Source organism: Methyloversatilis thermotolerans, assembly GCF_000372885.1.
Taxonomy (GTDB): Bacteria; Pseudomonadota; Gammaproteobacteria; order Burkholderiales; family Rhodocyclaceae; genus Methyloversatilis; species Methyloversatilis thermotolerans.
In genome coordinates this window covers 2555430-2666378 of sequence record NZ_KB889967.1, presented here as the reverse complement: position 1 = coordinate 2666378, position 110949 = coordinate 2555430, and the positions used below count along the sequence as shown (strand labels likewise).

Genomic DNA, 110949 nt, shown 5'->3' with positions numbered 1-110949 from the left:
GCGGCTTCATTTCGACCGGCAAGGTGATCTGCGCGGTCGCCGGCTCGACGCCGCGCATCACCGACATGGTGGGCGTGCGCACGCCGATCTACATCCATCCGCTGCAGGCCATGGTGAGCGAGCCGATGAAGCCCTGGCTCGATTCCATCCTGGTGTCCGGCAGCCTGCACATCTATGTGAGCCAGAGTGCGCGCGGCGAGCTGGTGATGGGTGCCTCGCTCGACCCGTACGAAGTGCATTCGACGCGCTCCACGCTGGATTTCCCGGAAGGGCTGGCGGCGCATCTGCTCGACATGTTCCCCTTCCTGTCGCACACCAAGGTGGTGCGGCAATGGGCCGGCATGGCCGACATGACGCCCGACTTCGCGCCCATCATGGGGCTGACCCCGGTCGAGGGCTTCTATCTCGACTCCGGCTGGGGCACCTGGGGCTTCAAGGCGACGCCGGTGTGCGGCAAGACCATGGCCTGGACCGCGGTGAACGACAAGCCGCACGAACTGATCACCGGCTTCTCCCTCGACCGCTTCCGCAACTACTCGCTGACCGGCGAGAAGGGCGCGGCCAGCGTCGGGCACTGAGCGGACCTACCGAGCAAAGAGGACATCGACGAATGAAACTGATGACCTGCCCGATCAACGGCACGCGCCCGATATCCGAGTTCGTGTACTGGGGCGAAATCCGTCCCGCGCCGGATGCGAACACCTGCACCGACGACCGCTGGGCCGACTACGTGTTCAACCGCAATGGCGCGCCGGGCGTGAAGAAGGAGTGGTGGTGCCATACGCCCTCCAACACCTGGTTCATCGCCGAACGCGACACCGAGAAGGACAAGGTTCTGCGCACCTATCTGCATGGAGACGACAAGTGAAGCGCCTGTCTGTGATGCCCGATGAATGGCTGGATCGCAGCCGTGTCGTCCGCTTCCGTTTCGAAGGGCGCTCTTTCGAAGGCTTTGCCGGCGACAGCATTTCGAGCGCGCTGTGGGCGGCCGGCCAGCGCACGCTGGGGCGCAGCTTCAAGTACCACCGTCCGCGCGGCATCCTGAGCGCCGCCAATCACGACGTGAATGTGATGGTGCAGGACGGCCAGAGGCTCAATACCCGCGGCGACGTGGTCGAGGTGCGCGAGGGGATGGACCTGAGCGCGGTCAATACCTTCGGCGGACTGGCCAATGACCGTGCGCGGCACCTGAACAGGCTGTCGCGCTTCCTGCCGGTGGGCTTCTACTACAAGGCCTTCCACAACAAGCGCCTGTTCCCGCTGTGGGAAAGGATGTTCCGCCGTGTCACCGGCCTGGGTGTGCTCGATTTCTCGACGCCGCACATCCGTACTCCCAAGCGCTATGACTTCTGCGATGTGCTGGTGATCGGCGCCGGACCGTCGGGTCTGTCGGCCGCGCTGGCGGCCGCCGACGCCGGTGCCCGTGTGGCGATCTGCGACGAGAACGCGCGCGCTGGCGGCAGTGGCCTGTACCAGCTCGGCGGCGACACCGCGCGCGCCGATGCGACGCGCTCGCTGTTGGCCCGCGTGCGCGCACACGACAACATCCGTCTGCTCGAGGGCACGTACGCCGCGGGCTACTATGCCGACCAGTGGGTGCCGCTGATCGACCGCGAGCGCATGACCAAGATGCGCGCGAAGTCGGTCATCGTCGCCAGCGGTGCGTTCGAACAGCCTTCGGTGTTCCGCAACAACGATCTGCCGGGCGTGATGAATGGCTCGGCCATGCAGCGCCTGATCTATCGCTACGCCCTGCGGCCATGCGACAGCGCTGTCGTGCTGGCCGGCAATGCCGATGGCTACCGCGTCGCGCTCGACCTGATGGCGGCCGGTGCCCGCGTCGAGGCGGTGGTCGACATGCGTGCCAGCGTGCCCGCTTCGCCGCTGGTCGATGCCCTGAAGGCGCGCGGCATCGAGCCGCTGGCAGGCCATGCCATCCAGGAAGCGCACCCCGATGGTCGCGGCGAACTGGCCGGCGTCACGCTGGTGAAGCTGGATGGCAGCGGTCGCCCGGTCGCCGGCAGCGAGCGCCGCATCGCCTGCGACGGCGTGGCGATGAGCACCGGTTGGTCGCCGACCATGAACCTGCTGTACCAGGCCGGCACCCGCATGCGCTTCGACGATCTGCTGCAGCAGTTCGTACCGGATCAGTTGCCGGAAGGCGTGTTCGCCTGCGGCCGCAGCAACGGCGTCTACACCTTCGAGTCGCGCATGGCCGACGGCGTGCGCGCCGGTCTGGCCGCTGCGGCCCATGCCGGTCTCGGCGAGGCCGCGCCGGTGGGCGTACCGCCGGAAGCCGAAGCACCTTCGCTGGCCTGGCCCATCGTGCCGCATCCGGATGGCAAGAACTTCGTCGATTTCGACGAGGACCTGCAGGTGAAGGACTTCGAGAACGCGGTGCAGGAGGGCTACGACAACATCGAACTGCTCAAGCGCTTCTCCACCGTGGGCATGGGGCCGAGCCAGGGCAAGCATTCCAACATGACGGCGCTGCGCATCCTGGCGCGGCTGACCGGCAAGTCGCCGCAGCAGGTGGGTACCACCACCGCGCGACCCTTCTTCCACCCGGTGCCGCTGTCCCATCTGGCCGGACGCGGCTTCAGCCCGCAGCGGCTGTCGCCGCTGCACGGCCGGCACGCGGCGCACGGCGCCGTGTTCATGCAGGCCGGCGCATGGCTGCGGCCTGAGTACTACGCGGTCGGCGGCAAGTCGCGCATCGACTGCATCCGCGAGGAGGCGCGCCGCGTGCGCACCGCGGTCGGCCTGATCGACGTCGGTACGCTGGGCAAGCTCGAGGTGCGCGGCCCGCAGGCGGCCGAGTTCCTGAACCGTTGCTACACCGGTCGTTACGACAACATGAAGGTGGGCGCCACGCGCTACGCCGTCATGTGCGACGAATCCGGCGTGCTGAGCGACGAAGGCGTGGTGGCGCGCATCGCGGACGACGTCTTCTACTTCACCACCACCAGTTCCGGCGCGGCGACGGTGTATCGCGAACTGTCGCGGCTGAACACCGAATGGAAGCTGGACTGCGGCCTGGTGAACCTGACCGGCGCCTATTCGGCGATGAACCTCGCCGGTCCGGCCTCGCGCAAGGTGCTGTCGCAGCTCACCGACATGGATCTGTCGTCCGCCGCCTTCCCCTACCTGGCGATACGCTGCGGCACGGTGGCCGGCATTCCGGTGCGCATGATGCGTGTCGGCTTCGTTGGCGAGTGGGGTTACGAAATCCATGTGCCCGCCGAGTACGGGCCCACGCTGTGGGATGCGCTGATGAAGGCCGGCGAGGCGTCCGGCATCGGCCCCTTCGGCGTGGAGGCGCAGCGCCTGCTGCGTCTGGAGAAGGGCCACCTCATCGTCAGCCAGGATACCGACGGCCTGACCCATCCGTTCGAGGTGGGCATGGACTGGGCGGTGAAGTTCGACAAGCTGTTCTTCACCGGCAAGCGCTCGTTGCAGATCCTGCGCACCATGCCGCTCAAGCGCAAGCTGGTCGGCTTCCGCCTGGCCGAGAACCACAGTGGCGAGGCGCCGAAGGAATGCCATCTGGTGATACGCGATGGCGACATCGCCGGACGCGTCACCAGCATTTCCTGGAGCCCGCATGTCGGGCGCTACATCGGCCTGGCCTTCCTGCCGCCCGACATGGCGGCCGTCGGCACCCCCTTCACGATACGGCTGAGCGACGGTGGCACGGTCAATGCCGAGGTCTGCGACACGCCTTTCTTCGACCCGAAAGACGAACGCCAGAAGGAGATCGCATGAGCGCCCCCGTCCGTGTGAGCCCGCTGCTCGACGCGCAGCGGAGCCAGGCGAGCAAATGGACCCAGCCGGAGGGCATGCAGAGCGTGGCGGCCTTCGGTCCGGGCGACGCCGCCCACCTGCATCAGGTGGGCATCGGCGACCTCAGCTTCCGGCGCCGCGCAGGTGTGAAGGGAACGGGGGCGGCGGCCTGGCTGAAGTCGCTCGGCATTGAAACGCCCGAGCGGCCGAACAGCTGGCTGCGCATGCCGGACGGCACGCTGGTGCTGCGGCTGGGCATGACCGAATTCCTGGTCGAGGACGTGCCGGGCGGCGGTCACGCCGCGCGCATGCAGGCGACCGCACCCTCGCACGGCGTGTACCCGGTGCCGCGCTTCGACGCGTCGCTGGTGATCGCCGGGCGTGAGGCGCTGGAACTGACCCGTCAGACCTGCGCCTTCGATTTCGCGACCTTGTCGCCGCAGGCGCAGACAGTGGCCATGACATCCATGGTCGGTGTCGGCATCACCGCGATCGCGCTCAATGGCAGCGACGGACTGCGCTACCGCCTGTGGTGCGACGGCACCTACGGCAGCTATCTGTGGAGCACGCTGGTCGAGGTGGCACGCGATCTGGGTGGCGGGGAAGTGGGGCTGGACGCGCTGGGCCGCATCGCGCAGGTTTGAGGAACGGGGCCGTCCCGGCGGCACAAGAAAAGGGGATGCCGCGGCAGCGGCTTGGGTCAGACGAAACGTAGCGGACGTACAGGGAGAAGCAAGATGTCACCCAGCGAAGCACAGAAGTTCCTGCAGGACAAAGAGGTCAAATACATCCTTGCCCAGTTCGTGGACATCCACGGCTCGGCCAAGACCAAGTCGGTACCGGTCGAGCACTACAACACGGTCATCACCGATGGCGCCGGCTTTGCCGGGTTCGCGATCTGGGGCATGGGCATGCAGCCCAATGTCGACGCCGACTACATGGCGGTGGGTGATGCGTCCACGCTGAGTCTGGTGCCCTGGCAGCCCGGTTATGCCCGCATGGCCTGCGACGGCCATGTACATGGCAAGCCGCATGAATACGATTCGCGCGTGGTGCTGAAGAAGCAGCTTGAACAGATCAGCGCGCGCGGATGGACCCTCTACACCGGTCTCGAACCCGAGTTCTCCCTGCTGCGCAAGATCGAAGGCAAGATCGTTCCGGCCGATTCCGGCGACACGCTGGCCAAGCCCTGCTATGACTACAAGGGGCTGTCGCGGGCGCGTGTCTTCCTCGAGCGCCTCGCCGAATCGCTGCGTTCGGTCGGCATCGACGTCTATCAGATCGACCATGAGGACGCGAACGGCCAGTTCGAGATCAACTACACCTATACCGATGCGCTGACCAGTTGCGACCACTACGTCTTTTTCAAGATGGGTGCCGCGGAGATCGCCGCCGACCTCGGGCTGATCTGCTCCTTCATGCCCAAGCCCTTCTCCAATCGTCCGGGCAACGGCCTGCACATGCACATGAGCATCGGCGACGGCAAGAGCAATCTGTTCGAGGACACGTCGGACAAGAACGGCCTGGCCCTGTCACGGCTGGCCTATCACTGGGCGGCCGGCCTGCTCAAGCATGCCGGCGCGCTGGCCGCGATCTGCTGCCCGACCGTCAATTCGTACAAGCGCCTGGTGGTCGGTCGTTCGCTGACCGGCGCGACCTGGGCACCGGCCTACATCTGCTACGGCGGCAACAACCGCAGCGGCATGATCCGCAGCCCGGGCGGCCGTCTGGAACTTCGTCTGCCCGATGCGTCGTGCAACCCCTATCTGGCCACCGCGGCGGTGATCGCCGCCGGCATGGATGGCGTGCTCAACGAACTGGATCCGGGCAAGCCCAACAACGACAACCTGTACGACTACAGCCAGGCCCAGCTCGATGCGGCCGGCATCCGCGTGCTGCCGCAGAACCTGCACGAAGCGCTGGTCGCTCTGGAAAAGGATGAGGTGATACGCGCCGCGCTCGGCCCGGTGGCCGACGAGTTCCTGCGCCTCAAGCATATGGAATGGGTCGAGTACATGCGTCACGTTTCCGACTGGGAAGTGAGCAGCTACCTCGAATTCTTCTGAAGACGAACACACGTACGGAGAACTGAATCATGTGTGGAATTGTGGGTTTGCTGGTCAAGAAGCCGGCGCTGCGCGAGCAGCTCGGCGAACTGATGATGCCCATGCTGATCGGCATGACCGAACGCGGTCCCGATTCGGCGGGTCTGGCGGTGTTCAACGACACCGTGGATGTCGATCACCGCAAGATCAGCATCTATTCCGGCTTCACCGAGGCCGGTGAGGATTTCGACTGGAACGGGCTGGTGCATGGCCTGCGCGAGCATCTGGTGATCGACGCCCGGGTGCAGGCGCGCGGCAATCACGCCGTGCTCACGGTCAGTGGCGAGCCGGAAGCGGCGCGCCACTGGATCAAGGAACATCACCCCAGGCTGCACCTGTTGTCCACCGGCCGCTCGATCAGCGTGTTCAAGGATGTGGGCACGCCGGCCGAAGTCGCCGACCGCTATGACTTCAAGTCGCTGAAGGGCACCCACGTGGTGGCGCACACCCGCATGGCGACCGAGTCGGCCATCACCGCCGACCGCGCTCACCCCTTCACCGCCGGCGAGGACTTCTGCCTGATCCACAACGGTTCGCTGTCCAATGCCGCCGGTCTGCGCCGCAAGCTGGAGCCGCTCGGCATCCACTTCGAAACCGACAACGACACCGAGGCCGCCTGCCGCTACATCGAGTGGCGCCTCGGCGAAGGCGACACGCTGCACCAGGCGCTGGACCACGCGTTCAAGGAGCTGGACGGCTTCTATACGCTGCTGATGGCCACGTCCGACCAGCTCGCGCTGGTGCGCGATCCGTTCGCCTGCAAGCCTGCCGTGGTGGCCGAGCACGACGACTACGTCGCGATCGCGTCCGAATTCCGTTCCCTGGCGCACCTGCCCGGCATCCGCGATGCCAAGGTGTTCGAGCCCGGTCCCGAGGAGATGTACGTATGGAAAGCCTGAGTTTCGATCTGTCCCAGACCGCGCTGCGCGAGGTCAACCAGTTCCTGCACGGCGCGGACCTCGCGAGCAAGGTGAGCAAGGTGAGCATCACCCAGCCGGATGGCAAGCACGCGATCGCCGCCGGTCTGAACGCCGATGTCGAGGTCGAGATCGACGGCCATGCCGGCTACTACGCGGCCGGCATGAACCAGCTTGCGCGCGTCACCATCACCGGCAGCGCCGGCACCGGTGTGGCCGAGAACATGATGAGCGGCTCGGTGCATGTGAAGGGCTTCGCCTCCAACGCCGCCGGCGCGACCGCCCAGGGCGGCCTGCTGGTGATCGACGGCGACGCCGGCCTGCGCTGCGGCATTTCGCTGAAGGGCGCGGACATCGTGGTCGGCGGCTCGGTGGGCAGCTTCTCGGCCTTCATGGCGCAGGCGGGCAATCTGGTCATTCTCGGCGATGCCGGCGAGGCGCTGGGCGACTCGATCTACGAAGCGCGCATCTTCGTGCGTGGCAAGGTGAAGAGCCTGGGCGCCGACTGCGAGGAAAAGACCATGGGCGACGCCGAGAAGAAGATACTCGCCGACCTGCTGGCGCGTGCCGGTCACAAGGATGTGAGCGTCGACAGCTTCAAGCTGTACGGTTCGGCGCGCACGCTCTACAACTTCCATGTCGATAACGCGGGAGCATACTGATCATGAGCGACAACAAGAGCATTCCGCAGACGCAGCCGCGTTTCTCGGCCACATTCGATCCTTACACCATGTCGGAAATCCGCCGCGCGGCGGCGACCGGCATCTATGACATCCGCGGTGGCGGTGCCAAGCGCAAGCTGCCGCACTTCGACGACCTGCTGTTCCTCGGCGCGTCGGTCAGCCGCTACCCGCTGGAAGGCTATCGCGAGAAGTGCGGTACCGATGTCGTGCTCGGCACCCGCTTCGCCAAGAAGCCCATCCATCTGAAGACGCCGGTCACCATCGCCGGCATGAGCTTCGGCGCGCTGTCGGCGCAGGCCAAGGAAGCGCTCGGCCGCGGCGCCAGCCAGGTCGGCACCAGCACCACCACCGGCGACGGCGGCATGACGCCGGAAGAGCGCGGCCAGTCCAAGATTCTGGTGTATCAGTACCTGCCGTCGCGCTATGGCATGAATCCGAACGACCTGCGCCGCGCCGACGCCATCGAGGTGGTGGTCGGGCAGGGCGCCAAGCCGGGCGGCGGCGGCATGCTGCTGGGCCAGAAGATCAGCCCGCGCGTGGCCAAGATGCGCTGCCTGCCGGAAGGCATCGACCAGCGCTCGGCCTGCCGCCACCCGGACTGGACCGGACCGGACGATCTGGAGATCAAGATCCAGGAACTGCGTGAAATCACCGACTGGGAAAAGCCCATCTACGTGAAGGTCGGCGCCACGCGTCCCTATTTCGACGTGGCGCTGGCGGTCAAGGCGGGTGCCGACGTGGTGGTGCTGGACGGGATGCAGGGCGGTACCGCCGCGACGCAGGAAGTGTTCATCGAACATGTGGGCATTCCCATCCTGGCGGCCATCCGTCCGGCGGTGCAGGCGCTGCAGGACCTCGGTCTGCATCGCAAGGTGCAGCTCATCGTGTCCGGCGGCATCCGCAATGGCGCCGACGTGGCCAAGGCGCTCGCGCTGGGTGCCGATGCGGTGGCCATCGGCACTGCCGCGCTGATCGCGCTGGGCGACAACGATCCGCACCTGGAAGAGGAGTACCGCAAGCTGGGCACCACGGCGGGCGCCTACGACGACTGGCACGAAGGTCGTGATCCGGCGGGCATCACCACCCAGGATCCCGAACTGTCCAAGCGTCTCGACCCGGTCAAGGCGGGCCGCCGTCTGGCCAACTACCTGTCGGTCATGACCATGGAAGCGCAGGTGATCGCCCGCGCCTGCGGCAAGTCCCACCTGCTCAACCTGGAGCCGGAAGACCTGGTCGCGCTGACGGTGGAAGCGGCCGCGATGGCGCGCGTGCCGCTGGCCGGCACGAGCTGGGTGCCCGGTCAGCAGGGCTACTGAGCCACACCATGACCTGGGTGCGGCAGGCATGACAGGCTGGCTCTACCTGCTGGGCGCCATCGTTGCGGAAGTCATCGCAACGAGCGCCCTCAAGCAGGTCGAGGGCCTGTCACGCCCGCTGCCGCTGGTCGCGACCGTGATCGGCTATGTGATCGCGTTTTCGCTCATGTCGATGTCCTTGCGCACCATCCCGATCGGCGTGGCCTACGCGGTGTGGTCCGGCGTGGGCATCGTCGCCATTTCCATCATCGGCCTGTTCGCCTTCGGCCAGAAGCTCGACCTGCCGGCGCTTCTGGGCATCGCGCTCATCGTGGCCGGTGTCGGCGTGATCCAGTTGTTCTCGAAATCGAACGCCTGACCCTTCCCCATCCATTCACCGACAGGAGAACGACCGACGACCTGAATCCCGTACAACACCACTGCTGCTGAACTGCATCCATTCATAAATGACCGATAACGGAGGAGATTCCGATGGATCACGGCAAAAGCACCCACACCCCCCAGGACCCGCAGCTTGAACGGCGCATGCGCCGCATGTTCGGCCGCGACCGGGCCATGGCACTCGGCATGCTCGCCGGGCTCTGGCTGTCGCTCGTCTATATCTACTTCGCCGTGCCACACGGCTTCCTCTCTTCGTCCGTCGGCCTCGTGCTGACCGTGTCCGGCGTCCTCGTACTCGCCTTCAACAGCGCTTCGGTGTTCGCCATGCTGCGTCACTACGACGAGGACCGCGACCACATCTACGGACTGGACATCCATCACCTGGATCTGCACCGCGCACGCGCGCGCCGGGCGGCATTGCGTCCGGCCCACGTCGACGTCGCCTGAGGAGACCGGCATGGATGACAAGGCATATCGGCCCCCGGTACAGAAGGGGCTGGGACAGTTCGTGGACGCGCTGGTCGTGCTGGCGCTGGTGTACCTGAGCCTGCTCGCGCCACTGCTGCTGGGCGGTACGGCCGCCGAATCGGCCGAGCCGGAGCAGAAGCCGGCCGCGACCTGGCAGGCGCTGCAGCAGAACCCGACCATGCAGGCGCAGTGGGAGAAGCTGGGACACACGCCGGAAACCGCGGAGCCCATCGTGACGCGCAAGTTCAGCTATGACATCGAGCCGTGGTCGCTCGGGCTGACCGTCGCGGTCATCGTCGCCTATTTCTTCTTCGTGCTGCGCGTGTCCGATCGCGAATACCGCGAGGTGATCAACGAACGATTCGGCCGGCGTACCGGCAGGGAGGAGTGACATGGATATCTGGACCGCACTGGAATACGCCGCGTGGGCGCTGTCTTTCGTGCTGATCGGCTGGATGCTGGTGGACGCGCGCTTCGTCAGCACCACCTATGGCGAGGACTTCCTGCTCAGTTCGCGCGAAGGCGAGGAATGAAACCCTGATCGCCGGCGCGCATGCGCGCCGGAGTTCGCGCACAAGGGCGTGCGCGTGACATGGAGAACAAGATGGGAACAACAACTGCGGCAACTGCAGCAAGCGGCAAGCGGGAGAAGATCGCCTTGCTCAAGGTGCTCGGCCCGGTGCATGTGTGGGCGCTGGGCGTGGGCATCGTGCTGGTCGGCGAGTACATGGGCTGGAATTTCTCGGTGGCCAAGGGCGGCGCCTACGGCGCGCTGATCGCCTGCTGGGTGATCGGCCTGCTCTATACCTGCGTGGCCATGATCGATTCCGAGGTGACCTCCACGGTCGCGGCGGCGGGCGGCCAGTACACCCAGGCCAAGCACATCATCGGCCCGCTGATGGCCTTCAATGTCGGGCTCTACCTGGTGATGGCCTACACCATGCTCGAAGCGGCCGACGCCCTGGTGGTGGGCGACCTGCTGAAGGCGGTGGCCGCGCAGTATGGTGCCGAGCTTGACCCCAGACCTTTCGTGGTGCTCACCATCGCGTTGCTCGCCTGGCTCAACTACCGCGGCGTGTTCATGACGCTGACCGTGAACTTCGTCATCACCGCCTTCGCCTTCGTCGCCATCGTCGTGCTCTTTCTTGGCGCCACCGGCATCGGTGGCGGCGGCAGCGTGCTGCTGCATCGCGAACTGCTGGTCGACCTGCCCTACGGCTGGATAGGCGTGCTCGCCGCACTGCAGTTCGGCATGTGGTACTACCTCGGCATCGAAGGCACCTGCCAGGCGGCGGAAGAAGTGAGGTCGGCGGGGCGTTCGATCCCGCTCGGCACCATGGGCGGCATGATGACGCTGCTGATCGCCGCCTCGCTCACCTGGTATGTGTGCTCCGGCCTCATCCCGTGGGAATACCTCGGCCAGGCCACCACACCGCTGTACGACGCGGCGCGCCTGATGGGCAGTACCGAACTCGAGGTGCTGCTGTTCATCGGCACGCTGTTCGCCGCGGTCGCGTCGGCCAATGGCTGCATCAACGACGCCTCGCGCGCCTGGTTCTCGATGGCGCGCGACCGCTACATGCCGCACTGGTTCGGCGCCGTGCATCCGCGCTATCGCACGCCGTACCGAGCCATCCTGTTCCTGATCCCGATTGCGGTGTCCTTCGCGTTCACCGGCCTGCTCGACCAGGTGATCACCTTCTCCATCCTGTCGGGGCTGCTGGGCTACACCTTCATGTCCTTCAACATCGTGCGCTTCAGGCGGCTGTGGCCGCTCGGATCGATAGAGCGCGGCTATGTGCACCCCTATCACCCGCTGCCCTGCATCGTGCTCGGCCTGCTGTGCGCTGCCACCTACTTCGCCACCTATCTGGGCTATGGCACCTCGCTGCTGTCCATCATGGCCTTCTACATCCTGGTGTCGATCTGGTTCGTGCTGAGGCGTTACCGCTACGTGAAGCGCGGCGAACAATTCACGATGCCGTGGCCGCGGCCGAAGGGCTACTGATGACGGTCGCGACAATCGCGGCGCTGCTGTTCGGCAGCGGACTGTTCGCATGGTGGCACCGGCGCACGCAGAGGCGCTTCCGCGACGAACGAGCGGCGCTGTTCGATCACTGTGCCGGCATGTTCGACGCCGTCGCGGTGGCCGATTCGGGCGCCGAGTACCCGCGCCTGAGCGGTCGCTACCGCGGTGCACAGTTCGAGCTGCAGGCCCTGCTCGACCACGTCGGCTACCGCAAGTTGCCGTCGCTGTGGCTGTCGGTGACGCTGCGCACGCCGCTGCCCGTCCAAGGCAGCTTCGACCTGCTGATGCGGCCACAGAACATCGAATTCTGGTCGGCCTCGGACAGCATGGACGAGCGCATCGATCTGCCCGCCGACTGGCCGGTTCACCAGATCGCCAAGGTGAGCCCGGCCGGCTGGCGGCCGCCGCTGAATGCATTGCACGAAGCGGCCGGCAGCCTGATCGACCAGCCCTCGTTCAAGGAGCTGCTGGTGAGCCCGCGCGGCGTGCGCATCGTGTTCCGCGTCGGTGGTGTGCAGCGCGCGCACTACCTGGTGCTGCGCTCGCTGCTGCCGGACGAAACACGGATAGAGCCGGCGCTGCTGCAAGCACTGCTCGATGCCGCACTGTGCATCGTCTCGTCGCTGAAGGTCACGAAACTGGAGAAGGCCGCATGACATCCGCTACCGCACCGACCCTGTCGCGCCCACCGCACCCGTTCTTCGTGCTCGCTGCCGCGCTGCTGCTGCCCGGCATGGGCCAGGTGCTCAACGGCATGCAGGTGCGCGCCTGGGTCATGCTGTTCTTCGCGCTGAGCCTGGGCGTCGTGAGCTGGCATCTCACCACGCCCGAGCATTCCTTCATCGGCCGCCATGCCGGCGGCTTTTTCGTGTACGCGGTCATGGTGATGGATGCCTACGTCTGGGCACGCTATCGCTACGCGCTGGCGCGCGCGCGACAGGCGAGCGGAGCTGGCATGGCCTGAGTCCGACTGTCTTGGAGAAGGTCGCCCCCGCGGCCTTCATTTCGCCCGGGTCTGCACTCCTCGCTCGCCCGGGCTTCTTTTTTTATGCCGGCGAGCGCGTCCCATGTCTTGTTCCGAGCAATGCACCTCGGTGCGTGCGATGGATCGGTCAGGTCGGCGTCGTACATGTACCGGTGCCGGCGTTCGAGTCGGATCCCCGCAGGAAGGACCGCCCGGGACGCCGCTGCTACCAGACTTCCGGTGCCGGGCTTCCGGGTATCTCGGGAAGGAATCCCAGAACGCGACAATCATGACATGTCGTGAGCGCAATCGAGGGGTAGGAGGCCTGTGCGACAATCGTTCGGACTATGCGATAACCATTAAAACGGAATCCGGAATCATGTTCCAGCCATACAGGCTGCACCGGCGTGCAATTCGGCGACTTCCCGGTCTGCTTCTGTTGCATGTTCTGCTGTCGTGGATACTGTTTCACCCGGTCATGGCCGTGGATTACGTCAGGACGGCGCCGCCTTCGTGGGTGCTGCCGGTTGCTGTGCCGCAGGATGTGCAGACCCCAGCCGACCAGATCGTGAGCGGCAGCCATGTGCTTCTGCATGACCGGCAGATCCGTATGGACGGGACGTCTACATCCACCTATGTCCATATTGCGACGCTGGCCCTGAATGAGCAGGGTGTCGCCTCGATCGCCAATATCGAGATCGGTTTTGATCCGGTCTATCAGTCCCTCCGGCTGCACGACGTCAGAGTTCATCGCAAGGGTCAGACACAGAACCGGAGCGCATCGTTACGGGTGGAGATACTGAGGCGCGAGAAAGACCTGGACCTTGCCACCCTCGACGGGCGCGTCAGCGCGCACATTGTGCTGAACGATGTGCGGACCGGGGACGTCGTCGAGTACGCCTACACCCTGTCCGGGCGACATCCCGCGCTGGGACGTCATGATGCGGGGATGCAGCAGCTTGCCTTCGGTATTCCGGTCGAACATCAGCATCTGCGCCTGCTTTTGCCGTCCGATCGCAGTTTCCGCTGGACGGTCAGCAACGGTGGCCCGGCGCCGGTGGAATCCATGCACGACGGTCAGGCCGAATATGTATGGTCCTTGCGCAAGGTTGCCGCGATGCCGGTAGAGAGCGATGCGCCCGGGTGGTTCGTTCCGTATCCTCTGGTCCAGTGGACCAGCTTCTCCAACTGGAACGATGTCGCCCGATGGGGGGAGACTCTATACCGTTCCCCGCCACAACCGGGCGCTGCGGTGGAACAGCGGGCGGCGAGGATAGCTCGCGAGTACACCGGAGCGGCCGACCGGCTCGCCGAGTCGCTCCGACTGGCGCAGCGCGACGTCCGCTACTTCGGCGTGCAGGTCGGCGTGTCGTCGCTGAAGCCGGCTTCGCCGGATGAGGTGCTCCTGCGCGGATTCGGCGACTGCAAGGGCAAGACCCTGCTGTTGCTCACGTTGTTGCGCCGACTGGGCATTCAGGCTGACGCCGCATTGGTCAGTACCCAGCTTTCACGCGGTATCGAGGGCTTCCTTCCGTCTCACCTGATGTTTGACCACGTACTGGTCCGTGCCACGATCGACGGGAAGACCTACTGGGTCGATCCGACGCGGGCAACCCAGTTGGCGTCGCTGGATCGGCTGTATCAGCCGGACTTCGGCCGCGCACTTGTGCTGCGGGCGGATACCGCCGGCTTGACCGCGATGGCGGGGACACGCATGCACTCGCGGCGGGTGGTGACCGCCATCGATGCGCGCGAGGGGCTGGAGGCGCCCGTGCGCTATACGGTATCGACCAGCGTGAGTGGTGCTCTGGCAGAGGATCTGAGACTTCAGTTGGCCCGTGACAGCGCGGACAACGTGCAGAAGAACTATCTAAATTACTACGCGCGCTACTACCCCGGCATCCGTGTCGTACGCGCGATGGAAGTCAGTGACGATATTGCCGGGAACCGGATCACGACCACCGAACACTACGAGATTGCCGATTTCTGGGCGCAGAGCGCTCACGGCGCCCGCCGCGAAGTGGATGTCATCGTTCCGGAGCTGATCGATTTTCTGCGAAGGCCCGCGACGCAGACGCGCCATTCGCCCTTGCCGCTTGCGCCCAATTTCGAGCTTGATGCGACGACCGACATCGCCCTGCCGGGCGACTGGTCCATCGCGCCCGAGCAGCATGAAGTCAAGGATGCCCATTTCACCTATCGGAGGGATATCCGGTACGGCGAGCGCAGACTGACCTTGCATGACCGCCTCTGGACGCATGGCGACCATGTCCCGCCCGAGCAACTTGTCACGTATGTGGCCAGCCTCGATCGTGCGCGGAGCGCCACCGCTTACAGCCTCCTGCACACGAACGTCAGCAAGCTGAGCCTGGGTGACCGGATGAACTGGCCGATTGCGATGATCGCTCTTCTTTCGGCGCTTGCACTGATCTTCCTCGCGCGCAGGCTTTATCGCTACGATCCGCCTGCGCCCGACTTCACTCCCGTTCCCGGGCTGCAGGGGCTGCGCGGCTGGCTCATCCTTCCCGCCATCCACATGCTGTTCCAGCCGCTCAAGCTGGGCATCCAGATCGCATCCATCGTCGACAGCTACTCCATCCAGAACTGGAACGCGCTCACGCAGCCGGGAAGTCCGACTTACCATGCGCTGTGGGCGCCCCTCCTGCTGTACGAAATCCTGGCAAACCTCTCTCTGGTCACCGCATGGGTGCTGGCTGCCGTGCTGTTCTTCAAGCGGCGCAGCAGCGCGCCGAGGGTCATTATCGTGACCGTATGGCTCAGTCCCGTGCTGATGACTCTCGATGACATGATGGTGGGCATCATCCTGCCGGACAAGGGGCAGGCCGTACCGCCTGCCACGATTGCAGGCATGTTCGTCGGAGCCGCGGTCTGGACCGCCTACCTGCTGATGTCCGATCGCGTGAAGTCGACGTTCCGCACACGGTTGCGGGCTGATGCCGTCACGCCGGTCATCGTCGCCGACACGCCTGCGGTGCCGGATCAGCCGATAGCGGGTGCTCCGCTTGTATCGGGAGGCTGATTTCCGGACGCGGCAATGAGCGCGGCCGGCGATGACGCGCGCAGCGGTCTCCTGTCCGTGCGCCGGCGCACATGCGGGTACCGGCATCAGATGTAGTTCGACACCTCGATTAGATTGAGGTCGGGATCCCGGAAGTACGCGGACACGATGACGGGAGCGCGACGGATCGCCGTGCAGGCGATGCAGCGACGGGATGCAGCCACCTTCGGCGCGGCGGCCATCATCCGGTGGTCGCCTGTCTGAACTGCGGGTTCTGCAGCGCCCACACCGCGGCTTCGAGCCGGCTTTTCATGTTGAGCTTGCGCAGCAGGTGCTTGATGTGCACCTTCACCGTGGCGTCTGAAATGCCCAGTTCGCGTGCGATTTCCTTGTTGCTGCGGCCGTCGGCGAGCAGGCCGAGGATTTCGCGCTCGCGTTCGGTGAGGTCGCTGTGCGAGGCCGCGGGCGGGGCATTCAGGGCGTTGGCGAGCAGGCCGGCCACACTGGCGTCGAGCACCACGTTGCCGCGCACCGACTGCTTGATGCGCGCGCACAGTTCCTCCGGCTCCATGTCCTTCAGCAGATAGCCGTCGGCACCGGCTTTCATCGCGTCGAGCACGTCGCGCTCGTCGTCCGACACGGTGAGCATGACGCAGCGCGCCGCGACCCCCGCGGCCTTGATGCGGCGCAGGGTTTCGATGCCATTCATGGTTTTCATGTTGAGGTCTATCAGCACCAGATCGGGCGACAGTTCCGTCGCCAGCGCCAGGCCGCTTTCGCCGTCGCCGGTTTCGCCGGCCAGCTCCAGTTCGTCGTCGGCGCGCACCAGTTGCGCCACGCCCTTGCGGAACAGCGGGTGATCGTCGATCAGCAGTATGCGTATGCTCATGTCGGGCTTTCGCTCATCAGTTCGGATGGCAGCTTCTGTGGCGCGAATTCGAGCTGCACGCGGGTGCCGCCGCCGGGGCGGTGTACGACCGACACCTGGCCGCCCAGCGAACGCGCGCGTTCGCGCATGATGCTCAGACCGTAATGATTGCTTTCGGCATAGGGGCTGGTGAGACCGCGACCGTCGTCGTCGATCACCACGGTCAGCCGGTGTTCCGGTCCGTATTTCATGCTCACCCACACATGATAGGCGCGCGCATGCCGCACGGTGTTGGACAGTGCTTCACGGATGACCTGCATCACGTGGAATTCCTCGTTCACCTCCAGGTGGCAGCGACCGAGGTCGTGCACGAAACTCATGTCCAGTCCGCTGCGTTGCGCGAATTCGTCTATCGTGTCCTGCACCGTGGACAGCAATCCACCGGCGCCCATGCGCACGCGGAAAGCGGCGATCAGTTCGCGCACCTCGCGGTAGGCGGCATTCAGGCCTTCGCGCAATTCGCGTGCGGCCTGCGCGACGTCGGTCGGATGCTTTTCACGGTCCAGCCCGCGCTGCAGTTGCGCCACCTGTATCTTCATGTAGGCCAGCGACTGAGCGAGCGAGTCGTGCAGTTCGCCCGCGATGGCGGTGCGCTCCTCGATCAGCGCCACCCGTCTTTCCTCCTGGCTGCGGCTCACGCTGGAAATGGCCAGTGCGGCGAGATGGGCGAAGCTTTCGGCGAGATGCGCCTGCAGATCGTCCACGCGCGCGCTGTCGGGAAACTGCAGCAGCAGCGCGCCGACCGATACGTTGCCGCGGCACACCGGCACCAGCAAGGTGTGATGAGGGCATTCGGGTGACGCCGGTACGACGCGGGCGGTGGCGTCGCGTACCGGTCCATCGGGGTTGATCTGCGCCAGCAGGGCCGGTTCGCCATGCGTGCACAGTGCGCTGTCCGTGCCCAGGGCCTGGCGCGCCGGCGCATTCAGGCACAGCGCGGCGGTCTGTGCGCCGAGCGCGCCTTCCAGCATGGACAGCGCGCCGCGCAGGCCGAATTCGGATACATCGCCATCGGTGAACATGCGCGCGACGCGGTGCAGGGTCTGCAGCGACTGCCCGGTCCGGCGCAACTGCTCGCCGCTCACCTGTTGTCGCCAGCGTCCTTCCGCCTCGAAACCGGCCTGGCGCGCGGTCATTTCGGCCAGGGTGTCGACCAGGCGCTCGATTTCGTCGCGACCGCGCGTGCGAACATCGTCCGGCATCAGCGCCATCGCGGCTTCGGTACGCCGCACCAGCACGCGGAAGGCGCGTTGTGCGATGAGTACCGCGCCGGCAACGATGAGGGCGCAGCACAGGCCCTGCAGCAAGAGCATGACGGCGACGCGTTCAAGAAGGGTGCGCTCGACTCGGGCGAAGGCCTCGCAGGCGTGATCGGCATTTGCGGGGGACTGGGTACAGGAGTCGACCAGTGCGCCGAACACCTGCTCGAACTGGCGCTCGATCTCTATGCTGCCCCACAGGCTGAGCAGCGCGGCGAGCGCGCAGCCGGCGAGGGTGGCCACCAATCCGGTGTATAAGGGAAAGCGCCCACCGGGGCCGAAGAAGGAACGGATCAGCATGACTCTGTATGTGTTTTCAGCCTGGATGCTTGCGCTGTTGTTCGCTGCCGTCGTCGGATCGTGGCATGGCGCCGATACTGTTGTCGCCCTGCCCGCCTTTGTGGCGGCGACCGGCCTGCTGGTGCTGGTGCTGGCACGCCGGCTGCCCTGGTATGTCGGCGCTCCGCACCGCCCGGAAGCGAATGCGCAGCAGGTGCAGTGGGCCGGTCAACTGTGCCACAACATTTCCTCGCCTTCGGTCACCATACAGGGTCAGCAGATCACTTTCGCCAACCAGGCCTTTCTCGCGCTGCTCAATTACCGCGGCCAGGCCGATCAGGTGGTGGGCCTGCCTTTCACCAATCTGCTGCATCCGGTGGATCACGGCCGCTTCGCGGCGCTGCTGGCGCGCGCCGGGAACGCCGATGCCGCGGACGCCGACGACGTGCTGCGCCTGGTGCGATCGGACGGCAGCGCGCTGAAGATGCGGGCCAGTCTTTCGCCGCTGTCCTCGGTGCCGGGCAGCCTGCTCATCCAGTTCAGTCCGGACGCCACGATGACGCCGGCGCGCGACGCGCCGGAGGGTGCGATGACCTCGCTGCTGGACCAGCTCGACCTCGTGCTGTTCCATGCCGATGCCGAAGGTCGCATCGTCTACGTCAATCGCGCCTGGGAGAGGCTGACCGGCCGTTCGCTCGCCGACAGCCGCGGCCGGCCGCTGTCGGTGGCCCTGCATCCGGAGGACCGCGACGCGGTCGACAAGTCGCTGGCCGCGCTGGCGGGTGGGCAGAGCGATCATCTGGGTACCGAGGTGCGCATGGTCAATGGTGGCGGTACGGTGTTCTGGGTGCTGCTGCGGGCACAGGGCTGCATCGAACCGGGCGGCGATCTGGTGGGCGTGCTCGGCACGCTCACCGAAGTGACGCGGCGACGGCGCGGCGAGGACATGGGTTCGTCGCGCCGCTACCTGAACACGCTGCTCGCCAATGTGCCGGGCATGGTGTACCGCGGCCGCAACGATCCGGACTGGACCATGGAATTCGTCAGCGACGGCAGCATGGACCTGATCGGCTACGAACCCTGGGAGCTGGTGGACAATCACCGCATCGCCTTCGGCAGTCTCATCCATCCCGATGATCGCGAGTTCGTGTGGGCGCAGGTGCAGGCCAATCTTGCGCAGCACAAGCCCTACCAGATTTCCTATCGCATCGCCGATGTGAGCGGCAACTACCTGTGGGTGTGGGAACAGGGCCGCGGCGTGTTCTCGTCACAGGACGAGTTGCTGGCCATCGAAGGCTTCATCACCAATGTGAGCGAACGGCGCGGTGCCGAGGAAAAGGCGCGCCGCCGCATGTGGTTCGAGGCGCGTACCGGCATGACCAGCCGTGCCATATTCGATGCGCTGCTGGCGTGGACGCTGCATCAGTCGCAGATCGGCGGTCCTCCTTTCGCATTGCTGTGGGTGGATGTGAGCGGCCTGTCCAGCGCTGTGTCCGTGCGTGGCAGCGAAGTGGCCGAACAGGTGCTGGCCAGCGGCGTGGCCGGGCCCGGTTCCCTGGCTGGAGAGGCGGCGGCGGAACAGGTGCTCGCCACGGTGGCGCGCCGCTTCCGGCCGGTCAATTACCCGGGCGCGGCCGTGTCCTATCTGGACAACTACCAGTTCGTCGTGCTGCTGACCGATTTCCGCGCCGGTGAAACCGCACGTGCGCTCGCGGGCTCGAACGAGCTCATCCCGGCGGTATCCCAGCTCGCCGGGCGGCTGGTACAGGAACTGTCCGCGCCGTTGTCCATCGGCGGGCGCGAGGTGTCCGTGCCGGTCGCGGTCGGCATCGCGCTCAGCGATCAGCGCTACATCGGCGCCGAAGCCATGCTCGGTGCTGCTCGCCGCGCCGCCACCCAGGCAGCCGAACTGGGGCCTGGCCACTGCGAGTTCGCCGACGAGTAGCCGCGATACGCCAACGGCCGGTACCCGCCGACGCCCATGCTTCAGGGTTCGATGGCCATTCCGCGTATGCCTTCGCCCTTGCCGATGTGGCCGATGCGGCTCGCCTTGCCGGTGGTGAGATCGATGTCGTAGAGCTGCGGGCGGCGGTCCGTGTTGCTGACAAATGTCGCCAGCGCAGCGTTGTCGAGATCTGCAATGTCGAAGTGTGCGTCGAGCAGATCGGACAGGCCCAGGGGCCCCACCGTGTACAGCTTGCCCAGGTTGGGCGATACCACCGGCGTTTCGCCTTCGACCGAGCCCTGGCGCACCAGCGCGCCTGTCCCCAGATCGATCGCGAAATTGGTGGTGATCTTTTCATTTTCCTTGTTATAGGTGTAGGCGGCGGCGATCACCTGCGATGCACGGCCGGCGTTCGGGTCTCCGTCGGCATAATGCAGTGAGCCATCCACCTGCAGTCCATCTATCCTGGGGTCGTAATCCACCAGTGCTCCGCTATCCGGATGCGCGCGCAGGTTCTGCGCACTGTCGGACACGATGCGGATGCGGTCGGCGGACGGATTGAAATCGAAACCGAAACGGCGGCCGCGCAGCGGCATGGCGAAGCGGTCCTGCCCGACCGGCTGGAGCTGGCCGGTCTGCACGTCCACCAGGTAGATGCGGCCGCTGCTGCCCAGCGCATAAAGGTCGCCCTTGAACACCCGGTAGTCGATGCCCAGTATGACCTCGCCATCGGCCAGACCGCGCAGCGGCACCTCGGACAGTATGTTGCCGGGCTGGCCGGCGTTGAAGGTGAGCAGATGATGGCTGTCGGTCACCACGCGAACGGTGTGTTTGCGCAGGGGGCCTTGCGCTTCCGGCAGCACACCGCAGCCCGACAGGGCGAGCAGCGCGGTCGCTGCAACACAGGGCAGGGCGCGGGTGCGGACAGTCCGGTCGGTCGGCAGGCTCATCGCAGGGGTCTCCATATCGTTGTCCGGATCGGCTACGGCCGGCCGCACGCGGACTTGAGCATTCGGGCGCGGCCATTCAAGCTTGATGCGGTCATTGCCGTAAAAAAAGAACCTTCAACTTCAGTCCGGAGTGCCGCGTGTTGCGCAAAGTCGTCACGGCCCGGCGCCGAGCGCTGCCGGGTTTCGTCCTGTGCGCGCTATGCGGGCTCGCGGAAGCGGCGGTCATCACCCTCAGAGTGTCCGATTCCGCGTCCGGACGAGCGCTCGACAGTGTCGTGGCGTCGCTGGTTCCGCTTGATCGCGGCGAACTGCCGCAGCCGCGGAGCGCATCCATCGCACAGGCGAACAAGACTTTCCTGCCGCATGTGTCGGTCGTGCAGACCGGAACCGCGGTCGAGTTTCCCAATAACGACACGGTACGCCATCACGTCTACTCTTTTTCGCCCGCCAAGGTGTTCGAGCTCAAGCTGTACAGCGGAAAACCGGCAAAGCCGGTGATATTCGACAAGCCGGGCGTGGTTGTGCTGGGGTGCAATATCCATGACCGGATGTCGGCCTATGTGGTGGTGGTCGATACGCCCTGGTTCGGCATATCGGACGGTGAGGGCACGGTGCGCGTCAGCGGTGTGCCGCCCGGAGACTATCTGCTTCAGCTCTGGCATCCGCGCAGGTTGGGGCTGCCTGAGCTGCCGCCACGACCGTTGCGCGTGATGGGCGATCTGGCGGAGAGCGTGAGCGTGGACCTGAAGAACTGATGCCATGATCAGACTGCGTCTGCGCTGGAAGATCGCCGCCTGGTGCTCGCTGCTTGTCGTGGCGTTGCAAGGGATAGGGCTGATCCTGTTCGCCCAGATCGGCCGCAGCAGCGCGATCGCCGACGCGCGCATGGAGGTGGCGACCGCGCAACGCGTGTTCGACCGGCAGATCGCCCACCGCGCCGCGCAGCTCAGTCAGGCGGCGAGGGTGCTTGCCGCCGACTACGGCTTTCGCGAGGCGTTGCTGAGTCAGGATCGCGACACCATCGTGTCCGCGCTGGACAACCACGGTGGGCGCATAGGTGCTGATCTGGCCTTGCTGCTGGCACTGGACGAATCCGTGGTCGCGGGCAGCATCGGCCTGCCGCAAGGGCTGCCGGCGCGTGTGCACCAGTTGATCGAGGCGGTCCGCAACCGGCAGGAGGGCTCGGGTTTCGCGGTGATCGCGGATCGCCTGCACCAGATCGTCGTGGTTCCTGTTCTCGCCCCGGTACCGACGGCATGGGTGGTGCTGGGTTTCCAGGTCGAGCAGGGACTGGTCGATGACCTGCGAGGGCTGACCGGGCTGCAGTTGAGTTTCGTGCGGCGCGGCGCCCGCGACGACTGGTTCCTCGATGCGAGCAGTCTGCCGCCGGATGTCGGGCAGGCCTTGCTGGCACGGTTCCGCAACGCCAGCCTGGGCGGCGAGGATACCGTCGCCGTCGCCGTCGCCGACGACGACTATGTGACGCATGTCCATGCACTCGATATCGGCGAGCCGGGCGAGGCGGCTGTCGTGCTCATGCTGTCGCTGGACCGGGCGCTGGCGCCGTGGGAGCGCCTGTTCCGCGAATCGGCGGCGCTGTCGGCCGCGGGCATCGTCATCGCGCTGCTGGCCAGTGCCGTGCTGGGTGGCACCATCGCCGCTCCGGTGATGCGCCTCGCGGGCTTCGCGCAGCGGGTGCAGCGCGGCGAATACGGCGGACCGCCGGAGCTGTCGCGCGGTGACGAGATCGGTGAGCTGGCGGACGCGTTCTCCGCAATGACCGGCGAGATTGCGAACCGTGAGGCGCGGATCAGTGAGCTGGCGTACTACGACGGCCTGACCGGGCTGCCCAATCGCGCCTGGTTCGGCGAACGCCTTGCGGATGCGGTCGGGGATGCGCTCAGGTCGGAGGGTACGGTCGCTGTCATCACGCTGGATCTGGACCGCTTCCGCATGGTGAATGACGCGCTCGGCCACGGCGTGGGCGATCTGCTGCTGCAGAAGGTGGGGCGGCGGCTGCGCGAAACGATGCGCGATGCACGCGATCAGGTGGCGCGCCTGGGCGGCGACGAGTTTGCGGTCATGCTGCCGGGGGCCGATCTGCACCGGGCGCAGGCGGTGGCGCAGCGTGTCGCCGAGGTGCTGCAGGCACCGATGAACCTGTCCGGACAGGTGGTGGATATCGACGCCAGCATGGGCATATCGGCCTGCCCCGAGCACGGTGAGGAGGCGGCGCAACTGATGCGTCACGCGGAAATCGCGATGTACCAGGCCAAGCGGGGCAACGCCCGTTTCAAGATATATGACCCGGCCGACCATGACCGCAACGTGCAGCGTCTGTCTCTGCTGACCGAGCTGCGGCATGCGGTCGAGAACGACGAGCTGGTGCTGTACTACCAGCCCAAGGTGGCGACCCGGCCCGATCCGGCGCACCACGTCGAGGCGCTGGTGCGCTGGATACATCCTTCACGTGGCTTCATACCGCCATTCGATTTCATCCCGTTCGCGGAACAGACCGGCTACATCAAGTACATCACGCTGTGGGTCATGAACGCGGCGGTGCGCCAGTGCGGCCAGTGGTTGCAGCAGGGGCTGGAGGTGAACGTATCGCTGAACATTTCCGCGCGCGATCTGCTGAATCCGGAGCTGCCAGTGCTGTTTGACGGCATGCTGCAGCGGCATGACTGCCCGGCCCGGCTCATCACGCTGGAAATCACGGAGAGCGCGGTGCTGGACGATCCGGATCACGCCCTGGCCAATCTGCAGGCGCTGCGCGCCACCGGCTGCGCGCTGTCCATCGACGACTATGGAACCGGCTATTCGTCGCTGTCCTACCTGCGCCGGATGCCGGTGAGCGAAATGAAGATAGACCGCAGCTTCGTCATGCATCTGCTCGACAATCCGAACGACGAGATCATCGTGCGCTCGACCATAGAACTGGCGCACAACATGGGGCTCAAGGTGACGGCCGAGGGGGTGGAATCGGAAGACGTGCTGAACCGGCTGCGCGAGCTCGGCTGCGACCTCGTCCAGGGCTATCTGATCAGCAAGCCCATCCCGCGCGAACAGCTCGAACGCTGGTTCGCCGAATCGCACTGGGCTGCGGCGTGGCCCGATGCGGGACGGAGAACGGGCATGGCCGGAGGTTGAACACTGTGTCGGGCAGAGGTCAGGCGGCCGCCGGTCGGGCCACTCGCGTTAAAGTCGCGGCTGTGTCCCTTTCTGGATTGCGCAGCGGTCCCCAGGCATGAACATGAAGCGCAACGGACCTCTCGAGGTCATCACGCGCCGCCCCGCTGGCGCGGCTCACCCGCAACCCCTGCTGTTCGTTCATGGCGCGTATACCGGCGCCTGGTGCTGGGACGAGTACTTTCTTCCCTGGTTCGCCGAGGCCGGATTCGAGGCGGTCGCGCTTTCTCTGTCCGGCCACGGTGAGAGCCCCGGGCGCAATTGTCTCGACCTGTTCAGCCTGGACGACTACGTGGCGGACGTGTGCGAGGTCATGGACAGGTTTGCGGTGCCGCCGGTGCTCATCGGCCATTCGATGGGCGGCATGGTGGTGCTCAAATGCCTCGAATTGCGGCAGCCGCCGGCGGCAGTGCTGATGGCCTCGGTGCCGCCGCAGGGCCTGTGGGCGTCTGCCGTTGGCCTGGCCATGCGCCGACCCGATCTCATGAACGAACTGAATGCGCTGTTGGCCGGCGGGGCAAAATCGCTCGACGCGCTGGCTGACGCCCTGTTCGCCCAGCCGGTGCCGCTGGACCGGCTCCAGCGCTACGCCCTGCGTGTGCAGCCGGAATCGGCCCGGGTGATCTGGGACATGACCTTGTTCAACCTGCCGCAGATCGCACGCATGCACCGGCCGCCGATGCGCGTGCTGGGAGCGGCGTGCGATCCCATCATTCCGCCGCCTCTGGTCGACATGACCGCTGCCGCGCTCGGCGTACCGGCGCAGATCTTTCCCGGCATGGGGCACGGCATGATGCTTGAGGCGGACTGGCAGGCGGTTGCCCGCAGCCTGCTCGACTGGGTGGTCGAGCTCTTTCCGGCGAACTGCGAAATCCGCTGAACCCGTCATCGCCGCGTCTCATGATCGATGGCGCGATGTGCAATACGTCGCACCTGTGACGTCCGCATGTGGACTTCTTCCTCGTCCTGAAATGCGGTGCCGCACATCATGGAACCCGTGATGTTGACGCGTGCGGTCCGCACCGGCTGTAGCGAGCCGGCGAACGGAACAGAGCGCGACCGGATGTGCGGGGCAAGGAAACACCCGGGCAGGGAGGAGGTCAGACCTTCCGGATGCCGTGACCGGGTGCTGCGCAGAGCGGGTTCGGAACGTCATACATGGTCCACCAGGGCCCGGATTGTAAAGAGTTGATGCACCGTGTGCCTCGGAACGTCCACCCGCTCAAGCTCGAAGGCGGGGCGCCGATAGCGCATTATGGGTGGGCAAGGGGGGGGGAAGACGAGAATGGACCTGTTCGATTTCATGACCGGCAAGACACTGGGGCGTGCGCAGGATTACGGCGACGAGGTGCTCAATGCGAGCTGGCTGCCCTTGCCTGAAGCCGGGCCGGCAGTGCGGCGAACCCATGTGGCGCGACAGCGCAGCGCGGTGTCCGACCCGGATGCCTTCCTGCGCGATATCTACCGCGCGCAGGAATAAGCGCCGCAGCAAGGCCTGTCACCGGCGGCACGCGGGCGAAGTGCGCGGCCTGGCGAATGCGCCACCGCGATGAAGCTCGGGGCGCGGCATGCCTGCCTGTCCCCCGTCCGCCCGAGCGTGATCGTCACGCGGACACCCGATCGGGCGCGCACGATTTCCGCAACTCGTGTCGCACAAGCTCATCGTTCGTGCTTTTCCGCATGCGGCTGTACAGTCGTACTTTTGCCGGATTGACGCGGTTTGTTTTCGTGGGATGTAATCCGGACGAGTGACCGCTGCCTGCATCCATGACCTTCCCTTTTCTCGTTCCCGGCTGTTCACACGCCTTGCCGCTCTGTCGCGGGTGCCTGCAATGAACGGTGCTGCGCGCCTTGTCGGCCGTTATCGTCTTGGCCGGGAGATCGGCCGGGGCGAACGGGGCATCGTGTACGAGGCGACAGAACCCGCGTCGGGCAGGCTGCTCGCGCTCAAGATTTTCCGCACCGATCTGGCCGACGAGCCGGCGCGTTACGCGGCCCAGCTGGGCGAACGGTTGTCGGCGGTGTCCCGCCTGGACCATCCCGGCGTGGTACGCGTCGTCGAACTCGGCCTGTCGGTGGAGGACGGGCAGCCCTGGGTGGCGATGGAACGGGTGGAGGGGCGCTCGCTGCGCCAGCTCCTGGACGCGCTTCCGCGCATGTCCTTCGAATGGGTTCGCAGCATCGGCGCCCAGGCCGCAGAGGCGCTTGCTTACGCGCAGAAGGCGGGCATCGTGCACGGTGGCCTGAAGGCCGGCAATCTGCTGATCGACGGCGATGGCCGTGTCGTGGTGACCGATTTCGCCTTGCCTGCTGCATCGCCTGGCGCCCTGCCTGCGGTACCGCAATACCTGTCGCCGGAGCAGGTTCAGGGTCTGCCTGCCGATGCGCGTTCCGACGTGTTTTCGCTGGGCGCCCTGCTGTTCGAAATGCTGGTCGGACGTCCACCTTTCGGTTCGCCGCTGACCGGATCACTGTCCGGCGTGCTGGAAGGCATTGCCCATGCGCCGACGCCGTCGCCCAGTGCGCTTGACCCCGAGGTGCCGCCTGATCTGGATTTCATCGTGATGAAGGCGCTCGCCAAGTCGCCGGTCGATCGCCACGCCGATGCCGGCGCACTGGCGCGCGCGCTGCGTGCGGCGAACGTCGATATGCCGCGTCCGCCGACCCCGCTCGCCGAGCCGCCTCCGGTCACCGTGGTGGCCGTCGAGGATCTGCCGGCGCCGCCTTTCAAGCGCGGACAGCCGGGGCGCCCGGGGGCGCCTGTCGACGACGTCCTGGCTGAGCTGGAAGCGGACCTGGAAGCCTTTTCGGCACGCTCGCTCGCCGACCTTGAACCGAAGACGCTGCCGCTGCCGCGCGCACCGAAGTCCCCCCCCGATTCCCCGCTGGACGTCGCGTTTCCGCGCCTGCTCGATGCGCCGGTGTCGGGAGCGGCCGAGCATCCGGGCCGAAGCGGGCCGGCGTCCGCGACGGTGCGCACCGGTGCCGGTTCCTCGTTGCTCGCTGATCTTGCTGGTGAAGCCCAGCGCATCCGCGCCCATGCTGCACAGATGCAGCGCGGCGAACGCGCCGCGCGCACCGAAGCGGAGCAGGCGCTGGCTGACCGGCTGCTCGGTGTGCGCGACTATTTCAGTCAGCTGGTGGCCCAGCTCAACGTGATCAGGCCGCAGGTGTCGCGCGACTACCCGCTGCTCGGGTTGGGCGTGCTGCGCGGCCTGGCCTGGCATTCGTCGGACGTGCATACGCGCAACCGGGGCGTCGAGATGCCGGACCAGATTGCCCGCGTTTCGTTGAGCTGGTTGCTGCAAGGGCAGGCGGTACTGCACTGCGAACGTGACCCGCTTTCCGCAGATGCGCTGCGTGGCGCGCTGCGCGAGCACGGCGTGAGGTTCGAGGAGCAGCCGCAGCGCGACGAACACGGGCGTCTGCGCAGCCTTGTGTTCGATGTCGCACCCGAGGTTCGCGCGCGCGTGGAGCTGGCCGCCGATTACGAGTGGCTGTCGCTCAAGCTCACCTTGCAGAATGTCGAGCGTTTCGGCCTGGTTGATTACCTGCCGCCGCGCATCGGCGATGACGTGGAATGGCTGGATGAACTGGTGCGTCTCATGCTCGGTCAGCCCAGCCGTTTTGCATCGCTGGTCCGCCTGGTCGTGCCGACGCCGCCCTGACGACGCCACCATTCCGGCGCGCGCCTCTTTCGCAGGCCGGCGCAGAAAATGCTTGCCTCCAGTCCGGAAAGTCTCAACTTCTTCGCAAGCGCGACGAAAGAACACACATCGGGTACTTTCCGGATTGCGGATGTGGCGTACCGCCAGCCGCGCTCCAGGTTCCATTTGCAGCAAGGAGATCAGCCATGCAACAGGCGGATATTCGGATTCCTCTGGCGGAATGCCGCGAGATCTATGATGTCGGTGATGTCGATCGCGCGATGGAGGCGGGCAACCATTCCCGCAGCGAGGCGCTGTCGGCTTTCTACGAGAAGATGCGCTCGCTGGGCGGGGTGCGCTATGTCGTGAAGCCTTCGTCATTCGACGGACTGGATCCACTGTATGCGCGCTGCCCCAACTTTGCGCCGGTGCTCGATGATCTGAAGCGTTATCTCGCGCTGGCGGTGGCCGGCAACGAGCCGATGAACTTCACCCCCATGCTGCTGCTCGGCGAGCCCGGCATAGGCAAGACGCACTTCGCGCGGCAACTCGCGCAGTTGCTGGGCACCGGATTCGAATTCTTGTCCATGTCTTCGCTCACCGCCGGCTGGATACTGTCCGGCGCCTCTTCCCAGTGGTCGCATGCCAAGCCGGGCAAGGTGGCCCAGGCGCTGGTATGCGGCGACTACGCCAATCCTCTGGTGGTGCTGGACGAGGTGGACAAGGCGGGTGGCGACGCCCGCTATGACCCCATGGGGGCGCTGTACGGCCTGCTGGAACAGGACACCGCGCGCCGCTTCAAGGATGAATTCGTCGAGGTCGACATCGACGCCAGCCACATCATGTGGGTGTCCACGGCCAACGACGAGCGCTCCATTCCCGAGCCGATACTGAGCCGGATGAACGTCTATACCGTGCCGCGGCCGGATCACGACCAGGCCTGCGTCATCGCCCGCACCTTGTACGAGGAACTGGTGGCCGCGCACGACTGGGGCTTCGAACCGGATGCGCCGGACGATGTGATCGACCGGCTGGCGGCGGTACCGCCGCGTGACATGCGAAAGGTGCTGCTGGCGGCCTTCGGCAACGCAAAGCTGGCGCGTCGGGATCACCTCGAAGTGGTGGATCTGGACGCGGGGCGCGCCACGCGACAGAAAAAGATCGGCTTCTGAGTGCGGCGCGGGCGGCATGGGCCGCCGTGGCCATCGGCCGGCTACAGCGTATGACTGCGGTCGCCGCGCAGGAAACCGCGCAGCGGCGTGTCCGGCAGGCCGCGCGTCAGGCAGATCACCTTGAACAGTTCGCCCATTTCGGCGGGCGAGGTGAGGCGGTTCACCGCGGCGTTGTGACGGGCGCGCGTCATTGCGTCCGCGCCGCTGCTTTCGCCCAGCAGTTCCAGCAGGCCGCAGTTCAGCAGGAAGCGGGCTTGCGAGGTGTAGCCCGCCAGTGACATGCCGGCATCGAATGCCGCCTGCGCGATTGCGGTGAAATCGACATGGGCCGTGATGTCGTTCAGTCCGGGCATCCACAATGGATCGCCGTGCGCGTGATGGCGGTAATGGCACATGAGCGTGCCCTGGTAACGGTCGGCGTGGTAGTACTCGGCCTGCGGAAAGCCATAGTCGATCAACAGCAGCGCGCCGCGGCCGATGCGCCGCGCCCATTCGGCTACCCAGGCGCGGGCCACGAGATTGATTTCGCTGTCGTAGCCATCGCTGAAGCCCAGGCGCCTTGCCTCGGCGGTGAGCGCCGGCGGCGCGGGTCGCCAGTCCAGCACCAGATCATCCTCCACCGTGTCCACCACTGCCTGGTCGATGCCGCCGGCGTTGCCGCGTACCCGTTCGACGGGCATCGCGTCGAGCACCTCATTGCCGATCACGACGCCGTCAAATTGTGGCGGCAGACTGTCCAGCCAGCTCACACGCGATGCCAGAGCGGGCTGGCCGGCTGCCAGTGTCTCGCGTTGACGCTCGCGCAGGTCGGCCGAAAGTTCGAGGATGAAATAGTGCGTCGGCGCGGCGCCGAGGCGGTCGAGCGCACCCAGCAGGTCGACCGCCAGCCTTCCGCTGCCGGCGCCGGTCTCCACGATGCAGGGCGCGCACAGCGCCATCAGATCGGCAAGCTGGCGGGCCAGACTGTGCCCGAACAGCGGTGTCATTTCCGGGGCGGTGATGAAATCGCCGCCGGCGCCGAACTTTTGCAGGGCGCCACTGTAATAGCCCAGTCCGGGCGCGTACAGCGCCCGCTCCATGTAGCGGCTGAAGGGCAGGGCACCATGGCGGGCGATCTCGTCGCGGATCAGCGACCGCAGCCGCTCGCTGTGGGTGCGGGCATCGTCGTCGGGCGTGGGCAGGGACATGGCGGATGAAGAGGTTGTTGGCGACCTGGCGTGCGGGTCCGCGATAATGCGGCATCGCGTCAGGACATACAAACAGGCGGAATTCGGATGGAAAACGGCAAGGTGGCTCTGATTACCGGCGCGGCCCGGCGGCTCGGGGCGCAGATCGCCCACACGCTGCACGACGCGGGTTGGCGTGTGGCCATACATTACCGGCAGTCGGCGGAAGAGGCGCTGCTGCTGCTCGATCAGTTCAATTCCCGGCGCGCGAAGAGCGCCTGCTGCCTCTCGGCCGACCTGCTGGATACCGCCCGCCTGCCGGAGCTGGTCGACATCACCCTGAGCAAGTTCGGCCGGCTGGATGCACTGATCAACAACGCGTCATCGTTCTTTCCGACGCCGGTGGGCAGCATCAGCCTGCGCGACTGGGACGATCTGACCGGCAGCAACTTCCGCGCACCGCTTTTCCTGTCGCAGGCGGCGGCACCCGCGCTGAGGGATACCGAAGGCTGCATCGTGAACATCGCCGACATTCACGCCGAGCGGCCACTGCCCGGTTACGCGCTGTACAGCGCATCCAAGGGCGCGCTCGCCACGCTGACGCGCGCGCTCGCCATCGAGCTCGCGCCGCAGATACGGGTGAATGGCGTGGCACCGGGGCCGATCCAGTGGCCGGAAAACGATCTGTTCGATGCCGCCGAGCGCGAGCGCATCGTGCAGCACACGCTGCTGAGGCGCGAGGGCGACCCGCGCGACATCGCCCGCACCGTACGCTTCCTGATCGAGGATGCACCCTACATCACAGGCCAGATCATTGCCGTGGATGGCGGGCGCAGCGTACATCTCTAGTCGCGGCCCCGCGCGATCAGGGCGGCAATATGCCCGCACTCGGACCTTCGTCGTATTGAAGCGGGATCGGCGCACAGATACAGTGGCTGTTTGTAAAATGGCGATACAACACATCGCCTCCCCTGCAACCGCCCTGTCATGACTTCACAACAACGATCGCTTTGCGTGCTGTTCGCAGACGTGTCCGGCAGTACCCGGCTGTATGAAAAGCTGGGAGATGCCGAGGCGCTGCGCGCGGTCGAGCGTTGTCTGAACCGCATGCGCCGCGTCGTGGATGGACATGGCGGCAAGGTGATCAAGACCATAGGTGACGAGGTCATGACCACCTTCGACACTGCCGATGCCGGCATACAGGCGGCCTGTGAGATGCAGCACCGGGTGACCGACCTGCCGCCGGTTTCAGGCGTGAAGCTGGCGATACGCGTGGGTTTCCACTATGGCCCGACGATAGAGGAAAACGACGACGTGTTCGGCGACACGGTCAATACCGCGGCGCGCATGGCCGGACTGGCCAAGGCCGGTCAGATCATGACCACTTCCGAAACCATGGCCGCGGTGACGCTCAGTCTCGCCCCCGAAGTGCGCGAGATCGACGCGCTGACGGTCAAGGGCAAGGCCGAGGACGTGCGCGTGTTCGAGGTGCTGTGGCAGGATGGCGCCGACCTTACGATGAAGGCCTCCAGCATCGTCGCGAGCTACGCAGCCGCCCGGCTGCTGGTGAGTTACCGTGGTGTCGAGGTGACACTGGATACCAGCCACGGTCCGCTCACCCTGGGTCGCGACATGAGCAACGAAGTGGTGATCAAGGACCAGCGCGCCTCGCGCAACCATGCACGCATCGAGCGCCGGCGCGACAAGTTCGTGCTGGTCGACCAGAGTACCAATGGCACCTTCCTGCGCATCGAGGGCGAGAACGAGGTCATCCTGAAGCGCGAGGAAATGATCCTGCGCGGCCAGGGCACGATAGGTTTCGGCCACAGCGCGCTGGAACAGGGCATAGACCTGATGCGTTTCGAGGTACTCGAGTAGGCGGCCGCCGGACTGTTTTTCCGGCGGCGTCCGGATGCCGCTTCAGATGCTGATGCGTTTGCGCAGTTCGGGATCGTGGATGACCGTTTCACGGCGCGATGGCGCGGCCTCGATCAATGCTGCCGGCGGCAGCGTCTGCAGTCGTGCGACCACGTCGGGTGCGGTGCAGGCAGGGTCCAGATCCAGCGTGACCGCATCCGGCGAGCTTGATGCGATGCTCAGACAGTTGCGCCCGAGCTTGCGCGAAAGCGGCAGCAATATGCCCGCCTGTACGTTCTGAGCGACATCGGTCAGACCGCCGGACAGATCGACCACGAATTCCGCGCGATCGCTGCCCAGAGATTTCACGTCGGTGGCCAGCACCGACCGCATCGAGGCGATTTCGCGCAGCAGTGAGCCGGCCATTTCCTCCCCCGGCAGCCCGGTGATCTGCAGAGTCACCTTGCGTGCCATGAAATGGAAGTGGCTCAGAAAGAAGTTGCGGCTGAACTGGTCGCCCACCCGTTTGCCGATGTCGGCCAGCGCCTTCTCTTCGGATGCCCAGCTCAGCCCTTCCGGCATCTCCGTGTTCAGATACACCTCTTCGCCGGTCTTTCGATCGATGCAGCGCACGGTCCACGACGTGAGCACGACCTTTTCGATCACCACACCCGATGCGGCGAGACGCGCAGTCAGACGCTTGAAACGCACTTCGCTGTCTATCGAGAAATCGGCGTTCTGACCCGCCGACGGGTCGTCGCTCCAGGTGCGGAATCCGAAGCCCTGGATGTGCTGCTTCAGCGTGTTCTCGGCGAGCGGCGAGCGCTGGGCCGGAACCGCAGGATCGCCGTCCGACCAGCGCGAGGTCACACCTACCGCGATCTTCGGGTCACCGTTGTTACGGATGAAATCGACGCGCTCTTCCTGCGACATCTGGTTCAAGGACTTCTGCACCTCGCGTACGCGTACTGCCGCACGCACTTCGCCGGCCATCAGGCCATCCTTGCCGAGTTCGGGTGGACTTTCCTCGAGCACTGCCTGGATGAAATCGCTGCCGCGATCGAGCAACCTGGACTGCAGCACGTCGTAGTGCGCGTTCACGGACTTCGGATCGACAAACAGCGCCACGGCCTTTTCCAGTATCTGGCGCCGGGCATCGTCGCGCATGGCCCGGGTCAGTGCCTGTCTGTCATGCGTGAGCCTGGGGTCGCCCGGGTCGGCCAGGCCGATGGCGCTGATGATGGCCACGCCGGGATCCATGCCGGCGTGCGGCGCCGCGGGAGAGGCGGCTGGTTGTGTCGCCGCCTGCGCGACCTCCGCGGCCGGTGCCGGACGGCCCGGCGCGGTGTCGTGCGTGAGCCACCATGCGCCCGCGCCAAGCGCGAGCAAGGCGACCACCAGCGCACCTGCCAGCGGCCCGCGCGATGATGCGGACGGTATTGCCGGTGCTGCGGGTGTGCCGATCGACGCTGCGGGTGGAACGGAGGGCCGTGCCGATGTGGCGGCTGCGGGCGGCTGGACGCTGCCGGTGACGGTCGTCGCATCCGCAGATGAAAGTGCGGTGGCATCCGGTTCGGCGAGATTCACCATCGTGGCATCGTTGTCGTCCGCAGCGCCTGACAGCGCCGCATCGAGGGCCTGACGGAACTCGTGGGCGCTGCCGAAGCGGTCTTCAGGCCGCTTGGCCATGGCCCGCCTGACCACCGCATCGACGCGCGGCGACACATGCACGTTCAGCACCGAAGGCCAGGGCGGATCCTCCTTCAGCACCTTGTGCATGATGGTGGTGAGCGCGCCGGTGAACGGCTTTTCTCCGGTGAGCATCTGGTAGAGCACCACGCCGGCCGAGAACAGGTCACTGCGGCCGTCCACGGTCTGGCCCATGAACTGTTCCGGCGACATGTAGGACGGCGTGCCCATGACCGTGCCCGCCTGGGTCAGGTTGGACGACTCGATGCGCGCGACGCCGAAATCCGCCACCTTCACCGTGCCATCCGGCAACAGGATGATGTTGGCCGGCTTGATGTCGCGATGAGTGACGCCATTGCGGTGCGCATGTTCGAGTGCGTCGAGAAGCTGGTCCATGATGCGACCGACCATGGGCAGCGCGATGCGCTCGTCGGCGTCGAAGGCATCCTTCAGTTCGCGACCCTGCACGAATTCCATCGCGATGAAGGCGGTGCCGTCAGCTTGGGCGCCGCTCGCTTCCCCATACTCATAGATCGCCACCACATTCGGGTGGTTCAGGCGCCCGGCTGCCTGGGCTTCGCGCTTGAAGCGGGCGATCACCTCGTCGGCTTCGCTGCGCTCGAGCTGTTCGCGTTTCAGTGTCTTGATCGCGACGCGGCGATCGATCACCGGATCGCGACCTTCATACACGATGCCCATCGCACCCTGACCCAGTTCGCGCAGGATGTCGTACTTGCCCAGCTTTGCAGGAATGCTCACGGTATGCTCCGTCGGCACGGTGGCGGCGTACTGCCCGCCTTGCCGCGGCCCGATGCGAACGGGCCGCGCGGTCGCTTACTTGTACTTCGCGTCCATTTCCCACACCGACTTCTGCACCAGGCGCTGCACCATGCCATCCAGCGTGATGCCGCCTTCCTGGCTGCTCGATACGCCGAGGATGGATGTGCCCTTGGCCCCGACTTCCATCTTTTCCTCGGTATAGCCCTGTGCGACCTGTTCGGTGGTGTTGGCGTCGATCACCTTGTAGCGCATGCCGATGATCCAGACGCCGGCTGCTGCGCCGGTTTCGACCGAACCCACCGCTTCGCCGGCGGCATAGCTGCCGCGACTGCCGCCGAGGATGCCGATGATGTTGCCCAGGGTGCGGCCGCTGACAGCTTCCTTCGCGGCTGCGACCTGTTCGGCCTTGAGGATGTCGAACTTCACGACATACTTGGTCGTCTTGAACTTGCCCTTCTGCAGCATCTTCTTCGCCGAGGCGGGATCGCCCATCGAGTAGGCGAGCTGGAATTCGCCCAGCAGAGGGCCGAGATCGGAACGTTCGAGCACCTTGAAATTGGCCTGCGACAGTTCGAGTTCGCCAAAGTCGGCGATGTTGTTCGAACTGAACTTCTGGGTGAAGGTCGCGTTGTTGCTCTTGATCTCGCCGGGCACGACGATGACGGTGGGCCCTGGCTTGGACTTGTTGCTGTACTCGACCGCCTTGTACATCGCCTTGTCGGCGCTTTCGTTCGCCTTGTCCGACACGCTGCTGCCAGCGGTGGGCGAAGCACTTTCGAATACCGGCTGGGCAGTGGCCACGCCGCTGACGGTGGCCAGCAGCATGGCCGTCAGCGCGAGTGCAAACGGGCGGTGGAGCAAGACATTCATGATGGGTCCTCTCTGAAGGTGATGTGCCGCATGACGGCACGACGATCCATGCCACCCCGTGCGGGGGGCTTGCTATTTGTTGGTTTTCTTTGCGCCACTCTTCACGGCGGCTGGCTGTGCGTCGCAGTAGCCCGCGAGCAGTTCGTTCACGACGCCATCCGCCTTCTCCTCGATCAGCATGCGCGCCATGCCCAGCGTATCGCTGCCGGAATAGGATTCGGCATCGGTGCGAGCTTCGGACAGCAGTTGACCGGAGGGTGTCAGAAGGGCGTAGGCGATGGTGACCTGCACTTCCGGTAAGCGCACCACCGCATTCATGGTCGTGCGCGCGTCTATGGTTCCGCGCAGTATGAGCTGCGCGCCCAGCTTCTTCGAAGCAGCGAGTGCGGCATCCGGGTCGTTCCGGAAGTAGGCGTCGACTTCGGCCTGCGCAATGCGCGCTCGTATCTCCGCTTGCGTGTAGGTGCGCATGCCCTGCTTCTGCAGCCGACGGTTGATCGCGTTGAAATGCGGACTGAAACGGGCCTGTTCGGCCGAAATGCCGTCGCCGCTGCGCTCGCCCATGATGAGCAGCACGGTCTTGCGGCGCAGCCCGTCCAGGCAGGCCGGAGGCAGGGAACGCATTTTCGCGTCGGCCGCCGCCTTCTCGGCTTCAGCGTTTGCTGCGTCCTTCGCCGCCTCCTCGCTGAAGCTGAAGCCATGCGCGAGCGCGCACTGCCCGGCGACCAGCAGGGTGACAAGACCGAAGCGGATGGGACGCTGGCGCAGCAATGGAAGCTCCGGCAGAGGAACACCGCCGGAATATAGCAAAGGGGTATGCGCGTGACTGCGCAGCGATCGCGCCTACGCACTGCATTTCGTTGCACAGGACACGAATGCCGCCACGCCGGAGCGTCGTGGCGGCATCACGGGCCTGTCAGGCTTCCTTGCAGGCCTTGATGAAAGCCTTGCGTTCCTCGCCCTTGAGCGCCTTTTCCTTCGCTTCGTCCCGGCACTGGCTGGCCTTGGATGGCAGGTCGGCGGTCTGGCCGGCGTCGGCCTTGTCCGCCTTGCCGGCGGACAGGCAACTGCTCATGAAAGCCTTGCGTTCCTCGCCCTTGAGCGATTTCTCCTTGGCTTCCTTGTTGCAGGCGCGCATGCGCTCCTGTTGTGGCGTGGCGTGCAGTGGCGGCGAAGCGAGCGCGGAGAGGGACAGGATCAGGATGCTGCGGGAGAGTGTGTGGCGGAGCTGCGGCATGGCGGACCTCCTGGACTGTGTGGATGATGATCGGGCACCGGCGGACGCAAGCCGGCACGTGCGCCTTCCTGCGGAAGACGCACCGATGTTATGCCCATGTCATCGTCATGTACAGTCCGGGTCAGCCATCCTCCCCACCAAGGGCGCGCCGCTGACGTTCCACGAATTCGAGCGTGGAGTCGATGCCGCGGAAACTGAGGATGGTGGTACGCACCGCCGCTTCGACCAGCACCGCGAGGTTGCGGCCGGCGGCGACCGGAATGACCACCTTGCGTATCTTGACGCCCAGGATGTCCATCATTTCGTTGTCCAGCGGCATGCGGGTGGCTTCCGGCAGGCCGCTCACCTGCTTCTGCAGATGCACCACCAGTTGCAGCTTCATCTTGCGCCGGCAGGCGGTCTCGCCGAATACGGTGCGGATGTTGAGCACCCCCAGACCGCGCACTTCGAGAAAATCCTTCAACAGTTCCGGGCAGCGGCCTTCGAGCACGTTCGGGGCGATGCGGGAAATGTCCACGCAGTCATCGGCCACCAGCCCGTGTCCGCGCGAAATGAGTTCCAGCGCCAGTTCGCTCTTGCCGACACCGGAATCGCCGGTGATCAGGACGCCCATGCCCAGCACGTCCATCGACACGCCATGCAGCGTGGTCCGGTCCGCCAGTTCGCGTGCCAGATAGGCGCGCAACTGATCGATCACCGACGCTGCGCTGCGCTGGGTGGTGAGCAGCGGGATGCCGCGCTCGGCGCAACCGGTCCGGATCATGATCGGCGGTTCTGCACCGTCGGCGACGATGAAGGCGGGCGGGCGGGCATCCAGCAGGCTGCCCACGATGTCGTCGACCTTGCGCGGTGGAACCGATTCGGCCCACAGGATTTCCGGTACGCCGACCACCTGGATGCGACGCAGATGGATGGTGTTCAGGTGACCGACCAGGTCGGCGGGGGACAGCCCGATCTGGTCCGCGACGATGAGGGTGTCAGAGCTGCCGCACTGCCATTGCAGCCTCAGACGATCCCTGTTGTCCTCAAACAGCCGCGCGACGCTGAGTTTCCGCATGCGCTGGTTGCCAGGACATGAAAAGGTGATGGATGGCCGGACTGTCGCCGGCCTGCTGCAACTGTTCGCGGAAAGGTTTGTCCGCGAACATCTGCGCCAGTTCGGACAGGATCTGCAGATGCAGTTCGGTGGCCTGTTCCGGTACCAGCAGCACGAAAAGAAGGCTGACCGGGCGGCCGTCGGGTGCGTCGAAGGCGACCGGGTTTTCCAGCCGGATGAAGCCGCCGACCGCTTCCTTCAGGCCCTTGATGCGACCATGTGGAATGGCCACGCCTTGTCCGAGACCGGTAGATCCCAGCTTTTCGCGCGCGAACAGGCTGTCGAACACCTGGCTGCGGGCGATGCCGTGATTGTTCTCGAACAGCAGGCCGGCCTGTTCGAACACGCGTTTCTTGCTGCTCGCTTCAAGTCCCAGGCAGATATTGGAGGCGGGCAGCAGCTTGGCGATGAGCGTCATGTCAGTCCTGCCCGGCGTTCCGGCCGAAATGACAGCCCGAGTCGGGCATCTGGCGAACGTCAGGGCGTGGAGGGCAGTTCATGGCAGGGTGACTCCGTGCACGCGGCAGGCGCAGTGCCGTGGTTAACGGCCGCTGCGCCGGACAGTTGATTGCACTGCAACAAGGAACGGATTATACGCCCCAGCTCCGTGGCAATCGTGTCATTCTGCCGCTTGGTGCTTCAGTGCTTCGCGCGTGTGATCGCCCGATTTTTCCTTGTGCTTGAGCACTTGGCGATCGAGTTTGTCGATCAGGGCATCCAGTGTCGCGTACATGTCTTCGCTCTCGGCTTCGACGAAAATGTCCTTGCCGCGCACATGCAGGGTGACCTCGGCCTTCTGCAGCAGCTTTTCCACCGACAGGATGACGGAAACGCTGGTCACATGGTCGAAATGGCGGATCACGCGGTCGAGCTTGGACTCGACATATTCGCGTATTGCCGGGGTGACTTCGAGGTGATGGCCGGTGATGGTGAGGTTCATGATGCCTCCTTTCGTTACGGGACGAAAAATGCGGGGCGGTCGGGTCGTCCTGTCGAGCGGACCTCAGATCGCCTTGCGCACGCTGACCGGCGGGATGTTGAGGGATTCACGGTACTTCGCGATGGTGCGCCGCGCAACCACTATCCCCTGCTGGCCCAGTATTTCCGCGATGCGTGAGTCCGACAGCGGACGCTTGGCATCCTCGGCGCTCACCAACTGGCGGATGAGCGCGCGGATTGCGGTGGCCGAGCAGGCCCCGCCACTTTCGGTCGCCACATGGCTGCCGAAGAAGTACTTCAGTTCGAACAGGCCGCGCGTGGTCGCCATGTACTTCTGCGACGTGACGCGCGATATCGTGGATTCGTGCAGGTCCAGCGTTTCGGCAATTTCGCGCAGTGTGAGCGGTCGCATCGCCACTTCGCCGAACTCGAAGAACTGCCGCTGCCGTTCGACGATGGCCTGCGACACGCGCAGGATGGTATCGAAGCGCTGCTGCACGTTCTTGATCAGCCATTTCGCTTCCTGCAACTGGCCGGACAGGCCGCTGCCGCGCTGCCCCTGCAGGATTTCCGCGTACAGGCGGTTGATGCGCAGCCGCGGCATCGCTTCCGGGTTCAGCATCGCGGTCCATTGGCCGCGCACCTTGCGCACCACCACGTCGGGCACGATGTAGCGTGCATCGATCGGCGCGAACTGCGCGCCCGGGCGCGGATTGAGCGAGCGGATCAGCGCCTGCGCCGCGCGCAGCAGTTCCTCGTCACAGCCGACCGCCCGCCGGATCTTGGCGAAATCGCGCGCGGCCAGCAGATCGATGTGCTGGTCGATGATGATGCGGGCCAGCGCCGATACCTCGTCGGTCGGCAATGCATTGAGCTGAAGCAGCAGGCATTCGCGCGGATCGCGCGCGCCGACGCCGACCGGGTCGAAGTTCTGCAACTGGCGCAGCGCGATCGAAAGATCATCCAGATCGATGTCGGCTTCTTCCGGCAGCAGATCGACCAGCTCTTCCAGATCCTGATTGAGGTAACCATCGTCATCCAGCGCCTCGATCAGCAGGCGGATCAGGTAGCGATCACGCTCGCTCATCTGCGACAGCGCGAGCTGGCCGCACAGGTGATCGCGCAGCGATGTGCCGGCTGCCTGCACATCCTGGTAGTCGCCGTCCTCGTCGTCGCCGCCACTGCGGCTGCCATAGCTGCCGCTTTCGCCCGACCAGTCGTCCATGTCGCTGCTGCTGTCCTGCGGACGATCGTCTGGCGGCGCCTCTCCATTGCCTTCCGCTGCCGCAGCTTCACGCGGTTCGCTGCCGCCGTCGACCGGTGGTGCGTAGTTCGCGGCCGGCTCGCTGTCGTCGCGCTCAAGCATCGGGTTCTCGTCCAGGAAGCGTTCGATTTCCTGGTTGAACTCGATGGTCGACAACTGAAGCAGCCGGATGGACTGCTGCAGTTGCGGCGTCAGCGCGAGATGCTGGGAAAGTTTGAGTTGCAGCGACTGCTTCATGGTGGTTGCGATTCGGTGTCCGTCTAGAGCCGGAAGTGCTCGCCCAGATAGACTTTCCTGACGTTCTCGTTATACACGATTTCTTCCGGCCGTCCGCTGGCCAATACCTCGCCTGCGTTGATGATGTAGGCGCGATCGCAGATGCCCAGGGTTTCCCGCACGTTGTGATCGGTGATGAGCACGCCTATGCCCTTCTCCTTCAGGAAGCGTATGGTTTTCTGGATGTCGATCACCGCGATCGGATCCACGCCGGCAAACGGTTCGTCCAGCAGTATGAAGCGCGGCGACGTCGCCAGCGCCCGCGCGATCTCGACGCGGCGCCGCTCGCCGCCGGACAGTGCCGCCGCCGGGCTCTTGCGCAGATGGGCGATGCCCATCTCGTCCAGCAGCTCATCGAGCCGGGTCTTGCGGCGCGCCGCGTCGCGCTCGTTGAGCTCCAGTACGGCGAGTATGTTCTCTTCCACGTCGAGCTTGCGGAAGACCGAATTTTCCTGCGGCAGGTAGGACAGGCCTCGATGTGCGCGGCGATGGATGGGCAAGTGGGTGAGGCGCTCGCCATCCAGATGGATTTCGCCGCCGTCGGCACTGACCAGGCCGACGATCATGTAGAAGCAGGTGGTCTTGCCGGCACCATTCGGGCCCAGCAGACCGATCACTTCGCCACTGCCGACATCGAAGGACACTTCCTTCACGACCGGGCGCGACTTGTATTTCTTGCGCAGCCGTTCCACCTTGAGCCGGCTGGCTGTCCGGTTATCACTCATGTTCCTGTTCCGGCTGTTCGCGCAGCACCTTGCGAATGGTATCGGTTGAAAAGCCTCGTGACTGCAGGAATCTCGCCTGCTTCGCCCAGGTTTTCGCGTCCTGCGGTGCGCAGTCGAAACGGCGGGCCCAGACGGCACGGGCTCGGGCGGTCTCGTCCAGCTCCATCGATGCCATCGCGTCGGTGGCGTCGCTGTCGCTGATGCCGCGCTGGCGCAGGTCATGGGCCAAGCGTCGAGCACCGAAGCGGGTGGCTCGCGAGCTGACGAACTGCTTCGCGAAGCGCGCGTCGGACAGCAGCCCGCCTTCTTCCAGCCGCGCCAGCAGTGCCGCCACGTCTTCTGCGCTGCCATCCTCGCGCAACTTGCGCACCAGTTCGGCCCGGCTGTGGTCGCGCCGGGCGAGCAGGCGCAGGGCCTTCTCGCGCAGCGCGTCGCTCACCGCACGTCCCTTCCGGCGTCCGATGCGCCGGCACAGGCGGTGCGCGCTCCGCTGGCGGAGCGGATGGGTTCCTTCATGCGGCTTCGGCCCGACCGCCTTCTGCCGGCGGCAGCTCAGGCATGCCGGCCGCGGCCCTCACCTTGTTCTCGATCTCGCGCGCAAGTACCGGATTGGCACGCAGGAAGTCGCGCACATTGTCCTTGCCCTGGCCGATGCGGTCGCCGTTGTAGGAATACCATGCGCCGGACTTGTCGATGAACTTGTGCAGCACGCCCAGTTCGATGATTTCGCCTTCGCGCGAAATGCCCTCACCGTAAAGGATGTCGAATTCGGCCTGCTTGAACGGTGGCGCCACCTTGTTCTTTACCACCTTCACCTTGGTTTCGGAGCCGATCACCTCCTCGCCCTTCTTGATGGCACCCGTGCGGCGGATGTCCAGCCGCACCGAAGCATAGAACTTGAGCGCATTGCCGCCGGTGGTGGTTTCCGGATTGCCGAACATGACTCCGATCTTCATCCGGATCTGGTTGATGAAGATGACCAGCGTGTTGGTGCGCTTGATGTTGGCGGTGAGCTTGCGCAGCGCCTGGCTCATCAGGCGGGCCTGCAGGCCGGGAAGGGAATCGCCCATTTCGCCCTCGATTTCGGCCTTCGGTGTCAGCGCAGCGACCGAATCGATGACGATGATGTCGACGCCGCCCGAACGCACCAGCATGTCGGCGATTTCCAGTGCCTGTTCTCCGGTGTCGGGCTGCGAAATGAGCAGGTCATCGATGCGCACGCCGAGCTTGCCGGCGTACTGCACATCGAGTGCGTGTTCGGCGTCGATGAAGGCGGCTGTGCCGCCCAGCTTCTGCATTTCCGCGATCACCTGCAGCGTGAGCGTGGTCTTGCCGGATGATTCAGGGCCATAGATCTCGATCACGCGACCGCGCGGCAGGCCGCCGATGCCGAGCGCCAGATCCAGCCCCAGCGATCCGGTCGAAACGGCCTGGATGTCGTTCTCGAGCTGACCATCGCTCATGCGCATGATCGAGCCCTTGCCGAACTGCTTTTCGATCTGCGCGAGCGCTGCGGCCAGCGCCTTGGCCTTGCTGTCGTCCATGCGGAATCCCTTTCAATGAATGCGGTCGATTATGGCACAGTTCTTGCCACGGGTTCGTCTGAAGGTGCGCCCAGCAAAGCCAGGAGCACGGTCAGTGTATGACATGTGGATTGCCGGCGGACCGCCTCGCGGTCGCCGTCGAAGTGGCATGTTTCGCTGCGCTCGCGGCCGTCGGAGAAAGCCCAGGCAAAGCACACGGTACCGACGGGTTTTCCGGGCACCGCCCCTGCCGGTCCGGCAATGCCGGTGATGGACAGCGCGACATCGGCGGACGATGCGGCGAGCGCACCGCGCACCATTTCGCGCGCCACCGCCTCGCTGACCGCGCCATGCGCCTGCAGGGTGGCCGCGTCGACGCCCAGCAGTCTCTGCTTGGCCGCATTCGAATAGGTGACGAAGCCGCAGTCGAACCATGCCGAACTGCCCGGCGTGGCGGTCACGGTTTCCGCCACCCCGCCGCCGGTGCACGATTCGGCCGTGGTCAGCATGCTGCCGGCCGCGCGCAGCGCGGCGCCGACCTCGACCGACAGTCGGCTCAGTTCCGCATCCATCAGGGCAGCGCTCCGTAAAGTTTCCAGGCGATCGCCACCGATGCGGCGGCGAATACCGCGGCGATGGCGTCGTCCAGCATCACGCCGAAGCCATGCTTCATGTTCATGTCCACCCAGCGCGCCGGTGGCGGCTTGAAAATGTCGAAGAAGCGGAAGGCGAAGAAGGCGAACAACTGCCAGGCCCAGTGCGCGGGCGTCACCCACAGCACCAGCCAGAAGGCAACGATCTCGTCCCATACGATGGCGCCGTGGTCGGCGACGCCGAGTGCGCGACCGGTCCGCTGGCAGCACGCACTGCCAAGTACGAAGGCGATCAGCAGGAACAGCGCGAACTGCAGATCGGTGAATGCCGGCTTGATCAGCAGGTAGAGCGGCCAGGCGGCCAGTGTGCCCCAGGTGCCGGAGGCGAACGGCATCAGACCGCTGCCGAAGCCGCAGGCCAGCATGTGTGCCGGATGCAGCAGGAAACCGGGGCCGGGGTAGGGGGTAAGGGTTTTCATCGTTCAGCCGAAATGATCGTAACCGCGCCGTTCGATCGGCAGTTCGCGGCCGTGTGCGTCGATCAGGTGGACGCCAGCGCCCTCTGCCATGCCACCGATGCGCGTCAATGGCAGCGCGAGCGATGTGGCCAGTGCGCGCAGTGCGTCGCGCCGTCCGGGCGCAGCGCAGAACAGCAGTTCGTAGTCATCGCCGCCCGACAGCAAGGCCGCGCGCGCCACCTGCGGGTCAGCGTCCAGAGCGCGCAAGGCCTGCCAGGGCAGCGCGTCGTCGTCGATGCGTGCTGCCAGTCCGCTGGCCGAAGCGATGTGGCCGATGTCGGCCAGCAATCCGTCGGACACATCGATCATGGCGCTCGCCACACCGCGCAGCGCAATACCGAGCGCAACACGAGGCACAGGCTGTTCCAGCGCAGCAATGCAGTCGGTCGCATCGGCCAGCGTGGCGCGGCCCTGCAATACCGCCAGACCGAGGGCGGCGCGGCCCGGCTGGCCGGAAATCCAGATGTCGTCGCCGGCGCGCGCACCGCTGCGACGGATGGCTGCGCCGGCCGGAACCTCACCGAGTGCGGTGATGCAGAGCGTGAGCGGGCCGCGCGTGGTGTCACCTCCGATCAGTCCCACCCCATGCCGCTCTGCGCAGGCGAAGAAGCCACCGGAGAACGTCTGCAGCCAGTCGTGATCGACTTCCGGCAGGGCCAGCGCCAGCGTGACCCAGCGCGGTTGCGCCCCCATGGCCGCAAGATCGGACAGATTGACTGCGAGCGACTTCCAGCCCAACCGCCAGGCATCGGCATCGGGCAGGAAATGGGTGCCGCTGACCAGCATGTCGCTGGTCACTGCCAGTTCCAGGTCGGCGCCGGGCTGCAGCAGCGCGCAATCGTCGCCCGGACCGAGCAGCGCACCGTGGTCCGCGCGCACGAAATGGCGCCGTATCAGTTCGAATTCCGGGCTCATGCGCTACCCTTGACGAACGCCCGGCGCCGCCGTGGCCTCAGTTGCGGGGACGGTTGCGCGCGGCATTCACCTCGACGGCGCGCAGGCCGGGAGCGGTCTTGTCAAGCACGCCGTTGACGAACTTGTGGCCGTCGGCGCCGCCGAATTCCTTGGTCAGTTCGATCGCCTCGTTGATCACCACGCGGTAGGGCGTTTCGACCATGTGCGCCAGTTCGTAGGTCGCCACCAGCAGGATGGCGTGTTCCACCGGTGAAAGCTCCTCCACCTTGCGGTCCAGGTGAGGCGAGAAATGGGCGCGCAGGGCGTCGGCGTGATCGAGCGCACCATTCAGCAGCTGGCGGAACAGCTTGCGGTCGACCTTGGAAAAGCCGGCGTCCTCGCTCAGGTGCGCGTCGATGGCCGGCGCATCGTGCCCGGCCAGCAGCGCCTGATAGACGCCCTGCACCGCGTATTCGCGCGCAAGCCGGCGGGCCGACTTGCGCGGCGCTTCGGGGGTAGTGTCCATGCTCATTCCGTCAGAGTGGCGATCAGCCGCGCCATTTCGACTGCGGCACGGCCACAGTCTGCGCCCTTCTCGTGCATGCGGGCGAGCGCCTGATCATCATTTTCGGTGGTCAGTACGCCATTGGCGATCGGCACACCGGTCTTGAGCTGGACATCGGAAATGCCGCGCGCCATCTCGTTGGATACGATTTCGAAGTGATAGGTCTCGCCGCGAATGACCGCGCCCAGAGCCACCAGTGCGTCATACTTGCCGGACAGCGCGAGACGCTGCAGTACCAGAGGCAGCTCCAGTGCGCCGGGCACGCTCACGATCAGCGTGTCGGCCGGCGCCACGCCCAGCGTGCGCAATGCGTCGCAGCAGGCGGACAGCAGACCGTTGCCGATGTCCGGGTTGAAGCGTGCCATCGCGATGGCAATGCGCAGGTTCTTGCCGTCGAGGTTCTCGGCGATCTCGGGGATGTCGTTGAAACGTGGCATGGCGATATCCATCAGTTCTGCAGGTAGCCGGTCAGTTCGAGATCGAATCCGGCCATGCTCGGAATCTTGCGCGGGCTGGCGAGCAGCCGCATCTTGCGTACATTGAGCGCGCGCAGGATCTGCGCGCCGACGCCGAAGGTGCGAGCGTCCCAGCGGGCCGCCGGCGCCGAAGCCGGGTCGGTCAACAGTGTGCGCAGGCCGGCATCGGTTTCGTTCCGGCGCAGCATGACGATGACGCCGCTGCCGGCTTCGTTGATGAGCTGCATCGCGCGGTCGACGCTGAAGCTGTGACGACCGCTTGCGTTGTCCAGGAAATCGAGTACCGAAATCGGCTCATGCACGCGCACAAGCGTTTCGCTGTCAGGGTCTATCGTACCCTTCACCATGGCGAGATGGATTTCGCCCGAGGTCGTGTCCTCGAAACCGTGCAGCGTGAAGGCACCATAGGCGCCATGCACCTCGCGCCGGCTGATTTCGCGCACCAGCATTTCGGTCGACGCGCGCCAGGCGATGAGATCGCGGATGGCGCCTATCTTCAGGCCATGCTCGCGCCCGAATTCGATCAGGTCGGGCAGGCGCGCCATGGTGCCGTCGTCCTTCAGGATTTCGCAGATGACCGCCGCCGGTTCGAGCCCGGCCAGTTGCGCGAGGTCGCAGCCGGCTTCGGTGTGGCCGGCACGGATGAGCACGCCGCCCTTCTGTGCCTGCAGCGGGAAAATGTGGCCGGGCATCACGATGTCGTCGGGCTTGGCGTTGCGGGCCACCGCCACCTGTATCGTGCGCGCCCGGTCGTGCGCCGAAATGCCGGTGGTGACGCCGGTGGCGGCTTCGATCGACGCGGTGAAGGCGGTGCCATGCGGCGTGCGGTTGTGGCGCACCATCTGTTCCAGGTCGAGCTGGCGGCAGCGCTCTTCGGTCAGTGTGAGGCAGACCAGGCCACGGCAGTGCTTCACCATGAAATTGATCGCTTCGGGCGTCACGAATTCAGCGGCGAGCACGACGTCGCCCTCGTTCTCGCGGTCTTCCTCGTCCACCAGGATGACCATGCGGCCCGCCTTGATGTCGGCGATGATTTCGCCGACTGGCGCCAGTGCGCTCATTGCGTGTCCTCTCCAGTCATCATGCGCTCGGCGTAGCGCGCGATGAGGTCGATTTCGAGATTGACCCGGCTGCCGGCCTTCAGGCTGCCGAGTGTGGTGACCTCCACCGTGTGCGGGATGAGGTTGATCGAGAACTCGCAGCCATCGGCGACATCGTTCACGCGATTCACGGTGAGGCTTACGCCCTGCACGGTGATCGAGCCCTTGCGCGCGATGTAGCGCGCCAGGGCACGTGGCGCGACCACCACCAGTTCGTGCGATTCGCCGACCCGGGTGAAACTGCGCACGGTGCCCACGCCATCCACATGGCCGCTGACCAGATGGCCGCCCAGGCGATCGGACAGACGCAGCGCCTTTTCGAGATTCACCTCGCCGGGCGCGTCCAGGCCCACCGTGCAGTCCAGTGTTTCGCGCGACACGTCGAAACGGGCCAGCCTGCCGTCCAGTGCGATGACGGTGAGGCAGACGCCGTTGTGCGCGATGGAATCGCCGACCCGGACATCGTCCAGGCCCAGGCTGCCGGTGTCTACCGTCAGGCGCAAGCCCTTTTCAAGCGGCTCTGTATGGGTGATGCGGCCGACCGCGGCCACGATGCCGGAAAACATGGGAAGGAGACGCGAGAGGAAAGAAGCGCGATTTTACGCGATCAGCGGGTGCCGCTGACAGCGGCGACACGCGCCAGCGTTGCAAGAAAGGTGTCGGCCGGCTGCGAACCCACGGTGCGCGCCGCTGCGACCTCCTGACCACCGACGAAGAACAGGATGCCGGGAGGACCGTACAGGCCGAAACGCCTGAGCAGTGCCTGATGCTCGGGCGCGTTCGCGGTCACGTCCGCCTTGAGCAGCACGAAGCGGCGCAATTGCGCGGCGACCGCCGGATCGGCAAAGGTAAAGCGCTCCATCTCCTTGCAGCTCACGCACCAGTCGGCATAGAAATCCAGCATGACCGGCCGATCCGCCGTGGCCAGGCGCGCGTCGAGTTCCGCCACGCTGCCTATCGGCTCGAACGCAGGCTTCGCGTCCGTCACGGCGCCACTGCGCAATATCGACAGTGGCTGCAGCGGGTCGCGCGAACCAGCGGCGGCACCGATCAGGATGCTGGCCCCCGCCAGCAGCGCGATCACGCCCACGCCCTTCCACAGCCGGTGCCAGCCGCCGGCGTGCGGCGGCAGCGGGTCGAGTGCGTGCAGGTAGATGCTGGAGGCGATCAGCAGGGCCGCCCATGCCAGCATGCCGATCAGGGCCGGCAGTACCGGCTGGGCGATCCAGATCGCGGTGGCGAGCAGCAGCACGCCGAACAGACGCTTCACGCCCTCCATCCATGGGCCGGTGTGCGGCAGCAGCGACCGCGAAGCGACGCCGACCGCGATCAGCGGTGCCCCCATGCCCAATGCCATCGAGAACAGCGCCAGACCGCCCAGCACGGCATCGCCGGTCTGGGCGATGTAAAGCAGTGCGCCCGCCAGCGGTGCCGCGACGCAGGGGCCGACGATCAAGGCCGACAGTGCGCCCATCGCGGCGAGACCGGCCAGCGAGCCACGCCGGTGATTGGCGCTGTCGGACAGGCGCGATTGCAGGGCGGTCGGCAACTGCAGTTCGTAGACGCCGAACATGGACAGCGCGAGCAGCACGAACAGCAGCGCGAAGCCGCCCAGTACCCAGGCGTTCTGCAGTGCGGTCGCCAGCAGCGTTCCGGACAGGCCGGCCGCGACACCCGCCAGCGTATAGGTGACGGCCATGCCCAGCACATAGGCGAGCGACAGTGCCAGCGAATGAGCGCGCGATATGTGCGCGCCGTGGCCGACGATGATGCCGGACAGGATGGGCACCATGGGCAGCACGCAGGGGGTGAAACTGAGCAGCAGTCCGAGGCCGAAGAAGGTGACGACGATGAGCCACAGGCTGCCCGAGCGGATGATGCCGGCGATGCTGGCGTCCTCGCTTTCCGTTGCCGCCTGCTGTCCCGGCAGCGTCCGCGCAGCGTCCGCCTGCGCGCTTTGCACCGGCATGTCACCCTTTCCGCGCAGGCGGTCGAGCAGGCTGGCTCCGCCATCGGCCTGCAGGCCCGCCGGCCACACGCGCACGCCCGGTCGCAACGGGTCGAGCGTCACCGTCTGTTCGGTCGGCGGATAGCAGATGCCGGCGTCGGCACAGCCCTGCGAGCTCACCCTGAGCGTGATCGGCGCGTCAGCGCCGCCCGCCAGCGCCAGGCGTATCGGCAATGTGCCCCGGTGCACCTCGACGTCGCCGAAGATTTCGTCCTTCTTCATCTTGCCGCGCGGAATGTCGGTCCGGCCCAGCGCGGCCTGCTCGGCAACGAAGGCGAACTTGTCGCGGTAGAGGTAATAGCCGTCGGCGATGTCGAAGCGCACTTCGACCGTGCTGCCGTCGATCACCTGTGCCGACATGCGGAAGGCCTGTTCCACCGGCAGCAGTTCTGGTTCGGCCCGGGCGATGGATACGGCGCACAGCAGGCCGATCAGCAGGACAAGAAAACGCTGGATCATGAAGAGTCCGTCATGTCACCCACCCACTGCAGATAGGCGGGCAGGCCGTGCGTCACCGGCAGCGCGATGATTTCCGGCAGTTCGTAGGGATGCAGCGCCCGCAGCGCCCGCTCCAGCGCAGGCCAGGCGGCTCGGGTCGTCTTGATGGCGAGCGGCACCTCGTCCGCTTCCTCGACCGCGCCCTGCCAGGCGTAGACCGAACGGATGGCCGGGCCGATGTTCACGCAGGCGGCATGCCGTGCCTCGACCAGTGTGCGAGCGACCCGGGCGGCGATATCGCCATCCGGCAAGGTGGTGAGTACCAGCAGCACGTCGGTGGTCATGTCAGGCCGGCGCCGTTGCGCGCCACCACCGTTCGATCAGCGTGCGAAGAACATGCAGCTTGCCGTGGAAGAAATGTCCGGTATCGCCCAGCACCGATACCGGAAGATTCTGCGGCGCGGCCCAGGCCAGCACGTTCTGCAGCGGTACCACCTGGTCACGCTCGCCGTGGATCACCAGTGCGTCGTCGCGCACCGGACCGGGTTCGTAGTGGCGTATGCCTTCGACGCTGCCCGACGCCAGCCCGACCAGCACCTGACCGGCGACCGGACGGCCGGCCGCGGCCAGGCGGTCGGCTACCCGGGTGGCGACGAAGGCACCGAACGAGAAACCGGCGACGATGACCGGCAACTCGCCATAAGTGCGTCTGCCGTGCTCGATCACGGCGAGCTGGTCGTCGGTTTCGCCCCTGCCTTCGTCATGCGTGCCTTCGGTGGCGCCGACGCCGCGGAACTGCGAGCGCAGCGCGACGCAGCCCAGTTCGCGCAGCGCGCGTGCGACCGTCACCACCACCTTGTTCTCCATCGTTCCGCCGAACAGCGGATGCGGATGCCCGATCAGTGCGATGGCGCGGGGCGCCTGGTCGGGCAGTTCGGCCAGCACCTCGATGTCGCCGACCGGGCCGGCCACCCGCGTACGTTCGGACTGGATGCGCGCGTTCATCAGACCTTCAGCCGCTCGACGATGCGCCCGTTCTGCAGGTGCTCGCTGATGATTTCGTCGATGTCCTCACGGTCGACATAGGTATACCAGACCGCTTCCGGGTAGACCACCATGACCGGCCCCTGGTCGCAACGGTCCAGACAGCCCGCCATATTGATGCGGGTGCGGCCCTCACCGGACAGGCCAAGCGCCTTGACGCGCTGCTTCGCGTAATCGCGCAGCGCGTTCGCGCCCAGCGCGGCACAGCATTGCTGGCCCTCGGTACGCTGGTTGCAGCAGAAGAATACGTGGTGCTTGAAGTGGCTCATGGCGGGTCCTGCTTCGGTCGAGGACGGCATTATCGGTGATCATGGACCGGATGGCGGCCGCGGCTTTCCTTCAGTTGCAAGCTCATCAGGTAGGGCAGCGCGAAATAGGGCCACAGCGCCGACGTCAGCCGTGTCAGGCCGCTGAAATTGAAAAAGTGGCCGGCCCGCCAGGCATCCGACACTGCGGATGGATAGGGGTTTTCCGGTGCCAGATTGACCAGCGCCACGCCGGCGAGCAGCGCCAGCGCGGCCACGCTGAAATGCAGCGTGGCCGGCAACCTGAGCGCGACAGTCAGTGCCAGCGCACCGCCAGCCAGACCGATCAACGCGCCCGGTGTGACCCAGACCCAGGCACCGCCATCGGGTACCAGCACGGCACCGGAGCCTGCCTTGACCATGAGCGCGACCACAAAGGCGGCGCCGAGCAGCCAGGGGCTGCGCGTGCGCATGCTGTGCCAGCCGGTCACGCCCACGCTCACCATGGCGCAGATGCAGGCGCCGACCTCAACGGCACGATAGCGCTTCTCGGTGAAATCGACCGGTGCTTCCAGACCGAGCAGCCCGCGCAGATCGCCGAGGCCGAACAGCGGCGTATCGGGATCGATCTGCGCCAGCCACCAGAGGAACAGCAGCGCCAGCGCGATCTCCCCGGCATGGCCGCGCACGATGCGGCGGGAGCGCCAGCGTGCCAGCGCCCCGCCCTGGCCGAGCAGCCGCCCCCAGCGCAGTCCGAGCAGCGCACCGAGCGCGCCGCCCAGCGCGTTGGAGGCGACGTCGAGATTGGATGGAACTCGGGTAGGCAGGAAGTGCTGCAGCACTTCCATGGCAATGGACAGACCGCTGGTCAGCGCGATCGCGCCCAGCAGCGCGCCGAGGGCGCGCAGACGCGGCATCAGCGCCGCCACCAGCAGGAAACCCAGAGGCATGTAGCCGAGCGCATTCGCGACCACGTCGAAGCGTGTCCAGTAGCGTGGCCAGGGGGCCAGCAGGAAGCCGAACAGGTCGTCGCCCGCGTCGCGCACTGCACCCAGTGGATGCAGGCTGGCGTAGGCGATGAGCAGCGCCCACAGCAGCGCGAGATTGCGTGGTAAGCGGGGCGTGCGCGGGATGCGTGCCTGCATGGCCTCAGACCACTACGCTGGCGACCGCGACGTAGCGCGCGCCCTTGCCCAGCGCCATCATGAGCGCGCTGCGCCAGGGCGGGAGGCGCAGCCAGCCCGCAGCCAGGCAGAGCGCATCGCCGATCAGCGGTACCCAGGACAGCAGAAGGGCCGGCGTGCCGTGCCGGCGCAGCGTGTCCAGCCTGGGAGGCAGTTCCTTGCGCGGGACGAAGCGACCCATGGCGTAACTCACCATGCCGCCCGCCGTGTTGCCGACGGTGGCCAGCAGCACCGCCGCGTCGCGCTGTTCCGGATGCGTGGCGAGCAGTGCGGCCAGAGCCGCTTCGGAGCCGCCCGGCAACAGGGTGGCCGACAGGAAACTGACCAGCACCAGGCCGACCAGACCCGCCGTATGGTCCAGCAGCACACTCATCTGGCGAGCCGGAACGACACGGAACGGATTTGCCCATGGCGGCGCCGCACTGCTAGGCTTGCGGGCTCGCGCACCGACCGAGCCCGGGCCGATGCCGTCAGCGCTGCACTTTCATCATGCAAATCGATTACCTCGAAAAGATCCTCAATGCGCAAGTGTACGACGTTGCGCTGGAAACGCCTCTGGACGCGGCGCCCAATCTGTCGCGACGCATCGGCAACACGATACTGTTCAAGCGCGAGGACATGCAGCCGGTGTTTTCGTTCAAGCTGCGCGGCGCCTACAACAAGATTGCGCAGTTGAGCACAGAGGCGCGCGCACGCGGCGTGATCTGTGCTTCGGCCGGCAATCATGCCCAGGGCGTGGCGCTGTCCGCCGCGAAGCTCGGCTGTCGCGCGGTGATCGTGATGCCCACGACCACGCCGCGCATCAAGGTCGACGCGGTCGCCTCGCGCGGCGGCGAAGTCGTGCTGGCAGGCGAATCCTACGACGAAGCCCACGCCCACGCGCGCAAGCTCGAAGCGGAACAGGGTCTGACTTTCGTGCACCCTTTCGACGATCCCGACGTGATCGCCGGCCAGGGCACGATAGGCGTGGAAATCCTGCGCCAGCATCCGCGGCCCATCGATGCGGTGTTCTGCTGCGTCGGCGGTGGTGGCCTGATTGCCGGTGTTGCCGCCTACATCAAGCGGCTGCGTCCGAATACGCGCATCATCGGTGTCGAGGCGTCCGACGCCGACGCGATGGCGCGCTCGCTGGCCGCCGGCAAGCGCATCCAGCTCGACAGCGTGGGCCTGTTCGCCGACGGTGCGGCGGTCAAGCTGGTGGGCGAGGAAACCTTCCGGCTGGCGCAGCAGTACGTCGATGAAATGGTGCTGGTCAATACCGACGAAATCTGCGCGGCGATCAAGGATGTGTTCGAGGACACGCGATCCATCCTGGAGCCGGCGGGTGCGCTCGCCGTGGCGGGCGCCAAGGCGTGGGTGACGCGCAACAACCTGAAGGGCAAGACGCTGGTGGCGGTGGCCAGCGGCGCCAACATGAATTTCGACCGCCTGCGTTTCGTGGCGGAGCGCGCCGAGATCGGCGAGTCGCGCGAGGCGGTACTGGCCGTCACGCTGCCGGAACGCCCCGGCGCGTATCGCGAGCTGGTGTCCCTGCTCGGGCGGCGCAATGTGACGGAATTGAACTATCGCTACAAGGACGCCAACGAGGCGCATGCCTTCGTTGGCGTGCAGGTGTCCGGCCGCGACGAGGCGGCGTCCGTGGTCGAACACCTCGGCGCGCACGGTTTTCCGTCGCTCGACCTCACCGACGACGAGATGGCGAAGCTGCATGTGCGCTACATGGTGGGCGGGCGCAGCCCGGCGGTCGGTCGCGAACAGGTGTTCCGCTTCGAATTCCCGGAGCGACCGGGCGCGCTGATGAAGTTCCTGGAAGCCATGAGCCGCGACTGGAACATCAGCCTGTTCCATTACCGCAATCACGGCGCCGACTACGGCCGTGTGCTGGTGGGCATGCAGGTGCCGCCAGAGGACGCACAGGCGCTGCAGGATTTCCTCGATTCGCTCGGCTACGCCTGGCACGAGGAAACGGCCAATCCTGCCTACAAGCTGTTCCTCGGATGAAGGCGCTGCGTCTGCTCGCCGCCTGCTGCACACTGGTCGGTACGCACGTACAGGCCGGACCGCTGGCCTATATCACCAACCAGGGATCGCATGAGGTGACCGTGGTCGACGTCGATGCGAAGACCATCGTCGCCCGGCTGCCGGCCGGCAAGTCACCCGCTGGCGTATGGGTCAGCGCCGCTGCCGGCAAGGCCTTCATCAGCAGTCCGGACAGCGCCACCGTGACCGCCATCGATCTGGCGTCGCGCCGGGTGGTCGGCGAGTTTCCAGCGGGCCGCAGCCCGGTCGGCATCACGGTGACACCGGATGGCCGCAAGCTGCTGGTGGCCGACTGGTTTTCGCATCGCGTACTGGTATTCGACGCGGCGAGCCACAAGCCGCTCGGCGAGATCGCGACCGGGCAGGCGCCCGCCGGCATGGTTGCGGCGCCCGACGGCCGTCGGGCCTATGTGGCCAATCGCGACGACAACGCGGTCGGGGTGCTCGATCTGGATGAAATGAAACAGATCGGATCGCTGCCGGTCGGCCAGCATCCGTTCGCGATCGAACTGTCCGCCGACGGACGCACGCTGTACGCGCTCAACGTATGGAGCAATGACGTGAGCGTGCTCGACACGTCGTCGGGTGCGACCGTGGCCACTCTGCCGGTCGGCAAATCGCCCTACGGCATCGCCTTTTCCGATGACGGCGCGCGTGCCTATGTCACCAATCAGAAGGGCGACAGCGTATCCGTCATCGATACCGCGCAACATCGCGTCATCGCCACCTGGCCTGCGGTCGTTTATCCGGAAGGCGTTGCCGTCGCCGGCAAGGTGCTGATGGTGGTGAGCTGGATGGACGATCAGGTCGGCCTGTTCGATGCCGAAACCGGCAAGGCAAGAGGCAGCGTCGACCTGGGCAGCAATCCGCGCGGCTTTGGCCGTTTCATCGATGGATCGGCGACTGTACGTTGATCATCGCGGCGCGAGCCGTTATCGTCGGGACTTTTTTCTTACCCTGCACTTCGACCGAGAGGAGATTCAACACATGCGTTTTGTTTCGGCATTCATCATGATGCTCGCCACCTGCGTGGCGGCATCCGTCGCCCACGCACACGGCCCGACACGCCAGAAGGCTTTCGAATCGATCACCATCAAGGCGAGCCCGGACGCGGTATGGGCCAAGGTGAGTGACTTCGCCAACCTGCAGGGCTGGCATCCGGCAGTGGAAAGCAGCACCGCCACCGACGGCAGCAAGGTGGGCTCGGTCCGTACCCTGAAGATCAAGGGTGGCGGCGAAATCGTCGAAACGCTCGAAACCATCGATCCGTCGGCGAAGAAGTTCTCGTATCGCGCAAAGGATGGCGGCGCGCTGCCGGTCACCAACTACAGTTCCAACATCACCGTGAAGGCGGGTGACGGCGGCACTGCCGTGGTGGAATGGCGAGGCGCCTTCTATCGCAAGTACATGAACAACGATCCTCCGAAGGGCGAGGACGACGAAGCCGCGATGACCGCGGTGACCGGCGTCTACAAGAGCGGCCTCGAGAACCTGAAGAAGATCATGGAGAAGTGAGTGTCGTCGGGCCTGTTCCTGCAGGCTCGACGCCAGGCTTTCCGCACGACGGGCCGGCATCGCCGGCCCGTCGTGCGTTCACCGGCCGAATGGCCCGGCAATGCCGGTTTCGGTGATGATCCAGTCCATGGGCAGATCGTGTTCGTGCGGCCGCAGATCGTCCAGCCTGCCATCTTCGATCGCGACGCCGACCGCAACCGGCGTTGGCTGCAGCGCGGCCAGCGTGCGATCGTAATGGCCGGCGCCATAGCCAAGCCGGTATCCGCGGGCGTCGAAGCCGTTGCACGGGATGAGCAGCAGCGCCGGCACGACCGCCGCGCCGACCGATGGATAGGGAATGCCGTAGCGATCGGTGGTCATCGGCGTGGCGTCGTTCCAGCGGCGGAAGCTCATCGGCTCTCCCTTGCCGCCAACCACCGGCAACGCGGCCCAGCGTGACACATCGCCCGCCAGCCAGCGCCGGATCACCGCCCGCGCGTCGTACTCGCCGCGATACGGCCACGTGAAGCCGATGGAGACCGGATCAAGCCGTGCGATCAGGATGGCGAGGTGGTGATCGAGCGCCTGCTGCAAGCGCTGTTTCGCCGTGTCGTCCAGCGACTGCCGGCGCTTGATCAGTTCCTGCCGCAAGGCCTTGCGTCGGGCCCTGTCATCGGCAACGGCAACATCGATCGGGACGGGAACGGGCTCGGGAACATTCATTGGCGACGGGTATCATTGTTGTCGAAACGAAAACAGTACCAGATGCCCATGCGCTTCCCGATCCGTGCCCTTGCTGCCGGCACATTGCTCTGTTTGCCGGCGCTTGTCCTTGCCGACGCGGACGCGTCGTTCCTCGCTGCGCGCGATGCATTCGCGGCCGGCAACCGTCAGGCTTTCGAGCGGCATGCCTCCGGCGTGCCGGCGTCCCACGTGCTGTCCCCCTACGTCGACTATTACCGGCTGCGCATGGATCTGGACCGCACCTCGCCGGACACCGTCGCGGCCTTTCTCGAGCGCAACGCCGGTACGCTGCTTGCCCAGCGACTGCGCAGTGACTGGCTGCGCCAGCTTGCCAAGGGCGAACAGTGGTCGGCCTATCGCGACGAGTACGCGAAACTGCCGGACCGGTCGCCGGCGCCGGAAACCGATCTGCGCTGTCTCGCCGTGCGCGCAGGGCAGGTGCTCGGTGACGCCCAGTCCATGGATGCCGCGCGTCAGTTGTGGGACACGCTGGATGACGCCCCGGGCGCCTGCAATCCGGTTTTTGCGGCGCTGTACGATGCCGGTCGCCTGAGCGAGGACGATGTGTGGAATCGCGCGCGCCGCCAGATGGAGGCGAAGCGGCCCGCACAGGCGCGCAGCGCGCTCGAATTGCTGCCGGCGGCGAACCGGCCGGGCAATGTGCTGGACGACATCGTCGCCAATCCCACGCGCTGGCTGGCGCGCCAACCCGCCAACTTTTCGGTGACGCGGCGTGGCCGCGAACTCGCGCTGATGGCGATCGCTCGCCAGGCGCGCAACGACGTGCGTTCCGCCGAGCGCAGCCTGGAAGTGATCGCGGCGCGGCTCAGTCCGCAGGAACGCGCCTATGCCTTCGGCCAGCTCGGCTGGCAGGGCGGCATGCAGCACGATGCACGCGCGGTCCAGTGGTGCCGTTCTGCGGACGAGTTCCTTGCCGGCGACGAGGTACTGGGCTGGTGCGTACGCGCCGCGATGCGGGCGGGCAACTGGAAGCTGGTGCGCGACGTGATCGCGAAAATGCCGGAACCTCTTGCGTCGCGGCCGGAGTGGATCTACTGGGGCGGGCGCGCGCGTGCCGCCACCGGTCATGTGGACCAGGCGCACGAACTGTATCGCCGCATTTCCGGCGAGCCCCACTTCTATGGGCTGCTCGCGCAGGAAGAACTGGGTCAGCCGCACCGCTTGCCGCCGCGCGCACCGGAACCGCTGCCCGAGGACGTCAGGCGGGCCGAACTGACGCCCGCCATCGCGCGCGCGCTCAAACTGTTCGAACTGGACCTGCGCACCGAGGCGCTGCGCGAATGGAACTGGTCCACGCGCGACGCGGACGACCGCACACTGCTCGCGATCGCCCAGGTGGCGGTGCGGCGGCAGTTGTGGGACCGCGCGATCGCCACCGCCGAGCGCACACTGCTCGAACACGACTATACGCTGCGCTACATCGCGCCGATGCGGCGCGATGTCGAACCGCACGTGCATGCGCGCGCGCTCGATATCGCATGGGTTTACGGCCTGATGCGGCAGGAAAGCCGCTTTGTCATGAATGCGAAATCTTCTGCCGGCGCCCAGGGCCTGATGCAGGTGATGCCGGCGACGGCGAAATGGGTGGCCAAGAAGATAGGCATGAGCGACTACCATCCTTCGCGCATCGCCGATACGCAGACCAATCTGATGCTGGGTACCAGCTATATGAGGCTGGTGCTGGACAGTCTGGACGATCACCCGGTATTGGCCAGCGCCGGCTACAACGCCGGACCGGGCCGCGCCAGGAAGTGGCGGCCGGCGCGTCCGATCGAGGGCGCCATCTATGCTGAATCCATTCCGTTTACCGAAACCCGTGACTACGTGAAGAAAGTGATGGCGAATGCGGTGATGTACGGCCTGGTGTTCGGCCAGAAGGAGCCCGGTCTCAAGCAGAGGCTGGGTACCATACAGCCGGGGCCTGGCGCATCGCCGGATGATCCCATCTGATGTCCCCGATACAAGAGTCCTGAAGCACAGACCTGGAGACCCCATGTTCCCGAACACCGTCCTGCTGATCGGCGGCTCCGGCTTCGTCGGCAGCCATGTTGCCAGCCTGCTGGCCGAGCGCAATGTGCGCATGGTCGTACCCACCCGCCGACGCGACCGAGCGAAGCATCTCATCCTGCTGCCCATGGTCGATGTGGTCGACGCCGACGTGCATGACCCGGTGCAACTGGCTCGCCTGATGCACGGCGTCGATGCCGTTGTGAACTGCGTCGGCATCCTGCATTCGCGCTCCGGTCAGCCCTGGGGGCGCGATTTCGAGCGCGCGCACGTCGCACTGCCGCGCGCGGTCGCTGCGGCGGCGCAGGCCGCCGGCGTGCGCCGCGTCGTTCACGTGAGCGCACTCGGAGCGGCCGACAATGCGCCCTCCGGCTATCTGCGTTCCAAGGCCGCCGGTGAAACGGCCGTGCGCGCCAGTGGTGTGGACTGGACGGTGTTCCGTCCGTCACTCATCTATGGCAATGGCCAGTGCTTCCTGCGCCTGTTCGCCTCCTTGCTGAAGAAGTTCCCGGTGATGCCGCTGGCCGGTGCCGACACGCGCTATCAGCCGGTGTCGGTACGCGATGTCGCGCGCTGCATCGTGCATGCGCTGGGCAGCGAGGAGGCCATCGGACAGACGTATTCGCTGTGCGGTCCGCGCGTCTACACCATGCGAGAACTGGTGAAGATGACCGGACGCGCCATAGGCTCGGAACGCTGCGTGATCGGCCTGCCCGGACCGCTCGCCCAACTGCAGGCTCTTGCCCTCGAACTGGCGCCCGGACCCACGCTCATGTCGCGCGACAACCTGCGTTCCATGCAGGTCGACAGCGTGTGCGAGGCGGGTTGCTCGCTGCCCTTCGGGTTCGCACCTGCCATCCTGGATAACGAGATCGCCGATTGCCTGGTGGATTTCCGGCCGACCGACCGGTTCGAACTGGCGCGTTCGCGGGCGCATCGCTGAGTGGACGTCTACCGGGTCGGCGGTTCGGTCCGCGACGAGTTGATGGGTCTGCCGCCCGGCGACCGCGACTGGGTGGTCGTGGGCGCCACGCCGGAAGACATGGTGGCGGGCGGCTATATCCCGGTCGGCCGCGATTTCCCGGTATTCCTGCATCCGGTGACGCACGAGGAGTACGCGCTCGCACGCACCGAGCGCAAGACTGCGCCCGGCTATCGCGGCTTCGTGTTCCATGCCGATGCGTCGGTCACGCTGGAGCAGGACCTGCGGCGGCGCGATCTCACCATCAACGCCATCGCGCGGGCCGAGGACGGGACGCTGACCGATCCTTACGGAGGACGCGCCGACATTGCCGCGCGCCTGCTGCGTCACGTGAGCGATGCCTTCGTCGAGGATCCGGTGCGCATCCTGCGTGTGGCGCGTTTTGCCGCGCGCTTTCACGATTTCACCGTGGCGTCGGAAACCATGGGGCTGATGCGCGACATGGTGGAGGCGGGCGAGGCCGACGCGCTGGTGGCCGAGCGGGTATGGCAAGAGCTGTCGCGTGGCCTGATGGAAGCCCGACCTTCGCGCATGATCGAGGTATTGCGTGCGAGCGGCGCGCTGCGTGCCGTGCTGCCCGAGGTGGACCGGCTGTTCGGTGTGCCGCAGCCGCCGCAGCATCACCCGGAAATCGACACCGGGCTGCACCTGCTGCAATGTCTGGACTGGGCGGCGGCACACGGCGCTTCGCTGGCGACGCGCTGGGCCCTGGTGGCGCACGATCTGGGCAAGGGTACGACGCCGCAGCATGAATGGCCCCGCCACATCGCACATGAGGTGCGCAGCGCGAAGCTGGCGCGCGAGCTGGCCGAGCGGCTGCGCGTACCGGTGGACATCGCCGACATCGCGCGCCTGGTGGCGCAGGAACACACCCATGTGCACCGTGCCGCCGAGTTGCGCGCGGACACCATGGTGAAGCTGCTGGAGCGGCTGGATGTGATGCGCAAGCCCGGCAGACTGGCGGACATCCTGCTCGCCTGCGAAGCGGACGCGCGCAGTCGCCCCGGGCGCGACGAGGCCGGTTATCCGCAGGCCGCCATCGTGCAGGCTGCGGTCGAGGCGATCAGATCGGTCGATGCCGGTGCCATCGCAGGCGAGATGGCCTCCGCCGGCAAGGCGGGCGGTGCGGCCATCGCGCAGGCAGTGCATGCCGCGCGTGTCCGCGCGGTGGCGGCACTTTGAGGCATGCCCGCGCTACGCAGCGACCGCGTGTGGGCGGAAAGCGGCTGCGGGCCGCTACCGGCTGTCACGCTTCGCTGCCAGCGTCCACACACCGCCGACACTTCACCCTCGCCGGTGGCCAGTGTCCCGCGCCGATGGATCAGTTCCGGCGTGCGAGGATGACCAGGGCGATGCCACCCAGCGTCGCGATGGATGCCAGCAGCAGGCGCAGCGTGAGCGTTTCCGACAGCAGCAAGGCGCCGCCCAGTGCGGCGATCACCGGCACCGACAATTGCACGCTGGCCGCCCGCGTAGCGCTCAGGCCACGCAGTGCGCTGTACCAGATGGCGTAGCCGACGCCGGAGGCGAGGGCGCCCGACAGCACGGCATACATCATGCCCGACGGGTCGATGCGCGCCTGCCCTGCCGCCGCCATGGACAGGCCGACGGCCATGGGGACGGCGCGCGCGAAATTGCCCGCGGTCATGGCCAGAGGCGTACCCCGCGCGTGCCTGCCGCGCAGGGAATACACGCCCCAGGCCAGACCGGCCAGCGCCATCAGGATGGCGGCTTCGGCCGGGGGCGCGGTGACGCCGGGCGCCAGCAGCACCCCCAGACCCAGCAAGGCCAGCACGAAGCCCGCCGTCTGGACCGGCGTCAGGCGTTCTCCCCGGAAAAACCCGGTGCCCATCATGGTCAGTTGCACCGTCCCGAACAGAAGCAGTGCGCCGGTGCCGGCAGCCAGTTCCCGGTAGGCATACGAAAAGGCGGCTGCATAGATGAACAGAGCGGCCGCTCCCGGCCAGTCGCCGGCCATGCGTGCGGTGGACTGACGGCGCACGAGCAGCCACAGCACGAGGGCGCCGGAGGCGATGCGAACCAGCGTGAAGCTCGCGGCGTCCATCGCCGTCTCGGCGAGTGCGAGCCGGTTCAGCAGTGAATTGGCGGCGAAGGCCAGCATTGCCAGCGCGGTAAGCGCGGCGATGCGCAGCGGCGATGTCGCCTCAGTCAACGGCGCAACTGATTCAGATCGCGCACCGCGCCGGTATCAGCGCTGGTGGTCATCAGCGCGTAGGCCTGCAGGGCGGCGGACACGATGCGTTGGCGGTTTTTCGGCGTCCATGCCGCGTCGCCGCGCGCTTCTTCGGCGGCCTTGCGGCGCGCCAGTTCGGCTTCGTCCACCGCGAGATGGATGGTGCGGTTCGGAATGTCGATGTCGATGCGGTCCCCGTCCTGCACCAGTGCGATCAGGCCGCCCTGCGCCGCTTCCGGCGAGGCGTGACCGATGGACAGGCCGGAGGTGCCGCCGGAGAAACGCCCGTCGGTGAGCAGCGCGCACGCCTTGCCCAGTCCCTTGGACTTCAGGTAGCTGGTCGGGTACAGCATTTCCTGCATGCCGGGGCCGCCCTTCGGGCCTTCATAGCGGATCACCACCACCTCGCCCGCCTTCACCTCGTCGCCGAGGATGCCGGCCACCGCGTCGTCCTGACTCTCGTACACACGGGCGGTGCCGCTGAACTTCAGGATGGAATCGTCCACGCCGGCGGTTTTCACGATGCAGCCGCGCTCGGCGATATTGCCGTAGAGCACGGCCAGTCCGCCGTCCTGGCTGAAGGCATTGGCCTTGTTGCGGATCACGCCGTGAGTGCGATCCAGATCCAGCTCGGGGTAGCGGCGATCCTGCGAGAACGCGACCTGGGTCGGCACGCCGCCGGGGGCGGCACGGTAGAAGTCGTGGATCGCCTCGTCGCGTGTGCGCATCACGTCATAGGTATCCAGCGCCTCGCCCAGCGTGCGGCTGTGCACCGTGGGCAGATTGCGGTGGATGAGGCCGGCGCGATCCAGTTCGCCCAGGATGGCCATGATGCCGCCTGCGCGGTGCACGTCCTCCATGTGCACATCGGACTTGGCTGGCGCCACCTTGGACAGGCAGGGCACGCGCCGCGAAATGCGGTCGATGTCGGCCATGGTGAAATCCACGCCGGCTTCCCTGGCCGCTGCCAGCAGGTGCAGCACGGTATTGGTCGAGCCACCCATCGAAACGTCCAGCGCCATTGCATTCTCGAACGCCTGGAAGCTGGCGATGGCGCGCGGCAGCACCGAGGCATCCTCCTGTTCGTAATAGCGGCGGGCCAGTTCGACCGCCAGCCGGCCGGCACGCAGGAACAGCGCCTTGCGATCCGCGTGGGTGGCCAGCACCGAACCGTTGCCCGGCAGCGACAGGCCGAGTGCTTCGGTCAGGCAGTTCATCGAGTTCGCGGTGAACATGCCCGAGCACGAGCCGCAGGTGGGACAGGCGCTGCGCTCGTAGGCCTCCGCTTCCTCGTCCGAACAATTGCTGTCGGCGCCCTTCACCATGGCGTCGACCAGGTCCACCGCGATGATCTTCTGGCCCCAGTTCACCTTGCCCGCTTCCATCGGGCCACCGGATACGAACACGGTCGGGATGTTCAGGCGCAGTGCCGCCATCAGCATGCCGGGCGTGATCTTGTCGCAATTGGAAATGCACACCAGCGCGTCCGCGCAATGGGCATTCACCATGTATTCGACACTGTCGGCGATGAGATCGCGCGAGGGCAGCGAATACAGCATGCCGCCGTGACCCATGGCGATGCCGTCATCCACCGCGATGGTGTTGAATTCCTTGGCCACGCCGCCCGCTGCCTCGATTTCGCGCGCCACCATCTGACCCAGGTCCTTCAGGTGGACATGGCCCGGCACGAACTGGGTGAAGCTGTTCGCGATGGCGATGATGGGCTTGCCGAAATCGCCGTCCTTCATGCCGGTGGCGCGCCACAGCGCGCGGGCGCCGGCCATGTTGCGGCCGTGGGTGGAGGTACGGGAACGGTAGGCGGGCATGGAAGCTCCTGCAGAATCGGGTAAAGAAAGAATTCTAGCCGGCCCGCATCGATCTTGCCCTGTCATCCTGCCCCGCTCCTCATCCGCCATGTGCCGACCGAAACTCCTGTTCATCACCCGAAGCCGCTACTGGCAACCGGGAAACGGCGAAGCCACGCGGACCGCAGCGTTGGTGGCGTCGCTGGCGGAGGCGGTCGAACTGACCGTGTTTTTCCCTTCGCCGCTGGATGCGGGGGCGCAGGCGGCGGTCGGCGCGTCGCCCCATCCATACCTGCTGCTGGGAGGCCGCGTGCACCGGCCAGCCGCCGGCATGCTGATTCATGAGGTGGCGTCGCTGTGCGCGCGGTTGCGGCCCCAGGTGGTAGTGCTGTCGCGCCTGCAGGCTGATTTCCTGCGCCAGGCGCTGCCGCCCGGCGTGCGCATCGTGATGGATACGCACGACCTGGTGAGCGACTGCGCGGCATCGCGCCGGCGGGCGGGCGTGGCGGTCGAAGAGGCGCTCGGTTTCGAGCAGGAAATGAACTATCTCAAGCACTACGACCGCGTGCTGCTGATACAGCCCGACGACTGCGCGCGTGTGTCCGCGGTGCTGGGCGAGCGCGCACTGTGCGTGCCGCATCCGGTGTGCCTGCCTCGGCAGCCGGTGCGCCCTCTGCAACACGTCATCGGCTATGCCGCGAGTCAGCGTGAAGCGAATGTCCGCGGCTTCCGCTGGTTCGCCGAGCGTGTTTGGCCCGATCTGGCCGACAGCGGCGCAAGCCTCGCGCTGGCCGGCCCGCTGGCCGTCGGGATGGCCGGATGCCTGCCGATGGGCATGCACTCGCGCGGCATCGTGCCCGACACTGTCGCGCTGTGGTCGGGCATCGACATAGCCATCAATCCCGTCTTCTGGGGTTCCGGCCTCAAGATCAAGACCGTGGAGGCGCTGGCGTCCGGCCTGCCTCTTGTGACCACGCGTGAAGGCGCGCGCGGACTGGAGGATGGGGCCGGGCGCGCCTTCATTGTGGCGGACGAGGCCGACACGTTTGCGCAGGCGTGCCTCGATCTGCTGCGATCCCCGGAGCGCCGTGCCGAGCTGGCGGATGCGGCGCATCGCTATGCGCGCAGCCGTTTCACACAAGAGAAGTGCTTTGCTCCCTTGCTGCGCTGGCTGCAGGAGCAGAGCGAGCCGGACGGCCAGACCCGGGCTTGAGATAACTCAAGGTTATTGAATCATTGTGTTTTTGCGTATTGAGTTATGCTGCGCCGCGGCGCTATAAATGCGCCATCCGCAATCCCGTTCTTATTCCGCCATGGCTGCCGTCGCACCCGAAAAAGTACTCAGCGTTCACCACTGGAACGACACCCTGTTCAGTTTCAAGACCACGCGCGATCCGTCCTTGCGTTTCCGCAACGGTCATTTCGTCATGATAGGTCTCGAGGCCGAAGGCAAGCCGCTGCTGCGTGCTTACAGCATCGCCAGCGCGAACTACGAGGAGCACCTCGAGTTCTTCAGCATCAAGGTGCAGAACGGTCCGCTCACCTCGCGCCTGCAGCATCTGCAGCCGGGGGACCAGATCCTGGTCGGACGCAAGCCGACCGGCACGCTGGTGCTGGATGACCTCAAGCCGGGCAAGCATCTTTACCTGTTCGGCACCGGTACCGGCCTTGCGCCCTTCCTGAGCCTGATCCGCGATCCGGAGGCCTACGAGCGCTTCGACAAGGTGATCCTGTTCCATGGCGTGCGCCACGTGAATGAGCTGGCCTACCAGGATTTCATCCAGAACGAGCTCCCCAACGACGAATTCTTGGGCGAATTCGTCCGCGACAAGCTGCTCTACTATCCCAGCGTTACGCGTGAGCCCTTCCGCAACCAGGGGCGTCTGACCGACCTGATCAAGAGCAACAAGCTGACCGACGATCTGGGCCTGCCGCCGCTGAATCCGGAAACCGACCGCGCCATGATCTGCGGCAGCCCGAGCATGAACAAGGACACGGCCGACCTGCTCGACGAGCGCGGCTTCGTCATCTCTCCGGGGATTGGCGAGCCGGGTGATTACGTGATCGAGCGGGCATTCGTCGAACGCTGACCGGTTCAGTTCGTCCGCTGGGCGTCCAGCCAGGCGTCGAAACGGCGATGCCAGGCCGGCGGCAGGGTGCGTCCCAGCCAGTCGGCCTTTTTTCTTTTCCAGTCCGCGAACCAGTGGCCCGCGCCCGCAAGCGGCGCATCGACCAGCGAGCCGTCCAGGCGGTGCGGCGCCGACAGCCAGCCGTAGCTGGCCTGCCCGCCTTCCCGGCACACAACGCCTGACAGCGTTTCGCGAAAACGCAGCATGCCGGTCAGGTGCAGGGCCAGTTGCACCGGCAGCCAGCCACCGGCATGCACCATGTCGGCCGGCAACGCGTCGGTGTCGATGCCGGCGAGGGCTTCGGCCAGAAGCCGACGATCGAACATGCAGGCGGCCAGTGGCGGAGCCGCCCATTGTGCGAGCGTGCTCGCCAGCGGCGGCACCTGCTGCACCGGCTGTTGCCACGCGCCGCTGCGCATGTAGGCATCCGAATGCAGCAGTGCCCCGTCCGGCGCGAGCAGGCGGATGTCGGAACAACTGACCCCGACCAGCGCGCCATGCATGCGGTAATGAAGATGACGGTCGATGAAGTCGCGGTCAAGGCGATCGCCCGCCGGCAGGAACACGATGAAGTCGCCACTCGCGGCGCGCAGCGCCGCGATCAACGCATGCAGCCCGGTACCGGGCATGCCGGTCAGGCTGAGCAGGGCGAACCTGGTCGAGTCGGGCTGCGCAATGCCGGATTCCGGCAGCAGCGCCTCCAGGTGCGCGTAGTGAAGCGCGGCGATGGAATCCGCGCTGGCGGCGAGCGCTCGTGCCTCCGCGTCGCCGACCAGCGCGACGCTCACCCTGGGCGAGCTGCATCCGCGGTCCGGTGTCGGCGTTCGCTGCAAGCGTTCCCAGCGACGGAAGTAGCCGCGTGCGCGCGCCCGCTGTGCGGGCGGCAAGCCGGCGGTGTCTATCCATTGGTCGAGGAAATGCAGTTGCCGTGGCGTGCGGTCACGCAGATCGATGCGCGGCGTGTAGCGACCGCCCTGCAGGCTGGCGAATTCATTGTCGGCGTGGATGCGGTAGAGACCGAGCGGCTCGTGCAGGTAATGCACCTCTCCCGCCAGCACGAGCGCCGCCGGACAGAGCACCCCATCGGTGCCACGCGGGAACACCCAGGGCGGGATGCCTTCCAGGCAGCGCGCGAGCAATGCGCGCGAAAACACCAGTCCGGCGGGAACCGAGAACGGGAAGAACATGGGCGGCCCGTCAAGATCGTAGCGCGCGCCCAGCGCACGGATGCCGACGATGTCGAACCAGCGCTGCTCGACCGTTTCGCCGCTCCGGTCGTCGCGCAACAGCAGGTCATGACACAGGAACAGGCGTTCGCGCTCCACGCCGCTGGCCACTATCCACGCGGAAACCCGGCTCAATCGCTGCGGCAGGCACAGGTCATCCGAATCGAGCAGGCAGATGAATTCGTTGCCGGCGGCCCGCACGCCCGCCTCGCAGGCCGCGGTCTGTCCGCGGTTGGGCTGGCTGATGCAACGGACCTGCGGGTGATCGCGATAGCGCTCGAGCACGCTCAGGGATCCGTCGGTGGAGCCGTCGTCGACCACGATGACCTCGACCAGCTCTGCAGGGTAGTCCTGGCTCAGTACGCTGTTTACCGCGTCCGCGACGAAGCGCGCGTAGTTGTAATTGCAGATCACGACGGAAAAGGTGGGCCTGCTCATGCCGAAGCTCCCAGAAGGGCGGTGCATTGTTCGACCGCGCGGCGCACCGTCAGCGCCATCGAATAGTCGCCATGGCGGGCGGCGAACTGTTTCGCTGCGGCACGCATGGTGTCGTCGGCGAGCGCTGCCCGCAATATGGCTGGCGCGTGAGCAAGCGCATCCGGGTCGATCACGCGTGCCATGCCGAGCTGTGCGAGACGCCGGCTGGTCATCGCCTGTTCCATCTGTATTGGCGCGATCACCAGCGGTTTGCCGGCCAGCAGCATGCTGGCCACGGTGCCCGAACCGCCATGCGAGACCGCGACATCGCATTCGCGCTGCACCTGCGCGATATCCAGCGGTTCGCTGTCGATGTGCATTGCATTCCGGCTGTGCTGCGCAACAGTGCGGGCTGCCACGCCCGGCACATGGGCGATCACTCGAGCCGGCAGGTCGGCGAGCGCGGCGAGCATGGCATCCAGACCGGCATAGCCAGGTTTCAGGTAAGCGAACACGCGAGGCCCGGCGCCATCCGGCCACGCGAAGCGGCGACCGTGTGCGAGGCCGAACACCGGCCCCAGCCACAGCGCATCCTCGCGTTCGGGATAGGGGTCCAGTTCGCGGAAGCCGAGCATCAGTCCGGCATCGCAGCACGACAGATCGGACAGGGACGACAGCGTCGGCGCGGACAGCAGCGCCAGTACCTCATTGGCGGTGCGCAGCACATGCGCTTCCGAATCGGCAAGCCGTCGCAGCGGCGCCGGCTCCCACCAGCGGAAGGCGGGCAGCGGCTGACGTGCGGGCGGGATGCAGAAGCCGTCGCCCACGTGCAGACGGCGCAGCGGCAGGCCGCGGCTGGCGAGCAGCGCGGTCGGTGCGTGATCGACCACCAGCAGTGCCGGATCGATCTGTGCGATCAGCTTGCGCCAGGCGCGCGCGATGCCGGTCAGCGCGCGCGCGTTCAGGAAGCCGAAGCGCATCAGCAGTTCGGCATAACTGACCGCCGGTGGCAGCCCGGTGACCTGGCCTATCCACAGCGGTGCCTGGAAGAAGGGCAGGTCATGCGGCTGCAGCAGCGCTTCGGCGCCCATCAGATCGCGTAGTGCGAATACCGGCTCGTGTCCCTGTGCCCGCAGTTCGAGCGCGAGCGGCACGAGTCGGGACAGGTGGCCGTAGTCGCCCCCGAGTTCCCAGCAGAAAAGTATGCGCGCCATGCGCAGATGGTAAGGGCAGCGTCCTGCGCGCCGCGTGACCGACATCTTCGTTGGCGAAAAAAAACGGCGCCCGCAGGCGCCGTTGAGCGAACCGGTCGCGATCAGCCGGGCTTGCGTCGTCGCGCCGCCAGCGCGCCGAGCGCGGCTCCGGCGAGCAGCAGCGTCGACGGTTCCGGCACCGTGTTGGCCGGGGTGGTCGTGATGGCAAACGGCGACGTGCTCTGCGACGGATCGAGCAGCGGCTGGAAGCCGGTATTGACCGTGTCGAATCCGATGTTGAGCGGGTCGCCGCTGCGGGCGATGGCCTGGCCCGGGTTGCACGGAGCGCCGCCATAGCCGTCGTCGGCAAGCGCCGCAGCAAGCTGCGGTTGCTCGTTCCAGGCGATCACGCCGCCATAGCCGCCTTCCTGCACGAATTCGCCATAGCCGGCGCACTCCGTGCCGGCGTTGCTCATGTCGCCCGATACGGTAGCGATGATGTCGTACTGCAGCGTGAAATCGCTGGTTTTCACGCCCAGATTCACCGAGAAGTCGCGGCTGTCCTTGTTGATGCCGGTACCGGACAGGTCGCCGCAACCCATGTAGCTGCCGAGGATGCCGAAGCCGCTGTCGACGCAACTGATGCTGCCATCGGCCCCCAGCGTGAGCTTGACGTCCTCCTTGGTGTAGGTGGTGCCATCAAGGCTGATGATGAGCTGCAGTTGCGCGGTGCCGGTGTTGCCCAGCAAGGCGCTGTAGAAGGCCAGTTCCGACCAGCTCACGTTGAAGTCGAACTTCACCGCCTGCGGACCGCTGATGTCCACCGTGGTGCTGTAGCTGGATTTCGTGGTCGCGTAGAAAACGCCTTCGCCGGACGCGCGTGCGCCAAAGGTGGCATCGCCGCCCGACTCGTAACCATAGGTGTGGAAGAACACCGAATTGCCGGCCGGGGAAAAGCCCGAGTCCTTCCACAGGTAGTAATCGACGTTCAGATTGCCGTCGCCGTCGTCATCGAACTGCGGGGTGTTGTCCGCGGTGACGGCAGAGCCGCTGTTCGAGCTGCCCAGCGCGTACTGACCGGTCACCGTGACGGCGGCCGCATGCGCCGCAAAGGACAGCGATGCGCAGGCGGCGGCGACGGCAAGCGCGATCGCGTTGGGGCGGTTGAAGGGGGAATGCATGACCTCTCCTTGTGGTTGTTGCGTTTGCCGTTCAGCAAGAAGGAGGCCACCCCGGGCAAGCGGCTGATAATCAATGTTTTGTTACGAACCGGTTACCGTGCTGTCAATTTGTTCGACGTTTCTGCCCGACGTAGCGCCGTGATCAATTCCACGAAACAACGTTCCGGTGCGAACAGCCGGGACGCCAGTGCATGAGCGCGTTCTCCAAGCTGCGCGCGCTCGCCAGGCGAATCCAGCCAGCGCAGGCAGGTATCGGCGAACCGCAGAGGATCGTCGGTGACACAAAAGTTTGCGCTGTCAGGGTTCTCGACACCCCGTGCGCCCTCGGTGGTGGTGACGAGCGGCAGACCATGACCCAGTGCCTCGACGGTCTTGATCTTCAGACCGGATCCCCAGCGCACCGGGTTGATGGCCACGTCCATCGCACCCCAGATGGCGCGGTAGTCGGCAACGAAGCCATGGCGGACGATGCGCGCGTCCTCCGGCGGTTTCCAGCGCGTGCCTGCCGTGCCCCAGACATGGAACTCGAGTGCGTCGTCGCGGAAGCGGGGCCATACCTCTCTGGCGAACCAGTCCAGACCGTCGATATTGGCCTGCCACGCACTGCCGACAAAGCCGAGGGTCCGTCCCTGCGGGCGTACCGGCACGCGTGCGAAGGACACCGGGTGCGGAACACAGAGCGCACGGTCCGGCCCGAGCCGGGCGGCGACCCGGCGGTGATCGTCCCGCTGGATCAACAGCACGTGGTCGTAGCAGGCGAGCAAGGCCATTTCCTGCTCGAAATCCATGGGGTGATCCCAGGGCGCGAGGCCAACCCGGGCGCGCGATGTCACGTTGTCGCTGACCAGATCATGCGTATCCAGGATGCGCAGCACATGCGGCGGCAGGTTCATCGCGAGCGCATGCAGCTTGATGCGCGCAAAGATGCAGGCGCCGGCGGATGTCGAGTCGATCAGCCCATGCAGTCCGGCCGCCACCTCAGGCAGTGCCGGATGCAGCGTGGCATTGATCCGCAATCTCGACAGCAGGGCGCGATCGCCTTCGCCGACGGGCGCGAGGCAGTACAGGTGCAGTTCGAAAAGCTGACCGAGCATCCAGGACAGTGCGAGGTTGCGGGTGCGTTCGCCGCCACCCAGTCGCCAGAAGGGATCGTGTGTCACCAGCACGACGCGCAGCGGACGGGTCATGCAGGCTCTCCGGATGAGTGGCGATGAGGCATGCAACAGAGGCAGGTGTGATAATCGTTCGAATGTAAACGAAGGAGGCCTGCGGGCACAGGCATGAGCCGTATCCTGATGAGTTGGGAGCTGGGCACAGGCATGGGCCACATCGACCGCATGCTGCTCGCGGCGCGCGAGCTTCGCGCCGGCGGCCACGAAGTGGTGTTTGCGCTGAAGGATCTGGTGCGCGCCTGGGAGCGGGTGGTGGCGGAGGGCTTCGAGGCGCTGCAGTCACCGGTCTGGCTGCCGCGCATGGCGCAGGCGCCGCGGCTGAGCACCTATGCCTATGTGCTGGCCTCGGCCGGATGGCTGGATCCGCACGGACTGGCCGGACTGATGCACGCGTGGCGCGCCCTGTTCCGCGCGGTCGCACCGGACATTGTGATCGCCGATCATGCGCCGACGGCGCTGCTCAGCGCGCGCTGGTGCGGTCAGCCTCGGGCGGCCATCGGCAACGGCTTCGAACTGCCACCGCTGCAGCGACCGCTGCCGGCCATGCGCTACTGGGATGCCGATGAATGCGCACGCGCCGCGCACAGCGACGAGTTCGTGCTGCGGCCGGTGCGCGAGGCGCAGCGCATGACGGGCGATACCCCCCTGCGCGATCTCGCCGCCTTGTTCGCCGATACTCCACGACTGCTGGCCTGTCTGCCTGAACTGACGCACTACCCGGATTACGGCGACCTGGAGCCGCTCGGCCCCTGCTATGTCGGAGATCGCGGCGTACCGCCGCAGTGGCCGGACGGACAGCGCAGGGCGTTCATCTACATGAACGCCGAGCACGCTGCACTGCGTCCGCTGGTCGCTGCGCTGACGCGCCGCGGCTGCGCCGTGCTGCTGCACGCACGCGGCCTGACGCAGGCCGACGTGCAGGCCCTCGGCACCGGTGTTCGCGTGGAAACCCGTCCGGTGCGCATCGACGATGTGATGCGCGATGCCGACATCGTGATCAATCACGGCAGCGCGGGCACGGTTGCGGCTGTCGCGCTGGCCGGCCGTCCGCAGTGGATGTTTCCCAATCATCTCGAGCAGTACATGCTTGCCCGCCGAGCACGCGATGCGGGTGTGGGCCTGCTGTCGGAGCCCGGCTCTCCTCTGCCGGATGTCGAGCGCATGCTGGACCGCCTGTTCGATGATGCCGATCTGCGCGAAAGCTGCGAACGCTTCGCGCGGCGGCATGCCGGAGCTTCGACGCGACAGACTGGATGCCGGATGGCCGATGGCATCCTGCGGGCACTCGCACGATGAACCCGCTGCGGCGTCGCGTCGCGTCGGCCCTTGCGCTGCTCGCGTTGACGCCCCGTTCCGATACCGCCGCCGCCTCACCCTACGCCCCGGTCCTGCCCGGCAGCAGGCTTGTGCTTCCGCGCGATCACGGCGCGCATCCCGGCCATCGCATCGAGTGGTGGTACATCACCGGCTGGCTGGAGCCGTCCAGCGCCCAGCCTCTCGGCTTTCAGATCACCTTCTTCCGAGTGCGGCAGCCTGCGCATGACGACAATCCGAGCCGCTTCGCACCACGTCAGTTGCTGCTCGCCCATGCGGCGCTCAGCGACCCGCGACATGGCAGGCTGCGCCATGCGCAGCGCAGTGCGCGCGCCGGCTTCGGACTTGCCGAGGCGGCGCGCGAGGACATGGCTGTACACATTGGCGATTGGTCGCTGCGGCGCGCACCGGATTCCGGACGCATGGAGGCGGCGATCGCTGCGGCCGATTTCAGCCTGGATCTGCATTTCGAGCCGACGCAGCCGGTGCTGCTGCAGGGCGATGACGGATTCAGCCGCAAGGGCCCGGATGCGACGCACGCCAGCCATTACCTCAGTTGGCCGCAGCTTGCCGTACGCGGGCGGATCGGCCATGCCGGGCGACAACGGGAGGTGGGCGGATCGGCGTGGCTGGACCACGAATGGTCCAGTGCGCTGATGCCCGACGGCGCTCACGGTTGGGACTGGCTGGGCATCAACCTCGGCGATGGCGGGGCGCTCATGGCATTCCGCATGAGGGATGAATCCGGCGCCGCGCTGTGGGCCGCCGCCAGCCTGCGCACCGGCGGCAGCGACCGCCGCTTCCGGCCCGAAGAGCTGCGGTTTTCGGTACTCCGTCGTTGGCGCAGCCCGCGTACCGGAGCGGACTATCCGGTCGAGCTGTCAGTGGCTGTCGGGGAGCGGTTGTTCACCTTGCGTCCCTTGATGGACGACCAGGAGCTGGACAGTCAGGCGAGTACCGGTGCGATCTACTGGGAAGGTGCCGTCACCGCCTACGAGAACGATGTCCTGGCGGGGCGGGGCTATCTCGAGCTGACCGGTTATGCGCGGCGATTGCGCATCTGAGTGGCCGGCACGCGGGTGAGCTACTCGCCGGCCTTCTGCGAGTTGTACAGCCCCGCATACATGCCGCCGGCAGCCAGCAGCTCGGCGTGCCGCCCGATTTCCACGATGCGTCCACGATCCATCACCACGATGCGGTCGGCGCGTTCGATGGTCGACAGTCGGTGAGCAATCACCAGCGTGGTGCGGTTCTTCATCAGCACTTCCAGTGCCGCCTGCACCTGACGTTCCGATTCCGTGTCCAGCGCCGAAGTCGCCTCGTCCAGGATGAGCACCGGCGCATCCTTGAGCAGCGCACGCGCGATCGCCAGCCGCTGCCGCTGTCCGCCCGACAGCTTTACGCCGTTCTCGCCGATCAGGGTGTCGAATCCCTCCGGCATGGCCTGGATGAAATCGAGCGCGCAGGCAGCCCTGGCGGCTGCCTCGATGTCCGCTCTTTCGGTACCGCGCAGCGCGCCATAGGCGATATTCGCGGCCACCGTATCGTTGAACAGCACGACATCCTGGCTCACCAGCGCCATATTGGCGCGCAGGCTGGCGAGCCGGATGTTCTGTATGTCATGGCCGTCGAGCAGGATGCGTCCGCTGGTCGGCGCGTAGAAGCGCGCGAGCAGATTGGCCAGCGTGGTCTTGCCGGAACCGGACGCGCCGACCAGGGCAACCGTCTCTCCGGGCGCGACCGAAAGGTCGAAGTGCTGCAGCACCCGGTGATCCCGACCTGAATAGGCGAAGCCGAGCTGGTCGAAATCGATGCGTCCACGCGCCCGGTCCAGGCTTACCGTGCCGTCGTCGCGTTCGACCTGCTGGTCGATCAACTGGAACACGCTTTCCGCGGCCGCCAGGCCGCGCTGCAGCGGCGCGTTCACGTCGGTCAGCCGCTTCAGCGGCGCGAGCAGCATGAGCATCGCGGTGACGAAGCCCATGAAGCCGCCTACCGTGGTGCGGTTCTCGGCCGAATCGTGCAGCGCTACCGCGATCACGATGCCCAGGGCGATCGCGGTCAGTACCTGCGTCATCGGCGACACCAGCGAGGCGGCGATGATGTTGCGCATGTTCTGCCGGCGCTGCGTGCGGCAAGCGTGTTCGAAACGCCCCATTTCGTAGTCCTGGCCACCGAATATCTTCACCACCTTGTGCGCCTCGATGGACTCTTCCAGCGTGTGGGCGATGCTGCCCATCGCCCGCTGGGCACCGCGCGCCGACTCGCGTATGCGGCGCGAACTCAGTCTCACGATGATGGCGATGAAGGGCAGCATGCCGAACACGATGAGCGTGAGTTTCCAGTTCAACCACAGCAGCCAGATGAGCAGGCCGAGCACGGTGAGCGAGTCACGCACGAACACGGTAATCACATTGGTGGCCGCCTGGGTGACGCCCTGCACGTCGTAGGCCACCTTGGAAATCAGCGCGCCGGAAGACTGGTTGTCGAAGAAGTCGGTGGGCAGGGCGAGCAGCCGTCCGAACATGGCGCGCCTGAGGTCGAGCACCACATTGTTGGCTGCCCAGGCGAATGCGTAGTCCGCAACGAAGCCGAACAGGCCGCGCACGACGAACAGCAGGACCAGAGCGATCGGGTAGAACCACAGCGCGCGCGGGTCGTTGCCGCCAAAGCCGCCATCCAGTAGCTCCTTCATCAGGGCGGGAAAGACCGGCTCGGCTGCGGCAGTCAGTGCCATGCAGACAATGGAAACCGCAAATGCGATCCAGTAGGGACGGACATAGCCGAGCAGGCGCAGGTAGAGCGCACGGCTGGAAAGCTGGGAAGAAGTCATGGCAGGGGGTGGGCGGTGAAGCGCGGATTATCCCTGATACGGGCTCACAGGTTGAAGGCGCGCAGTTTTGGACCGAGCGGTCCGATGGTGAGTCGCGTGAGCCGGCCGAATTCGAACTCCAGGTTGAGCCATCGGCTGGGAGGCAGGCCGAGCAGGGTGCCGACCAGTGCACGCATCGGGCCGTTGTGCGCGACCATCACCAGCGCCTGCACGCCCTGGCGGTGATGTTCGAACGCCTGCCAGACGCGATCGGCCATGTCCGAGTAGCGCTCGCCGCCGGGCGCCTGGAAATCGATCAGCGTGCTTCCCCACACGGCGAACCCGTCGGCCGGAATGTCGGAAAAGGGCTTCAGTTCCCAGTCGCCGAAATCGAGCTCGCGCAGACGTTCATCGATGAACGGATCGGGCGAAAGCGCTTCCGCGAGAAGCCGGGCCCGGCTCAGTGCGCTGGCCACCACACGGCATCGCGCGGGTAACAGAGGCGCAAGCCGCCGTGCTTCCCGCACCGGATCGTCGGCAACCGGCAGATCGACCGCGCCGTAACACAGTCCGGGATCCACCTCGGGTTTCGGATGCCGGACCAGATACAGATCGAGCGGATCACTCAGGCGGAACAGTTCGTTCATCGTGTTGCGTCCCTGCAATGACGCCGGCGTCCGGGCGCCGGTCGGAAATGACGGTTGTGGAACAGTGTGTGGTGCACTCTTTGCACAGTGATGCGCTGCAAAAATCTCTTGCTTGATCTAGCGCAATTCAAGTCCGGAAGCGGGGTTGAAAGGGTTGTTGCGCTGCACTACATTCAACTCAACGACAGCTTTCAACAGCCTTTCAACTTGCAAGGAGCATCATCATGAAATCCACTGCACTCCGCATCGCTCTCGCGACAACTTTCGCGATTTCGGCTTTCGGTGCCTCGGCCGCCAGCGAAGCTGCGGCCTCCAGCGCCGCCGTCGGACATCCGGAAGATTACAAGGTGTTCATCGACGCGCCGACGGGTTATGCCTTCGTGAAGACGCCGTCGCGCTGGGTGTTCACCCGCAAGATCGACAGTGATCGCATCGCCGAGTCGTCCGCCGCCAAGCGGGTCGAAAAGGCCGACGCTGCGCCGGCCCGCTGATCGCACCGGATCTCTCCTCTCTTCAAGGCCACCTTCGGGTGGCTTTTTTTATTCCTTTCCGGCCTCCGGTTCCCAGCTCGCACATTGCTCACGCCAGCCGTTCTCGTCGCGCTCCAGGCACATCCACCCGCCGGGCGGGAATGGGCGATCCAGCCATTCCGTCTGCGGTGTCCCGAGCAGCCTGCCCGCGAGGACACGCAGCGGGCCACCATGGGACACGATGAGCAGCGCCGAAGCGCTCGTCTCATGTTCCAGCCAAGCCTCCCATGTACGTTGAGCCATCGCCTTGCCCGACTCGCCCTCCGGCGGCACGAAATCCCATGGCGAGCGCGCCCATTCGTCGATCGCTGCGCGGTCGATTTCGTCGTAGCTGCGCATTTCCCAACGGCCGAAATCCATTTCCTGCAGCCGTGCATCGCTCAGGGCCGACGGCGCGAGCTGGCGCGCGACGTGCAGGCAGCGCGACAGCGGGCTGCTGATGACCCGTACCCGTGCCGGCAGTCCCGACCTCAGTCGCGGACACGGCGCCGCATCGGGATCGGCCAGCGGAACGTCGCTGCGGCCGTAGCACACGCCGGCTGAAACGCGTACCGGCGGATGCCGGTACAGCCACACGGTCTGTGCGATCACTGCTGCTTCAATGCCAGCGGCAGGCCGGCCGCCACCAGCGTGACCCGCTCGCAGCGCGCAGCCACCGCCTGGTGCAGGCGTCCGGCTTCATCCGCGAACACGCGGGACAGCCTGCCCATCGGCACGATACCCCAACCCACTTCGTTCGAAACCAGTGCGAGATGGCCGGGCAGGGCGGGCAGGCAGTCGAGCAGCCGATCGCGTTCGCGCACGAACACCTCCGGCAGGGCCGGGCTGTGCTCGTCCAGCGACATCAGCAGATTGCTGAGCCAGAGCGTGAGGCAGTCCACCAGCACGAAGTGATCGTCCGCACAGGCGCTGATCAGCGCGCCCGCCAGATCATGCGGCGCCTCGATGACCGTCCAGTGAGCCGGGCGTCGGCCGCGGTGCAGGGCAATCCGCTGCGCCATCTCCTCATCGCCAGCCTGCGCCGTCACGACCACGCGTACCGCACATCCGCTTTCTGCCGCCCGCATTTCGGCATATGCACTCTTGCCGCTGCGCGCGCCGCCAAGTATCAATTCACGCACGATGCATCCTCCTTGCCGGGCGCATTGTAGTGGCCGCCGGCCCGCCGCTCCGGTGGCTTGACCGTCGCGAGGCGCGCCACCTATAGTGCCGCGATGGATCATGACATCAACCAGTTGAGCGATCGGCTCGACGTCCTGCTGGGGCGCTTCCGCGCCCTGCACGACGAAAACATCATGCTTCGCAATCGTGTGGCGGTGCTTGAGGGCGAGAACCGGGTTCTTGGCGACAAGGTCGAGGCGGCGCGCACGCGGTTGTCGGGCCTGCTGGAGAGGCTTCCGGAAGAATGATGAGCAAGAACGATCAGGTCGAGATCACCCTGCTGGGTCGCGACTATCGCGTCCAGTGCAGGGAAGGCGAGCGCGAAGCGCTGGGCGCCTCCGTGGAACTGGTTGAGCAACGCATGCGCGAACTCGCTGAAACCACCCGCGCATCGGGCGAACGTCTCGCCGTGATGTGCGCACTGAACCTGGCTCATGAAATTTTTCAGATCCAGGCGACAGGCGGTGTTGATTTGATCCCCCTGCGGCGTAAAATCAGCACCATGCAATCACGGATAGACGAAGCCCTTTCCGCACAGGAAAAGCTTTTCTGAAGTGACTGCAGCGATGCGCAAGCGTCGCATCAATCCCCTGCGGTGTTCGCCAAGGTCATAGATTCCTTGAACCAATGTCTCATTGGCATGAGGTCGCGAACCATTGACGCCGCTGTTGTGCTCACCCCTTGCGGGCGAGCCTGATGTGGCAGGGACGCAGCCGCTCTGAACCCTCGGTTCAGGATGCCGGCCTAGCGACATGCGCGGGGGTCCCCACCAAGGTGGGTTTTTTGTTGCAAATCTGCCGCCCACTACCCCGGGCGCGGATCGGCCGCCAGAAGCGGCCTCATCTCCTCGACGTGGCCCAACCCGCCGCGCGTTGTTGTGTAACACATCGGTTACACTCTGCTCCACCAGAGTGCGTCTTTGCCGCTGCATGTGCGGTGAGGCTTGCTTTGGCGCGGCGCGTCTTGAACCCTATTTGATTCTGCGAAAGACTTCCGGGTCTTTCGGCCGGCTGCGTCCATACGACGCAAAGGTGATCACGAGGAACGGATGCACCCATCCTTCCAACAGTCTTTTTGAGTTTTCGGAGTCCGTATGTCCGGTATTACTACGTTTGCCGAGCTGTTTTCCACTGGTGCCGATTCGGCGGTGGCGCTGTCCGCGCCCTCGCGCACCGACCTGAGCTTCGGCAACCTGCGTGCCCTGATGTCGCGCACGGTTGCACGCCTGAATGAATTTGGCGTGGGTCGCAACGACCGTGTGGCCATCGTGCTGCCCAATGGCCCGGACATGGCCAGCGCATTCATCAGCGTGGGTACCGGGACGACCGCCGCGCCGCTGAATCCCGCCTATCGTGCGGAGGAGTTCGAGTTCTACCTGTCCGACCTCAATGCCAAGGCGCTGGTGGTCGAACGTGGCAGCGTGTCGCCGGCCGTCGAGGTGGCAAGGAAGCTGGGCGTGCGCATCCTCGAACTGGTGGCGCAGGAAGCTGCCGGTGATTTCGTGCTCGAAGCGGTCGATGCCTCGCCGGTCGCCGCGGCCGCCAACGGCGGAACCGCCCAGGCCGACGACGTCGCTCTGGTGCTGCACACGTCCGGCACCACCTCGCGCCCGAAGATCGTTCCGCTGACCCAGCGCAACGTCACCGCCTCGGCGCAGAACATCCGCAATACGCTGGCGTTCACCGAGAAGGATCGCGGTCTGAACATCATGCCGCTGTTCCACATCCACGGCCTGATCGCGGGCATCATGGCACCGCTGTCGGCGGGCGCTTCGGTGTTCTGCACGCCGGGCTTCGACGCGCTGAAGTTCTTCGCCTGGATGGATGACGCACATCCGACCTGGTACACCGCGGTGCCCACAATGCATCAGGCCATCCTGTCGCGCGCTTCGCGCAACAAGGAAATCATCCAGCGCAATCCGCTGCGCTTCATGCGTTCGTCCTCTTCCTCCATTCCGCCGCAGGTCATCCGCGAACTGGAGGAAACCTTCGGCGCGCCGCTGGTGGAAGCCTACGGCATGACCGAAGCGTCGCATCAGATGGCGTCCAACCCGCTGCCGCCGCGCGCCCGCAAGCCGGGTTCGGTCGGTCTGGCCGCAGGTCCGGAAGTCGAAATCATGGACGACGACGGCAACATCCTGCCGGCCGGTGAGATCGGCGAGATCGTCATCCGCGGCGCGAACGTGACGCCGGGCTACGAGAACAACGAGAAGGCCAACAAGGAAGCCTTCACCAACGGCTGGTTCCGCACCGGCGACCAGGGCAGCAAGGACGCCGAGGGCTATCTGTCGCTGACCGGCCGCCTGAAGGAAATCATCAATCGCGGCGGCGAGAAGATTTCGCCGCGCGAAGTCGACGAAGTGCTGATGGACCATCCGGCGGTTGCCCAGGTCGTCACCTTCGCCATTCCGCATCCGAAGCTGGGTGAGGAAGTCGGTGCCGTCGTCGTGCTGCGCGAAGGCCAGCAGGCAACCGACAAGGACATCCAGGCTTTCGCGTCGCAGCGCCTTGCCGATTTCAAGGTGCCGCGCAAGATCCTGTTCATGGATGAAATCCCGAAGGGGGCCACCGGCAAGCTGCAGCGCATCGGTCTGGCCCAGAAGCTGGGATTGGGCGGCTGAGGTTCCGCCTTCCGCGCAGCAACGTCTTTCACAAAACCAGGAGACCAAGCACATGACCAAACTCGGAAAGTGGGCCGGCCGCGCCCTCGTGACCGCCATCGCCTCCATCGGCCTGACCGGTGTCGCCCAGGCCTGGGAACCGACCAAGCCGGTCGAATTCGTGGTGCCGGCAGGAACTGGCGGCGGTGCCGACCAGATGGCCCGCTTCATCCAGGGCGTCGTCGCCAAGCACAAGCTGATGGCTCAACCCCTGGTTGTGGTCAACAAGTCCGGCGGTGCCGGCGCGGAAGGTTTCCTCGAAGTCAAGGGTGCCAAGGGTGATCCGCACAAGATCATCATCACCCTGTCCAACCTGTTCACGACGCCGCTCGCGACCGGCGTTCCGTTCAACTGGCGCGACATGACGCCGGGTGCGATGCTGGCGCTCGACCAGTTCGTGCTGTGGGTCAATGCCGAGGCGCCTTACAAGACCGCCAAGGACTACATCGACGACGTGAAGGCCAAGCCGGCCAACACCTTCAAGATGGCGGGAACCGGGTCGAAGCAGGAAGACCAGATCATCACCGCGATGATCGACAAGGTCACCGGCAAGAAAATGACCTATGTGCCGTTCAAGGGCGGTGGCGACGTGGCGGTGCAACTGGTCGGCGGCCATGTGAATTCGACGGTGAACAATCCGATCGAAGCGGAAGCTCACTGGCGCGGCGGCAAGCTGCGTCCGCTGTGCATCATGGACAACGACAAGCTGCCGTACACCGCCAAGGTGACCGACAGCCAGTCCTGGGCTGACATCCCGACCTGCAAGAGCGCGGGCGTACCGATCGAATACCTGATGCTGCGCGGCATTTTCCTGGCGCCGGGTGTGACCCAGGAGCAGGTCGACTACTACGTGAACCTGTTCAAGAAGGTCCGCGAAACGCCGGAATGGGCCGAATTCATGCAGAAGGGTGCGTTCAAGCAGACCTTCATGAGTGGCAAGGAATTCGCAGACTGGCTCGGCAAGACCGAAGCCATGCACTACGGCCTGATGAAGGAAGCCGGTTTCCTGGCCAAGTAATCACGCCGCTGGCAACGATGGGTACGGGCGGGGTTATCCCGCCCGTATTCGTTTCGTTGTGCGGCAAAGGTGTTCACTTCCCGTTTTCTGTTTCTGGAGATTCATGATGGAGCGTTCCGAGGACGCCGCTGCACCTGGCATGTCCAACCGCTGGCCGGAGATACTGGTCGCGCTCTTCCTGGTGATCATGGGCATCATCGCAATCACCGACAGCATACGCGTCGGCATTGGCTGGGAAGAGGGTGAAGGTCCGCAGGCGGGCTACTTCCCGTTCTACATCGGATGCATCCTGCTGCTGTCGAGCGGGTGGGTGCTGCTGAATGCGGCGCTGAAGTTCGGCAAGCCGCATCCGCAGTTCGCGTCCTGGGAGGAGCTCAGGTCGGTCATGCAGATGCTCGTGCCGCTGACCATCTATATCGTCGCCGTGGTGTTCCTCGGTCTCTACCTGTCCTCCTTCATCCTGATCGCCTACTTCATGAAGGTACATGGCAAGTTCGGCGTCATCGCCACTGCACTGACGTCGATCGGCGTTCCTCTTGCGGCATTCATGCTGTTCGAGCGCTGGTTCCTCGTGCCGCTGCCCAAGGGCCCGATCGAGCAGATGCTCGGTCTCTGATCCAAACAGATTCCAATATCCGAGATCGAGATGGAAGAACTTAACAGCCTACTTCACGGGTTCAGCGTCGCGCTGACCTTCCATAACCTGGGGTTCATGGTGCTCGGCATCACGCTGGGCATCCTGATCGGCGTGTTGCCCGGTCTGGGCGGCGCCAACGGCATCGCCATCCTGCTGCCGCTGACCTTTTCGATGGACCAGACCTCGGCCATCATCATGCTGTCCTGCATCTACTGGGGCGCACTGTTCGGCGGGGCCATCACGTCCATCCTGTTCAACATTCCGGGTGAACCCTGGTCGGTGGCCACCACCTTCGACGGCTTTCCGCTCGCCCAGCAGGGACGCGCCGGGGCCGCGCTGACGGCGGCGTTCACGTCGTCCTTCGTCGGTGCTTTCTTCGCGGTGCTGCTGATCACCTTCCTTGCGCCGCTGGTCGCGAAGTTCGCGCTCAAGTTCGGTGCGCCGGAAATGTTCGCGGTACAGATGCTCACGTTCTGCTCCTTCGTCGGCATGAGCAAGGAGCCACCCGCCAAGACCCTCGCCGTCATGGCGCTCGGTTTTGCGCTGGCGGCGGTCGGCATGGATACCGTGACCGGCACGCTGCGCATGACCTTCGGTCAGCCCGAACTGCTCAAGGGCTTCGACTTCCTGATTGCGGTGATCGGTCTGTTCGGCATCGGCGAAATCCTGCTCACGATGGAAGAAGGTCTGGCATTCAAGGGCAAGAGCGCCAAGATCCAGCTCAACGTCGTGCTGCAGACCTGGAAGGAACTGCTGCGCTACTGGAAGACCTCCATCCGCTCGGTGCTGGTGGGTTGCTGGATGGGCGTTACACCGGGCGGGGCCACCCCGGCATCCTTCATGGCCTATGGTCTGGCCCGGCGCGGCGCCAAGGACAAGGATTCCTTCGGCAAGGGCAACGTGGAAGGCGTGGTGGCACCGGAAACCGCCGCACACGCAGCCGGCACGTCCGCGCTGCTGCCCATGCTGACGCTGGGCATTCCTGGCTCGCCGACCGCGGCAGTGCTGCTGGGCGGCCTGCTGATCTGGGGTCTGCAACCCGGTCCGCTGCTGTTCCAGGAGAAGCCGGACTTCGTGTGGGGTCTGATCGCCTCGATGTATCTCGGCAATCTGGTCGGCCTGTTCGTCGTGCTGACGACCGTACCCTGGTGGGCGGCCATCCTGCGTATTCCGTTCTCGGTCATCGGTCCGGTCATCATCGTGATCTGCGCCATCGGCGCCTACACGGTGCACAACTCGCTGTTCGACGTGATCATGATGCTGGTGTTCGGCGTATTCGGTTACCTGTTCAAGAAGCTGCGCTATCCGCTCGCACCGTTGGTGCTCGCGCTGGTGCTGGGCGACATGGCCGAATCGAGCTTCCGCCAGTCCATGCTGCTGTCGCAAGGCAGCCTGTCCATCTTCTGGGCCAATCCTCTGGTGGCCGGACTGATGGCGCTGTCCTTCCTGATGCTGCTGTGGCCCATCGTGCCCGCGCTCAAGCATTACCTGCGCAAGCACGGCAACTGATACCAGGATCGAACCCGGCGGCCACACGACGGCTGCCCGGGATCTGACGGCGGAGCGGCACCGGTGTGTCGCTCCGCCGCATTTGCAAGGGAGTTGAAGAAATGAAGATTGCAGTGGTGGGTGCGGGCGCCATCGGTGGCTATCTCGCAGTCAGGCTTTCGCGTGCCGGCAATGACGTGACCTGCATCGCGCGCGGCCCCAATCTCGCGGCCATCCAGGCCAAGGGCATGTCGCTCGTCCTGGAGGATGGCAGCGTCGAGGACGCACCGAATATCCGCGGTGTGCAGAAGATGGCCGACGCCGGTGTGCAGGATGTCGTGCTGCTCACGCTGAAGGCTCACCAGGTGAAGGATGTGGCGGCGGACATGCGTGCGCTGTTCGGTCCGGACACCCTGGTGGTGACCATGCAGAACGGCATCCCCTGGTGGTATTTCCACAAGCTGGGTGGCGAGTACGAAGGCACGCCGGTCACCTCGGTCGACCCGGACGGCATCGTCGCGGCCAATATCGAAGTCGAGCGCGTGATCGGCAGCGTGGTCTATCCGGCGTCCGAGCTGGTCGAACCCGGCGTGATCAAGCTGATCGAAGGCAACCGCTTCACGCTCGGCGAACTGGACGGTTCGCGTTCGGAGCGCATCGAGGCGCTGTCGCAGGCCATGATCGCAGCCGGCTTCAAGTCGCCGGTGTCCAAGGACATCCGCTCCGAAATGTGGGTCAAGCTGTGGGGCAACCTCAGCTTCAATCCGATCTCGGCGCTGACTCACGCCACGCTGGAAGACATCTGCCGCTTCCCGCTCACGCGCGAACTGGCCGCCAACATGATGCGTGAGGCGCAGACCGTCGGCGAGAAACTGGGCGTCGAATTCAAGATCCCGCTGGAAAAGCGCATCGCCGGCGCGGAGGCGGTCGGCGCGCACAAGACCTCCATGCTTCAGGACGTCGAAGCCGGCCGTCCTCTGGAACTGGAAGCGCTGGTCGGTTCGGTGCGCGAGCTGGGCCGCATCACCGGCATCCCGACGCCCAATATCGACGCCGTCTATGCGCTGGTGTCCCTGCTTGGCCGCTCGCTGGCGGACAAGAAGGGACGTCTGTCCATCGCCAGTTGAGTCGGGCGACCGGGGCCGCGCCCCGGTCGCGCAGCGCGTTCAGTCTCATTCCGCCCGACCCGTCGGCGCACTCACGTCGACGGGGACTGTTTCAACGCCGCCCGACACCGAAGCGAACCGCAACGATTACCGGCACGCTCAGCAGCAGCGTCGCGGCAATGTCCCACAGCTTGTCGCCCACCAGCCCCGTGAGCAGCGCCAGGCCGCTCATCGCGGCGATCGCCGTCGGCCACAACCACATCTTCATTCCCGAACCTCCGCGGCTTCGACCAGCAGATCGTCGCGGCGCTTGCCGCGCTTCTTCCACCAAAGGTAGAGGCCGCTCACGAGCACGAAGAGAGTGAGCATATCCAGCAGTGCCCACACGATCTTCATTGCGAGTCCGCCGTAATCGCCGAAATGCAGCGGTTGCGAAATGAGCAGCGCCTGCATGTACCACGGCATCTCCCGCGTGTCGGTGAGTGCACCGGTCCGCGCATCCACCAGGACCGGGCGCAGAAGGCGCGAGGTCAGTGGTGTGTCGCCATGCATGAATACCGTGTAGTGATGAGGGCTCGACATCAGGGTGCCGGGGAAGGCGACGAAGCGCACCGCCATGTCCGGAACGGTCCGTCGCGCGGTGTCGAGTGCGACCTGCAGCGACCCCGGCGCATCCAGCGGCGGGGCGTTTCGATAGGGCGCAACCATGTCCGCCATCTGGTCGCCCTGCCAGATGCCCAGCAGCGGCATCAGCAGGGTGTTGAGGCTGCCGGTGAGGCCGACAGTCAGCGCCCACGTCACGGTGACGATGCCGACCAGATTGTGCAGGTCCAGCCATTGCAGGCGCCGGCGCTGTCGCCTGACGGTGCCGAAGGCGAGACGGCGCATGAAGGGCTGATAGAGCACAATGCCCGATACGATGGCGAGCGCGAACAGCAGTCCCATGAAGCCCATGAAAAGCAGACCGGGCAGGCCGATGAACAGGTCGGTATGCAGCTTGAGCATGAGATGCATGAAGCCGCGGTCGTTCGGTTCGTCGAGTACCGCGCCGGTTCGGCTGTCCAGAGCGACCAGCCAGTACTCGTCGGGCGGCGCATCCATGGCGTCGGCCATATTGACCAGCGTCATGTGCGGGTGCTCCTCCGCGTCCCAGAGCATGTAGCGGACTACCTGCTGCGGGCGATGCGCCCGGGCGGCATCCACCAGCCGGTCCATCGACAGTTCCGGCGTGCCGACCGGCATGGCGGGCGCTTCGGCTTCGCCAGCCAGGTGATCGATTTCCGCATGGAAAATGAGCGGCAGGCCGGTCAGGCAAAGCAGCAGCAGGAACAGCGTGCAGACAAGGCTGCTCCACGTGTGTATCAGCGACCAGAGTCGGAAGTTCATGGCAGTTGCGCGAGTGCAGTGGATGCACGCCGGTCTGACCCGGCGTGCGGGGAGCAGGCGGTTCCGGCTCAGAAGTCCATCGTTGCCGAGATGAGCAGCGTGCGCGGTGCGCCGAGGTAGAGATAGCCCTCGTTCGAAGAAGCCCAGTAGTTCCGGTCAAACAGGTTCTCGATATTGGCGCGCAGCGTGAGCGGCTTGTCGTCGTACTTCGTGCGGTAGCGGGCACCGACGTCGAGCCGCGTCCACGACGGGATGTCCAGCGTATTGGCCTGATCGGCGTACTGCTTTCCGGTATGGATCAGGCGCGCGTTCAGGCCGACGCCCGGCGCCATGACGTTGTCCCAGTCCACACCGATATTGGCTTGCACATCCGGCACCGCGATCGCGTCGCGACCATCGAGACTGCCGTTCTCGGTCCGGGTGAGCCGGCCCTGCATCAGCGTGATGCCGCCCAGCAGCCGCAGGTTGCGCACCAGTTCACCGAACACCGTGAGTTCGATGCCCCGGTTGCGCTGCTCGCCATTCACGCCATAGCGTCCGCCCGCGGCAAAGGCGCTCGGTCGTTCGATCTGGAACACGCTCAACGTGGTGGCGATGCGGCCCCAGTCCATCTTGGTACCGATTTCGATCTGCTTGGTGCGGAAGGGCGGAAGGACCTGACCCGGATTGGATACGCCGGTCAGCGGTGCGACCGTGCCCTGCGACAGACCTTCGATGTAGTTGCCGTAGAAGGACAGGCCGCGCCGCGGCTGCACCACGACACCCAGCACCGGTGTCACGCGCGATTCGTCGTACTTGTCGCCCGAAGGCTGTCCGTTGGCAAAGTTGTAGGCCTGGCTTTCGACATTCTGATGGCGCGCGCCCGCAGTGATCTTCAGTGCCTCATCGAAGAAGCCGAGCGTATCGGCCAGCGCATAACTGGTGAGCGTGGCATCGTTGTAGCGGTTCAGGTGGATGCTGGAACCGTCGGTAGCCGGTGTCGCGGAATACACCGGGTCATAGAGATTGGAGGAGCGGGCGGCCCAGAAGGTGTCGAAGTCGATGCGGCTGTTCTGAACCACGCGCGATATGTTCGCCGCCATCTTGTGCGTCACCGGTCCGGTCGCGAATCGCAGGTCGGCGCCCGCTTCGTAGGTGTCATTCACCACCTCGAGGATTTGCCACGCGGGCGACGACGAGAAGTTGCCCTCCGTGTCGAGCAGCGTCGGATTGCCGGTCAGGGCATTCATCCGGTGCCGGCGTGTGCCCATGCCGCCATACAGGGTGATGTCATCGCTCAGTTCGTACTGCGCGCGTGCGACCGCCATCCTGTCCTGAGTCTTCGAATAGCCGAAGCCGGGGTAGGACAGACTGGCATCCGGTGCCTTGGGCAATGCGCTCAGTGTCGACGCCGCGATGAACTGGCGTACCGCGCCGTCGATGTACTGATGCTGGTGCATGAGATCCAGTGATGCGAGCAGTCGCTCGCCGCGGTAATCCAGTGCGATGGAATAGACCTGGTCGGTCTGGTCCTGGCGGTCGGTGGTCGTATCGCCCTCGCGATACACCGTGTTCACGCGTACCCCGAATTCCCTGTTTTCGCCGAAGCGCCGGCCGACATCGGCGTGCATGCCGAGGATGGAATCGGACAGATAGCTGGCGGTGACGCGGGTAAGTGGCGCATCGGCAGCACGCTTGGGAAGAATGTTGATCGCACCGCCGACATTGCCGCTCGGCGGCATGCCGTTGAGCAGCGAGGAGGGCCCTTTGAGCACCTCCACGCGCTCGGCGATTTCGACCGGTACCCGGTAGTAAGGCATCAGCCCGTACATGCCGTTCAGCGCGACATCGCCGCTGGCGACGGTGAAGCCGCGTATCGAGAAGTCCTCGTTGATGTTCGAGCGTGCGCTGGACTGACGCACTGCGGGTTCGTTCGCGAGCAGGTCGGACAGACTGCGTGCCTGTTGATCCTCGATCAGTTCAGTGGTGTAGCTGGTCTGACTGAATGGCGTATCGAGGAAATGCGTGTTGCCGAGCAGGCCGACACGTCCACCGATGGCGACCTGACCTCCTGCATAGGTGTGCATGGGGGCGTCGCGATCTTCGCGACCGACCACCCGTACCGGCGCCAGTTCCGCCTCGGATGGCGCAAGGCCGGGAGGCGGCGCGGGCAGCTTGCGCAGGCTGTAGCGCCGGTCGCCGCTTGCTTGCACCGTATAGCCGGAGCCGGCCAGCACGCGCTGGAAGCCGTCCTCGGTGGCGTAGTGTCCGCGCAGGCCCTCGCTGCGCAGTCCGTCCAGTTGCCGTGCATCGAACGCCAGGGTCACACCGGCCATGCCGGCGAAACGGCTCAGGACTTCGGCGAGCGGCCCGGCCGGAATGTCGTAACTGCGGCCGTTCGCACCGCGGCTGTCGGTGGACGGGCTGTCGGCGGCGGATGCGGGCAGGGCGAGCGCGGCGGTGCAGATCAGCAGTGCGTGGACAGCCGCCGCCAACGGCCGGCGCTTGAATGCAGGGGTGGTCATGGTGTCTTGCTCGGTGATGGGTTGGAGGGTCATCACGAGGAAGACGAACGAGCGCGCGCGAAAGTGCACGCACGGGGAAAAATTTCTGCGGCGGCGTCCGATCTCAGCCGGCGCGCGGCAGGACGCGCACCCAGTATCGTGTGCGGTACTCGATCCGCAGTAGAAAGCTGTCCGCCAGCGCGGCCAGCGCTTCGTCGCTGTCGTCGAGCGGGAACGCACCGGAAACCCTCAGGCTGGCGACATCCGGTGAACAGGCGACATGGCCGCTGCGGTAACGGGACAGTTCGGCCAGCACCTCCGACAGCGGGCGGTCGACCACCACCAGGCGGCCGTCCGCCCAGGCATCGCTGCCCGGGCGGATGGTGTCCACGCCGTCGCTGCTGTCGTGCGCGAAGCTGAAGCGCTGCCCCGCCTCAACGCGCTGGTGCAGATCGGGCAGTCCGTGTGGCGACGCATCGACCGCCTTTTCCAGCACGGATACGGTAGTGCGCCCGTCCTCGCTGCGCACCATGAAGCGCGTGCCCAGCGCGCGTATCCAGCCCTGTTCAGTGCGCACGCGGAAAGGCCGTGCCGGCGAATGACTGTCGGCATGCGTGGTGACCAGGATTTCGCCGGCCAGCAGATGCAGCGTGCGGTGGGCGGCATCGAACTGCACGTTCAGTGCAGTGCGCGCGTTCAGGATAAGTTGCGATCCGTCGGCAAGCTGCATGTTGCGCCGTTCGCCGGTCGAGGTGCGCAGATCGCTCGTCCACTCGCGCCACGGAGCGTTCCGGTACGCCACCGTGCCACCGCCACCCAGCAGCGCGCACAGGATCAGGCTGCGCACTACCGCGCGGCGCGTTTCGCGGCGTGTGAGCGTCGGCAGTCCCAGTCGGCCGGGGACGCGTTCGAAACGGCCACAGACCGTCTCCACCTTCTGCCAGGCTTGCTGGTTGAATTCGCTGTTCGCAAGCCATGTCCGCCAGGCATGTTCGAGCGTCGGCGTGACCGTCTGGCCGCGCAGTCGCGCGTACCAGTCCGCCGCCTCATGTATGGCCTGCGCGAGCGGATCGGCTGGCGGCGTCATGCAAGTGCCAGACAGCAATGCAGCATCGCCTTCGCCACGTAGTTGTTGACCGAGCGCACCGAAATGCCCAGTCGGGCGGCGATGTCCGCATAGCTGAGCGTGTCGAACTGGGCCAGCAGGAAGGCCTGCTTGATCTGCGGGCCCAGTCCCTCAAGCAGGCGGTCCAGTTCGATCAGCGCTTCCCTGAACAGGACCGATTCCTCCGCCGAGGGCCAGTGCGTCTGCGGCAATGTGGCGAGCGCGTCGAGATAGCTGCGCTCGATCCTCTGCCGACGGAAGAAGTCCATGGTCAGCCGGTCGGCAATTGTCGCCAGATAGGCTCGGGGTTCCCGGATCTGCAGTTCGGTGCAGTTGAGCATGACCTTGATGAAGGTATCGTGCATGAGGTCGGCGGCGTGATCCGGACATCTGACCTTGCGGCGCAGCCAGCCCTGGAGCCATGCGTGATGGTCTGCGTAAAGCGCCGCAACGGGGGGGACGGCTGACACGGGTGACTCCTGGACGGGCGTGGGGCACAGGCTGCCGCCTCATGAAAGCGGATCAGCCATCGAGAACGGTTCTCATTTTGCCTGACGGCCAGCCTGCGTCAATCCTGCCATCGGATCGGCGCACCGACGCGCGGCCATTCCGGCGGGTCTGTCGCATCGCCTTCGGCTGCGCTGGCTCATGCACGCAGCCGCCGTGTGTTTTTTGCGACGCCCGTTTTGCCGCGTGCGCTTCTCCTGTGGTCCCATTGCGGTTTTACGAACTGCATCGCATGTTCTTTCCATCGCTTGAATTCGTGCTCGCCTGCGCGGCGCTGGGTGCCGTGGCGGGTGTGTTCGCCGGCATGCTGGGCATAGGCGGGGGTACCTTGCTGGTACCGGTGCTGGTCATGCTGTTCGAAAACATCCATGTGTCGCCGGACCACATCCTGCACATGGCCCTCGGTACAGCGATGGCCGCCATCGTCGCGTCGGCCGCCATCAGTCTGCGCACGCATCACGCGCATGGCGCGATCGACTGGCATGTCGTTCGGCTGATGACGGTGGGTGTGCTGCTGGGCACGGCGCTCGGCACCTGGGTCGCGCGCCTGGTTTCTGTGCAGACGCTGTCGCTGTTCTTCGCCGCCTTCGTTTTCTACGTCGCCATCAATATGCTGGTGGGCATCAAACCCAAGCCTTCGCGCCAGCTCCCGGGGCCGGCCGGTCTGATCGCAGCCGGTGGCGGCATCGGCATGGTGTCGGCGCTGGTGGCGGTCGGCGGCGGCGCCATGACGGTGCCTTTCCTGACCTGGTGCAATCGCGACATGAGGCATGCCATCGCGACCTCGGCCGCCCTGGGCCTGCCGATCGCGGTCGGCGGCACGGCGGGCTACATCTGGAACGGCGTGCTGGCCGGTGGCCTGCCTCCGCATTCGGTCGGCTATGTGCACCTGCCGGCGCTGCTGGCCATCGTCGCGACCAGCCTCATCACGACGCCGATGGGCGCCCGGGCCGCGCACCGCCTGCCGGTATCCACGCTCAAGCGTACGTTCTCGCTGCTTCTGGTGGTGCTGGCCGTGCGCATGCTCTGGAAGCTGTGGACGGCGGCGTGATGTCCGCCCTGCGGGTCAGGGCCGGGCGGGGTGGTGTGCGGCGTTGCCGAGGCGGCTGACCAGCGCATCCTGATCGGCCGCGTGCGCGTCCGAACTCATGGCGGTGAAGCTCACCGTCAGTTCCCCCACCCTGAACACGCCCTGGCGCAGGCGGGTGAAGGGCTCGGGCGTGATGCCGCTCGCGCCGTCGAAATACAGACCGCCGGGAAGTTCGCGCAGCGGTGCCGCGCCGGCGCCGACCGTTTCCGCGGTGCGCTGCACGCGGGTGCGGATTTCCGCGGGCGTGGACGGGGGGTTGCGATCGGCCGCCTTCCAGACCGGGGTGATGATCCACTGCGCCTGACCATCGGGCGCGGTGACGGTGACCGTGGGCGGCATGCGCATGTCGTGCCGGCGGATATCGACCGACCAGTCGTCCGGCGCCGGAAATTCCAGCGAGCCCGCCTCGGCACAGGGCACGCTCACCATGCGGTCGGCCGCTTCGGTACAGGCGCCGGCCAGCATGAGTGCCACACTCATCGCGAAAAGTCTGGGTTGCACGACGGTCCTCCGCGTTGCGCAGATCGCTTGTTCTACAGCAGGAAAAGAGTGGCCAGACCGAGGAAGATGAAGAAGCCCCCGGAATCGGTCACCGCGGTGATGAGCACCGACGAACCCACCGCGGGGTCGCGTCCGTAGCGCGCCATCAGCATCGGCACCGATACACCGACAAAGGCCGCCAGCAGAAGGTTCAGCGTCATCGCCGCCGTCATCACCATGCCCAGTGCCCAGGAATCGTACAGCCACCAGGAAATCAAGCCGAGCAGGCCACCCCAGGCCAGTCCGTTGATCAGCGATACGCCCAGTTCCTTGCGATAGAGCCGGCGCGCCGCATCGGGCTGTATCTGTCCGAGCGCGATGGCGCGCACGATCATGGTGATGGTCTGGTTGCCCGAATTGCCGCCTATGCCGGCGACGATGGGCATCAGCGCGGCGAGCGCCACCAGTTTCTCTATCGATCCCTCGAAGGCGCCGATCACGCGCGAGGCGAAGAAGGCGGTCACCAGATTGATCGCCAGCCAGGCCCAGCGGTTCTTCACCGAATCGATGATGGGCGCGAAGATGTCCTCTTCCTCGCGCAGACCGGCCTGGGCCAGCAGTTCCTCTTCCGACTGTTCGCGGATGAAGTCCATCACCTCGTTGACGGTGAGCCGGCCGATGAGCTGGTCGTGGTGATCGAGCACCGGCGCCGACACTAGGTCGTAGCGCTCGAAGGCCTGCGCGGCCGATTCCGCGCTGTCGGTGGCGCGCAGCACCAGCGGGTGGTCGTGCATCACGCTCACCACCTCGACGTCGACATCGTTCACCAGCAGCGTGTTGAGCGACAGCGCGCCGCGCAGCTTGTCCTCGCGGTCGACCACGAAGATCTGGTCGGTGTGGTCCGGCAGTTCCTCGAAGCGGCGCAGATAGCGCAGTACCACCTCCAGCGTCACGTCCTCGCGGACGGTCACCATGTCGAAATCCATCAGCGCGCCGACCGAATCCTCCGGGTAGGACATCGCCGCGCGGAGCTGTTCGCGCTCCTCGTGATCGAGCGCGCTGAATACGTCCTGCATCACCTCGGACGGCAGGTCGGGCGCGAGGTCGGCCAGCTCGTCCGCGTCGAGCTGTTCGACCGCGGCCACCAGCTCCTTCGGCTCCATCGCCTCGATCAGCGATTCGCGCACCGCATCCGACACTTCGAGCAGGATTTCGCCGTCGCGGTCGGCGCGCACCAGGTCCCACACCAGCAGGCGATCGTCCGGCGGCAGCGCCTCCAGCACATAGGCGATGTCGGCCGGATGCATCGCATCGAGCTTCTTGGACAGCTCGGTGTGATGCTGCTTCGCGACCAGCGTCTCGACCAGTTCGTGGCGCGGCATCTCCTGCCGATGCACCAGGCTTTCCACGCGTTTCTGCCGGTCGAGCAGCGTCCTCACCTCTTGCAGGCGCTGTTGCATCGCGTCGTGGTGCAGGATTTCGTCGGCGTCGGCCACGTGCAGCATCCGTGTCGGGCCTGCCGGGCGGCGGGCTGGCAGGCGATTGTAGCGGGCGCATGTGTCGATCCGGCGCGGAACACGCACGCGAATCCGCGCTTTTTGTCGCGATGCGACAGTGGCCGCTCGGTTTCAACGATAATCACGGGCCGAACACCCCGCGCCCTGTTTCATGAACGTGCTTTTCGAAGAGGACGGCCATTTCCGCGCCGGCTCCGTGATGACCGACAGCGTGTCCTCGCTGCAGGTCGAACTGCCCAGCGGCAAGCGCTCCAAGGTGAAGGCGGCCCATGTGCTGCTGCGTTTCGCCAGCCCCGAGCCGTCGGCCCTGCTGTCCGCGGCCGAAACCCAGTCGGCCGAACTCGATGCGCCCTTCCTGTGGGAAGTCAGCGGCGACGACGAATTCGGCTTCGAGGAACTGGCGCGCGAATATCACGGTGGCACGCCCGATGCGGTGCAGTCCACCGCCGTGCTGCTGTGCCTGCACGCGGCGCCGGTGTATTTCCATCGCAAGGGACGCGGCCGTTTCCGCAAGGCCCCGCCGGACATCCTGAAGGCCGCACTGGCCGGGCTGGAAAAGAAGCGGCTGCAGCAGGAACAGATCGATGGCTGGAGCAGCGAACTGCAGGCCGGCCGCACGCCGCCGGAGATCGCCGCGTGTGCCGCGCAGATCCTGTACAAGCCCGATCGCAACCGGCTCGAAACCAAGGCGGTCGAGGCGGCGGCGGGCGCGGCCGGACTGTCGGTCGTGGAACTGATGGCGCGCGCCGGCGCGTTCGCCTCCAGCCACGACTATCACCTGGGCCGCTTCCTGTTCGAGTACTTCCCGCGCGGCACCGACTTCCCGACGCACGAAGTGCCTGCCGTCGGCGAACTGCCGGACGCCGGCGTGCATGCCTTCTCGATCGACGATGCCACCACCACCGAAATCGACGACGCATTCTCGGTGCAGCCGAAAGACGGCGGCGGCTGGCGCGTCGGCATCCACATCGCGGCGCCGTCACTGGCGATACAGCCCGGTACGCCACTGGCCGACATCGCGCGCAGCCGGCTGTCCACCGTCTACTTCCCCGGCCGCAAGATCACCATGCTGCCGGACGAAGCGGTCGACGCCTACACGCTGGCCGAGGGGCGCGACTGCCCGGCCCTGTCGCTCTACCTCGACGTGGAAACCGATCTGCGGGTGACCGCGAAGGAAAGCCGCATCGAACGGGTGCGCGTTGCCGCCAACCTGCGCCACCAGCAGATCGAGCCGCTGTTCAACGAGGACACGCTGATGTCCGACGCGCTGCCCGATTTTCCGTGGCGGGACGAACTGCTGCTGCTGTGGCGGCTGGCGGAAGTGCTGGAAGCCGGGCGCGGCAAGCCCTCCGCGAACAGCGGGCAGATGGATTTCAACTTCTATGTCGATTGGGAACGGCACACCGCGGACGGCGACGGTTACGTCGACATCCAGCGCCGTGCCCGCGGCAGCCCGCTCGACAAGCTGGTGGCCGAACTGATGATCGTCGCCAACAACACCTGGGGCGCCGCATTGCGCGACGCCGGCATTCCCGCGCTGTATCGCGCGCAGGGCGCCGGCAAGGTGCGCATGACCACGGTGGCGGCGCCACACGAAGGCCTGGGGGTGGACTGCTATGCCTGGTCGACCTCGCCGCTGCGCCGCTATGTCGATCTGGTGAACCAGTGGCAGATGATCACGCTGCTGCGCGGCGAGCCGCCGGTTTTCCCGCCGAAGTCGGAGGCACTGCTGTCGGCGCTCCGCGATTTCGAGGTGGTGTATGCCGCCTATGCCGATTTCCAGCGCTCGATGGAGCGCTACTGGTGCCTGCGCTGGCTGCGTCAGCGCGCGGACGCCGGCGACGATTCGCCGCTGCCCGCCCTCGTGCTGCGCGAATCACTGGTGCGCCTCGAACACATCCCGCTGGTGCTGCGCTGCCCCAGCCTGCCGGCGCGCGACCCGCGCGCGCGCGTCGAAGTCGAGGTGGATCACATCCGCCTGCTCGACAACGATGCGCGCGCCCGCTGGGTCGGTGACCTGGCGCCGCTGGAAGGACAGGTCGCGGTATCCGAGGATGAACTGGCAGAGGAAATCGCCGAAGCCGAACTGCCGCCCGATCAGCCTGCAGCGGATGCGCCGCTGCCCGAGGTGACGCCGGCCGCGCCGGAGAGCGGCGAGGCGGACTGACCGGCCGCGCAACGAAAAATGCCGGCGAGGCGCCGGCATTCGTCTGCGGGTGTCGAGCCTGTCAGTGCAGACGGCGACGCGCGGCCAGTCCGACCAGGCCCAGGCCGGCCAGCAGCAGCGCGTAGGTTTCCGGCTCGGGCACCGGGATCGCGAAGAAGCCGACTTCCAGCCGGCCCTGACCGGTACTGAAAATCGTGGCCTGCTCGCTGGCGTTCAGCGTCAGGGTCAGCTCCGACACGGTGATGGACGACACGCCATACAGGTCGGTGAAGTCCTGCGCCGCGAAATAGCCGGCCCGGCCGAACGAGGTGTTCACCTGTTCGAAGCGGTCGAGTTCGCCGCTCAGCGAGTAGGCGGGACCGCCGTCGATGGACAGCAGACCGCTCACCGAAGCGCTTGTGCTGCCCGACTGGTATTCGGAGAACGACAGGTTGCCGATGAAGCCGCTCAGCACGCCTCCCAGCGAGTAACCGGCATTGGCGGTAAGAGTGAAGCTGGGCAGCGTGAAACTCACGCTGTCCTCGACGGCGACGAGCGAGACCGGAAGTTCCCAGCCGAAGCCCAATGCGCCTTCCGCACCGACCGAGTTGAAGGCGAGCGAGCCCAGTTCGCTGGAATCGTCGTAGCTCAAGGTGTACTCGGTGAACACCATGGTCTGCGTGGCCGCCGACAGCGGCAGGCTACAGGCCGCCAGAGCGGCGGCGGCAATCAGTGATTTCATGTCGGTCCTCGACGGATGAAGATGCAGTTTCACATTGTTGCAACATTCGTGCCGTCGCACCGGATGCCCCGCCGTTACGGGCTTTGCCGCCTGCCGTCTGCCGAAGGGGAGGGTCGGGTGTCAAGTCCGCCGACACGACGGGCACGCCGTCTGTCCGCCTGCGTGCGCGGTCGCCATATGCGCAGGAAGGACCTGAATTTCTGACGCGTGGTGAGCGTGTCGTCGGACACCGCATCCATGAACTCGGACAGCGCGCTCGACTTCTTCAGCGTGTAGAAGGTGAGCAGCAGCGTCGGGACGGCCACGACGACGACGGCGCCCACCTTGCCGATGAGGGTGGCAGGCGGACCGTCGAAAATGTTCATGCCGAGGAAGCCGGTGACTATCGTGCCCACCAGACCGAATATGGTCACCACGGTCAGGCGCAGCAGCGTTTCGTTCTGGCGGCGACTGTCGTCGGCCTCGAGATAGTTGTCCATGTCGAGGATTTCGTTGCGCAGTTCGTTGTAGAGCGCCTCGTTGCCGAGATTGCGGCTCCACATGTCGAACAGGTCCTTGGCCATGGATTGCTTGGACACCTCGCCGAACCAGTAGCGGTGGTTGAAGCGCAGGAAAATTTCCATCGTGCTGCGTATGCCGCGCTTGAAGCGGCGCCGCGAATCGACGTCGTCGGCGTCGAGCAGGCTCACCGCCACCACCAGCCGGTCCATCAGCATGAGCAGCGAGGCGCGGTGGAAATGCGCGATCAGGCCGATCAGGAAGTACTGGTGCCGGAACTCGCCGAGCAGGCCGTTCTGCGGATCGGAATAGCCGGCCAGGCCATGCTTGCCCACCATCACCATGGCCGGCCCGGTACAGATGACGCGCGTACTGGCGTTGTCGCTGCGCCGGCCGGGCACCCAGAAGCGGTCGTAACAGGCGGTGCGCTCGAAATGCGACATCACCTCTTCCGAGTAGGGCAGCGGCCGGCCATCGTCCGGCTGCGTGGCCTGGCCCAGCCGCACGAAGTCCTCGCGCGTCAGCGCGAACGGATCGTCGAAGGACAGATAGGTCATCTTCGGCATGCGGTGGTATTCGAGCTGCCGGTAGCGGATATTGCCCTCGTCCTCCGAGTGGTGCAGCACCAGCGGACGCAGCATGAATTCCCAATGGCGTCCGATCGCCGAGGCGCGGTGTTCCCACACGTGGCGCAGATAGCGTTCGCGGTCGTGGTAGTCCGACTCGGCCAGCACCTGGCCCTGTGCATCCAGCCATTGCACCGTGCGCATGCACTGCGATGCCGGGCCGCACCCTTCGCCGGGTCCGCCTTCGCCGCTGTCGTTCCATTTCGCGGGGAAGGCGCGACCGAAGCGGAACAGCAGTTCCTGCACGCGCGGCAGCGGAATGTCGTCGGCGTACAGTTCCAGCACCAGGATGGCGACATCGACGTCGTAGAAGAAATACAGATCGATGTGCTGCACCGTCAGGTCGAGCGCGCTGCCGTCCTCGCAGCCCAGCCGCACGGTGCGGATGTCATGGCGACGGAACACGCGTATCGGCGATTCGCCGTAGCCGCGCAGCGTCGCGCTGGAGCGCCCCTGGCCGTACAGGAAGCGCTGCACATGCGGCAGGAAGGTGACGAATTCGCGGTAGTGGCGCTCGTGGAAATCGGCCGGCGAGCCGGTGAATTCGTCGCGCTGTTCGCGCCACGGATTGTTCTCGGTGATCGCTGCCAGCGCTTCGGAATGCCGTTGCACCTGGTCGCCCGAGCGCAGCGGCAGCAGCCGCAGCGGCCACATCAGGATCTGCCGGAAGTGGCGGGCGATGACCGGCGGGGCTGCCGTGGACGAGGGCGGGGCGCTTGCGCTCATGGGGGGGCCGGGTTGCGAGGTGGCGCGAGTCTACCTGTTCATCGGCGCGTCATGGATACGCCACGGCTCAGCGCAGCGGACGCCGGTGTTCGTGCAGAAGATTCCGTCTGTCCTTCACGATGGTGAGCGGAATGCCGCCGCGCTCCACCCGTGCGATTTCGTCGCCACGCAACACCTCGTCGCAGCCCATGTGTGTGGTCGATATGTAGAAGTCGGCGCGCACCCAGTCGCGCGTGATCAGGTAGCGATCCGCCGGCAGCCAGGCCGCCGCCTGTACCGGTTCCGCGCACACCGCCACATGCCAGGGCTCGGCTGGCGCCGGCTCGGCGTCGATGCGCGCGCGCAACAGGCCGGCCGCCTCGCGCACGCCATCCGACCAGTAGTCTGTTTCCCAGCGGCCGGGCGCGCCGGTGAAACCGCCGGCCAGCCGGTTGTAGTTGATGTAGTGATAGGGCGCCAGGCGCGCCATGTCGTACAGCGGCACGGCGGCGGTGGCGACGCACAGGGCGACGAAGGCGGTGGCCAGCGCGGGGGCGCGGCGCAGGCCGGCATGGGTGGTCACCAGTCCGGCGGCGGCGATCAGGGCCAGCGGCGGCAGCAGGAAGGTGAAATGGCGGATGCCGTTGTACAGGGCGGGTCGGGTGGCGATGGCGAGCAGCAGTGGCAGCAGTGCGGCGAGCACCACCGGCAGCCAGTGCAGCAGCGCCTTGCGGCGCTCCTTCCGTCGCGACGCAGCGGCGGCGAGCAACGCCAGCAGCAGACCGGCAAGGACCAGTTCAGGCAGCCGGGCGGCGAGGTAGAGCGGCAGGTAGTCGCGCGGCACGTCGCCTATCTTCATCTGCACGCCATCGAGCACCGTGTAGAGGTCGAAGGTGAAATGCGAAAAGGTGGTGAGCGCCTTGATCAGATTGCCTGGCGCCTGCACCGACCACGGCCAGAACAGCCCCATCAGCGCAACCGCCACCGGCAGCGCCGGCCACAGCGCGCGCAGCGAGCGCAGCAGGTGCAGCGCGCGGGTACGCGCGGTCCTGGCGGACAGCGCGCTGTTCGCGATCATGCACAGGCCCAGCACCATGACCGCGAATACGGCACCGACCCGCAATCCGAAGGCACAGCCCAGCGCGGCACCGGTCTGCAGAACCAGCGCCAGCGGCGGCCGTGGCAGCACCGGCAGCAGTCGCACGGTACACAGCGTGGCCCAGGCCATGCAGGCCGCGAACGGAATGTCCTTGGTGTGCGTGAACAGCGCGCCGCTCCAGGCGCCGGTCAGCATGAGCAGCGCGACCGCGCACAGGCCGATCCGTTCGCCCTGCCGCGCATCCGCGCCAACGCCCGCCAACCGCACACCGGTGAGGTACACCGCGACCATGCCGGCCAACCCGAACAGCGCGGTCAGCAGATGGCGCAGATCCCACACATTCATCGGCAGCACGCGCTCGGCCAGCGCCGCGAGCAGATCGAACAGGCCACCATACAGATAGAGGTTCTTGTATGAGAAGGCGGACAGGTCGGTCAGGCCGGAGGCGTAATACTGAAGCAGTAGCCGGCCATACACATGCTGCACTTCCTCGTCGTTGCTGATGCCGTGCTGGCCGAAGCACAGCACGATGTAGAGGACGATGAGCGAGAACAGCAGCAGGGCGGGGAGACGGCGGCGGAAGGTGTGGGTCACGGCAGGTAGCGGTCAGAGAGCTGCGCCTTCAACGCGCCGTGCGGTGTTTCGCTGACACCGGACGCGCCGCTCATGCGCAATCGGGCAGTCGCGCAAGAAAATGGCGCCCCGCGAGGCGGGGCGCCCAAAGTGCTGCCGGGAATCGTGGGCCGGACGCGGATGGTCCGGCCCGGTATGCGGAGCCGTTCAGGTGCGGCGGCGGGCGATCACGGCCATCACGCCCAGGCCGGCGGCGAACAGCGCCCAGCCGGCGGGTTCCGGTACCGGTGCCAGCGCACCGCCGGAATACAGCACCACGTGCGATACGTCCTGCGCGATGCCTTTCTTGTTCAGGGCGATGCCCGCCGTGCTGTCGACGGACAGCGAGGTGACCGGAGTGCTCGCCTCGAAGTAGTAATAGCTGTACTGATTGGCGGCCTTGATGCCGATCACGAAGCGGCCGCTCAGGGCGCTGTCGAAATCCAGCGTCACGCCGGTGCTGCCGGCCGGCTGGCTGCTGAATGGACCGAAGCCGCTGCTGTCGCTGGAACCGACGACGGTCCAGGTCCCGCCCAGCACGCTGGCCAGATAGCTCGTTTCGCTGGACGCGCCATTGATGTTGTTCGCGAAGGAACCGAAACAGGCGCTGGCGGCAAGACCGGCGAAAGAGGTGTCGCCACAGCTCTCGGCACGAGCGCTGCCAACGGCAGCGAGCGCGAGCAGGGGCAGGGCGCAGCGGGTGAAACGTCTGATCATCTGAAGCTCCGTCGACAGCCGGCCGGCAGGGGCCGGAAGGCAGGACGGATGCTAAGGGGACCGCCGCGCGCGCCGTGGGAACTATTCCCGCATGCGGGCGCGGCAAAGGTTACGTTTTGAATCCGCGCTCCGGGGTGTCCGCGTCGAAGCGGGCCAGGCCGACGCCGGCCGCCGCCATGACCGCCGGCAAGTCTTCGCGCAGCACCGCGTATTCGCGCATGCGTGCATCGCCTATCGGGTCGTCCGGCAGGGCGGCCGTGCCGGGATGCACCATGACCGCATCGCCGTCCGCCGCGCCGGACAGCCAGACCGCCAGGCGGCGGCGGTAGCCGGCGGTGTCGCCGTCGAAGCCGTAGGCGCCGAGCAGGCGCGGCATGACGCGGAAGCCGGCGGCTGTCGCCCGCCTTTCCAGCGCGGGGGCACCGAGCGCCGCAATGAACAGCGACTTGCTGCCGTCACCCGGGCGCGCGCCGCTGATGCGCAGCCAGGGCAGGCGGCCGGCATAGCGGCGCGTCAGTACCTCGAGCAGCGCGTCGCGCACCTGCGGCAACTGATGCACATGCTGGTGTCCGTCGACATAGGCCGGTATCTGTCCGGTGGCCTCCTCGAACAGCGCGCACTGATGGTCTATTTCGTCGCGCAATGCGGCGTCGTCCAGGCGCCAGCACAGACTGGCCGCGATGAGCGGCCACAGGCCGCGGCGCAGCGGGCTGAATTCGGTCAGGTCGACATGCAGGCCGAAACAGCCCTCGTCCAGCAGCGATCGCGCCTGTTGCGCGGCGTCCTGCCAGCGCGGCGAGCGCGTCATGCAGCCGGTGCCGGACAGCCGGCCGGCCTGCAGCAGATCGAGTATCGCGGCGTCGACGGCAGGGTTGTATCCGTAATCGTCCGCGGTGACGAATACCGCTCTCATGCGGCGGCGCGGTGCGCAAAGGCCCAGTAGCGCCCGAGCAGCCAGGTGCTCAGCGCCACGAACACCAGCACGACGGCCAGCGCGATCCACAGCGGCAGCGGCGTGTAACGCAGCAGCGCGGCCAGCATGATCTGGTTGCCGACGAAGGCGCTGGCCGAAACCGCGAACAGGCGCGGCAGCGCCTGGCGATGCGGCGCCTGCGTGCCGGCGAAAGACAGGTTGCGATGGCCGAAATAGCTCACCGGGAAGGCGGTCAGGAAGCCGATCAGGTTGGACCAGGCCGGTTCGATGCCGGTCAGCGCATCGACGCCGAGCGTCACCACGTAATGAGTGGCCGCCGCGCAGCCGCCGACGATGAGGAACAGCAGCAGCGACGCCCGCATCAGTGCGCGCTACCCGCGTCGCTGCCGACCTCAGCCCGGACCTCGCTGCGGACGACCTCGGCGACGATGTAGGGCGGGCGGCCCTTCACTTCCTCATAGACCCGGGCGAGGTATTCGCCCAGCACGCCGATGAACAGCAACTGCACGCCGGAGAAGAACATGATGCTCACCACCACCGTGGGCCAGCCGGGCACATCGACGCCGAACAGCGCCTTTTCCAGCACCACATAGAGGCCGTAGGCGAACGCCAGCGACGACAGCAGCAGGCCGGTCATGCTGGCCATGCGCAGCGGCAGCACGGAAAAACTGGTGAGGCCGGTCCAGGCGAGCTTGGCCAGATTGAGCCGGTTGAAGGTGGTCTGGCCGGCCGCCCGCGGCAGCGGGGTGTAGGGAATGCCGACAGAGCGGAAGCCCACCCATGCATACATGCCCTTCATGAAGCGCTGGCGTTCCGGCAGCGCCAGCAGCGCATTCACCACGCGGCGGTCCATCAGGCGGAAGTCGCCGGCATTGGGCGGAATGTCCAGCCGGCCGCCGGCATTCATCATGCGGTAGAAGAGGCGCGCACCCAGGCGGTTGAACAGGCCCTGCGCGGCGCGGTCATCGCGCACCGCGTACACCATGTCCCAGCCCGTGCGCCACAGATCCAGCATGCGGCCCAGCAGATCGGCCGAATGCTGGCCGTCGGCATCCATGCACACGACGATGTCGCCGCTGGCGTGCTGCAGGCCGGCGGAAATCGCCGCTTCCTTGCCGAAATTGCGCGAGAAGCGCACCAGGGTGACCGGCAGCCGACGGGCGCTGTCGGCCGCGATGCGAGCCGTGTCGTCCCGGCTGCCGTCGTCGACCACGACGATTTCGTAGCGCGGCGCCAGCGCGGCCGCATGGCGGGCGATCATGTCCAGCGTGCCGGCCAGTGCCCCGGCTTCGTTGAAGGCGGGCACGACGATGCTCAACAGGCGCGGCGTGCCGCGCGGGGCTTCCGGGCCCGCCTGCAATGGCAAGGGCGAAAAATGGGTGATTACGGACGGGTTCATCGCGGCACCGGCATCAAGGGTGCGCATCGCCAAGTAATTGATGCGCAAGGAATCCGGCACCTGCCGGATCGGTCATGAGCGGGTGAACGCGGGAGTGCGGGCGCGCGCCGACACGACTTGTGCCGGAATTAACGGCTTTCTGTCGCGCGCCTTCAGCCGCCCGGCGAGGGACGGTTCTTCAGCGCCTCGGTGGCGCGCATGAAGTGCTGCATCAGCCGGGCACCGACATCGCGCGGCAGATCCACGCGTTCGATCGCATGCACCATGCAGCGCAGCCAGGAGGTGGCTTCTTCCTCGCCGATCGCCAGATGCGCATGCATCTGGCGCAGATTGGCGTGGCCCATGCGTTCCAGGTAGTAGCGCGGCCCGCCCAGGAAGCCGCACAGGAACTCGAACTGCGCCTGCCTCAGATGTTCGATGCCGAAGCCGGTCAGATGCAGCCGGTGCAGCGCGGCGCCGTCCGGGTGGGTTTCGGAAATGTCGTAGAAAGCGTTCACGAGCCGGCGCAGCGGTTCTTCACCGCCGATCTGGTCGAACAGCGAGGGCGGACGGGGTGTGGGGGCATTCATGGTGCGGTCGGGCGGAAGGACAGGCGGGGCGAGGTCGTGGATGCGCAGTCCCGGGGCGATGCGGCCCGCATCGTCACCCGCGCAGTTTTCCCGGCCGCAGCGGGTGAAGAAATGCGCATCCACGGCATGAGGTTCGCGCGTTCCGCCGGCTGCCGCAATACCGCGTTTGGAGTAGTACCAAGGGCGTACCGGCGCTGGCGCCCACGCCGGCGCATCAGGCCACCAGCCGTCCGGCGTCCATGGTGAGCACGCGCGACACGTGCTGGAAGGCGCGCGGACGGTGGGCGATCAGGATGACCGTGCGACCCGGCGCGTGCTCGCGCATCAGCGCATCGATCACGCGCGCCTCGGTGTCGGCATCCAGCGCCGAGGTGGCTTCGTCCAGCAGCAGTATCGGCGCCGCGCGCAGCACCGCGCGCGCGATGCCCACGCGCTGGCGCTGTCCGCCGGACAGGGCGTGGCCGCGCTCGCCCACCGGGCTGTCCAGCCCGTCCGGCAGCAGCGCGACCACGTCGTCGAGCTGGGCGATGCGGCAGGCGGCCAGCAGATCGACCTCGCTCACCTCGCGTCCCAGGGTCAGGTTTTCGCGCAGCGACAGGCTGAACAGCTCGGTTTCCTGCGGCACCACCGCAATGTGATGCAGCAGCGCCTCGTGCCGGATGTCGGCCAGCGGCAACTCGCCGTCCGGACCGCACACCTCCAGGCGCCCGGAGGCCGGCGCGTACAGCGCCAGCAGCAGCTTCACCAGCGTGCTCTTGCCGGAGCCGGAACGACCCGCCACGCCGACATGCTCGCCGCGTGCGATGGTGAAATCCAGCGGCCCGAGCACCTGCCGCCCGTCGTGCGCGAAGGTGAGTGCCTGCGCGCGCAGCGACCGCCAGTCCTCCGGCCAGTCGCGCTCGCCCTGCGGGCCCGGCGGCGCATCGAACAGCGGCATCATGCGGCCTAGATTGGAGCTGCGCTCTATCATGGTCTGCACGCGGTCGGTCATGTCCATGGACGCCTCGCGCAGCGTGTTGAAATACGCGCTGTAGGTGAGCACCAGGCCGACCGAAAGCCCGCCTTCCATCACGCCCCACGCCACACCATATATATAGAGCGCCCAGGCCGCCGCGGTGTGCAACTGGAACAGCATCCACTTGGTGTTGGTGAGCCGCAGCCGGCGGTAGGCGAAATCGCGCGCCGCCTGTTCGCGCAGCGCCACCCGCGCGCTCATGTCGGCGCCTGCATTCATCGCCTTCACCGACAGGATGTTGGCCGCGCTCTCGACGAAGCTGCCGCTGGCGTTTTCCATCGACGCATTGATCTGGTCCGACAGCCGCGCGATGCGCCGGTAGAAATACCACTCGATGAAGCCGAGCACGCCGCAGTAGTACAGGAAGAACAGCGCTGTCGCCGGATGCAGCAGCATGCAGGCGATCAGCGCGCCGAAGAATGCGCCGGCCGCGGTGAGCAGCGCACTGACCAGATCGCTGGTCCAGTCGCGCACCGCATCCGCCCCGGTAATCACCCGCTGCGCCTTGTTGCCGGTGCTTTCCTTCTGGTGCCAGACCAGCGAAAAGTCGAGCAGCCGTTCGAAGCCCCACACCTTGGCGCGCATGCGCGCATCGATCGCCATGCGCCCGATCACCCGCTTGGTCGACAGCCGCACCAGCGCCACGCAGGCATGCGCCACCCCCAGCGTGCCCACCAGCGCATACAGCGGCGCCAGGCTGTCGCCGCGCTGCCAGCCGAGCAGGAAATCCGCCACCCGTCCGATCAGGTAAGGCGGCAGCATGGGGTAGAACTGCACCACGCCCAGCACGCAGATGAAGAACAGGTAACGGCGGCGGTCGCGCTCGAGAAAGAACGCGATCGCGCGGGGAACGTCGGTCAGGCGGAAGGCGGGTGGGGCGGACATGGCGGGGCGGCGAAGGTGAGCCAGTCATTATCTCGGTTTGTGCTGTCCGGCGTCTGCCGGCCGTCTGAAGTGCTTACGCGTCGCGCTGGCGCAGCCAGGCCGCAGGCACGCTGCTTGAGTTGGCCAGCAGTGCGCGCTGGCTCGATGCCGAGCCGACGGTGACGCTGGTGCCGCACACCTGGGGGCAGGACCTGCGCACCCATCTGCACTGGGTGGTCTATGCCAAGCTGCCCGCTGGCGGACCGGCCCAGGTACTGGACTATCTGGCGCGCTACACGCACCGGGTGGCGATCTCGAACGAGCGCATCCTCAGTATCGAGCAGGGTCAGATCAGACTGCGCGTGCGCCCAGGCCCCGATCATGGGCGGCGCACGGTGAGCCTGCCCGCACAGGAGTTCATCGCCCGCTTCATGCGCCACGTGCTGCCGCGTGGCTTCAAGCGCATCCGTCACTACGGACTGCTCGCGCCCCGGCACAAGGCGCAGCGCCTGGCGCAGGCGCGGGCCGCGCTGCACGTGCCCGAACCGCAGATGCCTGCCATCGAAACCGCCCAGGCGTTTCTGCGCCGGGTCGCATCGCTGGATCTGGCGCGCTGCCCGTACTGCTCGTGCGGGCGCTGGCGCACGGTCGAAATCTGCACACCACGGATCACGCATGCTGCGCCCATCGCACGGATGCACACCGGTGCGCGGGTACGCGATGGACCACCATGACCCCGAAGGTGCCGCGCCCGTCAGGAATGCCCGCGACCGGATTGCGCAGGAGCCGGAGGTACGACTGTTGTCTGCAGGCCCAGAAATCGCCGATTCCGGCGCGCGCCCAGCCCCGGCACGACATGATTTGCCGCGCACGCGGGGCCTTCGCGCACGGGCGTCTCGTCCGAAAGGATGAGCGCAGCGGCTTCGAGGTCGATGACGCTATTCAACAGGCATTGCCCGCGCATAGAATCCTCAATATCACCGCCTGAGCGGCGGTTCAGTTCAACACGGCTTATCCCCCGCAATTGACCAGGGCGCTTCCAGCAACTGTCCTCTCGCGGGGGATAAACCCTATTCGTTAGGCCTCAGAACACACGCCACTGCGCGGCTGCATGTTACAAACACGCCATTCGCTTCAAGGGAGAAGATCACGTGGACTTCATTGACCAGCTTCGCGTCCTCGCCACACGTATCGCCAACACTCGCTCGATGATCCAGACCGAGGAGGCGACCAAGAACGCAATGGTGATGCCCCTGATCCAGATTCTTGGCTACAACGTCTTCGACCCCACGGAAGTCAATCCAGAGTTGGTCGCAGACGTAGGGACGAAGAAGGGCGAGAAGGTCGACTATGCGATCCTCAAAGACGGCAAGCCGATCATCTTGTTTGAATGCAAGAAGGCCGGCGCGGAATTGAATATCAACCATGCCGGTCAGCTGTTCCGCTACTTTCACGTCACAGCAGCACGCTTTGGAGTGCTTACCAACGGTCTCTTGTACAGGTTCTTTACCGACTTGGAACAGCCGAACAAGATGGACGAAAAGCCGTTCTTTGAGTTCAACATTCTGGACTTCAAGGAACGTGACGTAGAAGAACTCAAGAAGTTCGCGAAGTCAGCGTTTGACCTTGAAACCATTCTCACTACTGCCAACGAGCTGAAGTACACCCGAGCAATTCAGACCAAGCTCGCGGAATGGATGGTCAGTCCTTCAGAGGACTTTGTACGCCTCGTGTCGTCGGAACTGGTCGGTAGTCGCCGATTCACACCGGCGATACGAGACCAGTTCACGCTAATTACGCGCCGCGCCTTCGAGCAACTCATCGGTGAACGGATCAACGAGCGCCTGAAGGGCGCAATGGCACCTGAGTCTGTCTCAGTCTCGGAACCAGTCGTGGTTGCCGCAGCTGCAGCAGCCCCCGAGGGCTCTCCAGCTCAGGCGGAGCCGCAGGTCGTCACTTCAGCCGAAGAGCTGGAAGGCTTTCACATAGTCCGCGCCATCCTTCGGGGAATCGTCCCAACGAAGCGCGTTGTCATGCGAGATGCGCAGACATACTGCGCCATTCTTCTTGACGACAACAATCGTAAGCCGATCTGCCGGCTAAGGTTCAACAATCGTGAGAAGTTGCGCCTTGGCTTGTTCAACGATAAGAAGGAAGAGGAAGTCGTCGCGATCGAAACGCCCGACGACATCTACAACTTCACCGCACAGCTCCACGCAACAATCGCCTCGTACCTGCCGCAGGCTGAGGCCTAACCCCTCGCTCAAGCTGACCCGCTACGGCAGGCGTAAACAATAGAGAACAATAGGGGGACGCACCCTGATGGATCGTTTTCGGGGACGTAGCAACAATTCCTTCCTCCCGCGACGCGACATCCGATCAACGGCGCTTCGCTGCCCGCCTTCCTTCAAGGAATGGTTTCCACGAGAGCTGGGCTGTATTGCAGCCCTGGGTCAATCCCAAAAAGGGATCTATCATTCCCGTTATGGGATCGAATGAGCGCCTCTCCATTGCTGCAGCGCTGTTCACGGGGACCCAGCAGCGGGTGCTGGGCCTGTTGTTCGGTCGTGCCGGACAGCGCTTTCATACCAACGAAATCGTGCGGCGCGCGCAGTCGGGGGGCGGCGCCGTCAGTCGCGAGTTGAAGAAGCTGGCGGCGGCCGGGCTGGTGACGGTGAGCCGGCGTGGCAACCAGACGCTCTATCAGGCCAACCCGGACTCTCCAGTGTTCGCGGAGCTGCGCGCCCTTGCCGCCAAGACCATGGGCGTTGCCGATCAGTTGCGGCAGGCGCTGTCGCCCTTCGTCGAACAGATCGTGCTCGCCTTCGTTTATGGCTCGGTTGCACGCGGCACCGAGGGCGCGGACAGTGATGTCGATCTGCTGGTGGTGAGCGACACGCTCGCGTACGGCGAGCTGTACGGCGCGCTGACGGAGGTTGAAACGGTCATCGGCCGCAAGGTGAGCCCCACTCTGTATTCGCGGGTGGACTGGCGCAAGAGGCTGCAGGACGACAACCCCTTCGTCGCGCAACTGATGGCGCAACCGCGTATCCATCTGATCGGCAACGACCATGACATTGCAGAATCTGCGTAAGCTGGTCGGCCCCGGCAAGCTGAAAGAAGAAACGCCCAGCGAGCGCGAGTTCGATGGGCTCATCCGGTCCGCCGCGGCCCGCTTGTGCGATGCGCACAATACCGCGCTTGCACCGGAAAGCCGCTTCGACCTTGCGTACAACGCGGCACATTCGCTGGCGCTGGCCGCAGTGCGCAAGAAGGGTTTCCGCTCGGACAATCGCTATCCGGTGTTCCAGTGCCTGCCGCACACATTGGGCGCCGGGCCCGAAATCTGGCGGGTGCTCGACAAGTCCCACCAGCGCCGCAATCTTGCGGAGTACCAAGGCGTGGTCGATATCGAGCCGGCTCTGCTCGACGCCTTGATCGACGCTGCGGACTGGCTTCAGCGCACTCTCGACGCAATGCGCTGAATACGACCGACTGTGGACGCACCCGATACCCGGTTTTCCCGGCTCGACCTCGCCGCGGGGATGCGCACCCGGAGTCGCTTGACGCCGAGGCGGCGCAGCGGGCGCTGCGGGGCGAACCCCGGCGTGGTCCGTGCTGTCTATCGCCGCACAGGAGGACCTATGAAGAACTATACGAAATCAGCCGAGGCGATCGCCCGCCTCGATCCGGAACAGTACCGGGTGACCCAGGAAAACGGCACCGAGTATCCGGGTACCGGCGAATATCTGCGCAACAAGGAACCGGGCATCTATGTGGACATCGTGTCCGGCGAGCCGCTGTTCGCGTCCACCGACAAGTACGAATCCGGTTGCGGCTGGCCCAGCTTCACCCGTCCGATCGAGCCGGCGCACGTGGTGGAACTGCGCGACACCACGCACGGCATGATACGGACCGAAGTGCGCTCGGCGCATGGCGACAGCCATCTCGGCCACGTGTTCGAGGACGGCCCGCCGGACCGCGGCGGGCTGCGTTACTGCATCAATTCCGCGTCGCTGCGTTTCATCCATCGCGACGACATGGAAGCGCAGGGCTATGGCGAATATCTTGATCAGGTGATGGTGCCCGAGTGAGGGCGGGAGGATGCAGCGATGAGTGTTGAACGCGCGGTGCTGGCCGGTGGCTGCTTCTGGGGCATGCAGGATCTGATCCGTCGTCTGCCGGGCGTGCTCGGGAGCCGGGTGGGCTATACCGGCGGCGATGTGCCGAACGCCACCTATCGCAACCACGGCACGCACGCCGAGGGCATAGAGATCCTGTTCGATCCGGCGCTCATCAGCTATCGCCAGTTGCTCGAGTTCTTCTTCCAGATCCACGACCCGACCACCCGGAACCGGCAGGGCAACGACGTCGGACTGTCCTACCGCTCGGCCATCTACTACGTGAATGACGCTCAGCGCGAAGAGGCGCTGCGCACCATCGCCGACGTCGACGCCTCCGGGCTGTGGCCGGGCAAGGTCGTCACCGAAGTCGAGCCGGTGGGCGATTTCTGGGAAGCCGAGCCGGAACATCAGGATTACCTGCAGCGCTATCCGGACGGCTACACCTGCCACTTCCCGCGGCCCGGCTGGGTGTTGCCGGAACGCGGCCCGGCCGCCTGACCGGGTGCGCCGATCACTCGCCGGATATGCAGAAGGGCAGTACGTCCCAGAGCATGTGCGCGAATACGGGTGGCCACAGATCGCCACTGCGGATGTACTGCAGCGAGAAGGTCAGGCCGATGGCAACGACCGAAACCATGCCGACCGGACCCTGGTAGAGGTGACAGAACGCGCGCAGCAGCACCGGCAGCCCGATCGCGACCGACAGCCCGAATCCGCGCAGGCCGCGCGTCAGCACGCCCAGCAGGAACACTTCCTCGAAGGCGCCGTTGACCATGGCGGTCAGCACGACGACGGCCGCCGAAGGTTGTGACACGAACATCATCTGCCGTACGTGTTCGCTGCCCGAACTGCCGTCGAATGGCAGTGTGACGAGCACGGCGATCAACCACGCCAGGAAGGCGAGCGCGACGCCGGCCACGCACCCGGTCAGGGTGGGGCGGGGAACCAGTGGCTGGAGATCCTGCTGCTGCATGCGCAGGAAAGCGACTGCAGCGATCGCGGCCGAAACCTCGAACATGCACAGCCAGAGCATGCCGGTGTCTGAGAAGCCCTCGACCGGAAAGTCACGGGCAGCGGACTGCAGCGCCAGCGCGACCGGCAGACCGAAGCAGATGGCGGAAACGATGCCTGCTTCGCGCAGGGTGAGCGTGGTGCGCAAGGGATGCGATCCGGTGGGCATGTGGGCGAAACATGCCGGAACGGATCATGGCATGCGCGGCCGCACATCTTAACGACATTGCATCGTCTGCGCAGCGCGCCGGCATGATGCCGTGCCGGCGCAGGCGCGCCCGTCAGCGTGCGCGGCGGCGGGCGAATCCGCCCAGTACGGCCAGACCGGCGGCCATCATCCCCCAGGAGGCCGGTTCGGGCACTGGCGGTGCGACCACCGCGTTGGTAAGCAGCCCGGTATTGCCTTCGAGCGCATAGCCCTCCGGCAGCAGGATGCTGAGCCGGCCGGTGTTGAAGCCGTCGACCGCTCCCCAGGACTGGCTGTAGTCGAAGGCGCCGGATGCGGGCAGGATGGGTTCGGGTGTCACCTGGGTACTCAGTCCGTTTGTCAGCACGAAGCTCTGGCCCGGCGCCATCGTCACCGTGAGCCGCACTTCGCCGATCAGGTCGTCCATGTCATCGCTCACCACGGTACTGCTGGCGCTGGCATAAGGTTCGTCCACATAGACGAAACCGGGCTCGAAATAGGTGACATTTCCCTTGCTTTCGGTATTCACCGCCGTTTCGTCGAGAAGGTCGGTACGGAAGGTGAGCTGCGACTGATAGGTCACATTGGTGAATGCGACCGTCGCCGAAGGCACGCTCAGCGTGAGCGTGGCCACCAGTTGGTGGAATACGTTACCGCTGTAGGTGTGGAAGCTGCCGTCGAAGCTCAGCACGAAAGTGACATCCACCGGGCCGCCGCCGGCACTGGACAGCAGCGTGCCACTGCTGGTGGTCATGGCGACCGACGAACCGATCAGCAGATCCGGCACGCCGCCTACTCCGCGGCTGTCGATTTCGCTGTACACGCGCACCGTGCCCGTGCTGTCATCCCCCTGCGCCTTGCCGACGAACGCTACGCCGTCTTCTGACACGAAGGGCGTTTCGTCGAGGTTGATCGACTGCAGGCCGCTACCGCTCACTATGTCGTCTGCCATGGGGGTAACCCATTGCACCTGGGTGGTGGCGTGCGCAGGTGCGGACAGTGCGGCGAGCAGGGCAAGCGGAACGAGAACGGAAACGCGGGCATGTGACATGTGGACCTCCTGGCGGGACGATGTCGAAGCGAGCTTCCGTCCGCTGCAAGATGCATACCGATTGCGAACCGTTCTTATCTGAATCAGTGGTTTGCGTGCGAAACAAAATGTACGAGACCAGTGCTGTAAAACATTTCGACACCCTGTCGTGCAGGTGCGACCACAAGGCTGCTCCCCACAAAACCGGGCTTTGTTCGCGGTTCTGGCGAGCTGTTGTGGGAGCGGCCTCTGGCCGCGATGCGGCGTGTGTGGGCCGCGGGCTTCGTTCGAGGCCGCAATCGCGGGCAAGCCCGCTCCCACCAAACACCGGCTCCGTTTGTGGTGCGGGCGAGTTCTTGTGGGAGCGGCCTCTGGCCGCGATGCGGCATTGGCACGCCGCAGGCTTCGTTCCAGGCCGCAATCGCGGGCAAGCCCGCTCCCACCAAACCCCGGCTCCGTTTGTGATGCGGGCGAGTTCTTGTGGGAGCGGCCTCTGGCCGCGATGCGGCGCTTGAAGGCCGCGGGCTTCGTTCCAGGCCGCAATCGCGGGCAAGCCCGCTCCCACCAAACACCGGCTCCGTTTGTGGTGCGGGCGAGTTCTTGTG

At 65.9% G+C, this 110949-nt stretch carries 108 protein-coding genes, 1 other RNA gene and 1 pseudogene (1 of these 110 cut by a window edge); 52 read left to right on the top strand and 58 right to left on the bottom strand.

The features are described 5' to 3' along the window. The 16 genes from A3Q7_RS0111880 to A3Q7_RS19840 all read left to right on the top strand — a co-directional run. Window positions 1-578, top strand: partial view of an FAD-dependent oxidoreductase gene (locus A3Q7_RS0111880; protein WP_018412108.1) — the 3' portion only. Its footprint begins 664 nt before the window's first position; only the last 578 of its 1242 coding nucleotides appear in the window; the start codon falls outside the window, past its left edge; it ends in the stop codon at window positions 576-578. A gap of 32 nt (window positions 579-610) precedes the next feature. Then, complete coding sequence (locus A3Q7_RS0111875) at window positions 611-868, top strand: sarcosine oxidase subunit delta (RefSeq protein ID WP_018412107.1); 258 nt, start codon at window positions 611-613, stop codon at window positions 866-868. 14 nt (window positions 869-882) lie between these two features. Then, window positions 883-3765, top strand: a complete 2883-nt coding sequence (locus A3Q7_RS0111870; protein WP_040570943.1) for a 2Fe-2S iron-sulfur cluster-binding protein — start codon at window positions 883-885, stop codon at window positions 3763-3765. After that, window positions 3762-4427, top strand: a complete 666-nt coding sequence (locus A3Q7_RS0111865; protein ID WP_018412105.1) for a hypothetical protein — start codon at window positions 3762-3764, stop codon at window positions 4425-4427. The genes A3Q7_RS0111870 and A3Q7_RS0111865 overlap by 4 nt, the downstream gene beginning before the upstream one ends. A 93-nt stretch (window positions 4428-4520) precedes the next feature. Then, the gene (glnT, locus tag A3Q7_RS0111860) at window positions 4521-5849 is read left to right on the top strand and encodes a type III glutamate--ammonia ligase (protein WP_018412104.1); all 1329 of its coding nucleotides are present in this window, start codon (window positions 4521-4523) and stop codon (window positions 5847-5849) included. 29 nt (window positions 5850-5878) lie between these two features. Continuing rightward, the gene (locus A3Q7_RS0111855) at window positions 5879-6787 is read left to right on the top strand and encodes a class II glutamine amidotransferase (protein WP_026224746.1); all 909 of its coding nucleotides are present in this window, start codon (window positions 5879-5881) and stop codon (window positions 6785-6787) included. Continuing rightward, the gene (locus A3Q7_RS0111850; RefSeq protein WP_018412102.1) at window positions 6775-7467 is read left to right on the top strand and encodes a GltB/FmdC/FwdC-like GXGXG domain-containing protein; all 693 of its coding nucleotides are present in this window, start codon (window positions 6775-6777) and stop codon (window positions 7465-7467) included. Before A3Q7_RS0111855 ends, A3Q7_RS0111850 begins: the two co-directional genes overlap by 13 nt. 2 nt (window positions 7468-7469) lie before the next feature. Continuing rightward, entirely contained in the window at window positions 7470-8804 is a 1335-nt protein-coding gene (locus A3Q7_RS0111845; protein WP_018412101.1) for an FMN-binding glutamate synthase family protein, read from the top strand. A 28-nt stretch (window positions 8805-8832) separates the two neighbouring features. Continuing rightward, window positions 8833-9162, top strand: coding sequence for a DMT family transporter (locus A3Q7_RS0111840; protein ID WP_018412100.1), 330 nt, complete (start codon window positions 8833-8835; stop codon window positions 9160-9162). A gap of 113 nt (window positions 9163-9275) precedes the next feature. Then, the gene (locus A3Q7_RS0111835) at window positions 9276-9632 is read left to right on the top strand and encodes a hypothetical protein (protein WP_018412099.1); all 357 of its coding nucleotides are present in this window, start codon (window positions 9276-9278) and stop codon (window positions 9630-9632) included. Window positions 9633-9642: 10 nt separating this feature from the next. After that, window positions 9643-10044 carry a hypothetical protein gene (locus A3Q7_RS0111830; RefSeq protein WP_018412098.1) on the top strand — a complete coding sequence of 134 codons (402 nt, stop codon included), beginning with the start codon at window positions 9643-9645 and terminating at the stop codon, window positions 10042-10044. Window position 10045: 1 nt separating this feature from the next. Continuing rightward, window positions 10046-10186, top strand: coding sequence for a hypothetical protein (locus A3Q7_RS20950; protein WP_018412097.1), 141 nt, complete (start codon window positions 10046-10048; stop codon window positions 10184-10186). Window positions 10187-10257: 71 nt separating this feature from the next. Next, complete coding sequence (locus A3Q7_RS0111820; RefSeq protein WP_040570942.1) at window positions 10258-11661, top strand: APC family permease; 1404 nt, start codon at window positions 10258-10260, stop codon at window positions 11659-11661. Continuing rightward, window positions 11661-12338 (top strand): hypothetical protein, encoded by a 678-nt coding sequence (locus A3Q7_RS0111815; protein ID WP_018412095.1) that lies wholly within the window; start codon window positions 11661-11663, stop codon window positions 12336-12338. The genes A3Q7_RS0111820 and A3Q7_RS0111815 overlap by 1 nt, the downstream gene beginning before the upstream one ends. After that, on the top strand, window positions 12335-12646 hold the full coding sequence (locus A3Q7_RS0111810; protein WP_018412094.1) for a hypothetical protein: 312 nt from the start codon (window positions 12335-12337) through the stop codon (window positions 12644-12646). Before A3Q7_RS0111815 ends, A3Q7_RS0111810 begins: the two co-directional genes overlap by 4 nt. A 478-nt stretch (window positions 12647-13124) precedes the next feature. Then, on the top strand, window positions 13125-15686 hold the full coding sequence (locus A3Q7_RS19840; RefSeq protein ID WP_232417965.1) for a DUF3857 domain-containing protein: 2562 nt from the start codon (window positions 13125-13127) through the stop codon (window positions 15684-15686). 86 nt (window positions 15687-15772) lie between these two features. Here A3Q7_RS19840 and A3Q7_RS20810 read toward each other — a convergent pair whose 3' ends face one another. From A3Q7_RS20810 to A3Q7_RS0111790, 3 genes are read right to left on the bottom strand one after another with little or no spacing between them, the layout of a single operon-like run. Next, complete coding sequence (locus A3Q7_RS20810; RefSeq protein WP_018412092.1) at window positions 15773-15910, bottom strand: hypothetical protein; 138 nt, start codon at window positions 15908-15910, stop codon at window positions 15773-15775. Next, on the bottom strand, window positions 15907-16554 hold the full coding sequence (narL, locus tag A3Q7_RS0111795; RefSeq protein ID WP_018412091.1) for a two-component system response regulator NarL: 648 nt from the start codon (window positions 16552-16554) through the stop codon (window positions 15907-15909). Before narL ends, A3Q7_RS20810 begins: the two co-directional genes overlap by 4 nt. Then, complete coding sequence (locus tag A3Q7_RS0111790) at window positions 16551-18152, bottom strand: ATP-binding protein (protein ID WP_018412090.1); 1602 nt, start codon at window positions 18150-18152, stop codon at window positions 16551-16553. Before A3Q7_RS0111790 ends, narL begins: the two co-directional genes overlap by 4 nt. On the opposite strand from A3Q7_RS0111790, the gene A3Q7_RS0111785 reads away from it, so the two are divergent. Further along, window positions 18151-20076 (top strand): PAS domain-containing protein, encoded by a 1926-nt coding sequence (locus tag A3Q7_RS0111785; RefSeq protein ID WP_018412089.1) that lies wholly within the window; start codon window positions 18151-18153, stop codon window positions 20074-20076. The two genes, A3Q7_RS0111790 and A3Q7_RS0111785, sit on opposite strands and share 2 nt — an antisense overlap. Before the next feature lie 41 nt (window positions 20077-20117). Here the strand turns inward: A3Q7_RS0111785 and A3Q7_RS0111780 are convergent, their stop codons facing one another. Beyond that, window positions 20118-21026 carry a DUF4394 domain-containing protein gene (locus A3Q7_RS0111780; RefSeq protein WP_018412088.1) on the bottom strand — a complete coding sequence of 303 codons (909 nt, stop codon included), beginning with the start codon at window positions 21024-21026 and terminating at the stop codon, window positions 20118-20120. Between the two features lie 140 nt (window positions 21027-21166). Between A3Q7_RS0111780 and A3Q7_RS0111775 the strand changes: the two genes are divergently transcribed. From A3Q7_RS0111775 to A3Q7_RS0111750, 6 genes are all read left to right on the top strand, one after another. Further along, window positions 21167-21781: a methylamine utilization protein gene (locus A3Q7_RS0111775; RefSeq protein WP_018412087.1), complete on the top strand. Its 615-nt coding sequence runs from the start codon at window positions 21167-21169 to the stop codon at window positions 21779-21781. 4 nt (window positions 21782-21785) lie between these two features. Then, the gene (locus A3Q7_RS0111770; RefSeq protein WP_018412086.1) at window positions 21786-24176 is read left to right on the top strand and encodes a putative bifunctional diguanylate cyclase/phosphodiesterase; all 2391 of its coding nucleotides are present in this window, start codon (window positions 21786-21788) and stop codon (window positions 24174-24176) included. A 97-nt stretch (window positions 24177-24273) separates the two neighbouring features. Continuing rightward, window positions 24274-25095: an alpha/beta hydrolase gene (locus A3Q7_RS0111765; protein WP_018412085.1), complete on the top strand. Its 822-nt coding sequence runs from the start codon at window positions 24274-24276 to the stop codon at window positions 25093-25095. Between the two features lie 405 nt (window positions 25096-25500). Beyond that, window positions 25501-25695, top strand: coding sequence for a hypothetical protein (locus A3Q7_RS0111760; protein ID WP_018412084.1), 195 nt, complete (start codon window positions 25501-25503; stop codon window positions 25693-25695). A 352-nt stretch (window positions 25696-26047) separates the two neighbouring features. Continuing rightward, a complete protein-coding gene (locus A3Q7_RS0111755; protein WP_018412083.1) occupies window positions 26048-27883 on the top strand; it encodes a serine/threonine-protein kinase in 1836 nt (611 codons plus the stop codon). A gap of 185 nt (window positions 27884-28068) precedes the next feature. Next, window positions 28069-29034, top strand: a complete 966-nt coding sequence (locus A3Q7_RS0111750; protein ID WP_018412082.1) for an AAA family ATPase — start codon at window positions 28069-28071, stop codon at window positions 29032-29034. A gap of 41 nt (window positions 29035-29075) precedes the next feature. Here A3Q7_RS0111750 and A3Q7_RS0111745 read toward each other — a convergent pair whose 3' ends face one another. Continuing rightward, window positions 29076-30221, bottom strand: a complete 1146-nt coding sequence (locus A3Q7_RS0111745) for a class I SAM-dependent methyltransferase (protein ID WP_018412081.1) — start codon at window positions 30219-30221, stop codon at window positions 29076-29078. Between the two features lie 87 nt (window positions 30222-30308). Here A3Q7_RS0111745 and A3Q7_RS0111740 point away from each other — a divergent pair, with 87 nt between their 5' ends. Then, window positions 30309-31049: a pteridine reductase gene (locus A3Q7_RS0111740; RefSeq protein ID WP_018412080.1), complete on the top strand. Its 741-nt coding sequence runs from the start codon at window positions 30309-30311 to the stop codon at window positions 31047-31049. Window positions 31050-31187: 138 nt separating this feature from the next. Beyond that, window positions 31188-32078: an adenylate/guanylate cyclase domain-containing protein gene (locus A3Q7_RS0111735; protein WP_077231354.1), complete on the top strand. Its 891-nt coding sequence runs from the start codon at window positions 31188-31190 to the stop codon at window positions 32076-32078. Window positions 32079-32120: 42 nt separating this feature from the next. Here A3Q7_RS0111735 and A3Q7_RS20300 read toward each other — a convergent pair whose 3' ends face one another. From A3Q7_RS20300 to A3Q7_RS0111615, 24 genes are all read right to left on the bottom strand, one after another. Beyond that, entirely contained in the window at window positions 32121-34505 is a 2385-nt protein-coding gene (locus tag A3Q7_RS20300) for a serine/threonine-protein kinase (RefSeq protein WP_051079202.1), read from the bottom strand. A 75-nt stretch (window positions 34506-34580) separates the two neighbouring features. Then, window positions 34581-35396, bottom strand: a complete 816-nt coding sequence (locus A3Q7_RS0111725; RefSeq protein WP_018412077.1) for a hypothetical protein — start codon at window positions 35394-35396, stop codon at window positions 34581-34583. A 72-nt stretch (window positions 35397-35468) separates the two neighbouring features. Beyond that, window positions 35469-36167: a hypothetical protein gene (locus A3Q7_RS0111720; protein WP_018412076.1), complete on the bottom strand. Its 699-nt coding sequence runs from the start codon at window positions 36165-36167 to the stop codon at window positions 35469-35471. Between the two features lie 145 nt (window positions 36168-36312). Then, window positions 36313-36633, bottom strand: coding sequence for a PsiF family protein (locus tag A3Q7_RS0111715; RefSeq protein ID WP_018412075.1), 321 nt, complete (start codon window positions 36631-36633; stop codon window positions 36313-36315). A 121-nt stretch (window positions 36634-36754) separates the two neighbouring features. Beyond that, window positions 36755-37690 carry an HPr(Ser) kinase/phosphatase gene (hprK, locus tag A3Q7_RS0111710; RefSeq protein WP_018412074.1) on the bottom strand — a complete coding sequence of 312 codons (936 nt, stop codon included), beginning with the start codon at window positions 37688-37690 and terminating at the stop codon, window positions 36755-36757. Continuing rightward, complete coding sequence (gene ptsN, locus A3Q7_RS0111705) at window positions 37659-38147, bottom strand: PTS IIA-like nitrogen regulatory protein PtsN (protein WP_018412073.1); 489 nt, start codon at window positions 38145-38147, stop codon at window positions 37659-37661. Before ptsN ends, hprK begins: the two co-directional genes overlap by 32 nt. Before the next feature lie 201 nt (window positions 38148-38348). Then, the gene (gene hpf, locus A3Q7_RS0111700) at window positions 38349-38669 is read right to left on the bottom strand and encodes a ribosome hibernation-promoting factor, HPF/YfiA family (RefSeq protein WP_018412072.1); all 321 of its coding nucleotides are present in this window, start codon (window positions 38667-38669) and stop codon (window positions 38349-38351) included. Between the two features lie 63 nt (window positions 38670-38732). Beyond that, a complete protein-coding gene (locus A3Q7_RS0111695) occupies window positions 38733-40169 on the bottom strand; it encodes an RNA polymerase factor sigma-54 (RefSeq protein ID WP_018412071.1) in 1437 nt (478 codons plus the stop codon). 23 nt (window positions 40170-40192) lie between these two features. Further along, window positions 40193-40933: an LPS export ABC transporter ATP-binding protein gene (gene lptB / locus A3Q7_RS0111690; RefSeq protein ID WP_018412070.1), complete on the bottom strand. Its 741-nt coding sequence runs from the start codon at window positions 40931-40933 to the stop codon at window positions 40193-40195. Further along, window positions 40926-41372 (bottom strand): recombination regulator RecX, encoded by a 447-nt coding sequence (recX, locus tag A3Q7_RS0111685; RefSeq protein ID WP_018412069.1) that lies wholly within the window; start codon window positions 41370-41372, stop codon window positions 40926-40928. The genes lptB and recX overlap by 8 nt, the downstream gene beginning before the upstream one ends. 73 nt (window positions 41373-41445) lie before the next feature. Then, on the bottom strand, window positions 41446-42477 hold the full coding sequence (gene recA, locus A3Q7_RS0111680; protein ID WP_018412068.1) for a recombinase RecA: 1032 nt from the start codon (window positions 42475-42477) through the stop codon (window positions 41446-41448). A gap of 29 nt (window positions 42478-42506) precedes the next feature. Next, window positions 42507-43028 carry a CinA family protein gene (locus A3Q7_RS0111675; protein ID WP_018412067.1) on the bottom strand — a complete coding sequence of 174 codons (522 nt, stop codon included), beginning with the start codon at window positions 43026-43028 and terminating at the stop codon, window positions 42507-42509. Next, window positions 43028-43474 carry a phosphatidylglycerophosphatase A family protein gene (locus tag A3Q7_RS0111670; RefSeq protein WP_018412066.1) on the bottom strand — a complete coding sequence of 149 codons (447 nt, stop codon included), beginning with the start codon at window positions 43472-43474 and terminating at the stop codon, window positions 43028-43030. The genes A3Q7_RS0111675 and A3Q7_RS0111670 overlap by 1 nt, the downstream gene beginning before the upstream one ends. A 57-nt stretch (window positions 43475-43531) precedes the next feature. Then, window positions 43532-44482, bottom strand: a complete 951-nt coding sequence (thiL, locus tag A3Q7_RS0111665) for a thiamine-phosphate kinase (RefSeq protein WP_018412065.1) — start codon at window positions 44480-44482, stop codon at window positions 43532-43534. 37 nt (window positions 44483-44519) lie between these two features. Beyond that, window positions 44520-44993: a transcription antitermination factor NusB gene (gene nusB / locus A3Q7_RS0111660; RefSeq protein WP_018412064.1), complete on the bottom strand. Its 474-nt coding sequence runs from the start codon at window positions 44991-44993 to the stop codon at window positions 44520-44522. Further along, complete coding sequence (ribH, locus tag A3Q7_RS0111655) at window positions 44990-45463, bottom strand: 6,7-dimethyl-8-ribityllumazine synthase (protein ID WP_026224744.1); 474 nt, start codon at window positions 45461-45463, stop codon at window positions 44990-44992. The genes nusB and ribH overlap by 4 nt, the downstream gene beginning before the upstream one ends. Before the next feature lie 11 nt (window positions 45464-45474). Further along, entirely contained in the window at window positions 45475-46563 is a 1089-nt protein-coding gene (gene ribBA, locus A3Q7_RS0111650) for a bifunctional 3,4-dihydroxy-2-butanone-4-phosphate synthase/GTP cyclohydrolase II (protein ID WP_018412062.1), read from the bottom strand. Beyond that, window positions 46560-47168, bottom strand: coding sequence for a riboflavin synthase (locus A3Q7_RS0111645; RefSeq protein WP_018412061.1), 609 nt, complete (start codon window positions 47166-47168; stop codon window positions 46560-46562). The genes ribBA and A3Q7_RS0111645 overlap by 4 nt, the downstream gene beginning before the upstream one ends. Window positions 47169-47209: 41 nt before the next feature. After that, a complete protein-coding gene (gene dsbD / locus A3Q7_RS0111640; RefSeq protein WP_018412060.1) occupies window positions 47210-49069 on the bottom strand; it encodes a protein-disulfide reductase DsbD in 1860 nt (619 codons plus the stop codon). Further along, complete coding sequence (cutA, locus tag A3Q7_RS0111635) at window positions 49066-49392, bottom strand: divalent-cation tolerance protein CutA (RefSeq protein WP_018412059.1); 327 nt, start codon at window positions 49390-49392, stop codon at window positions 49066-49068. The genes dsbD and cutA overlap by 4 nt, the downstream gene beginning before the upstream one ends. Window position 49393: 1 nt before the next feature. Further along, a complete protein-coding gene (locus A3Q7_RS0111630) occupies window positions 49394-50053 on the bottom strand; it encodes an alpha/beta hydrolase (protein ID WP_018412058.1) in 660 nt (219 codons plus the stop codon). Further along, entirely contained in the window at window positions 50053-50361 is a 309-nt protein-coding gene (locus A3Q7_RS0111625) for a (2Fe-2S) ferredoxin domain-containing protein (RefSeq protein WP_026224743.1), read from the bottom strand. The genes A3Q7_RS0111630 and A3Q7_RS0111625 overlap by 1 nt, the downstream gene beginning before the upstream one ends. Before the next feature lie 29 nt (window positions 50362-50390). Then, the gene (locus tag A3Q7_RS0111620; RefSeq protein ID WP_018412056.1) at window positions 50391-51482 is read right to left on the bottom strand and encodes a VanZ family protein; all 1092 of its coding nucleotides are present in this window, start codon (window positions 51480-51482) and stop codon (window positions 50391-50393) included. Window positions 51483-51486: 4 nt separating this feature from the next. Further along, window positions 51487-51894: a YqaA family protein gene (locus A3Q7_RS0111615; RefSeq protein WP_018412055.1), complete on the bottom strand. Its 408-nt coding sequence runs from the start codon at window positions 51892-51894 to the stop codon at window positions 51487-51489. A 116-nt stretch (window positions 51895-52010) separates the two neighbouring features. Here A3Q7_RS0111615 and ilvA point away from each other — a divergent pair, with 116 nt between their 5' ends. The 3 genes from ilvA (at window position 52011) to A3Q7_RS0111600 (ending at window position 55076) form a co-directional block, all read left to right on the top strand. Beyond that, window positions 52011-53522, top strand: coding sequence for a threonine ammonia-lyase, biosynthetic (gene ilvA / locus A3Q7_RS0111610; protein WP_018412054.1), 1512 nt, complete (start codon window positions 52011-52013; stop codon window positions 53520-53522). Continuing rightward, on the top strand, window positions 53519-54475 hold the full coding sequence (locus A3Q7_RS0111605) for a YVTN family beta-propeller repeat protein (protein ID WP_018412053.1): 957 nt from the start codon (window positions 53519-53521) through the stop codon (window positions 54473-54475). The genes ilvA and A3Q7_RS0111605 overlap by 4 nt, the downstream gene beginning before the upstream one ends. A 73-nt stretch (window positions 54476-54548) precedes the next feature. Beyond that, window positions 54549-55076: an SRPBCC family protein gene (locus tag A3Q7_RS0111600; protein ID WP_018412052.1), complete on the top strand. Its 528-nt coding sequence runs from the start codon at window positions 54549-54551 to the stop codon at window positions 55074-55076. Window positions 55077-55154: 78 nt separating this feature from the next. Here the strand turns inward: A3Q7_RS0111600 and A3Q7_RS0111595 are convergent, their stop codons facing one another. Further along, a complete protein-coding gene (locus tag A3Q7_RS0111595) occupies window positions 55155-55778 on the bottom strand; it encodes a 5-formyltetrahydrofolate cyclo-ligase (protein WP_018412051.1) in 624 nt (207 codons plus the stop codon). Window positions 55779-55826: 48 nt separating this feature from the next. On the opposite strand from A3Q7_RS0111595, the gene A3Q7_RS0111590 reads away from it, so the two are divergent. The 3 genes from A3Q7_RS0111590 to A3Q7_RS0111580 are packed head-to-tail and all read left to right on the top strand — an operon-like array spanning window position 55827 to window position 59991. Further along, complete coding sequence (locus tag A3Q7_RS0111590) at window positions 55827-57770, top strand: lytic transglycosylase domain-containing protein (protein WP_232417962.1); 1944 nt, start codon at window positions 55827-55829, stop codon at window positions 57768-57770. Window positions 57771-57813: 43 nt separating this feature from the next. After that, window positions 57814-58770, top strand: coding sequence for a complex I NDUFA9 subunit family protein (locus tag A3Q7_RS0111585; RefSeq protein WP_018412049.1), 957 nt, complete (start codon window positions 57814-57816; stop codon window positions 58768-58770). Next, the gene (locus A3Q7_RS0111580; RefSeq protein WP_018412048.1) at window positions 58771-59991 is read left to right on the top strand and encodes a multifunctional CCA addition/repair protein; all 1221 of its coding nucleotides are present in this window, start codon (window positions 58771-58773) and stop codon (window positions 59989-59991) included. 139 nt (window positions 59992-60130) lie between these two features. Here the strand turns inward: A3Q7_RS0111580 and A3Q7_RS0111575 are convergent, their stop codons facing one another. Continuing rightward, window positions 60131-60982, bottom strand: a complete 852-nt coding sequence (locus A3Q7_RS0111575) for a DMT family transporter (protein ID WP_018412047.1) — start codon at window positions 60980-60982, stop codon at window positions 60131-60133. After that, window positions 60979-62829 carry a dihydroxy-acid dehydratase gene (ilvD, locus tag A3Q7_RS0111570; protein ID WP_018412046.1) on the bottom strand — a complete coding sequence of 617 codons (1851 nt, stop codon included), beginning with the start codon at window positions 62827-62829 and terminating at the stop codon, window positions 60979-60981. Before ilvD ends, A3Q7_RS0111575 begins: the two co-directional genes overlap by 4 nt. Before the next feature lie 172 nt (window positions 62830-63001). Here ilvD and A3Q7_RS0111565 point away from each other — a divergent pair, with 172 nt between their 5' ends. Together A3Q7_RS0111565 and A3Q7_RS0111560 are read left to right on the top strand one after the other, a co-directional pair. Then, on the top strand, window positions 63002-64021 hold the full coding sequence (locus A3Q7_RS0111565; RefSeq protein ID WP_232417961.1) for a glycosyltransferase: 1020 nt from the start codon (window positions 63002-63004) through the stop codon (window positions 64019-64021). A gap of 100 nt (window positions 64022-64121) precedes the next feature. Further along, window positions 64122-64898 (top strand): ferredoxin--NADP reductase, encoded by a 777-nt coding sequence (locus A3Q7_RS0111560; protein ID WP_018412044.1) that lies wholly within the window; start codon window positions 64122-64124, stop codon window positions 64896-64898. A gap of 5 nt (window positions 64899-64903) precedes the next feature. Here A3Q7_RS0111560 and A3Q7_RS20295 read toward each other — a convergent pair whose 3' ends face one another. From A3Q7_RS20295 to A3Q7_RS0111540, 4 genes are all read right to left on the bottom strand, one after another. Further along, the gene (locus A3Q7_RS20295) at window positions 64904-66601 is read right to left on the bottom strand and encodes a glycosyltransferase family 2 protein (protein WP_018412043.1); all 1698 of its coding nucleotides are present in this window, start codon (window positions 66599-66601) and stop codon (window positions 64904-64906) included. Continuing rightward, a complete protein-coding gene (locus tag A3Q7_RS0111550) occupies window positions 66598-67794 on the bottom strand; it encodes a glycosyltransferase (protein WP_026224741.1) in 1197 nt (398 codons plus the stop codon). Before A3Q7_RS0111550 ends, A3Q7_RS20295 begins: the two co-directional genes overlap by 4 nt. Before the next feature lie 101 nt (window positions 67795-67895). Beyond that, a complete protein-coding gene (locus tag A3Q7_RS0111545) occupies window positions 67896-68954 on the bottom strand; it encodes a PEP-CTERM sorting domain-containing protein (RefSeq protein WP_018412041.1) in 1059 nt (352 codons plus the stop codon). Window positions 68955-69046: 92 nt separating this feature from the next. After that, window positions 69047-70141 (bottom strand): glycosyltransferase, encoded by a 1095-nt coding sequence (locus tag A3Q7_RS0111540; RefSeq protein WP_018412040.1) that lies wholly within the window; start codon window positions 70139-70141, stop codon window positions 69047-69049. 93 nt (window positions 70142-70234) lie between these two features. Between A3Q7_RS0111540 and A3Q7_RS0111535 the strand changes: the two genes are divergently transcribed. Both A3Q7_RS0111535 and A3Q7_RS0111530 read left to right on the top strand, forming a co-directional pair. Then, window positions 70235-71422 carry a glycosyltransferase gene (locus A3Q7_RS0111535; RefSeq protein ID WP_026224740.1) on the top strand — a complete coding sequence of 396 codons (1188 nt, stop codon included), beginning with the start codon at window positions 70235-70237 and terminating at the stop codon, window positions 71420-71422. Then, complete coding sequence (locus A3Q7_RS0111530; RefSeq protein WP_018412038.1) at window positions 71419-72504, top strand: lipocalin-like domain-containing protein; 1086 nt, start codon at window positions 71419-71421, stop codon at window positions 72502-72504. The genes A3Q7_RS0111535 and A3Q7_RS0111530 overlap by 4 nt, the downstream gene beginning before the upstream one ends. A gap of 20 nt (window positions 72505-72524) precedes the next feature. Here A3Q7_RS0111530 and msbA read toward each other — a convergent pair whose 3' ends face one another. Next, entirely contained in the window at window positions 72525-74273 is a 1749-nt protein-coding gene (msbA, locus tag A3Q7_RS0111525) for a lipid A export permease/ATP-binding protein MsbA (RefSeq protein WP_018412037.1), read from the bottom strand. 44 nt (window positions 74274-74317) lie between these two features. Next, a complete protein-coding gene (locus A3Q7_RS0111520; RefSeq protein ID WP_018412036.1) occupies window positions 74318-74899 on the bottom strand; it encodes a histidine phosphatase family protein in 582 nt (193 codons plus the stop codon). A 224-nt stretch (window positions 74900-75123) separates the two neighbouring features. Here A3Q7_RS0111520 and A3Q7_RS0111515 point away from each other — a divergent pair, with 224 nt between their 5' ends. Further along, the gene (locus A3Q7_RS0111515) at window positions 75124-75390 is read left to right on the top strand and encodes a hypothetical protein (RefSeq protein WP_018412035.1); all 267 of its coding nucleotides are present in this window, start codon (window positions 75124-75126) and stop codon (window positions 75388-75390) included. A 48-nt stretch (window positions 75391-75438) separates the two neighbouring features. Here the strand turns inward: A3Q7_RS0111515 and A3Q7_RS0111510 are convergent, their stop codons facing one another. Continuing rightward, the gene (locus A3Q7_RS0111510; RefSeq protein ID WP_018412034.1) at window positions 75439-76020 is read right to left on the bottom strand and encodes a histidine phosphatase family protein; all 582 of its coding nucleotides are present in this window, start codon (window positions 76018-76020) and stop codon (window positions 75439-75441) included. Beyond that, window positions 76017-76550, bottom strand: coding sequence for a bifunctional adenosylcobinamide kinase/adenosylcobinamide-phosphate guanylyltransferase (gene cobU / locus A3Q7_RS0111505; protein ID WP_026224739.1), 534 nt, complete (start codon window positions 76548-76550; stop codon window positions 76017-76019). The genes A3Q7_RS0111510 and cobU overlap by 4 nt, the downstream gene beginning before the upstream one ends. 93 nt (window positions 76551-76643) lie before the next feature. Here cobU and A3Q7_RS0111500 point away from each other — a divergent pair, with 93 nt between their 5' ends. The 8 genes from A3Q7_RS0111500 (at window position 76644) to A3Q7_RS0111470 (ending at window position 83519) form a co-directional block, all read left to right on the top strand. Next, on the top strand, window positions 76644-76838 hold the full coding sequence (locus A3Q7_RS0111500; RefSeq protein ID WP_018412032.1) for a hypothetical protein: 195 nt from the start codon (window positions 76644-76646) through the stop codon (window positions 76836-76838). Beyond that, window positions 76835-77143, top strand: coding sequence for a cell division protein ZapA (locus A3Q7_RS0111495; RefSeq protein WP_018412031.1), 309 nt, complete (start codon window positions 76835-76837; stop codon window positions 77141-77143). Before A3Q7_RS0111500 ends, A3Q7_RS0111495 begins: the two co-directional genes overlap by 4 nt. A gap of 31 nt (window positions 77144-77174) precedes the next feature. Then, window positions 77175-77357, top strand: a non-coding RNA gene (ssrS, locus tag A3Q7_RS20555) — 6S RNA. A gap of 326 nt (window positions 77358-77683) precedes the next feature. Continuing rightward, window positions 77684-79210, top strand: a complete 1527-nt coding sequence (locus tag A3Q7_RS0111490) for an acyl--CoA ligase (protein WP_018412030.1) — start codon at window positions 77684-77686, stop codon at window positions 79208-79210. Window positions 79211-79262: 52 nt separating this feature from the next. Then, on the top strand, window positions 79263-80267 hold the full coding sequence (locus tag A3Q7_RS0111485) for a Bug family tripartite tricarboxylate transporter substrate binding protein (RefSeq protein WP_018412029.1): 1005 nt from the start codon (window positions 79263-79265) through the stop codon (window positions 80265-80267). Between the two features lie 103 nt (window positions 80268-80370). After that, the gene (locus A3Q7_RS0111480; RefSeq protein WP_018412028.1) at window positions 80371-80883 is read left to right on the top strand and encodes a tripartite tricarboxylate transporter TctB family protein; all 513 of its coding nucleotides are present in this window, start codon (window positions 80371-80373) and stop codon (window positions 80881-80883) included. 30 nt (window positions 80884-80913) lie between these two features. Continuing rightward, window positions 80914-82413: a tripartite tricarboxylate transporter permease gene (locus tag A3Q7_RS0111475; RefSeq protein ID WP_026224736.1), complete on the top strand. Its 1500-nt coding sequence runs from the start codon at window positions 80914-80916 to the stop codon at window positions 82411-82413. 101 nt (window positions 82414-82514) lie between these two features. After that, a complete protein-coding gene (locus A3Q7_RS0111470; RefSeq protein WP_018412026.1) occupies window positions 82515-83519 on the top strand; it encodes a 2-dehydropantoate 2-reductase in 1005 nt (334 codons plus the stop codon). A gap of 91 nt (window positions 83520-83610) precedes the next feature. Here the strand turns inward: A3Q7_RS0111470 and A3Q7_RS20805 are convergent, their stop codons facing one another. The 5 genes from A3Q7_RS20805 to A3Q7_RS0111445 all read right to left on the bottom strand — a co-directional run bounded on the left by A3Q7_RS20805 (window position 83611) and on the right by A3Q7_RS0111445 (window position 88942). Continuing rightward, window positions 83611-83766 (bottom strand): hypothetical protein, encoded by a 156-nt coding sequence (locus A3Q7_RS20805; protein ID WP_018412025.1) that lies wholly within the window; start codon window positions 83764-83766, stop codon window positions 83611-83613. Beyond that, on the bottom strand, window positions 83763-84884 hold the full coding sequence (locus tag A3Q7_RS0111460) for a PepSY-associated TM helix domain-containing protein (protein WP_018412024.1): 1122 nt from the start codon (window positions 84882-84884) through the stop codon (window positions 83763-83765). The genes A3Q7_RS20805 and A3Q7_RS0111460 overlap by 4 nt, the downstream gene beginning before the upstream one ends. A 68-nt stretch (window positions 84885-84952) precedes the next feature. Next, window positions 84953-87388 carry a TonB-dependent receptor gene (locus A3Q7_RS0111455; protein WP_232417958.1) on the bottom strand — a complete coding sequence of 812 codons (2436 nt, stop codon included), beginning with the start codon at window positions 87386-87388 and terminating at the stop codon, window positions 84953-84955. Window positions 87389-87491: 103 nt separating this feature from the next. Further along, window positions 87492-88454, bottom strand: a complete 963-nt coding sequence (locus tag A3Q7_RS0111450; protein WP_018412022.1) for a FecR domain-containing protein — start codon at window positions 88452-88454, stop codon at window positions 87492-87494. Beyond that, window positions 88451-88942 (bottom strand): sigma-70 family RNA polymerase sigma factor, encoded by a 492-nt coding sequence (locus A3Q7_RS0111445; RefSeq protein WP_026224735.1) that lies wholly within the window; start codon window positions 88940-88942, stop codon window positions 88451-88453. The genes A3Q7_RS0111450 and A3Q7_RS0111445 overlap by 4 nt, the downstream gene beginning before the upstream one ends. 269 nt (window positions 88943-89211) lie before the next feature. Between A3Q7_RS0111445 and A3Q7_RS0111440 the strand changes: the two genes are divergently transcribed. Further along, on the top strand, window positions 89212-90030 hold the full coding sequence (locus A3Q7_RS0111440) for a sulfite exporter TauE/SafE family protein (protein ID WP_026224734.1): 819 nt from the start codon (window positions 89212-89214) through the stop codon (window positions 90028-90030). Window positions 90031-90045: 15 nt separating this feature from the next. Here the strand turns inward: A3Q7_RS0111440 and A3Q7_RS0111435 are convergent, their stop codons facing one another. Then, complete coding sequence (locus tag A3Q7_RS0111435) at window positions 90046-90570, bottom strand: hypothetical protein (protein ID WP_026224733.1); 525 nt, start codon at window positions 90568-90570, stop codon at window positions 90046-90048. Between the two features lie 32 nt (window positions 90571-90602). After that, window positions 90603-92054, bottom strand: coding sequence for a magnesium transporter (gene mgtE, locus A3Q7_RS0111430; RefSeq protein WP_018412018.1), 1452 nt, complete (start codon window positions 92052-92054; stop codon window positions 90603-90605). Between the two features lie 163 nt (window positions 92055-92217). Here mgtE and A3Q7_RS0111425 point away from each other — a divergent pair, with 163 nt between their 5' ends. After that, entirely contained in the window at window positions 92218-94233 is a 2016-nt protein-coding gene (locus A3Q7_RS0111425) for a ribonuclease catalytic domain-containing protein (RefSeq protein WP_018412017.1), read from the top strand. Between the two features lie 61 nt (window positions 94234-94294). On the opposite strand, the gene A3Q7_RS0111420 is transcribed toward A3Q7_RS0111425, so the two are convergent. From A3Q7_RS0111420 to A3Q7_RS0111380, 9 genes are all read right to left on the bottom strand, one after another. Beyond that, complete coding sequence (locus A3Q7_RS0111420; RefSeq protein WP_018412016.1) at window positions 94295-94954, bottom strand: PEP-CTERM sorting domain-containing protein; 660 nt, start codon at window positions 94952-94954, stop codon at window positions 94295-94297. A gap of 74 nt (window positions 94955-95028) precedes the next feature. Continuing rightward, window positions 95029-96804, bottom strand: a complete 1776-nt coding sequence (locus tag A3Q7_RS19820) for a CorA family divalent cation transporter (protein ID WP_232417956.1) — start codon at window positions 96802-96804, stop codon at window positions 95029-95031. 67 nt (window positions 96805-96871) lie between these two features. Beyond that, entirely contained in the window at window positions 96872-98476 is a 1605-nt protein-coding gene (locus A3Q7_RS0111410) for a hypothetical protein (protein WP_018412014.1), read from the bottom strand. A 186-nt stretch (window positions 98477-98662) separates the two neighbouring features. Beyond that, window positions 98663-99211 carry a PEP-CTERM sorting domain-containing protein gene (locus tag A3Q7_RS0111405; RefSeq protein ID WP_018412013.1) on the bottom strand — a complete coding sequence of 183 codons (549 nt, stop codon included), beginning with the start codon at window positions 99209-99211 and terminating at the stop codon, window positions 98663-98665. A 109-nt stretch (window positions 99212-99320) separates the two neighbouring features. Next, the gene (locus A3Q7_RS0111400; RefSeq protein WP_018412012.1) at window positions 99321-100124 is read right to left on the bottom strand and encodes a ChbG/HpnK family deacetylase; all 804 of its coding nucleotides are present in this window, start codon (window positions 100122-100124) and stop codon (window positions 99321-99323) included. Beyond that, window positions 100121-100507 (bottom strand): GtrA family protein, encoded by a 387-nt coding sequence (locus A3Q7_RS0111395; RefSeq protein ID WP_018412011.1) that lies wholly within the window; start codon window positions 100505-100507, stop codon window positions 100121-100123. The genes A3Q7_RS0111400 and A3Q7_RS0111395 overlap by 4 nt, the downstream gene beginning before the upstream one ends. Beyond that, window positions 100507-101544, bottom strand: coding sequence for a glycosyltransferase family 2 protein (locus A3Q7_RS19815; protein ID WP_077231403.1), 1038 nt, complete (start codon window positions 101542-101544; stop codon window positions 100507-100509). Before A3Q7_RS19815 ends, A3Q7_RS0111395 begins: the two co-directional genes overlap by 1 nt. A 152-nt stretch (window positions 101545-101696) precedes the next feature. Then, a complete protein-coding gene (locus A3Q7_RS0111385; RefSeq protein ID WP_026224731.1) occupies window positions 101697-102113 on the bottom strand; it encodes a group II truncated hemoglobin in 417 nt (138 codons plus the stop codon). Between the two features lie 214 nt (window positions 102114-102327). Further along, window positions 102328-104013, bottom strand: coding sequence for an ABC transporter ATP-binding protein (locus A3Q7_RS0111380; protein ID WP_018412008.1), 1686 nt, complete (start codon window positions 104011-104013; stop codon window positions 102328-102330). Between the two features lie 209 nt (window positions 104014-104222). Between A3Q7_RS0111380 and A3Q7_RS19810 the strand changes: the two are divergent. From A3Q7_RS19810 to msrA, 6 genes and pseudogenes are all read left to right on the top strand, one after another. After that, a pseudogene (locus A3Q7_RS19810) lies at window positions 104223-104726 on the top strand (IS91 family transposase); the annotation flags it as partial. Between the two features lie 417 nt (window positions 104727-105143). Continuing rightward, entirely contained in the window at window positions 105144-106247 is a 1104-nt protein-coding gene (locus tag A3Q7_RS0111365; protein ID WP_018412005.1) for a type I restriction endonuclease, read from the top strand. Window positions 106248-106432: 185 nt separating this feature from the next. After that, window positions 106433-107086 carry a nucleotidyltransferase domain-containing protein gene (locus A3Q7_RS0111360; protein ID WP_232417954.1) on the top strand — a complete coding sequence of 218 codons (654 nt, stop codon included), beginning with the start codon at window positions 106433-106435 and terminating at the stop codon, window positions 107084-107086. Next, entirely contained in the window at window positions 107064-107477 is a 414-nt protein-coding gene (locus A3Q7_RS21155; protein ID WP_040570688.1) for a hypothetical protein, read from the top strand. Before A3Q7_RS0111360 ends, A3Q7_RS21155 begins: the two co-directional genes overlap by 23 nt. Window positions 107478-107636: 159 nt before the next feature. Next, window positions 107637-108086, top strand: coding sequence for a peptide-methionine (R)-S-oxide reductase MsrB (gene msrB / locus A3Q7_RS0111350; protein ID WP_018412002.1), 450 nt, complete (start codon window positions 107637-107639; stop codon window positions 108084-108086). An 18-nt stretch (window positions 108087-108104) separates the two neighbouring features. Then, window positions 108105-108614: a peptide-methionine (S)-S-oxide reductase MsrA gene (gene msrA, locus A3Q7_RS0111345; protein ID WP_018412001.1), complete on the top strand. Its 510-nt coding sequence runs from the start codon at window positions 108105-108107 to the stop codon at window positions 108612-108614. Window positions 108615-108627: 13 nt separating this feature from the next. Here the strand turns inward: msrA and A3Q7_RS19805 are convergent, their stop codons facing one another. After that, window positions 108628-109296 (bottom strand): CPBP family intramembrane glutamic endopeptidase, encoded by a 669-nt coding sequence (locus tag A3Q7_RS19805; protein ID WP_018412000.1) that lies wholly within the window; start codon window positions 109294-109296, stop codon window positions 108628-108630. A gap of 112 nt (window positions 109297-109408) precedes the next feature. After that, complete coding sequence (locus A3Q7_RS0111335; RefSeq protein WP_018411999.1) at window positions 109409-110365, bottom strand: PEP-CTERM sorting domain-containing protein; 957 nt, start codon at window positions 110363-110365, stop codon at window positions 109409-109411. Window positions 110366-110949: the final 584 nt, after the last annotated feature.

What these genes read in the sequence shown, in the direction of transcription:
- A3Q7_RS0111875 (WP_018412107.1), top strand. Translation starts at nt 611, where the DNA reads ATGAAACTGATGACCTGCCCGATCAACGGCACGCGCCCGATATCCGAG.
- A3Q7_RS0111870 (WP_040570943.1), top strand. Translation starts at nt 883, where the DNA reads ATGCCCGATGAATGGCTGGATCGCAGCCGTGTCGTCCGCTTCCGTTTC.
- A3Q7_RS0111865 (WP_018412105.1), top strand. Translation starts at nt 3,762, where the DNA reads ATGAGCGCCCCCGTCCGTGTGAGCCCGCTGCTCGACGCGCAGCGGAGC.
- glnT (WP_018412104.1), top strand. Translation starts at nt 4,521, where the DNA reads ATGTCACCCAGCGAAGCACAGAAGTTCCTGCAGGACAAAGAGGTCAAA.
- A3Q7_RS0111855 (WP_026224746.1), top strand. Translation starts at nt 5,879, where the DNA reads ATGTGTGGAATTGTGGGTTTGCTGGTCAAGAAGCCGGCGCTGCGCGAG.
- A3Q7_RS0111850 (WP_018412102.1), top strand. Translation starts at nt 6,775, where the DNA reads ATGGAAAGCCTGAGTTTCGATCTGTCCCAGACCGCGCTGCGCGAGGTC.
- A3Q7_RS0111845 (WP_018412101.1), top strand. Translation starts at nt 7,470, where the DNA reads ATGAGCGACAACAAGAGCATTCCGCAGACGCAGCCGCGTTTCTCGGCC.
- A3Q7_RS0111840 (WP_018412100.1), top strand. Translation starts at nt 8,833, where the DNA reads ATGACAGGCTGGCTCTACCTGCTGGGCGCCATCGTTGCGGAAGTCATC.
- A3Q7_RS0111835 (WP_018412099.1), top strand. Translation starts at nt 9,276, where the DNA reads ATGGATCACGGCAAAAGCACCCACACCCCCCAGGACCCGCAGCTTGAA.
- A3Q7_RS0111830 (WP_018412098.1), top strand. Translation starts at nt 9,643, where the DNA reads ATGGATGACAAGGCATATCGGCCCCCGGTACAGAAGGGGCTGGGACAG.
- A3Q7_RS20950 (WP_018412097.1), top strand. Translation starts at nt 10,046, where the DNA reads ATGGATATCTGGACCGCACTGGAATACGCCGCGTGGGCGCTGTCTTTC.
- A3Q7_RS0111820 (WP_040570942.1), top strand. Translation starts at nt 10,258, where the DNA reads ATGGGAACAACAACTGCGGCAACTGCAGCAAGCGGCAAGCGGGAGAAG.
- A3Q7_RS0111815 (WP_018412095.1), top strand. Translation starts at nt 11,661, where the DNA reads ATGACGGTCGCGACAATCGCGGCGCTGCTGTTCGGCAGCGGACTGTTC.
- A3Q7_RS0111810 (WP_018412094.1), top strand. Translation starts at nt 12,335, where the DNA reads ATGACATCCGCTACCGCACCGACCCTGTCGCGCCCACCGCACCCGTTC.
- A3Q7_RS19840 (WP_232417965.1), top strand. Translation starts at nt 13,125, where the DNA reads ATGGCCGTGGATTACGTCAGGACGGCGCCGCCTTCGTGGGTGCTGCCG.
- A3Q7_RS20810 (WP_018412092.1), bottom strand. Translation starts at nt 15,910, where the DNA reads ATGATGGCCGCCGCGCCGAAGGTGGCTGCATCCCGTCGCTGCATCGCC.
- narL (WP_018412091.1), bottom strand. Translation starts at nt 16,554, where the DNA reads ATGAGCATACGCATACTGCTGATCGACGATCACCCGCTGTTCCGCAAG.
- A3Q7_RS0111785 (WP_018412089.1), top strand. Translation starts at nt 18,151, where the DNA reads ATGACTCTGTATGTGTTTTCAGCCTGGATGCTTGCGCTGTTGTTCGCT.
- A3Q7_RS0111790 (WP_018412090.1), bottom strand. Translation starts at nt 18,152, where the DNA reads ATGCTGATCCGTTCCTTCTTCGGCCCCGGTGGGCGCTTTCCCTTATAC.
- A3Q7_RS0111780 (WP_018412088.1), bottom strand. Translation starts at nt 21,026, where the DNA reads ATGAGCCTGCCGACCGACCGGACTGTCCGCACCCGCGCCCTGCCCTGT.
- A3Q7_RS0111770 (WP_018412086.1), top strand. Translation starts at nt 21,786, where the DNA reads ATGATCAGACTGCGTCTGCGCTGGAAGATCGCCGCCTGGTGCTCGCTG.
- A3Q7_RS0111765 (WP_018412085.1), top strand. Translation starts at nt 24,274, where the DNA reads ATGAACATGAAGCGCAACGGACCTCTCGAGGTCATCACGCGCCGCCCC.
- A3Q7_RS0111760 (WP_018412084.1), top strand. Translation starts at nt 25,501, where the DNA reads ATGGACCTGTTCGATTTCATGACCGGCAAGACACTGGGGCGTGCGCAG.
- A3Q7_RS0111755 (WP_018412083.1), top strand. Translation starts at nt 26,048, where the DNA reads ATGAACGGTGCTGCGCGCCTTGTCGGCCGTTATCGTCTTGGCCGGGAG.
- A3Q7_RS0111750 (WP_018412082.1), top strand. Translation starts at nt 28,069, where the DNA reads ATGCAACAGGCGGATATTCGGATTCCTCTGGCGGAATGCCGCGAGATC.
- A3Q7_RS0111745 (WP_018412081.1), bottom strand. Translation starts at nt 30,221, where the DNA reads ATGTCCCTGCCCACGCCCGACGACGATGCCCGCACCCACAGCGAGCGG.
- A3Q7_RS0111740 (WP_018412080.1), top strand. Translation starts at nt 30,309, where the DNA reads ATGGAAAACGGCAAGGTGGCTCTGATTACCGGCGCGGCCCGGCGGCTC.
- A3Q7_RS0111735 (WP_077231354.1), top strand. Translation starts at nt 31,188, where the DNA reads ATGACTTCACAACAACGATCGCTTTGCGTGCTGTTCGCAGACGTGTCC.
- A3Q7_RS0111725 (WP_018412077.1), bottom strand. Translation starts at nt 35,396, where the DNA reads ATGAATGTCTTGCTCCACCGCCCGTTTGCACTCGCGCTGACGGCCATG.
- A3Q7_RS0111715 (WP_018412075.1), bottom strand. Translation starts at nt 36,633, where the DNA reads ATGCCGCAGCTCCGCCACACACTCTCCCGCAGCATCCTGATCCTGTCC.
- hprK (WP_018412074.1), bottom strand. Translation starts at nt 37,690, where the DNA reads ATGCGGAAACTCAGCGTCGCGCGGCTGTTTGAGGACAACAGGGATCGT.
- ptsN (WP_018412073.1), bottom strand. Translation starts at nt 38,147, where the DNA reads ATGACGCTCATCGCCAAGCTGCTGCCCGCCTCCAATATCTGCCTGGGA.
- hpf (WP_018412072.1), bottom strand. Translation starts at nt 38,669, where the DNA reads ATGAACCTCACCATCACCGGCCATCACCTCGAAGTCACCCCGGCAATA.
- A3Q7_RS0111695 (WP_018412071.1), bottom strand. Translation starts at nt 40,169, where the DNA reads ATGAAGCAGTCGCTGCAACTCAAACTTTCCCAGCATCTCGCGCTGACG.
- lptB (WP_018412070.1), bottom strand. Translation starts at nt 40,933, where the DNA reads ATGAGTGATAACCGGACAGCCAGCCGGCTCAAGGTGGAACGGCTGCGC.
- recA (WP_018412068.1), bottom strand. Translation starts at nt 42,477, where the DNA reads ATGGACGACAGCAAGGCCAAGGCGCTGGCCGCAGCGCTCGCGCAGATC.
- A3Q7_RS0111675 (WP_018412067.1), bottom strand. Translation starts at nt 43,028, where the DNA reads ATGGATGCGGAACTGAGCCGACTGTCGGTCGAGGTCGGCGCCGCGCTG.
- A3Q7_RS0111670 (WP_018412066.1), bottom strand. Translation starts at nt 43,474, where the DNA reads ATGCTGGCCTGCGGCTTCGGCAGCGGTCTGATGCCGTTCGCCTCCGGC.
- thiL (WP_018412065.1), bottom strand. Translation starts at nt 44,482, where the DNA reads ATGAGCCCGGAATTCGAACTGATACGGCGCCATTTCGTGCGCGCGGAC.
- nusB (WP_018412064.1), bottom strand. Translation starts at nt 44,993, where the DNA reads ATGAGCATGGACACTACCCCCGAAGCGCCGCGCAAGTCGGCCCGCCGG.
- ribH (WP_026224744.1), bottom strand. Translation starts at nt 45,463, where the DNA reads ATGCCACGTTTCAACGACATCCCCGAGATCGCCGAGAACCTCGACGGC.
- ribBA (WP_018412062.1), bottom strand. Translation starts at nt 46,563, where the DNA reads ATGAGCGCACTGGCGCCAGTCGGCGAAATCATCGCCGACATCAAGGCG.
- A3Q7_RS0111645 (WP_018412061.1), bottom strand. Translation starts at nt 47,168, where the DNA reads ATGTTTTCCGGCATCGTGGCCGCGGTCGGCCGCATCACCCATACAGAG.
- dsbD (WP_018412060.1), bottom strand. Translation starts at nt 49,069, where the DNA reads ATGATCCAGCGTTTTCTTGTCCTGCTGATCGGCCTGCTGTGCGCCGTA.
- cutA (WP_018412059.1), bottom strand. Translation starts at nt 49,392, where the DNA reads ATGACCACCGACGTGCTGCTGGTACTCACCACCTTGCCGGATGGCGAT.
- A3Q7_RS0111630 (WP_018412058.1), bottom strand. Translation starts at nt 50,053, where the DNA reads ATGAACGCGCGCATCCAGTCCGAACGTACGCGGGTGGCCGGCCCGGTC.
- A3Q7_RS0111625 (WP_026224743.1), bottom strand. Translation starts at nt 50,361, where the DNA reads ATGAGCCACTTCAAGCACCACGTATTCTTCTGCTGCAACCAGCGTACC.
- A3Q7_RS0111620 (WP_018412056.1), bottom strand. Translation starts at nt 51,482, where the DNA reads ATGCAGGCACGCATCCCGCGCACGCCCCGCTTACCACGCAATCTCGCG.
- A3Q7_RS0111615 (WP_018412055.1), bottom strand. Translation starts at nt 51,894, where the DNA reads ATGAGTGTGCTGCTGGACCATACGGCGGGTCTGGTCGGCCTGGTGCTG.
- ilvA (WP_018412054.1), top strand. Translation starts at nt 52,011, where the DNA reads ATGCAAATCGATTACCTCGAAAAGATCCTCAATGCGCAAGTGTACGAC.
- A3Q7_RS0111605 (WP_018412053.1), top strand. Translation starts at nt 53,519, where the DNA reads ATGAAGGCGCTGCGTCTGCTCGCCGCCTGCTGCACACTGGTCGGTACG.
- A3Q7_RS0111600 (WP_018412052.1), top strand. Translation starts at nt 54,549, where the DNA reads ATGCGTTTTGTTTCGGCATTCATCATGATGCTCGCCACCTGCGTGGCG.
- A3Q7_RS0111595 (WP_018412051.1), bottom strand. Translation starts at nt 55,778, where the DNA reads ATGAATGTTCCCGAGCCCGTTCCCGTCCCGATCGATGTTGCCGTTGCC.
- A3Q7_RS0111590 (WP_232417962.1), top strand. Translation starts at nt 55,827, where the DNA reads ATGCGCTTCCCGATCCGTGCCCTTGCTGCCGGCACATTGCTCTGTTTG.
- A3Q7_RS0111585 (WP_018412049.1), top strand. Translation starts at nt 57,814, where the DNA reads ATGTTCCCGAACACCGTCCTGCTGATCGGCGGCTCCGGCTTCGTCGGC.
- ilvD (WP_018412046.1), bottom strand. Translation starts at nt 62,829, where the DNA reads ATGCCCGCCTACCGTTCCCGTACCTCCACCCACGGCCGCAACATGGCC.
- A3Q7_RS0111560 (WP_018412044.1), top strand. Translation starts at nt 64,122, where the DNA reads ATGGCTGCCGTCGCACCCGAAAAAGTACTCAGCGTTCACCACTGGAAC.
- A3Q7_RS20295 (WP_018412043.1), bottom strand. Translation starts at nt 66,601, where the DNA reads ATGAGCAGGCCCACCTTTTCCGTCGTGATCTGCAATTACAACTACGCG.
- A3Q7_RS0111550 (WP_026224741.1), bottom strand. Translation starts at nt 67,794, where the DNA reads ATGGCGCGCATACTTTTCTGCTGGGAACTCGGGGGCGACTACGGCCAC.
- A3Q7_RS0111545 (WP_018412041.1), bottom strand. Translation starts at nt 68,954, where the DNA reads ATGCATTCCCCCTTCAACCGCCCCAACGCGATCGCGCTTGCCGTCGCC.
- A3Q7_RS0111540 (WP_018412040.1), bottom strand. Translation starts at nt 70,141, where the DNA reads ATGACCCGTCCGCTGCGCGTCGTGCTGGTGACACACGATCCCTTCTGG.
- A3Q7_RS0111535 (WP_026224740.1), top strand. Translation starts at nt 70,235, where the DNA reads ATGAGCCGTATCCTGATGAGTTGGGAGCTGGGCACAGGCATGGGCCAC.
- A3Q7_RS0111530 (WP_018412038.1), top strand. Translation starts at nt 71,419, where the DNA reads ATGAACCCGCTGCGGCGTCGCGTCGCGTCGGCCCTTGCGCTGCTCGCG.
- msbA (WP_018412037.1), bottom strand. Translation starts at nt 74,273, where the DNA reads ATGACTTCTTCCCAGCTTTCCAGCCGTGCGCTCTACCTGCGCCTGCTC.
- A3Q7_RS0111520 (WP_018412036.1), bottom strand. Translation starts at nt 74,899, where the DNA reads ATGAACGAACTGTTCCGCCTGAGTGATCCGCTCGATCTGTATCTGGTC.
- A3Q7_RS0111515 (WP_018412035.1), top strand. Translation starts at nt 75,124, where the DNA reads ATGAAATCCACTGCACTCCGCATCGCTCTCGCGACAACTTTCGCGATT.
- A3Q7_RS0111500 (WP_018412032.1), top strand. Translation starts at nt 76,644, where the DNA reads ATGGATCATGACATCAACCAGTTGAGCGATCGGCTCGACGTCCTGCTG.
- A3Q7_RS0111495 (WP_018412031.1), top strand. Translation starts at nt 76,835, where the DNA reads ATGATGAGCAAGAACGATCAGGTCGAGATCACCCTGCTGGGTCGCGAC.
- A3Q7_RS0111490 (WP_018412030.1), top strand. Translation starts at nt 77,684, where the DNA reads ATGTCCGGTATTACTACGTTTGCCGAGCTGTTTTCCACTGGTGCCGAT.
- A3Q7_RS0111485 (WP_018412029.1), top strand. Translation starts at nt 79,263, where the DNA reads ATGACCAAACTCGGAAAGTGGGCCGGCCGCGCCCTCGTGACCGCCATC.
- A3Q7_RS0111480 (WP_018412028.1), top strand. Translation starts at nt 80,371, where the DNA reads ATGATGGAGCGTTCCGAGGACGCCGCTGCACCTGGCATGTCCAACCGC.
- A3Q7_RS0111475 (WP_026224736.1), top strand. Translation starts at nt 80,914, where the DNA reads ATGGAAGAACTTAACAGCCTACTTCACGGGTTCAGCGTCGCGCTGACC.
- A3Q7_RS0111470 (WP_018412026.1), top strand. Translation starts at nt 82,515, where the DNA reads ATGAAGATTGCAGTGGTGGGTGCGGGCGCCATCGGTGGCTATCTCGCA.
- A3Q7_RS20805 (WP_018412025.1), bottom strand. Translation starts at nt 83,766, where the DNA reads ATGAAGATGTGGTTGTGGCCGACGGCGATCGCCGCGATGAGCGGCCTG.
- A3Q7_RS0111460 (WP_018412024.1), bottom strand. Translation starts at nt 84,884, where the DNA reads ATGAACTTCCGACTCTGGTCGCTGATACACACGTGGAGCAGCCTTGTC.
- A3Q7_RS0111455 (WP_232417958.1), bottom strand. Translation starts at nt 87,388, where the DNA reads ATGACCACCCCTGCATTCAAGCGCCGGCCGTTGGCGGCGGCTGTCCAC.
- A3Q7_RS0111450 (WP_018412022.1), bottom strand. Translation starts at nt 88,454, where the DNA reads ATGACGCCGCCAGCCGATCCGCTCGCGCAGGCCATACATGAGGCGGCG.
- A3Q7_RS0111440 (WP_026224734.1), top strand. Translation starts at nt 89,212, where the DNA reads ATGTTCTTTCCATCGCTTGAATTCGTGCTCGCCTGCGCGGCGCTGGGT.
- mgtE (WP_018412018.1), bottom strand. Translation starts at nt 92,054, where the DNA reads ATGCTGCACGTGGCCGACGCCGACGAAATCCTGCACCACGACGCGATG.
- A3Q7_RS0111425 (WP_018412017.1), top strand. Translation starts at nt 92,218, where the DNA reads ATGAACGTGCTTTTCGAAGAGGACGGCCATTTCCGCGCCGGCTCCGTG.
- A3Q7_RS0111420 (WP_018412016.1), bottom strand. Translation starts at nt 94,954, where the DNA reads ATGAAATCACTGATTGCCGCCGCCGCTCTGGCGGCCTGTAGCCTGCCG.
- A3Q7_RS19820 (WP_232417956.1), bottom strand. Translation starts at nt 96,804, where the DNA reads ATGAGCGCAAGCGCCCCGCCCTCGTCCACGGCAGCCCCGCCGGTCATC.
- A3Q7_RS0111405 (WP_018412013.1), bottom strand. Translation starts at nt 99,211, where the DNA reads ATGATCAGACGTTTCACCCGCTGCGCCCTGCCCCTGCTCGCGCTCGCT.
- A3Q7_RS0111400 (WP_018412012.1), bottom strand. Translation starts at nt 100,124, where the DNA reads ATGAGAGCGGTATTCGTCACCGCGGACGATTACGGATACAACCCTGCC.
- A3Q7_RS0111395 (WP_018412011.1), bottom strand. Translation starts at nt 100,507, where the DNA reads ATGCGGGCGTCGCTGCTGCTGTTCCTCATCGTCGGCGGCTGCGCGGCG.
- A3Q7_RS19815 (WP_077231403.1), bottom strand. Translation starts at nt 101,544, where the DNA reads ATGAACCCGTCCGTAATCACCCATTTTTCGCCCTTGCCATTGCAGGCG.
- A3Q7_RS0111385 (WP_026224731.1), bottom strand. Translation starts at nt 102,113, where the DNA reads ATGAATGCCCCCACACCCCGTCCGCCCTCGCTGTTCGACCAGATCGGC.
- A3Q7_RS0111380 (WP_018412008.1), bottom strand. Translation starts at nt 104,013, where the DNA reads ATGTCCGCCCCACCCGCCTTCCGCCTGACCGACGTTCCCCGCGCGATC.
- A3Q7_RS21155 (WP_040570688.1), top strand. Translation starts at nt 107,064, where the DNA reads ATGACATTGCAGAATCTGCGTAAGCTGGTCGGCCCCGGCAAGCTGAAA.
- msrB (WP_018412002.1), top strand. Translation starts at nt 107,637, where the DNA reads ATGAAGAACTATACGAAATCAGCCGAGGCGATCGCCCGCCTCGATCCG.
- msrA (WP_018412001.1), top strand. Translation starts at nt 108,105, where the DNA reads ATGAGTGTTGAACGCGCGGTGCTGGCCGGTGGCTGCTTCTGGGGCATG.
- A3Q7_RS19805 (WP_018412000.1), bottom strand. Translation starts at nt 109,296, where the DNA reads ATGCCCACCGGATCGCATCCCTTGCGCACCACGCTCACCCTGCGCGAA.
- A3Q7_RS0111335 (WP_018411999.1), bottom strand. Translation starts at nt 110,365, where the DNA reads ATGTCACATGCCCGCGTTTCCGTTCTCGTTCCGCTTGCCCTGCTCGCC.